The organism is Pseudomonas sp. SDO5532_S415, from assembly GCF_054071155.1.
This window is the reverse complement of sequence record NZ_JBSVWS010000001.1, coordinates 170,065-258,481: the sequence shown is the minus strand read 5'-3', so window position 1 is coordinate 258,481 and position 88,417 is coordinate 170,065. Positions and strand designations below refer to the sequence as shown.

General features: G+C 55.6%; 82 protein-coding genes and 1 pseudogene (1 of these 83 cut by a window edge). 55 read left to right on the top strand and 28 right to left on the bottom strand.

Annotated features, from left to right (window positions below):
* Window positions 1-171: 171 nt before the first annotated feature.
* The 3 genes from ACW9HW_RS01220 to ACW9HW_RS01210 all read right to left on the bottom strand — a co-directional run bounded on the left by ACW9HW_RS01220 (window position 172) and on the right by ACW9HW_RS01210 (window position 2,305).
* Window positions 172-813 (bottom strand): LysE family translocator, encoded by a 642-nt coding sequence (locus tag ACW9HW_RS01220; protein ID WP_457397629.1) that lies wholly within the window; start codon window positions 811-813, stop codon window positions 172-174.
* A gap of 1 nt (window position 814) precedes the next feature.
* Window positions 815-1,585: a 2OG-Fe(II) oxygenase gene (locus ACW9HW_RS01215; RefSeq protein WP_095195544.1), complete on the bottom strand. Its 771-nt coding sequence runs from the start codon at window positions 1,583-1,585 to the stop codon at window positions 815-817.
* 93 nt (window positions 1,586-1,678) lie between these two features.
* Window positions 1,679-2,305, bottom strand: a complete 627-nt coding sequence (locus ACW9HW_RS01210; RefSeq protein ID WP_095195545.1) for an alanyl-tRNA editing protein — start codon at window positions 2,303-2,305, stop codon at window positions 1,679-1,681.
* A 91-nt stretch (window positions 2,306-2,396) separates the two neighbouring features.
* Between ACW9HW_RS01210 and ACW9HW_RS01205 the strand changes: the two genes are divergently transcribed.
* Entirely contained in the window at window positions 2,397-3,383 is a 987-nt protein-coding gene (locus ACW9HW_RS01205) for a LysR family transcriptional regulator (protein ID WP_457397625.1), read from the top strand.
* Between the two features lie 169 nt (window positions 3,384-3,552).
* Here the strand turns inward: ACW9HW_RS01205 and ACW9HW_RS01200 are convergent, their stop codons facing one another.
* Both ACW9HW_RS01200 and ACW9HW_RS01195 read right to left on the bottom strand, forming a co-directional pair.
* Window positions 3,553-3,960, bottom strand: a complete 408-nt coding sequence (locus tag ACW9HW_RS01200; RefSeq protein WP_007972361.1) for a PA2817 family protein — start codon at window positions 3,958-3,960, stop codon at window positions 3,553-3,555.
* Window positions 3,961-4,043: 83 nt separating this feature from the next.
* Window positions 4,044-6,491: an acyl-CoA dehydrogenase gene (locus ACW9HW_RS01195; RefSeq protein WP_457397622.1), complete on the bottom strand. Its 2,448-nt coding sequence runs from the start codon at window positions 6,489-6,491 to the stop codon at window positions 4,044-4,046.
* A 248-nt stretch (window positions 6,492-6,739) separates the two neighbouring features.
* Here ACW9HW_RS01195 and ACW9HW_RS01190 point away from each other — a divergent pair, with 248 nt between their 5' ends.
* The 4 genes from ACW9HW_RS01190 to ACW9HW_RS01175 all read left to right on the top strand — a co-directional run bounded on the left by ACW9HW_RS01190 (window position 6,740) and on the right by ACW9HW_RS01175 (window position 9,908).
* Window positions 6,740-7,399 (top strand): transglutaminase-like domain-containing protein, encoded by a 660-nt coding sequence (locus ACW9HW_RS01190; protein WP_457397620.1) that lies wholly within the window; start codon window positions 6,740-6,742, stop codon window positions 7,397-7,399.
* Between the two features lie 43 nt (window positions 7,400-7,442).
* On the top strand, window positions 7,443-8,066 hold the full coding sequence (locus ACW9HW_RS01185) for a glutathione S-transferase family protein (RefSeq protein WP_457397617.1): 624 nt from the start codon (window positions 7,443-7,445) through the stop codon (window positions 8,064-8,066).
* Window positions 8,067-8,199: 133 nt separating this feature from the next.
* The gene (locus ACW9HW_RS01180; protein ID WP_095195550.1) at window positions 8,200-9,132 is read left to right on the top strand and encodes an ABC transporter ATP-binding protein; all 933 of its coding nucleotides are present in this window, start codon (window positions 8,200-8,202) and stop codon (window positions 9,130-9,132) included.
* Window positions 9,129-9,908 (top strand): ABC transporter permease, encoded by a 780-nt coding sequence (locus ACW9HW_RS01175; protein WP_095195551.1) that lies wholly within the window; start codon window positions 9,129-9,131, stop codon window positions 9,906-9,908. The genes ACW9HW_RS01180 and ACW9HW_RS01175 overlap by 4 nt, the downstream gene beginning before the upstream one ends.
* A gap of 142 nt (window positions 9,909-10,050) precedes the next feature.
* Here ACW9HW_RS01175 and ACW9HW_RS01170 read toward each other — a convergent pair whose 3' ends face one another.
* A complete protein-coding gene (locus ACW9HW_RS01170; RefSeq protein WP_457397614.1) occupies window positions 10,051-10,566 on the bottom strand; it encodes a DUF2062 domain-containing protein in 516 nt (171 codons plus the stop codon).
* A gap of 136 nt (window positions 10,567-10,702) precedes the next feature.
* Between ACW9HW_RS01170 and ACW9HW_RS01165 the strand changes: the two genes are divergently transcribed.
* The 12 genes from ACW9HW_RS01165 to ACW9HW_RS01110 all read left to right on the top strand — a co-directional run bounded on the left by ACW9HW_RS01165 (window position 10,703) and on the right by ACW9HW_RS01110 (window position 22,149).
* On the top strand, window positions 10,703-12,925 hold the full coding sequence (locus ACW9HW_RS01165) for a DNA internalization-related competence protein ComEC/Rec2 (protein ID WP_457397611.1): 2,223 nt from the start codon (window positions 10,703-10,705) through the stop codon (window positions 12,923-12,925).
* Window positions 12,926-13,023: 98 nt separating this feature from the next.
* Window positions 13,024-13,659, top strand: a complete 636-nt coding sequence (locus tag ACW9HW_RS01160) for a MotA/TolQ/ExbB proton channel family protein (RefSeq protein WP_170948694.1) — start codon at window positions 13,024-13,026, stop codon at window positions 13,657-13,659.
* A complete protein-coding gene (locus ACW9HW_RS01155; protein ID WP_095195554.1) occupies window positions 13,656-14,084 on the top strand; it encodes an ExbD/TolR family protein in 429 nt (142 codons plus the stop codon). The genes ACW9HW_RS01160 and ACW9HW_RS01155 overlap by 4 nt, the downstream gene beginning before the upstream one ends.
* Window positions 14,084-15,094 carry a tetraacyldisaccharide 4'-kinase gene (lpxK, locus tag ACW9HW_RS01150; RefSeq protein WP_457397608.1) on the top strand — a complete coding sequence of 337 codons (1,011 nt, stop codon included), beginning with the start codon at window positions 14,084-14,086 and terminating at the stop codon, window positions 15,092-15,094. The genes ACW9HW_RS01155 and lpxK overlap by 1 nt, the downstream gene beginning before the upstream one ends.
* A 25-nt stretch (window positions 15,095-15,119) precedes the next feature.
* Window positions 15,120-15,305, top strand: a complete 186-nt coding sequence (locus tag ACW9HW_RS01145) for a Trm112 family protein (RefSeq protein ID WP_003179363.1) — start codon at window positions 15,120-15,122, stop codon at window positions 15,303-15,305.
* Window positions 15,302-16,066: a 3-deoxy-manno-octulosonate cytidylyltransferase gene (gene kdsB, locus ACW9HW_RS01140; RefSeq protein ID WP_457397605.1), complete on the top strand. Its 765-nt coding sequence runs from the start codon at window positions 15,302-15,304 to the stop codon at window positions 16,064-16,066. The genes ACW9HW_RS01145 and kdsB overlap by 4 nt, the downstream gene beginning before the upstream one ends.
* Entirely contained in the window at window positions 16,066-16,530 is a 465-nt protein-coding gene (locus ACW9HW_RS01135; RefSeq protein WP_095195557.1) for a low molecular weight protein-tyrosine-phosphatase, read from the top strand. Before kdsB ends, ACW9HW_RS01135 begins: the two co-directional genes overlap by 1 nt.
* Complete coding sequence (gene murB, locus ACW9HW_RS01130; RefSeq protein ID WP_457397603.1) at window positions 16,527-17,546, top strand: UDP-N-acetylmuramate dehydrogenase; 1,020 nt, start codon at window positions 16,527-16,529, stop codon at window positions 17,544-17,546. The genes ACW9HW_RS01135 and murB overlap by 4 nt, the downstream gene beginning before the upstream one ends.
* A gap of 244 nt (window positions 17,547-17,790) precedes the next feature.
* A complete protein-coding gene (locus ACW9HW_RS01125) occupies window positions 17,791-18,261 on the top strand; it encodes a (2Fe-2S)-binding protein (protein ID WP_095195559.1) in 471 nt (156 codons plus the stop codon).
* Window positions 18,258-20,579 carry a molybdopterin cofactor-binding domain-containing protein gene (locus tag ACW9HW_RS01120; protein ID WP_457397601.1) on the top strand — a complete coding sequence of 774 codons (2,322 nt, stop codon included), beginning with the start codon at window positions 18,258-18,260 and terminating at the stop codon, window positions 20,577-20,579. The genes ACW9HW_RS01125 and ACW9HW_RS01120 overlap by 4 nt, the downstream gene beginning before the upstream one ends.
* Entirely contained in the window at window positions 20,579-21,562 is a 984-nt protein-coding gene (locus ACW9HW_RS01115) for an XdhC family protein (protein WP_095195561.1), read from the top strand. Before ACW9HW_RS01120 ends, ACW9HW_RS01115 begins: the two co-directional genes overlap by 1 nt.
* A complete protein-coding gene (locus ACW9HW_RS01110; protein ID WP_095195562.1) occupies window positions 21,559-22,149 on the top strand; it encodes a nucleotidyltransferase family protein in 591 nt (196 codons plus the stop codon). Before ACW9HW_RS01115 ends, ACW9HW_RS01110 begins: the two co-directional genes overlap by 4 nt.
* Window positions 22,150-22,338: 189 nt before the next feature.
* Here ACW9HW_RS01110 and rne read toward each other — a convergent pair whose 3' ends face one another.
* Window positions 22,339-25,557: a ribonuclease E gene (gene rne / locus ACW9HW_RS01105; RefSeq protein WP_457397598.1), complete on the bottom strand. Its 3,219-nt coding sequence runs from the start codon at window positions 25,555-25,557 to the stop codon at window positions 22,339-22,341.
* A 702-nt stretch (window positions 25,558-26,259) separates the two neighbouring features.
* On the opposite strand from rne, the gene rluC reads away from it, so the two are divergent.
* Genes rluC through ACW9HW_RS01090 form a run of 3 tightly spaced genes read left to right on the top strand, consistent with a single transcriptional unit; the run spans window position 26,260 to window position 28,885 of the window.
* Window positions 26,260-27,222 carry a 23S rRNA pseudouridine(955/2504/2580) synthase RluC gene (rluC, locus tag ACW9HW_RS01100; RefSeq protein WP_095195564.1) on the top strand — a complete coding sequence of 321 codons (963 nt, stop codon included), beginning with the start codon at window positions 26,260-26,262 and terminating at the stop codon, window positions 27,220-27,222.
* Window positions 27,209-27,871 (top strand): HAD-IA family hydrolase, encoded by a 663-nt coding sequence (locus ACW9HW_RS01095; protein WP_457397594.1) that lies wholly within the window; start codon window positions 27,209-27,211, stop codon window positions 27,869-27,871. Before rluC ends, ACW9HW_RS01095 begins: the two co-directional genes overlap by 14 nt.
* Window positions 27,872-27,895: 24 nt before the next feature.
* The gene (locus ACW9HW_RS01090; RefSeq protein WP_457397591.1) at window positions 27,896-28,885 is read left to right on the top strand and encodes a S49 family peptidase; all 990 of its coding nucleotides are present in this window, start codon (window positions 27,896-27,898) and stop codon (window positions 28,883-28,885) included.
* Window positions 28,886-28,979: 94 nt separating this feature from the next.
* Here ACW9HW_RS01090 and ACW9HW_RS01085 read toward each other — a convergent pair whose 3' ends face one another.
* Window positions 28,980-29,558, bottom strand: coding sequence for a Maf family protein (locus ACW9HW_RS01085; protein ID WP_095195567.1), 579 nt, complete (start codon window positions 29,556-29,558; stop codon window positions 28,980-28,982).
* A gap of 106 nt (window positions 29,559-29,664) precedes the next feature.
* On the opposite strand from ACW9HW_RS01085, the gene ACW9HW_RS01080 reads away from it, so the two are divergent.
* The 11 genes and pseudogenes from ACW9HW_RS01080 to ACW9HW_RS01030 all read left to right on the top strand — a co-directional run bounded on the left by ACW9HW_RS01080 (window position 29,665) and on the right by ACW9HW_RS01030 (window position 38,373).
* Window positions 29,665-30,192, top strand: a complete 528-nt coding sequence (locus ACW9HW_RS01080) for a YceD family protein (RefSeq protein ID WP_007942001.1) — start codon at window positions 29,665-29,667, stop codon at window positions 30,190-30,192.
* Window positions 30,193-30,205: 13 nt separating this feature from the next.
* A complete protein-coding gene (gene rpmF, locus ACW9HW_RS01075; protein WP_003179396.1) occupies window positions 30,206-30,388 on the top strand; it encodes a 50S ribosomal protein L32 in 183 nt (60 codons plus the stop codon).
* Between the two features lie 4 nt (window positions 30,389-30,392).
* Window positions 30,393-31,403, top strand: a complete 1,011-nt coding sequence (gene plsX, locus ACW9HW_RS01070) for a phosphate acyltransferase PlsX (RefSeq protein WP_095195568.1) — start codon at window positions 30,393-30,395, stop codon at window positions 31,401-31,403.
* A gap of 126 nt (window positions 31,404-31,529) precedes the next feature.
* The gene (gene fabD / locus ACW9HW_RS01065) at window positions 31,530-32,468 is read left to right on the top strand and encodes an ACP S-malonyltransferase (RefSeq protein WP_457397586.1); all 939 of its coding nucleotides are present in this window, start codon (window positions 31,530-31,532) and stop codon (window positions 32,466-32,468) included.
* Between the two features lie 16 nt (window positions 32,469-32,484).
* On the top strand, window positions 32,485-33,225 hold the full coding sequence (gene fabG, locus ACW9HW_RS01060) for a 3-oxoacyl-ACP reductase FabG (RefSeq protein ID WP_095195570.1): 741 nt from the start codon (window positions 32,485-32,487) through the stop codon (window positions 33,223-33,225).
* Between the two features lie 196 nt (window positions 33,226-33,421).
* The gene (gene acpP / locus ACW9HW_RS01055; protein WP_007987170.1) at window positions 33,422-33,658 is read left to right on the top strand and encodes an acyl carrier protein; all 237 of its coding nucleotides are present in this window, start codon (window positions 33,422-33,424) and stop codon (window positions 33,656-33,658) included.
* A 109-nt stretch (window positions 33,659-33,767) separates the two neighbouring features.
* Window positions 33,768-35,012, top strand: coding sequence for a beta-ketoacyl-ACP synthase II (gene fabF / locus ACW9HW_RS01050; RefSeq protein ID WP_095195571.1), 1,245 nt, complete (start codon window positions 33,768-33,770; stop codon window positions 35,010-35,012).
* Window positions 35,012-35,827, top strand: a complete 816-nt coding sequence (gene pabC / locus ACW9HW_RS01045) for an aminodeoxychorismate lyase (protein ID WP_457397581.1) — start codon at window positions 35,012-35,014, stop codon at window positions 35,825-35,827. The genes fabF and pabC overlap by 1 nt, the downstream gene beginning before the upstream one ends.
* 3 nt (window positions 35,828-35,830) lie before the next feature.
* Window positions 35,831-37,117 carry an endolytic transglycosylase MltG gene (gene mltG / locus ACW9HW_RS01040; protein ID WP_095195573.1) on the top strand — a complete coding sequence of 429 codons (1,287 nt, stop codon included), beginning with the start codon at window positions 35,831-35,833 and terminating at the stop codon, window positions 37,115-37,117.
* Between the two features lie 19 nt (window positions 37,118-37,136).
* A pseudogene (tmk, locus tag ACW9HW_RS01035) lies at window positions 37,137-37,469 on the top strand (dTMP kinase); the annotation flags it as partial.
* Between the two features lie 643 nt (window positions 37,470-38,112).
* Complete coding sequence (locus ACW9HW_RS01030; RefSeq protein WP_457397577.1) at window positions 38,113-38,373, top strand: hypothetical protein; 261 nt, start codon at window positions 38,113-38,115, stop codon at window positions 38,371-38,373.
* Window positions 38,374-38,571: 198 nt separating this feature from the next.
* Here ACW9HW_RS01030 and ACW9HW_RS01025 read toward each other — a convergent pair whose 3' ends face one another.
* The 4 genes from ACW9HW_RS01025 to ACW9HW_RS01010 all read right to left on the bottom strand — a co-directional run bounded on the left by ACW9HW_RS01025 (window position 38,572) and on the right by ACW9HW_RS01010 (window position 44,758).
* Window positions 38,572-39,600 (bottom strand): hypothetical protein, encoded by a 1,029-nt coding sequence (locus tag ACW9HW_RS01025; protein WP_457397575.1) that lies wholly within the window; start codon window positions 39,598-39,600, stop codon window positions 38,572-38,574.
* 232 nt (window positions 39,601-39,832) lie between these two features.
* The gene (locus tag ACW9HW_RS01020) at window positions 39,833-40,051 is read right to left on the bottom strand and encodes a hypothetical protein (RefSeq protein WP_457397572.1); all 219 of its coding nucleotides are present in this window, start codon (window positions 40,049-40,051) and stop codon (window positions 39,833-39,835) included.
* A 67-nt stretch (window positions 40,052-40,118) separates the two neighbouring features.
* A complete protein-coding gene (locus tag ACW9HW_RS01015; protein WP_457397570.1) occupies window positions 40,119-44,195 on the bottom strand; it encodes a KAP family P-loop NTPase fold protein in 4,077 nt (1,358 codons plus the stop codon).
* A 125-nt stretch (window positions 44,196-44,320) separates the two neighbouring features.
* Window positions 44,321-44,758: a helix-turn-helix domain-containing protein gene (locus ACW9HW_RS01010; RefSeq protein WP_457397567.1), complete on the bottom strand. Its 438-nt coding sequence runs from the start codon at window positions 44,756-44,758 to the stop codon at window positions 44,321-44,323.
* 188 nt (window positions 44,759-44,946) lie between these two features.
* Here ACW9HW_RS01010 and ACW9HW_RS01005 point away from each other — a divergent pair, with 188 nt between their 5' ends.
* The 3 genes from ACW9HW_RS01005 (at window position 44,947) to ACW9HW_RS00995 (ending at window position 46,766) form a co-directional block, all read left to right on the top strand.
* A complete protein-coding gene (locus tag ACW9HW_RS01005; RefSeq protein ID WP_457397565.1) occupies window positions 44,947-45,684 on the top strand; it encodes a metallophosphoesterase in 738 nt (245 codons plus the stop codon).
* Window positions 45,685-45,867: 183 nt separating this feature from the next.
* Entirely contained in the window at window positions 45,868-46,176 is a 309-nt protein-coding gene (locus tag ACW9HW_RS01000) for a hypothetical protein (RefSeq protein WP_457397562.1), read from the top strand.
* Window positions 46,177-46,202: 26 nt separating this feature from the next.
* The gene (locus ACW9HW_RS00995) at window positions 46,203-46,766 is read left to right on the top strand and encodes a DUF6957 family protein (RefSeq protein ID WP_457397559.1); all 564 of its coding nucleotides are present in this window, start codon (window positions 46,203-46,205) and stop codon (window positions 46,764-46,766) included.
* Here the strand turns inward: ACW9HW_RS00995 and ACW9HW_RS00990 are convergent.
* Window positions 46,759-47,127, bottom strand: a complete 369-nt coding sequence (locus ACW9HW_RS00990; RefSeq protein ID WP_457397556.1) for a hypothetical protein — start codon at window positions 47,125-47,127, stop codon at window positions 46,759-46,761. The genes ACW9HW_RS00995 and ACW9HW_RS00990 overlap by 8 nt on opposite strands.
* Before the next feature lie 399 nt (window positions 47,128-47,526).
* On the opposite strand from ACW9HW_RS00990, the gene ACW9HW_RS00985 reads away from it, so the two are divergent.
* The 3 genes from ACW9HW_RS00985 to ACW9HW_RS00975 all read left to right on the top strand — a co-directional run bounded on the left by ACW9HW_RS00985 (window position 47,527) and on the right by ACW9HW_RS00975 (window position 52,125).
* On the top strand, window positions 47,527-48,849 hold the full coding sequence (locus tag ACW9HW_RS00985) for a HipA domain-containing protein (protein ID WP_457397553.1): 1,323 nt from the start codon (window positions 47,527-47,529) through the stop codon (window positions 48,847-48,849).
* Between the two features lie 149 nt (window positions 48,850-48,998).
* Entirely contained in the window at window positions 48,999-50,744 is a 1,746-nt protein-coding gene (locus tag ACW9HW_RS00980; RefSeq protein WP_457397551.1) for an ATP-dependent nuclease, read from the top strand.
* Window positions 50,734-52,125 (top strand): UvrD-helicase domain-containing protein, encoded by a 1,392-nt coding sequence (locus ACW9HW_RS00975; RefSeq protein ID WP_457397548.1) that lies wholly within the window; start codon window positions 50,734-50,736, stop codon window positions 52,123-52,125. The genes ACW9HW_RS00980 and ACW9HW_RS00975 overlap by 11 nt, the downstream gene beginning before the upstream one ends.
* A 130-nt stretch (window positions 52,126-52,255) precedes the next feature.
* On the opposite strand, the gene ACW9HW_RS00970 is transcribed toward ACW9HW_RS00975, so the two are convergent.
* A complete protein-coding gene (locus ACW9HW_RS00970; protein WP_457397545.1) occupies window positions 52,256-54,187 on the bottom strand; it encodes a DUF7380 domain-containing protein in 1,932 nt (643 codons plus the stop codon).
* 268 nt (window positions 54,188-54,455) lie between these two features.
* Between ACW9HW_RS00970 and ACW9HW_RS00965 the strand changes: the two genes are divergently transcribed.
* Together ACW9HW_RS00965 and ACW9HW_RS00960 are read left to right on the top strand one after the other, a co-directional pair.
* Window positions 54,456-54,875: a DUF6088 family protein gene (locus tag ACW9HW_RS00965; protein WP_457397542.1), complete on the top strand. Its 420-nt coding sequence runs from the start codon at window positions 54,456-54,458 to the stop codon at window positions 54,873-54,875.
* Entirely contained in the window at window positions 54,844-55,908 is a 1,065-nt protein-coding gene (locus ACW9HW_RS00960; protein ID WP_457397540.1) for a nucleotidyl transferase AbiEii/AbiGii toxin family protein, read from the top strand. The genes ACW9HW_RS00965 and ACW9HW_RS00960 overlap by 32 nt, the downstream gene beginning before the upstream one ends.
* A 141-nt stretch (window positions 55,909-56,049) precedes the next feature.
* Here ACW9HW_RS00960 and ACW9HW_RS00955 read toward each other — a convergent pair whose 3' ends face one another.
* From ACW9HW_RS00955 to ACW9HW_RS00945, 3 genes are all read right to left on the bottom strand, one after another.
* Window positions 56,050-56,673 (bottom strand): exonuclease domain-containing protein, encoded by a 624-nt coding sequence (locus ACW9HW_RS00955; protein ID WP_457397538.1) that lies wholly within the window; start codon window positions 56,671-56,673, stop codon window positions 56,050-56,052.
* Between the two features lie 186 nt (window positions 56,674-56,859).
* A complete protein-coding gene (locus ACW9HW_RS00950; protein ID WP_457397535.1) occupies window positions 56,860-58,026 on the bottom strand; it encodes a reverse transcriptase family protein in 1,167 nt (388 codons plus the stop codon).
* 160 nt (window positions 58,027-58,186) lie between these two features.
* Window positions 58,187-59,446: a phosphoribosyltransferase-like protein gene (locus ACW9HW_RS00945; protein WP_457397533.1), complete on the bottom strand. Its 1,260-nt coding sequence runs from the start codon at window positions 59,444-59,446 to the stop codon at window positions 58,187-58,189.
* A gap of 781 nt (window positions 59,447-60,227) precedes the next feature.
* Here ACW9HW_RS00945 and ACW9HW_RS00940 point away from each other — a divergent pair.
* Window positions 60,228-61,502 carry a hypothetical protein gene (locus ACW9HW_RS00940; RefSeq protein ID WP_457397531.1) on the top strand — a complete coding sequence of 425 codons (1,275 nt, stop codon included), beginning with the start codon at window positions 60,228-60,230 and terminating at the stop codon, window positions 61,500-61,502.
* Between the two features lie 524 nt (window positions 61,503-62,026).
* Here the strand turns inward: ACW9HW_RS00940 and ACW9HW_RS00935 are convergent.
* Window positions 62,027-62,443 (bottom strand): hypothetical protein, encoded by a 417-nt coding sequence (locus ACW9HW_RS00935; protein ID WP_457397529.1) that lies wholly within the window; start codon window positions 62,441-62,443, stop codon window positions 62,027-62,029.
* 212 nt (window positions 62,444-62,655) lie between these two features.
* Between ACW9HW_RS00935 and ACW9HW_RS00930 the strand changes: the two genes are divergently transcribed.
* The 6 genes from ACW9HW_RS00930 to ACW9HW_RS00905 all read left to right on the top strand — a co-directional run bounded on the left by ACW9HW_RS00930 (window position 62,656) and on the right by ACW9HW_RS00905 (window position 70,016).
* On the top strand, window positions 62,656-62,997 hold the full coding sequence (locus ACW9HW_RS00930; RefSeq protein ID WP_457397527.1) for a hypothetical protein: 342 nt from the start codon (window positions 62,656-62,658) through the stop codon (window positions 62,995-62,997).
* Between the two features lie 99 nt (window positions 62,998-63,096).
* Window positions 63,097-64,353, top strand: a complete 1,257-nt coding sequence (locus ACW9HW_RS00925; protein WP_457397526.1) for a TolC family protein — start codon at window positions 63,097-63,099, stop codon at window positions 64,351-64,353.
* Window positions 64,350-65,834, top strand: coding sequence for an efflux RND transporter periplasmic adaptor subunit (locus ACW9HW_RS00920; protein WP_457397524.1), 1,485 nt, complete (start codon window positions 64,350-64,352; stop codon window positions 65,832-65,834). The genes ACW9HW_RS00925 and ACW9HW_RS00920 overlap by 4 nt, the downstream gene beginning before the upstream one ends.
* Window positions 65,831-68,989, top strand: coding sequence for an efflux RND transporter permease subunit (locus tag ACW9HW_RS00915; protein ID WP_457397523.1), 3,159 nt, complete (start codon window positions 65,831-65,833; stop codon window positions 68,987-68,989). The genes ACW9HW_RS00920 and ACW9HW_RS00915 overlap by 4 nt, the downstream gene beginning before the upstream one ends.
* A complete protein-coding gene (locus ACW9HW_RS00910; RefSeq protein ID WP_457397522.1) occupies window positions 68,986-69,333 on the top strand; it encodes a copper-binding protein in 348 nt (115 codons plus the stop codon). Before ACW9HW_RS00915 ends, ACW9HW_RS00910 begins: the two co-directional genes overlap by 4 nt.
* A 416-nt stretch (window positions 69,334-69,749) precedes the next feature.
* Window positions 69,750-70,016 (top strand): hypothetical protein, encoded by a 267-nt coding sequence (locus tag ACW9HW_RS00905; RefSeq protein ID WP_457397520.1) that lies wholly within the window; start codon window positions 69,750-69,752, stop codon window positions 70,014-70,016.
* Between the two features lie 463 nt (window positions 70,017-70,479).
* Here ACW9HW_RS00905 and ACW9HW_RS00900 read toward each other — a convergent pair whose 3' ends face one another.
* Window positions 70,480-71,652, bottom strand: a complete 1,173-nt coding sequence (locus ACW9HW_RS00900; protein ID WP_457397519.1) for a hypothetical protein — start codon at window positions 71,650-71,652, stop codon at window positions 70,480-70,482.
* A 475-nt stretch (window positions 71,653-72,127) separates the two neighbouring features.
* On the opposite strand from ACW9HW_RS00900, the gene ACW9HW_RS00895 reads away from it, so the two are divergent.
* Window positions 72,128-72,475, top strand: coding sequence for a hypothetical protein (locus tag ACW9HW_RS00895; RefSeq protein ID WP_457397517.1), 348 nt, complete (start codon window positions 72,128-72,130; stop codon window positions 72,473-72,475).
* 62 nt (window positions 72,476-72,537) lie between these two features.
* Here the strand turns inward: ACW9HW_RS00895 and ACW9HW_RS00890 are convergent, their stop codons facing one another.
* From ACW9HW_RS00890 to ACW9HW_RS00880, 3 genes are all read right to left on the bottom strand, one after another.
* The gene (locus ACW9HW_RS00890) at window positions 72,538-72,897 is read right to left on the bottom strand and encodes a hypothetical protein (protein ID WP_457397515.1); all 360 of its coding nucleotides are present in this window, start codon (window positions 72,895-72,897) and stop codon (window positions 72,538-72,540) included.
* A 262-nt stretch (window positions 72,898-73,159) separates the two neighbouring features.
* Complete coding sequence (locus ACW9HW_RS00885) at window positions 73,160-73,351, bottom strand: antitoxin Xre/MbcA/ParS toxin-binding domain-containing protein (RefSeq protein ID WP_457397513.1); 192 nt, start codon at window positions 73,349-73,351, stop codon at window positions 73,160-73,162.
* 36 nt (window positions 73,352-73,387) lie between these two features.
* Window positions 73,388-73,906: a hypothetical protein gene (locus tag ACW9HW_RS00880; RefSeq protein ID WP_457397511.1), complete on the bottom strand. Its 519-nt coding sequence runs from the start codon at window positions 73,904-73,906 to the stop codon at window positions 73,388-73,390.
* Between the two features lie 129 nt (window positions 73,907-74,035).
* Here ACW9HW_RS00880 and ACW9HW_RS00875 point away from each other — a divergent pair, with 129 nt between their 5' ends.
* Complete coding sequence (locus ACW9HW_RS00875) at window positions 74,036-74,344, top strand: helix-turn-helix domain-containing protein (protein WP_457397509.1); 309 nt, start codon at window positions 74,036-74,038, stop codon at window positions 74,342-74,344.
* Between the two features lie 123 nt (window positions 74,345-74,467).
* On the opposite strand, the gene pdxR is transcribed toward ACW9HW_RS00875, so the two are convergent.
* Complete coding sequence (gene pdxR / locus ACW9HW_RS00870) at window positions 74,468-75,871, bottom strand: MocR-like pyridoxine biosynthesis transcription factor PdxR (RefSeq protein WP_457397508.1); 1,404 nt, start codon at window positions 75,869-75,871, stop codon at window positions 74,468-74,470.
* 94 nt (window positions 75,872-75,965) lie between these two features.
* Between pdxR and ACW9HW_RS00865 the strand changes: the two genes are divergently transcribed.
* The 3 genes from ACW9HW_RS00865 to gcvH all read left to right on the top strand — a co-directional run bounded on the left by ACW9HW_RS00865 (window position 75,966) and on the right by gcvH (window position 78,743).
* A complete protein-coding gene (locus ACW9HW_RS00865; protein WP_457397506.1) occupies window positions 75,966-76,424 on the top strand; it encodes a GNAT family N-acetyltransferase in 459 nt (152 codons plus the stop codon).
* Window positions 76,425-76,540: 116 nt separating this feature from the next.
* The gene (locus ACW9HW_RS00860; RefSeq protein ID WP_457397505.1) at window positions 76,541-77,629 is read left to right on the top strand and encodes a hypothetical protein; all 1,089 of its coding nucleotides are present in this window, start codon (window positions 76,541-76,543) and stop codon (window positions 77,627-77,629) included.
* 727 nt (window positions 77,630-78,356) lie between these two features.
* Window positions 78,357-78,743 (top strand): glycine cleavage system protein GcvH, encoded by a 387-nt coding sequence (gene gcvH / locus ACW9HW_RS00855; RefSeq protein WP_457397504.1) that lies wholly within the window; start codon window positions 78,357-78,359, stop codon window positions 78,741-78,743.
* A gap of 497 nt (window positions 78,744-79,240) precedes the next feature.
* Here the strand turns inward: gcvH and ACW9HW_RS00850 are convergent, their stop codons facing one another.
* Window positions 79,241-80,203 (bottom strand): LysR family transcriptional regulator, encoded by a 963-nt coding sequence (locus tag ACW9HW_RS00850; RefSeq protein WP_457397502.1) that lies wholly within the window; start codon window positions 80,201-80,203, stop codon window positions 79,241-79,243.
* Window positions 80,204-80,414: 211 nt separating this feature from the next.
* On the opposite strand from ACW9HW_RS00850, the gene ACW9HW_RS00845 reads away from it, so the two are divergent.
* The 4 genes from ACW9HW_RS00845 to ACW9HW_RS00830 all read left to right on the top strand — a co-directional run bounded on the left by ACW9HW_RS00845 (window position 80,415) and on the right by ACW9HW_RS00830 (window position 84,004).
* The gene (locus ACW9HW_RS00845) at window positions 80,415-81,092 is read left to right on the top strand and encodes a carboxymuconolactone decarboxylase family protein (protein WP_457397501.1); all 678 of its coding nucleotides are present in this window, start codon (window positions 80,415-80,417) and stop codon (window positions 81,090-81,092) included.
* Between the two features lie 79 nt (window positions 81,093-81,171).
* Window positions 81,172-81,747: a carboxymuconolactone decarboxylase family protein gene (locus tag ACW9HW_RS00840; RefSeq protein ID WP_457397499.1), complete on the top strand. Its 576-nt coding sequence runs from the start codon at window positions 81,172-81,174 to the stop codon at window positions 81,745-81,747.
* A 364-nt stretch (window positions 81,748-82,111) separates the two neighbouring features.
* Complete coding sequence (locus ACW9HW_RS00835) at window positions 82,112-82,648, top strand: carboxymuconolactone decarboxylase family protein (protein ID WP_457397497.1); 537 nt, start codon at window positions 82,112-82,114, stop codon at window positions 82,646-82,648.
* An 837-nt stretch (window positions 82,649-83,485) separates the two neighbouring features.
* Window positions 83,486-84,004 carry an acyloxyacyl hydrolase gene (locus ACW9HW_RS00830; protein ID WP_457397496.1) on the top strand — a complete coding sequence of 173 codons (519 nt, stop codon included), beginning with the start codon at window positions 83,486-83,488 and terminating at the stop codon, window positions 84,002-84,004.
* A 231-nt stretch (window positions 84,005-84,235) separates the two neighbouring features.
* Here ACW9HW_RS00830 and ACW9HW_RS00825 read toward each other — a convergent pair whose 3' ends face one another.
* The 4 genes from ACW9HW_RS00825 to ACW9HW_RS00810 form a co-directional block, all read right to left on the bottom strand.
* On the bottom strand, window positions 84,236-85,669 hold the full coding sequence (locus tag ACW9HW_RS00825) for an alginate export family protein (protein WP_457397494.1): 1,434 nt from the start codon (window positions 85,667-85,669) through the stop codon (window positions 84,236-84,238).
* 223 nt (window positions 85,670-85,892) lie between these two features.
* Window positions 85,893-87,230 (bottom strand): MFS transporter, encoded by a 1,338-nt coding sequence (locus ACW9HW_RS00820; protein ID WP_457397493.1) that lies wholly within the window; start codon window positions 87,228-87,230, stop codon window positions 85,893-85,895.
* A gap of 67 nt (window positions 87,231-87,297) precedes the next feature.
* Window positions 87,298-88,308, bottom strand: a complete 1,011-nt coding sequence (locus ACW9HW_RS00815; RefSeq protein WP_457397491.1) for a 2Fe-2S iron-sulfur cluster-binding protein — start codon at window positions 88,306-88,308, stop codon at window positions 87,298-87,300.
* A protein-coding gene (locus ACW9HW_RS00810; protein ID WP_457397490.1) for a PdxA family dehydrogenase crosses the window boundary here: on the bottom strand, window positions 88,305-88,417 show its 3' portion. 886 nt of this gene lie beyond the right edge of the window; the window shows 113 of its 999 coding nt (coding positions 887-999); its start codon lies off the right edge, out of view; it ends in the stop codon at window positions 88,305-88,307. The genes ACW9HW_RS00815 and ACW9HW_RS00810 overlap by 4 nt, the downstream gene beginning before the upstream one ends.

Genomic DNA, 88,417 nt, shown 5'->3' with positions numbered 1-88,417 from the left:
GAGCACGACCTTGCCAAGGTCGGGGTCGCGAGTTCGAGTCTCGTTTCCCGCTCCATATTTAACGAAAACGCCGCTCATTGAGCGGCGTTTTTGTTTGTGCGCGATTTATACATTGCACAGAAAAAAGGCCCGCCAGTATGACTGAGCGGGCCTTTTGCATGTCAGGCGTTCTTACATCGACAAAATCAACCGTCCGGCAAAAAGAATCAGGATCACGCCCATGGTGCGTTCGAACCAGTGCCCCATGCGCAGGAACAGCAATCGTACTTTGTTGCTTGAAAAGAACAGTGCAACGATCACAAACCACGATGCGTTTACACCGCACATCCACACGCCGTACAGCGCCTGAATCTCCAATGGTGTGGTGGCGCTGATGAGGGTGGTGAAGATTGCCAGGAAAAACAGCGTCGCCTTCGGGTTGGTGGCGTTGGTCAGAAAACCGGTGGTGAACGCCTTCAGCAGTGTTTGTTCCACGACCGGTTCGTCTGAATCTTTTTCGCCTTCAAGCACGGCTTTGGGTTTGCTGCGCAACAGGCTGACGCCGAGGTAGAGAATGTAGGCCCCCCCGATAACTTTGGCCACGGTCAATAACCAGGGCGTTGTGTGCATCAGCGCCCCAACGCCGAGCAGGGTGTACAGCACATGCACGGAAATGCCGGCGCCGATGCCCAGTGCGGTGCAGATGCCCACCCAGCGGCCAAAGCGTACGCTCTGTCGGATCGTGACGGCGAAATCCGGGCCGGGGGCGACTACCGCCAGAAAATGGATCGTCGCCAGTGCCAGAAACTCGCCCAGATAATTCGAAAACTGCATTTCAACTCCAGAAAGTAAGGGGTGACGCGTTACCGCGATAGCCGACAAAAAAAGAAAGGCTCAAGCGCGGATCGGCCACACCTGGCGTCACCGAGTGCATGCGGCGCGAATTGAACATGATGAAGTCGCCCGGTTCGGGGCGAACCTCCAGAGTCGGAGTGCCAAGCAGGGACGGATCGATGCCGTAACTGTCGCCACGCATTTCGTCGAACTGGTCCGGAGAAATATCGTGGTCCCACATCTGCAGTGCGCCACCCTCGGTGGGCATGTTCAGGTAAACGTTGCAGGCAAACTGCGCATCGAGGCTTTTGGCCTGGAAACTGTCCGGGGCGTCCTTGGCAAAAATGTCGTGGTGGGCCAGGAAACACACGCCGGGTTTCACGACTCGCGATAGCCCGACATACATCTTGCGGCCATAGAGGTTTTCCAGATGGGCACCCGCTGGCCAGGATTCATCGAGCATGCAGCGCAGGGTGTCGACCGGAGATGAGTAGGGCGCGCAACGGTTGCGCAGTTCCGCGATATTGCGAGTGGCGCGCTCGAAATAGTCCTCGATCAGCAGCGGCTGGTTTTCCGCTTCATAAAACGCCATGCCGATGCGGCCGATGCTGGGCGCGTTGATATAGCCTTCGAAGCCGGGGGCGAGGATCTTGTCGCCGATCTGGATCGCCAGCGGTCGAGGCAAGAAGCCTTTGACACGGATGGCGAGGACTTCTTCATTGGCCAGCTTTTTTATGCACGTCTCATCGAGACGCTCGACGTCAAGCATCATGTCTTAGGTCCATCTATCAGAGAGTCAACGAAGCCTGCGAATGCAGGCTTCCCCGGCGTCGGGCGATGACGGCAGCGGCATCGCCTGAAGTTTTCAGTCCACGTGGTAGTAGACGGATAACGTCCCTTTCTTGTGCGAAAGGGATTCGATCGTGACCGTGCCCAAATCCTTCAGGCTACGAACATGGGTACCGCCGCAGCCGTAGGCGGGTAATTCACCGAAACCGATTTCCCGGGCACCTTCGCGCAACGAGGTCAAACGCGGTAAATCGTGGGCAACCCACTGTTGAATTCCATGTTGCAGGGTCTGGATCTCAACCTCCTGCGCCGTGTCTGCTGGTTTGAATTGCACACGCCCTTCGCCTGGCCAGTGGTGGGCTTTGATCGGCATCCAGCCCATGGCCTGAATGAAGTGCCCGATCAGGTGTCCGGCGGAGTGCATACGCGTATTGAAACGGCGACGCTGTTCATCGACCTGGATCCGGGTCATGCCGGTTTCTACCGCGCTGGCGACGAAATGGATGATTCGATCCGGTTCCTGCACGACGCGCAGCACTTGGCTTTCGCCGATCCAGCCGGTATCACAGGGTTGTCCGCCGCCCTGGGGGTGGAACAATGTTGCGCGCAACACCACGGCGAATTCGTTCTCGTGGGGCGTGCATTCCAGGACTTCCACATTGGCCTTGAGGTCATCACTATGGAAAAAGAGGCGAAGCGTCATATTCCATGCTCGTATTAATGTTTCCATTTTTCATTATATGGAGCGTGGAATTACGTGATAATCCGTTCAAACATCAAAGGACTATTGCGTCGTGAGCATAAATCTTCCTCTGCCGCTGCTGGGTGAAATGGCGATTTTCGTCAAGGTCGTCGAGACCGGCAGTTTCTCCGAGGCGGCTCGCCAGCTGGGCTCTTCGCCCTCGGCGGTCAGCCGCAGCATTTCACGGCTGGAGAAGGCGCTCGCCACCCGTCTGCTGCAAAGAACCACGCGCAAGTTGCGCCTGAGCGATGGTGGCGAGGAAGTGTTCAAGCGTTGTCAGGACATGGTCAGCGCTGCCCGCTCGGTGATGGAGATCAGCGGTCAGTTCACCCACGAGGCGGAAGGACTGGTGCGTGTCAGCGTGCCAAAGGCCGTTGGGCGGTTCGTGATTCACCCGCACATGCCGGAATTTCTGCGCCGCTATCCCAAGGTGGATGTGGAATTATTGCTTGAGGACCGTCAGGTGGATCTGATCGATGACAACGTCGACCTGGCGATCCGTATTACCGATCGACCTCCCGCCGGGCTGGTGGGGCGGCAATTGCTGACCATCGACCATATGCTCTGTGCCACCCCGCAATACCTGGCCGAACATGGCACACCGACCCATCCCCATGACCTGCTCAACCACAGCTGCATTTACCTGGGTGAAACCCCGAGCGATGCGCGCTGGAAATTCAAGAAAGGCAGCAAAGCCGTGACGGTTGGCGTGCGCGGGCGCTATGCCGCCAATCACACCGGTGTCCGTTTGGGCGCAGTGTTGCAGCACATCGGTATTGGCAGCCTGCCATATTTCACGGCGCGGCATGCGCTGGAGCAGGGGCGGATCGTGCAGGTGCTGCCGGACTGGACTTTCCTTGCGTCCTATCACGGCGGCGCCTGGTTACTGCATTCACCGACCCGTTACCTGCCGCCAAAATTGCGGGTGTTTATCGATTATCTGGTGGCGTGCCTGGAGAAAGAGCCGACGCTGAGCAAGCCGGGCAAGCTCAGTGATTGGGCGGAATATGAGTTGCCCGAAAGGGATGGGTTGTTCTGACCGGCCCCTTCGCGAGCAGGCTCGCTCCCACATTTGATCTGTGTCGTTCACAAATCCCCTGTGGGAGCGAGCCTGCTCGCGAAGCTGTCCGTCCAATCACCACATCACCTGGGCAATAAAAAGGCCCGCATGTTCAACCATGCGGGCCTTTTGCATTTCGGATTCAGGATCAGTGCTTGCTGTCCTGGTTCGACAACGCCAGCAGCTGTTTTTCCTGGTTCCAGTCGAAGGGTTCGTCATTCTGCTCAGCTTCGAAGCGACGTTCCTCCAGTGCCTGGTACAGGTCGATTTCATCATCGGGCATGTAATGCAGGCAGTCGCCGGCGAAGTACCACAGCAGGTCGCGGGGGACCAGGTGGGCGATTTGCGGGTAGCGGGTGATGACCTGGCACAGGATGTCCTGGCCCAGGTATTGGCTTTCGATCGGGTCGACCGGCAGCAGGGCAAGCAGTTCGTCAAAACGCTCCAGGAACAAGGCATGGCTTTCGTCGGGAACCTGCTCGGCCTCACCCACGGCGACCAGGATGCTGCGCAGGTGGTCGAGCAAAACGAGATGATCGGCAACGATGTTGGACACGAGATAAGTCCTCAAGAGCAAAACGGGCGCGGGAGTATAAAGCTCCCGCGCCCTTTTTTACATGCTGTACGGCGTTCGCTGGATCAGCGGACCTTATCGTCGGTCAGCGCTATTTCCTCTTTACTGAAATCATCGACATCGATCACCTTGCGCCGAGCCGCTTCGGCCTCACGCAGGGTGTGCGCTTCCACCGGTTGCAGCACGCCGGCTTCCAGTGCGGCATCGATGACGTGCTCGCCGGCAACCGGTTTGACCTGACCGCTCTTGAGCGCCACATGCAGTTTCTTTTGCAGAGGCTGCGCAGCGTTCAACAGGTTGCAGGCGTGTTGCAGGGCGCCGACCGGATCTTCGTTCGATTGTGGACGATAGCAACCCAGTAGCACTTCTTCGAGGGCTGGATCGCCCTTGGTGCGGCCGATCACCGCTGCGACCGCGGCACCGAGCTTGTCCGATGGCCCTTTGTGGCGGCGACTGAACGGGAACACGATCACCCGCAACAGGCACGCCAGCACCTTGTTCGGGAAATTGTTCAGCAGTTCATCCATGGCCCGTTCGGCCTGTCCGAGGCTTTCCTCCATGGCCCAGGTAAACAGCGGCTCCATGTACGCCGGCGCGTCGAGGTCGTTGTAGCGTTTGAGTGCGGCGCTGGCCAGGTACAGGTTGCTCAGTACATCGCCGAGTCGTGCCGATAGCCGTTCGCGACGTTTCAGTTCGCCACCCAGCAACATCATGCTGAGGTCGGCGAGCAATGCGAACGCCGCTGCCTGGCGGTTGAGGGCGCGGAAATAACCTTGGCTGAGCTTGTCACCCGGCACATGCTCCAGATGACCGAAACCGAGGTTCAGTACCAGGGTGCTGGCCGCGTTGCCCACGGCAAAACCGATGTGCTTGAGCAACAGGCCGTCGAACTCGATCAGTGCCTGATCCTTGTCCTCACGGGTGGCCAGCGCCATTTCCTTGAGTACGAAGGGATGGCAGCGAATCGCGCCCTGACCGAAGATCATCAGGTTGCGCGAGAGAATGTTCGCACCTTCCACGGTGATGAAGATCGGCGCGCCGTTCCATTTGCGAGCGAGGTAATTGTTCGGTCCTTCGATGATCGCCTTGCCGCCGTGCACATCCATCGCCTGACTGATGCACTCGCGGCCGCGTTCGGTGAGGTGATACTTGAGGATCGCCGACAGCACCGACGGTTTCTCGCCGAGATCCACCGCGTTGGCCGTCAGCATACGCGCGGCGTCCATCATCCAGGCGTTGCCGCCGATGCGGGCCATGGCTTCCTGAATGCCTTCGAACGCCGCAATCGGCACATTGAACTGCTCGCGAATCTGCGCGTACTGGCCGGTCACCAGGCTGGTGAACTTGGCCATGCCGGTGCCCACCGCCGGCAGCGAGATCGACCGTCCCACCGAGAGGCAATTCATCAGCATCATCCAGCCTTTGCCAAGCATTTCCTGTCCGCCGATCAGAAACTCAAGCGGTACGAAAACGTCCTTGCCGGCGTTCGGGCCGTTCATGAATGCCGCCCCCAGTGGCAAGTGTCGGCGTCCGATTTCCACACCGGCAATATCGGTTGGAACCAGTGCCAGGCTGATGCCCAGGTCTTCTTTCTCGCCCAGCAGGTGGTCCGGGTCGTAGGCCTTGAACGCCAGGCCGAGGAGGGTGGCTACCGGGCCGAGAGTGATGTAGCGTTTTTCCCAGTTCAGGCGCAGTCCGAGGGTTTCCTTGCCTTCCCATTCACCTTTGCAGATCACCCCGGTGTCGGGCATGCCGCCGGCGTCGGATCCGGCCAGCGGACCGGTCAGTGCGAAGCAGGGAATATCGTCGCCGCGCGCCAGGCGTGGCAGGTAGTGATTGCGTTGTTCATCGGTGCCGTAATGCAGTAACAGTTCGGCGGGACCGAGGGAGTTGGGGACCATCACGGTGGAGGCGAGATCGCCACTGTGACTCGCCAGTTTCATGGCCACTTGCGAGTGGGCATAGGCCGAGAAACCCTTACCGCCAAACTCCTTGGGAATGATCAGGGCGAAGAAGCCGTTGTCCTTGATGAAGGTCCAGGCATCGGCCGGCAGGTCCATGGTTTGACCGAGCTGCCAGTCGCTGACCATGGCGCAGAGCGCTTCGGTCGGGCCATCAATGAAGGCCTGTTCCTCTTCGTTCAATTGCGCTTTCGGGTAGGACAGCAGTTTGTTCCAGTCCGGGCGCCCGCTGAACAGTTCGCCGTCCCACCACACAGTGCCGGCTTCAATGGCGTCGCGTTCGGTTTGTGACATGGGCGGCAGGGTTTTCTGGAACCAGTTGAACATCGGCGCGCTGAAGAATTTGCGGCGCAGATCAGGCAGTAGCAGCGGTGCGGCCACGGCGGCGATCAATACCCAGAAAATCAGCAGCAGCCAACCCGGTGCGTGACTGAAGGCCCCCATTGCCAGCAGGTAGACAGCCACGATGCCCAGGGCAGGCAGTGGTGCGATACGACGGTGGGCTAAATAAGCTATCCCGACAACCAGAACCAGTATCCACAACAGCAGCATATTTAATCCTCCGTGAAACCAGGGCGAACCAACCCACAGAGCTTAGACGGCATCCGCGAAACAGGGTGGTCAGAGCAAGGTGATTGAAAACGTGGGAAACCATGGATGATTTTGTAGGCCTGATGCGCGGCAGACCGTGAAAAATCGTTCATCGAGCGGGCGACAAAGCGTCCATATTTGGCCGAAACGTCGTTATCTCTGTGCTGAACCTCTCGCTAGACTCGGGGCTTCTCCAGGAGATTGCCCGCATGCACGAGTATCTAAGCCCCGGCCGCTTCATCGATAGTGACCACCCCTCGGTGGTGGAGTTCGCCGAAAAACATCGTGGCCCCCGTCGCGACCCGATCGAGCAGGCGATACATCTCTACTACGCAGTGCGTGAGGCGGTGCGCTATAACCCGTACACTTTCAGCCTCGATCCGCAGACCCTGCGAGGCAGTTACGCGCTGGCGACCGGGGAGAGTTATTGCGTGCCCAAAGCCACACTGCTGGCGGGCTGTGCGCGACATTGCGCGATACCTGCGCGGATCGGCCTGGCGGACGTGCGCAATCATTTGTCGACGCCGCGTCTGCTCGAATTGCTCAAGAGCGACGTGTTCGCCATGCACGGCTACACCGAGTTGTTTCTGAACGGTCGCTGGGTCAAGGCCACGCCAGCGTTCAATCAAGGCTTGTGCGATTTATTCAATGTCGCGCCGCTGGAGTTCGACGCAATCAACGATAGCGTTTTCCATCCTTTCAATCGCGATGGCGAGAAACTGATGGAGTACCTGATCGATCACGGCCAGTTCACGGACGTGCCCGAAGCGTTCTTCTTCGAGCATCTGCGCAAGTGCTATCCACACTTGTTCGGCGAACAACTGCAACCTCTGCTGGGGGACATCCAGAGCGATTTGAGTCGCGCCTGATCCGGCGTATGCTGCCTGCGCATTCATCAATCGAGAGGCGGTCATGCTGAAGATCTGGGGTCGGAAAAATTCATCGAATGTCAGAAAGCCTTTGTGGGCCGCCGAGGAACTAGGCCTGGCCTATGAAGCCATCGATGCGGGCGGCGCTTTTGGTGTCGTCGATACGCCTGAGTACCGTGCCATGAACCCCAATGGCCGTGTTCCGGTGATCGAAGACGATGGTTTCGTGTTGTGGGAGTCCAACGCCATCGTTCGATACCTGTTGGCCAGGCATGCCGCGAATACCCCGTGGTACCCGTCGGATCTGCAAGCACGAGCCACCGCTGACAAGTGGATGGACTGGACCACCTCCAGTTTTGCAGGTCCCTTCCGCACCGTATTCTGGGGTGTCCTGCGCACCCCGGCAGATCAACAGGACTGGACCGCCATCAAGGCTGCGATCAAGGAGTGCGACGCGCTGCTGACAATGGCCGATCAGGCATTGGCGGCCAGTCCCTACCTGTCCGGTGAACAGATCGGCATGGGCGACATTCCCCTGGGCAGTTTTATTTATGCCTGGTTCGAGATGCCGATCGAGCGCGCGCCGCAACCCCATCTGGAGGCCTGGTACGCTCGGTTGAAACAGCGTCCGGCGTATCGCAAGGCGGTCATGACCGCGTTGACTTAATACTCACTATCGACACACTTGACTGTACTTGTGTGGCGGCGACAAGCACCATTGTGCCAATGCGCTGTGGTTGTGTTGATCGCCGCTCGCCCCTATTTATTCCTTTCTTTCCTTCTTGGTGCGTAAATCCGATATGAGTTCCGCTCTGTCCATCCGGCAGCTAACCAAAACCTACGGCAACGGTTTCCAGGCCTTGAGTGGTATCGATCTGGATGTCGCCGAAGGTGACTTCTTCGCCTTGCTCGGCCCGAACGGCGCCGGCAAATCCACGACCATCGGCATTCTCTCGACCCTGGTGAACAAGACCAGCGGCACGGTGAATATCTTCGGTCACGACCTGGACAAGAACCCGGCGGCGCTCAAGCGATCCATCGGCGTGGTGCCCCAGGAATTCAACTTCAATCAGTTTGAAAAAACCTTCGACATCGTCGTGACCCAGGCCGGTTACTACGGCATTCCATCGAAAGTCGCCAAGGAACGCGCCGAGCAATACCTGACGCAACTCGGCCTTTGGGACAAGCGCGATGTTCCGTCGCGTTCGCTGTCCGGCGGCATGAAGCGTCGATTGATGATCGCCCGCGCGCTGGTTCACGAACCGCGCCTGCTGATCCTCGACGAACCGACCGCCGGGGTGGACATCGAACTGCGTCGCTCGATGTGGAGCTTCCTCACCGAGCTGAACAAAAAAGGCATCACCATCATCCTCACCACGCACTACCTGGAAGAGGCTGAACAGCTGTGCCGCAACATCGGCATCATCGATCACGGCACCATCGTCGAAAACACCAGCATGAAGCAGTTGCTCGGCCAGCTGCATGTCGAAACCTTCCTGCTGGATTTGAAGAGCAGTCTGAGCGCGCCGCCGCAACTGATCGGCTATCCATCACGGTTGCTCGATGGTCACACCCTGGAAGTGCAGGTCGACAAAAGCATGGGCATCACCGCGCTGTTCACCCAGCTTGCCCAGCAGAACATCGAGGTGCTGAGCCTGCGTAACAAAACCAATCGCCTGGAGGAGTTGTTCGTGTCCCTGGTGGAGAAAAATCTGTCGAAGGTGGCGGTATGAGTTCCGAGCTGCGCCCCAACCTCGTTGCCCTCAACACCATCGTTTACCGTGAAGTCCGGCGCTTTACCCGGATCTGGCCGCAGACTCTGCTGCCGCCGGCCATCACCATGGTTCTGTACTTCGTGATCTTCGGTAACCTGATCGGTCGGCAGATTGGCGACATGGGTGGCTTCACCTACATGGAGTACATCGTGCCGGGGCTGATCATGATGTCGGTGATCACCAACTCCTACGGCAACGTGGTGTCGAGTTTCTTCGGCAGCAAGTTCCAGCGGTCCATTGAAGAATTGATGGTGTCGCCGGTTTCTCCGCACACCATTCTGGTCGGCTACACCCTCGGTGGCGTGCTGCGTGGATTGATGGTCGGGATCATCGTGACGTTGCTGTCGCTGTTCTTCACCGACTTGCAGGTTCATCACCTGGGCGTGACCATTCTGGTGGTGGTGCTGACGGCGACGATCTTCTCGCTGCTGGGTTTCATCAACGCGGTGTTTGCGCGCAACTTCGATGACATCTCGATCATTCCGACATTCGTGCTCACGCCTTTGACGTATTTGGGCGGGGTGTTTTATTCGATCTCGCTGCTGCCGCCGTTCTGGCAGACCGTGTCCCTGGCCAACCCTGTGTTGCACATGGTCAATGCGTTTCGTTACGGGATCCTCGGTGTTTCCGATATCCGGATCAGCGTGGCGATTGCGTTCATGTTGGTGGCGACGGTGATTCTGTATTTTGGTTGTGCACGGTTGTTGGTGAGTGGGCGGGGGATGCGTACCTAAGCAATACGGCGTTGCCTTCTTCGCGGGCAAGCCTCGCTCCTGCAGGTATCCATGTGCTCTTGCGGGAGCGAGCCTGCTCGCGAAGGCGTCATTCCAGATGCCACAAAAAAACGGCCTCCCAATCGGAGGCCGTTTTGCATTCTCACATCCGACTCTGCCGGCGCCGTCTCCACTGACGCGCGACCCACCAGCGCCAATACATCATCACCAGACAATAGGCCAACGCACCGAGCACCAGTCCTGTCACCACCGAGCCCAGCAGGAACGGCTGCCACAAGGTCGAGAGTTCGCCGCTGATCCATTCCCAGGTCAATTCGTCTGGCAGATGGCGGGTGGGAACGTCCATCAGCCAGGCGCCGGTCTGATAGGTGCAAAAGAAAACGGCGGGCATGGTGATCGGATTGGTCAGCCAGACCAGGCTGACGGCAATCGGCATGTTGCCGCGCACGACGATGGCGAGGATGGCGGCGAGCAGCATCTGCAGCGGAATCGGCAGGAACGCCGCGAACAGACCGACGGCCATCGCTCGGGCGACGGAATGGCGGTTGAGGTGCCAGAGGTTCGGGTCATGCAGCAGCGTGCCGAGAAAGCGTAAGGATTTGTGTTCCCTGATGCTGGTCGGATCTGGCATGTAACGTTTGAATAAGCGCCGGGGCATAGGGCTTCTCGGTCGATTAAGGCGGCAAGTATGTCTGGATTCTATGAACCGCCCATTCAGACTTTGTGACAATTGATAACGACGGCCGTGCAGTCGAACCGCTATGACTAGAGACGGAACTCTCTAGGACGGGCGTATGCGCACAGGGATGGTGGCGTTGGCGCTGGGTTTGCTGGCCCTGCGTTTTTTACCGGCGTTGCCGCCGGTCGGGTTGTGGTTGTTGATGCCGGTGGTGGGTTTGATGTTTTTGCCGTTCAGGACGTACCCCGTGGCGTTTTTCCTGTTCGGTTTGAGTTGGGCCTGTGCGCAGGCGCAATGGGCGCTGGATGATCGGCTGGCACCGAAGCTTGATGGCGAAACACGTTGGATCGAAGGGCGGGTAGCGGGACTGCCCCAGCACGGCGAGGGCGTCGTGCGTTTCGAACTGGCCGACGCCCGGTCACGGCGCGCAAAAGTGCCGCAGCTCATGCGCCTGGCCTGGTATGACGGACCGCCGGTCAACAGCGGCGAACGCTGGCGGTTGGCGGTCAAGTTGAAGCGTCCCGCCGGGCTGCTCAATCCCCATGCTTTCGATTACGAGGCCTGGTTGCTGGCGCGTGGTATCGGCGCGACCGGGACGGTCAAGGACGGTGAGCGACTCACCGAGGCGCGAGGGGCCTGGCGTGATGGCATTCGTCAGAAATTACAGGCAGTAGATGCTCAAGGGCGAACGGGCGCGCTGGCGGCGCTGGTACTGGGGGATGGTACCGGGCTCAGTCGCGAAGACTGGCAGGTGTTGCAGGACACCGGCACCGTGCATCTGTTGGTGATTTCCGGGCAACACATCGGGTTGCTGGCGGGCCTGGTCTATATGCTGATCGCCGGGCTTGCCCGCTATGGGCTGTGGCCAAACCGTCTGCCGTGGCTGCCCTGGGCTTGCGGCCTGGCATTCGCGGCCGCCCTCGGTTACGGGTTGTTGGCCGGTTTCGAGGTGCCGGTGCGCCGTGCCTGCCTGATGGTCGGCCTGGTGCTGTTATGGCGCCTGCGATTTCGTCATCTCGGCGCCTGGTGGCCGCTATTGCTGGCGCTCAATGGTGTTCTATCACTGGACCCGCTGGCCAGTCTGCAACCGGGGTTCTGGTTGTCGTTCGGGGCGGTGGCGGTACTGATTTTCACCTTCGGCGGTCGCCTTGGTCCCTGGCGATGGTGGCAAACCTGGACCCGTGCCCAATGGCTGATCGCCATTGGCCTGGCGCCGTTATTGCTGGTGTTGGGGTTGCCGATCAGCCTCAGCGGGCCGCTCGTCAATCTGCTGGCCGTCCCCTGGATCAGCGTGCTGGTGCTACCGCCTGCCTTGCTCGGAACCCTGCTGCTACCCGTGCCTCATGTGGGGGAGGGCATGCTGTGGCTGGCTGGAGGACTGATCGACTGGCTATTCAAGGGCCTGGCGTTGATGGCCGGGCAGGTTCCCGCGTGGATACCCGTGGCGGTTCCCTGGTGGGCATGGACCATGGGGGCACTCGGTGCGTTCCTGCTCTTGCTGCCGCGAGGCGTTCCGCTGCGGCCGTTGGGCTGGCCTTTGCTGCTATTGCTGGTTTTTCCGCCCCGATCCAATCTGCCTGAAGGCATGGCCGAAATCTGGCAGCTGGATGTGGGGCAGGGGTTGTCCATCCTGGTGCGTACCCGCCATCACGCGCTGCTCTATGACGCCGGGCCGCGTTTGGGTGATAACGACCTGGGCGAGCGCGTCGTTCTGCCGACGCTGCGCAAATTGGGCGTGGACGGTCTCGACCTGATGCTGATCAGCCACGCCCACGCCGACCATGCCGGTGGCGCGCGTGCGGTCGCCAAGGGACTGCCGGTGAAGCAGGTGATCAGTGGCGAACCCGAGGCGTTGCCGGCGGAACTGCAAGCCGGGGAATGCGAGAGCGGTCGGCAATGGACCTGGGACGGTGTGAATTTTGAACTCTGGCGATGGGCGGATGCCCGGGAAAGCAATCCAAAATCCTGCGTGCTGCAGATCGAAGCCAATGGCGAGCGATTGCTGCTGACCGGTGATATCGACGCTGCGGCCGAACGCGTCCTGCTCGACAGTCCGCTGGCCGTGACCACCGATTGGTTGCAGTCACCGCACCACGGCAGTCGCAGTTCGTCATCGATGGCCCTGCTCGCCGTGTTGCAACCCAAGGCGGCACTGATCTCCCGCGGCCAGGGAAACTCCTTCGGTCATCCCCACCCCACCGTCATTGCGCGCTATCGAGCCCGCGACATGACGATCCATGACAGCGCCGAGCAGGGTGCCATCCGTCTGGCACTGGGGCACTTCAAACCGCCGTGGTCGATGCGCCAGGAACCGCGTTTCTGGCGCTCTGCGCAGTGACCGCGGATCGTGAAAGCCCGACCGGATGCGACATCACGGTCTTCGGTGCGTCCAGCCCCTATGTTAGAGTGGCGCACTTTTTCGAGGGGACTGACACTGTGTGGGAATTGGTCAAATCCGGCGGCTGGATGATGCTGCCGATCATCCTGAGTTCCATCGCGGCCATGGCGATCGTTGCCGAGCGTCTCTGGACCCTGCGTGCCAGCCGCGTGACCCCCGAGCACTTGCTTGGGCAGGTCTGGGTCTGGATCAAGGACAAGCAACTCAATAAAGAGAAGCTCAAGGAATTGCGCGCCAACTCACCGCTGGGCGAGATCCTGGCGGCGGGCCTGGCCAACTCCAGGCATGGTCGCGAGATCATGAAGGAGTGCATCGAAGAGGCTGCCGCACGGGTCATCCACGAACTGGAACGCTACATCAATGCCCTGGGCACCATTGCCGCCATGGCGCCGCTGCTGGGCTTGCTGGGTACGGTGCTGGGCATGATCGACATTTTCAGCGCGTTCATGGGCACGGGCATGACCACCAATGCCTCCGTACTGGCCGGGGGTATCTCCAAGGCGCTGATCACCACGGCCGCGGGCCTGATGGTCGGTATCCCTTCGGTGTTCTTCCACCGTTTCCTGCAACGCCGGATCGATGAACTGGTCGTGGGCATGGAGCAGGAAGCGATCAAGTTGGTCGAAGTCGTTCAGGGCGACCGAGATGTGGATCTCGCTGGGGGCAAAGCGTGAAATTCCGCCGCAAGCAACGGGAGAACGTGGACATCAACCTCGCGTCGCTGATCGACGTGGTGTTTATCCTGCTGCTGTTTTTCGTGGTGACCACGACATTTACCCGTGAAACCCAGTTGCGCGTTGATTTGCCGGAAGCGGTCAGCGGATCGCCGGCTGAAGACCAGACCAAACAACTGGACATCGCCATCAGTGCCGACGGTGTGTTCTCGGTGAACAACCAGATCTTGCCGAAAAGCGATCTGGCCAGCTTGATGGAAGCCCTGCAGAAAGAATCCAACGGCGATACCAATCGGCCGCTGTCCATCAGCGCCGATGGCAAATCCCAGCATCAGTCTGTGATCATTGCCATGGATGCCGCCGGCAAGCTTGGCTTCAACCACTTGCGCATGACCACAGTCGAGGCGGCGCCGTCCGCGCCCTGATGGCCATGTCCGATCGTCTGCTCACCGCCTGGTATCGAGGTCATCCGGCCTTGAAGTTGTTACAGCCACTGGAGTGGCTCTACCGGCGCGTGGTCAACAACAAGCGCAAGCGTTTCCTGGCGGGTGAGGGCGAAATCTATCAGCCGCCTGTGCCGTTGATCGTTGTCGGCAACATCACTGTCGGCGGCACCGGCAAGACGCCGCTGATTTTGTGGATGATCCAGCATTGCCAGCGCAGCGGCTTGCGGGTCGGCGTGGTCAGTCGCGGTTACGGCGCCAAACCCCCGCACTTGCCGTGGCGGGTCGAGGCAGATCAAAGCGCAGGAATGTCCGGCGACGAACCGCTGTTGATCGTTCAGCGCACGGGCGTGCCCTTGATGATCGACCCGGACCGCAGCCGCGCCGTCAAAGCCTTGCTGGCCAGCGAGCCGCTGGACCTCATCCTCTCTGATGACGGCATGCAGCATTACCGCCTGGCTCGGGATCTGGAGCTGGTGTTGATCGACGCCGCCCGTGGTCTGGGCAACCAGCGTTGCTTGCCGGCCGGGCCATTGCGCGAACCGGCCGAACGTCTGCAAAGCGTCGACGCGGTGCTCTACAACGGTGCTGCACATGACCGCGAGAGTGGCTTTGCCTTCCAGTTACAACCGACCTCACTGATCAATCTGCGCAGCGGCGAACGGCGTGCTCTCGACCACTTTGCCCCAGGCCAGGCGCTGCACGCCGTGGCGGGGATTGGCAACCCGCAGCGTTTCTTCAAGACCCTCGAAACGCTACACTGGCAGCCAGTCCCGCATGCATTCGCCGACCACGCCGAATACAGCGTGCAGGCCTTGAATTTCACCCCGTCATTGCCGTTGGTGATGACCGAAAAGGACGCGGTGAAGTGCCGTGCCTTCGCCGCCGCCGACTGGTGGTACCTGGCGGTCGATGCTGTGCCGTCGCCGGCTTTCGTGGCCTGGTTCGATACACAGTTGATGCGCCTGTTGCCGGCTCGTCTGTTGCCTTAAAACCGTATTTATCCAGGGAATGTTCATGGACACCAAATTGCTCGACATCCTCGCTTGCCCGGTCTGCAAAGGCCCGCTCAAGCTCAGCGCCGACAAGACCGAACTGATCAGCAAGGGCGCAGGTCTCGCGTACCCGATTCGCGACGGTATCCCGGTGATGCTCGAATCCGAAGCCCGCACCTTGACCACCGACGAGCGTCTGGATAAATGACCACAGCCTTTACCGTTGTCATTCCGTCGCGTTACGCCTCCACCCGCTTGCCGGGCAAGCCGCTGCTGTTGATCGCCGGCAAACCGATGATCCAGCACGTCTGGGAACAGGCGAGCAAAAGCAGCGCCCAGCGCGTGGTGGTTGCGACTGACGATGCACGCATCCGCGCGGCCTGCATCGAGTTTGGAGCCGAAGTGGTGATGACCCGCGAGGATCACAATTCCGGCACCGATCGCCTGGCGGAAGTCGCGACGAAACTGGGCCTGGCGCCAGACGCCATCGTGGTTAATGTCCAGGGTGACGAACCGTTGATCCCGCCGAGCGTGATCGATCAGGTCGCCGCCAACCTGGCGGCCCACACTGAAGCGCGCATGGCCACCCTGGGCGAGCCGATCGAAGACGTTGAAACCCTGTTCAATCCCAATGTGGTCAAGGTCGTCAGCGACATCAATGGCCTGGCACTGACCTTCAGCCGCGCCACGTTGCCATGGGCGCGGGATGCCTTTGCCCAGAGCCGTGAACAGTTGCCGCAGGGCGTGCCTTACCGTCGCCACATCGGCATCTATGCCTATCGCGCCGGTTTCCTGCATGACTTCGTCAGCTGGGGACCGTGCTGGCTGGAAAACACCGAATGCCTGGAACAATTGCGGGCACTCTGGCATGGCGTACGGATTCACGTCGCCGACGCACTCATCGCGCCGCCGGCCGGTGTCGACACCGTTGAAGACCTTGAGCGCGTTCGTCGCCTGCTGGAGGCCTGATGCGGGTTCTGTTTGTCTGCCTGGGCAACATCTGCCGCTCACCCACCGCCGAAGGTGTGTTGCGCCACAAACTGCATGAGGCGGGGCTGGCCGATCAAGTCGAAGTCGCCTCCGCCGGCACCGGTGACTGGCACGTCGGCAAGGCGCCGGACAGGCGCAGCCAGGCCGCGGCCAAGCTGCGTGGCTATGACTTGTCGGCCCAGCGCGCCCAGCAAGTCACTCGCGCCGATTTCGCTGCGTACGACCTGATCCTGGCGATGGACAACAGCAACCTGCGCAACCTGAAAGCCTTGCAGCCGGCCAAGGGCAAGGCCGAGCTGGACCTGTTCCTGCGCCGCTATGAATCTGAAGTCGATGAAGTCCCTGACCCGTATTACGACGGTGACCAGGGTTTCGAGCAGGTGCTGGACTTGATCGAGCGTGCCAGCGATCGGCTGGTGATCGAACTGAAGGGACGGTTATGAGTTTGCAGGTGCAATCGCAGGTTTCGCTCAAACCGTACAACAGTTTTGGCGTGGACGTTCAGGCCCGCCTGTTTGCCGAGGCCCATAGCGACGCCGACGTGCGGGAAGCCCTGGCCTACGCACAGGCGCATGAGGTGCCGCTGCTGGTGATTGGCGGTGGCAGCAATTTGCTGCTGACGGCCGATATCCCGTCGCTTGTGCTGCGCATGGCCACACGCGGGATTCGCGTACTGAGCGACGACGGCAGCAAAGTGGTGATTGAAGCCGAGGCGGGCGAACCCTGGCACCCGTTTGTGCAACACACGCTGGTGCATGGACTGTCGGGACTGGAAAACCTCAGCCTGATTCCCGGCACCGTAGGTGCAGCCCCGATGCAGAACATTGGCGCCTATGGGGTAGAGATCAAGGACGTTTTCGCCGGCCTGACCGCCCTCGATCGCCAGAGCGGTGAGTTGCGTGACTTCACCCTGGAAGAATGCAACTTCGCCTACCGTGACAGCCTGTTCAAACAGGAGCCGGGGCGCTGGTTGATCCTGCGCGTGCGTTTCGCCCTTGATCGCACCGCACACCTGCATCTGGAATACGGCCCGGTGCGTCAACGCCTGACCGACCAAGGTATCGAACACCCGACCCCCACCGATGTCAGCCAGGCCATTTGCAGCATTCGCAACGAAAAGCTCCCGGACCCTGCGGTGCTCGGCAACGCCGGCAGTTTCTTCAAGAACCCCTTGGTGTCGGCGGCGCTGGTAGCCCGGCTCAAAGGCGAATACCCGGATCTGGTGGCTTACGCGCAACCGGACGGGCAGATGAAGCTGGCCGCCGGCTGGCTGATCGAGCGGGCAGGCTGGAAAGGTTTCCGCGAAGCCGATGCGGGTGTGCACAAATTGCAGGCGCTGGTGCTGGTCAATTACGGCAGCGCGACGGGGTTGCAATTACTCGACCTGGCGCAGCGTATCCAGAAAGACATTTCTGAACGTTTCCATGTCGAGCTGGAAATGGAGCCGAACCGGTATTGAAGCTAAGCTTTCAAGGCTGAATCCAAAGCCCTGCACTGATGAAAAGTGCAGGGCTTTTTTGTTAATGCTGCGTTAACTTAGCGAGCTAACGATGCAATGCATTTGTTCCACCAAAGGCCCGGTGCAGACGTCCCCGTCGGCATAAGAGAGCCCCTTTAGCCTGAGTCGATCTGCGTGATGCCAACCGCCGATTTCCGGCGGCAGATTGCTCGACCCCATAACCCAATACTATGCGGGCGTGCCCATGATTACCCTGAAGCTCAATGGTCAAGACCATCAACTCGACGTCACCGAGGACATGCCGCTGCTCTGGGCAATCCGTGACGTGGCCGGTTACAACGGCACCAAGTTCGGCTGCGGCATGGGCCTGTGCGGTGCCTGTACCATTCATATCGAAGGCGCTCCGGCGCGTAGCTGCATCACGCCGATCGGTTCGGTTGTCGGGCAGAACATCACCACCATCGATAATCTGCACGCCGACCCGGTGGGCAAAGTCGTGCAGCAAGCCTGGCTTGATACCGCCGTGGCCCAGTGCGGTTACTGCCAGGGTGGGCAAATCATGTCCGCCACCGCGCTGCTCAAGACGAATCCGAACCCGAGTGATGAACAGATCGAAGAGGCGATGGTCGGCAACATCTGCCGGTGCGGCACTTACAACCGTATCAAGACCGCCATCCGCCAGGCATCTACTCACCTGAAGGAGGCCAAGGCATGAGCCGGTTACCGAATGATTTTGCCCTGAGCAACCTCAGCCGCCGTGGTTTCCTCAAGGGTGTGGGTGCTACTGGTGCCTTGGTGGTCGCTGCGAGCTGGGGCTGGCAAGACGTTTTTGCCGAAGAAAAAGAGAAGAAATTCGGCGCCGACGGCATGCCCAATGGCTGGATCGATGATCCCAAGGTTTACGTCAGCATCGCCACTGATGGCACGGTGACTGTGGTTTGCAACCGCTCGGAAATGGGCCAGGGCGTTCGTACCAGTCTGACCATGGTCGTGGCCGATGAACTGGAAGCCGACTGGGCGCGGGTCAAAGTGAAGCAGGCGCCGGGCGACGAGATACGCTTCGGCAACCAGGACACCGACGGTTCGCGCAGTATGCGCCACTGGTTCGAGCCGATGCGCCGTTGTGGTGCCGCCGCGCGGACCATGCTGGAACAGGCCGCTGCCGACCACTGGAAAGTGCCAGTGGGCGAATGCCATGCGCAACTGCATAAAGTCATCCACAAACCTTCCGGACGCGAGCTGGAGTATGGCGCCCTGGCCGCTGCTGCCAGTGCCTTGGCCGTACCGGCGCGTGACAGCCTGAGGCTCAAGGAGCCATCGGAATTCCGCTACATTGGCAAGGAAGGTACCAAGGCCATCGACGGTGACGACATCGTCAACGGTCGCGCCGTGTATGGCGCCGACGTGCATTTCGACGGCATGCTGTTCGCCACGATTGCCCGGCCGGCGGTGTATGGCGGCAAGGTCAAGAGTTTCGATGCCGCGGCGGCAATGAAGGTCCCTGGCGTGGTCAAGGTCGTGCAGATCGAGAGCCGACCGCTGCCATCGGAGTTTCAACCGCTGGGCGGCGTCGCTGTGGTGGCGAACAATACCTGGGCGGCGATCAAGGGCCGCGAGGCATTGAAAATCGAATGGGATGACGGTCCCAACGCCAGCTACGACTCCATTGCTTACCGCAAGGCGCTGGAAGCCGCGTCCCTGAAACCCGGCAAAGTGGTGCGCAACACCGGCAACATCGACGAAGCCATGAAAAGCGCCGACAGTACGCTGGAAGCATCCTACTACCTGCCGCATTTGTCACAGTCGCCGATGGAGCCAATGGTCGCCATCGCCCGTTACAAAGATGGCGTGTGCGAAGCCTGGGGGCCGAGCCAGGCGCCGCAAGTCACCCGCGAACGGATTGGAGAACGCCTGGGCGTGCCATTCGACAAGGTCACCTTCAATGTCACCTTGCTTGGCGGTGGTTTTGGTCGCAAGTCCAAGCCTGACTTCATCATCGAAGCGGCCATCCTGGCCAAGGAATTCCCTGGCAAGGCGGTGCGGGTGCAATGGACCCGTGAAGACGACATCCATTGCTCCTACTTCCACACGGTGTCGGTCGAACACCTCAAGGCCAGCCTTAACAAGGATGGCCTGCCGTCCGGCTGGTTGCACCGTACGGTGGCGCCGAGCATCACTGCGTTGTTCGCACCGGGCATGAATCACGAGGCGGCTTTCGAGTTGGGCATGGGTTTCACCAACATGGCTTATGCGATTCCCAACATCCGCCTGGAAAACCCCGAGGCGACCGTCCACACCCGCGTGGGCTGGTACCGCTCGGTGTCGAACATTCCTCATGGCTTTGCCATTCAGAGCTTTATCGACGAATTGGCGCACAAGGCCAAGGAAGATCCGCTCAAGTACCAGATCAAGCTGCTCGGCCCTGATCGGCAGATCGATCCACGTACCTTGAGTGAAGAGTGGAACTACGGCGAATCGCCCGAGCGTTATCCGATCGACACTGCGCGGTTGCGTACGGTGCTGGAAACCGCCGCCAAAGCCGCCGGTTGGGGGCGCGAGGTGCCGAAGGGCCGGGGCCTGGGTCTGGCGGTGCATTACAGCTTCGTGACCTACGTGGCGGCGGTAATCGAGGTCGAAGTCAAAGACGATGGCACGTTGATCGTGCACAAGGCTGATATCGCCGTGGACTGCGGGCCGCAGATCAACCCCGAGCGGATTCGCGCGCAATTCGAAGGTGCCTGTGTCATGGGCCTGGGCAACGCGGTGTTGGGTGAGATCAGTTTCAAGGACGGCAAGGTCCAGCAGGACAACTTCCACATGTACGAAGTGGCGCGCATGTCGCTGGCGCCGAAGGAAGTCGCCGTGCATCTGGTCACACCGCCGGGCACCGTGCCGTTGGGCGGTGTCGGCGAGCCGGGTGTGCCGCCGATTGCCCCCGCACTGTGCAACGCGATCTTCGCCGCCACGGGTAAACGTATCCGCGACCTGCCGGTTCGTTACCAGCTACAGGGCTGGAACAAGGCGGGAGCCTGATGGACAGCGTCGATCTGAACGTCCTGCGCAGCGTGCTGGAGTGGCGTCGCGCCGGTCAGCGGGTGGTGTTGTACAGCGTGGTCCAGACCTGGGGTACTGCCCCCCGGGCGCCTGGCGCCATGCTGGCGTTGCGTGAGGATGGCGTGGTGATTGGTTCGGTGTCCGGTGGCTGCGTAGAGGATGACCTGATTGCGCGGTTGCACGACGGCCGAATTCCGGCCGATGGGCCTCCGGTGCAACTGATCACCTACGGCGTGACCCGCGAGGAGGCAGCGCGTTTTGGTTTGCCATGCGGTGGCACATTGCGTCTGACCGAAGAGCGCGTAGGCGACCCGGCATGGGTCGCCGAGTTACTGATGCGCTGCGAGGCCCATGAAATCGTGGCGCGTTCGCTTGATATCGCAAGCGGGGAAGTTGTTCTGCAGCCAGCCAGCAAAACGGACGCGTTGGTGTTTGACGGGCAGACCCTGCGTGCGATCTATGGCCCGCGCTGGCGCTTGTTGCTGATCGGTGCGGGGCAGCTGTCCCGTTATGTCGCCGAGATGGCGCGGCTTCTGGATTTCGAAGTGCTGATCTGCGATCCGCGCAGCGAATTTGTCTACGGCTGGGAAGAACAGCACGGCCGGTTTGTCTCGGGCATGCCCGACGAGGCTGTGCTGAATATTCAGACCGACGAACGCACGGCCATCGTCGCTTTGACCCACGACCCGCGTCTGGATGACATGGCGCTGCTCACGGCCCTCGACTCCAGGGCTTTTTATGTCGGCGCGCTGGGCTCGCGGGTCAACAGCCAGAAACGTCGGGATAATCTGGCTCAACTAGGCTTGTCGCAGCAGTCCATCGAACGGCTGCACGGTCCGATTGGCCTGCACATTGGCAGCCATAGCCCGGCGGAAATCGCTTTGTCGCTGATGGCCGAGATTGTGGCGATCAAGAATGGCGTGGAGCTGAAACAGAAAAAGCCGTTGCGGGAGGGCGCATGAGCGAACCTATCGGTGTCATCGTTCTGGCAGCGGGGCAGGGCAGCCGGTTTCGGCAGGTTGCAGGCGATGAAAAGGACAAGTTGCTGGCGGACTGTACGGGGCTTGATGACGCTGTCCGTTCGGTGATCGAGCAGGTGCTGGTGAATTTGCCGGCTGAACTGGACAGGCGTGTATTGGTGACCACCGCGGATCGCCCGCAAGTCATCCGTATGGCCAAGGCCTATGGCTGCGAGATCGTGCTGGTCGAGTCGACCGGAATGGGTGACAGCATTGCGGCAGGGGTGGCGGCGTGTGCGCAGCTCAATGGCTGGTTGATGGTGCTGGGGGATATGCCGTTTATCCTGCCGTCCAGCATTGGGCAGGTCGTGGCGCAAGTTGTCGATGATTGCATCAGTGTGCCGGTGCAGGAGGGCGAATTCGGACATCCCGTGGGGTTTGGTCGCAACTTTGGTCCGGGGTTGATGGCGTTATCCGGTGACCGCGGGGCCAAGGCATTGTTTGCGCAGGGTCGGGTGGTTGAAGTAACGGTGGATGATCCCGGTGTGTTGTGGGATGTGGATGTGCCTGAAAAGCTGGTCTTTGTCTGATAGATCGCTTCGCGGGCAAGCCACGCTCCCACAGGTCTTGTGTCGCTTGCATAATCATTGAACGACGCAAGACCTGTGGGAGCGGTGTTTGCCCGCGATGAACGATAACGCGGTTTACCTGTTTTACAGCAGACATGAAAAAAGCCCCGCCTGGGTTCACCAGGCGGGGCTTTTTAGTGGCCGACGGAATCAGACGAGCGGTTTAGGCTCGTGCTCTTTTTCCTGGGCCTGTTCGTGTTGCTCTACTGCTTCCTGCACGGAGCGCGGGGCTTCGTGGATCACGGATTCAGCTGGCTCGGCAGCGACCTCGGCAACCGGGGCAGGCGCTGCCTCGACGACTTCAGCAGCTACTGGCGCCGGTTCTTCAGCGACAACCGCTTCAACCGAAGCAGCAGCGGCAGCCAGTTCGGCTTCCTTCTGCAGGCGCTCGGCTTCACGCTTGCGACGACGCACTTCACGCGGGTCGTTCGGCGCACGACCGCTTGGCGTCAGGGCGCTGACAGGCGCGGCTTCGACCACTGCAGCAGGCGCTTCGGCAACAACCGGTGCTTCAACTGCAGGAGCAGGTTCGGCAGCGGCAACCACTGGCTCGGAGATCATGGCCTCAGCCACTTCGGCTTCAGCGGCTGGTGCCGGTGCTGGTGCCTCGGCTACAGTTGGCTCGGCAACCCAGTTGAACGCGGTTTGCTCTTCGCGAACTTCACGAACGGTTTCGGTCACGGTTTCGGTTACAGCTTCGACCACAGGTTCTGCAATCACGGCAGGCGCTTCGGCGACGATGGCAGGCTCGGCGGCAGCTTCAACTACTGGCTGTGCCTCAGGCGCGGGTGCCAATTCGACTTCCGGCGATGCGGTGGTTTCGACCGGTGTTGTCGCTTCAACGACTGGCGCTTCGACCGGAGCTGTCTCCAGGGTGGCGGCAGTGGCGCGTTCGGCTTGCTCGTTGGCCTGTGCTTCGGCCGGAGCGCTGATCACGGTGCTGGCAACGGCTGCGGTAACAGCCAGGCCGGCGGCCAGATCGGCAGTGCTTGGCGCTTCGCTGCTTTCGCCGGACTCGGAGTCATCCGAACCTTCGATCACATTGCCGTTGGCATCACGCTGACGCTCGCGACGGTTGCTGCGACGACGCTGGCCACGGGAGCGGCGGCGTGGGCGATCGCCTTCGGCGCCGTCCTGACCTTCTTCCTGCAGTTGCTCTTCGTTGGTTGGCAGCTCTTCTTCGGCAACGGCAGCAGCGGCTTGCTCGGCGCGCGGTTGACGTTCTTCACGCGGTGGGCGTGGAGCGCGCTCTTCCCGTGGCTGACGGGCCGGACGTTCTTCAGCGGTAGCAGCGGCGGCCGGAGCGGCATCCAGAGGCTCGCGCAGTTCACGTACACGCTCTTCACGCTCGCCACGTGGCTTGCGGTCTTCACGCGGAGCACGCGGTGCACGTTCTTCACGGGGCGCGCGAGGTGCGCGTTCTTCGCGAGCTACGGCCGGGGTTTCTTCGCGGGCTTCGCGTGGCTGACGCTCTTCGCGTGGTTCACGTGGTGCGCGTTCTTCACGCGGTGCACGTTCCTCGCGAGGCTTGCGTTCTTCATCGCGGCGACCGTTACGGTTGCGGCTCTGCTGACGACCGTTGCGGCGCTCTTCGTTGCGGGCAGGGCGCTCGGCAGCCGGTTTTTCAACCACGACCGGAGCGGCAGGCTCTTCCTTGGTGGCGAACAGGCTGACCAGCGACTTCACCAGGCCTTTGAACAGGCTTGGCTCTGGTGCGGCGACCGGTGCAGCAACCGGAGCGACGACTTCGGTTGGAACCGGAGCGTTGGCGCGGGCCGGAGCCGTCTTGACCGCGGCTTCCTGGCGAACCAGGGTGCGGGTCGCAGCGGCTGGCTGGACTTCTTCCACTTCGGCAGCGGCAGCGGCGATTTCGTAGCTGGACTGGTTGGTGGCAGCTTCCGGGCTGTCATCGCGCAGGCGCTGAACTTCGAAGTGCGGCGTTTCGAGGTGATCGTTCGGCAGAATGACGATGCGGGCACGGGTGCGCAGTTCGATCTTGGTGATCGAGTTGCGTTTTTCGTTGAGCAGGAATGCTGCGACCGGGATCGGCACCTGGGCGCGCACTTCGGCAGTGCGGTCTTTCAGGGCTTCTTCTTCGATCAGGCGCAGGATCGCCAGCGACAGCGATTCAACGTCACGGATGATGCCGGTGCCGCTGCAGCGAGGGCAAACGATGCCACTGCTTTCACCCAGGGATGGACGCAGGCGCTGACGGGACATTTCCAGCAGGCCGAAGCGCGAGATACGGCCGACTTGCACGCGAGCGCGGTCGGCTTCCAGGCATTCGCGGACTTTCTCTTCCACGGCGCGCTGGTTCTTGGCTGGGGTCATGTCGATGAAGTCGATGACGATCAGGCCGCCGATGTCGCGCAGGCGCAACTGACGGGCGATTTCTTCGGCGGCTTCAAGGTTGGTCTGCAGGGCGGTTTCTTCGATGTCGCTGCCTTTGGTGGCGCGCGCCGAGTTGATGTCGATGGACACCAAGGCTTCGGTCGGATCGATCACGATGGAGCCGCCGGAAGGCAGTTCGACGACGCGCTGGAAGGCGGTCTCGATCTGGCTTTCGATCTGGAAGCGGTTGAACAGTGGAACGCTGTCTTCGTACAGCTTGATCTTGCTGGCGTACTGCGGCATGACCTGGCGAATGAAGGTCAGGGCTTCGTCCTGGGCTTCGACGCTGTCGATCAGCACTTCGCCGATGTCCTGGCGCAGGTAATCGCGGATGGCGCGGATGATCACGTTGCTTTCCTGGTAGATCAGGAATGGCGCGGAACGATCCAGCGACGCTTCTTTGATGGCGGTCCAGAGTTGCAGCAGGTAATCGAGGTCCCACTGCATTTCTTCGCTGCTGCGGCCCAGGCCGGCAGTGCGCACGATCAGACCCATGTCGGCCGGGGCAACCAGACCGTTCAGGGCTTCACGCAGTTCATTACGCTCTTCACCTTCGATGCGACGGGAAATACCGCCGGCACGCGGGTTGTTCGGCATCAGTACCAGGTAACGACCGGCCAGGCTGATGAAGGTGGTCAGGGCAGCGCCCTTGTTGCCACGCTCTTCTTTTTCGACCTGCACGATGACTTCCTGGCCTTCGCTCAGGACGTCCTTGATATTGACGCGGCCTTCGGGGGCCTTCTTGAAGTATTCGCGGGAGATTTCTTTGAGGGGCAGGAAGCCGTGGCGCTCAGAGCCAAAATCGACAAAGGCAGCTTCAAGGCTTGGTTCGATGCGAGTAATCCGGCCTTTATAGATGTTGGCCTTCTTCTGCTCGCGTGCACCGGATTCGATGTCCAGGTCGTAGAGGCGCTGGCCATCTACCAGTGCAACACGCAACTCTTCAGGTTGAGTTGCGTTAATCAGCATTCTTTTCATGTAGTACCGTCGGTTTCCGGGCTGCCGGAAACGGCGTTCGGCACACACGACTTCTCACGGTCGGTGTCAGGTGCGTCGGGAGTGGTTGGCCATTCCCGTGTCCAGCGATGTCCGGCCAATGTGGGCCTGCATCGCGACGTACGCGTCCTGCTTGCTGTGGCTACTTAAGCACTCAGTCAGGAGGAGGAATCAACCGGCGGCTGTGGACGAGATGAAGCGTCTTGATAAAGCCTATTGCTACACAGTCCAGCGGTTGTGCATCTCCACCCTACACGTATCCCTGATAATTCGGGTGCTGCCGCGCGCAGAATCCGCAGCGGGTTGGCATTTACCGTGAGCTCCGAAAGGGGAGGTCACGCATCATGGCTAATTTAGGCGTTTGTTTCCGAAGCGTTCGCTCGGGGTCATTCGCAGCTGACTGCACTTTGTGAACTGGCCGTGAATATGGCTCGCGTGGCGAGTGAAAAACTCTGCTTTGCGGCGTGATTCAGGCCTCATGTCACCTGCGCTCGTTACACCTGCAAACTCCACCGTTACGTAGCTAAAGCCCCGTAGGACGGCCTCGCGTCCTGGTGAATTGCGTTGGTCAGGGCCGGTTTTTGACCGTTGGTCCGCTGTCCAGGCCGCTTTTGGCGGCGTTCGCGACTATAGCAGTAATGATTAAGTGCTTCAATTCCATAAAAAATTGATATCATCCGCGCCATGACGACTACTGCCCCCTCGACTCCAGGCGTACAACTGCTTGAGGTCTCACCGGAATATGCCGGCCAACGTATTGATAACTTCCTTCTCGCTCGGCTCAAAGGCGTGCCCAAGACCTTGATTTACCGCATTTTGCGCAAAGGCGAAGTGCGTGTGAACAAGGGCCGGATCAAGCCCGAATACAAGCTGCAAGCGGGCGATATCGTGCGCGTGCCGCCGGTTCGCGTGCCTGAGCGTGACGAGCCGGTGCCCCTGGCCCAAGGGCTGTTGCAGCGGCTCGAAGCCTCGATTGTCTATGAAGACAAGGCGCTGATCGTGATCAACAAGCCCGCCGGGATCGCGGTCCATGGCGGCAGCGGCCTGAGCTTCGGCGTGATCGAAGCCTTCCGCCAGTTGCGCCCTGACGCCAAGGAGCTTGAACTGGTCCATCGCCTGGATCGGGACACCTCCGGCCTGCTGATGATTGCCAAAAAACGCAGCATGCTGCGTCACTTGCACACAGCGCTGCGCGGCGATGGCGTCGATAAGCGCTACATGGCGCTGGTTCGTGGTAATTGGGCTTCTTCGATCAAACAGGTCCGCGCGCCGCTGGGCAAGAGCAATCTGCGCTCCGGTGAGCGTATGGTCGAGGTCGACGAGGAGGAGGGCAAGGAGTCTGTGACCGTGTTCAAGGTCCTGCGTCGCTTTGGCGACTTTGCCACCATGATCGAGGCCAAGCCGATCACCGGTCGAACCCACCAGATTCGCGTCCATACCCTGCACGCCGGGCACTGCATCGCCGGCGACACCAAGTACGGCGATGACGATTTCAGCAAGGAAATCCGTGATCTGGGTGGTAAGCGGCTGTTTCTGCACGCCTACATGCTGACCGTGCCGCTGCCCGATGGTGGCGAGCTGAAGCTTCAGGCGCCTGTCGATGAAATGTGGGCAAAAACCGTGGAGCGCCTGAGTGCACCCATCTGATTACAAACTGCTGGTCTTCGATTGGGATGGCACGTTGGCCGATTCCATTGGTCGGATTGTCGAAGCGATGCACGTGGCATCCGAACGATCCGGTTTCCCGTTGCGTGATGATTTCGCCGTCAAGGGCATCATCGGCCTGGGGCTGCCGGAGGCGATCCGAACGTTGTATCCCGAAATCGGTGATGCAGAGCTGGTGGCGTTTCGTCAGCACTATGCGGATCATTACATCGCGTCAGAGGCAGTGCCTTCGCCGTTGTTCGAGGGTGTAGTCGAGTCGCTCGAAGCGTTTCGAACCGAGGGTTATCATCTGGCTGTCGCGACTGGCAAGGCGCGTCGTGGGCTGGATCGGGTGCTGAAATCCCACGGCTGGGAAGGTTACTTCGACATCACTCGCGCGGCCGACGAGACTGCCAGCAAGCCACATCCGCTGATGCTTGAACAGATCCTTGCCCATTGCGACGTTCGCCCGGACCAGGCGTTGATGGTCGGCGACTCGTCCTTCGATTTGCAGATGGCGCGCAATGCCGGCATGGACTCGGTGGCTGTCAGCTATGGCGCCCAGTCGATCGAAGCGCTGAAGTTGTTCGAGCCGCGGCTGGCCATTGATCGCTTTTCAGAATTGCATGCCTGGCTCAGTCAGCGGGCTTAATAGGTTTTTGCTGGGGTAGATGGTATGGCCGACGAATGGAAAGCGCCCGCCAAGGCGAGCGCAGAGAACGGTGACGAAAAGAGCTGGAAGCTGCTGGAAAAGACACTGCTGGCCGGTGTACAGGAGCAGCGCCGGTCTCGCCGCTGGGGGATTTTCTTCAAGCTGCTGACCTTTGTGTACCTGTTTATTGCGCTGGCGCTGTTCTCGCCGTTGATGGACATGGAAAAAGTGGCTGCACGCAGCGGCAACTACACCGCGCTGATTGACGTGAACGGCATGATCGCCGACAAGGAGCCGGCCAGTGCGGACAACATCGTCGGCAGTCTGCGGGCTGCTTTTGATGACGAGAAGGTCAAGGGCGTCATTCTGCGTATCAACAGTCCGGGCGGCAGTCCGGTGCAGTCGGGTTATGTCTATGACGAAATCCGCCGTCTGCGTGGATTGCATCCCGATACCAAGTTGTACGCGGTAATTTCCGATCTCGGCGCTTCGGGTGCCTATTACATTGCCAGTGCAGCTGATCAGATCTATGCCGACAAGGCGAGCCTGGTGGGCTCTATCGGTGTGACGGCGGCCGGTTACGGCTTTGTCGGTACCATGGAGAAGCTGGGGGTCGAGCGCCGTACCTATAATTCCGGCGAGCACAAATCGTTTCTCGATCCGTTCCAGCCACAGAAGCCTGAAGAAACCGCCTTCTGGCAAGGGGTGCTGGATACGACCCATAAGCAGTTCATCAACAGCGTCAAGCAGGGTCGTGGCGAACGCCTGAAGGACAAGGAGCATCCGGAGCTGTTCTCCGGGCTGGTCTGGTCCGGCGAACAGGCGTTGCCGCTGGGGCTGATCGATGGTCTGGGCAATGCCAGTTATGTTGCGCGGGATGTCATCGGCGAAAAAGAGCTGGTGGACTTCACTGTTCAGGAGTCGCCGTTCGATCGCTTCTCGAAAAAGCTCGGAGCCAGCGTGGCTGAGCATTTGGCGATGTGGATGGGGTTTAACGGTCCATCGTTGCGTTAACGGTCCGGTTGCAGAAAAGATCGCAGCCTGCGGCAGCTCCTACAGGGATTCGCGTCCATCGTAGGAGCTGCCGAAGGCTGCGATCTTTTGCTTTTCAGGGGATTTGCACGCCTTCGATCAATAGCATGTCTACGAGGCGGATCAGCGGCAGGCCGACGAGGCTGGTGGCATCAGGGCCTTCAGTGCTCTGGAACAGGCTCACCCCCAGGCCTTCCGCCTTGAAGCTGCCAGCGCAATCGTAGGGTTGTTCTGCGTGCAGATAGCGCTCGACGCGTGCGGTGTCGAGTGTGCGCATGTGCACGGTGAAGGGAATGCAGTCGACCTGGCAGTGGCCGGTCCGGCTGTTGAGCAAGGCCAGGCCGGTCAGGAAGGTGACACTGGCGCCGCTGGAGGCCAGCAGCTGCTCACGGGCCTTTTCGAAGGTGTGGGGTTTGCCGATGATCCTGTCGCCGAGCACGGCGACCTGGTCGGAGCCGATGATCAGATGGGCGTCATGGTTGCCGGCCAGTGCTCGTGCTTTTTCCTCGGCGAGGCGTTTGACCAGATCAACGGCGGACTCGCCCGGGCGATGACTTTCGTCGATATCCGGCGAGCTGCAGGTGAACGGCAGTTGCAGGCGGGCTAGCAATTCCCGGCGATAGAGCGAGCCGGAAGCGAGTAATAAAGGCAGCATGGGTATCTCCAGAGGGCAGGCGAGGATTCTAGCGGAGGCTTGCAAGTGACGGACAGGGCTGAATTTCCTTTGACATGGGCGGGTGCATCCCTATAATGCTGCGCCTATGTTGAATGACCCGATTCCACCTCACGTTGACCCGCGCAAATTGGCTGACCGTGGCACCACCCTTCAAGGTGAAATGCTGCTGGCCGATTTGGAGAGACTCTGCGACCCGCTTTCCGACAATGTCGGTACGGTGCAGGCTAAATTCGTTTTTGAACGAGATGAACGTAAATCTGTGGTCATCCACAGCTTTATCGACACTGAAGTCAAAATGGTTTGCCAGCGTTGTCTTGAGCTGGTCACCCTGCCGATCCATAGCGAATGCAGTTATGCTGTGGTGAAGGAGGGTGCGAATACCCAGTCGTTGCCGAAAGGTTATGACGTGCTGGAACTGGGCGAAGATCCATTGGATCTGCAGTCACTGATCGAGGAGGAGCTTCTGCTCGCCTTGCCCATTGTGCCTGCTCATCATCCGGAAGAATGCCAGCAGCCGGCGGGAGCAGATGAGCCCGAACCGAGCGAGGACGAGGTAACGCGGTCCAACCCGTTCAGTGTATTGGCGCAGTTAAAGCGTGACCCAAACGTTTAGGAGTTAATCAATTATGGCTGTTCAGCAGAACAAAAAATCCCGCTCTGCCCGTGACATGCGCCGTTCGCACGACGCTCTCGAGGCTAGCACCCTGTCTGTAGAAAAAACCACTGGTGAAGTTCACCTGCGTCACCACGTATCGCCAGAAGGCGTATACCGTGGCCGTAAAGTGATCGACAAGGGCGCTGACGAGTAATCACTTGTCCGCTCAAGTCATCGCGATTGACGCAATGGGCGGGGACTTCGGTCCCCGCAGCATTGTTCAGGCCAGCCTTGCTTGCCTGTCTGCTACCCCCTCGCTGCACCTGACCCTTGTCGGTCAACCCTCCCTCCTTGAAGAATTGATCGCTGGCCAATCGGCTGTGGATCGCTCGCGCCTGTCGATTGCACCGGCATCCGAAGTCATCACCATGGATGAAAAACCTGCCCAGGCCCTGCGCGGCAAGCCAGACTCTTCGATGCGCGTGGCGCTTGAGTTGTTGCGCGAGGGCAAGGTCCAGGCTTGTGTCAGTGCCGGCAATACCGGGGCGCTGATGGCGTTGTCTCGATTCGTACTCAAGACCTTGCCGGGGATCGACCGGCCGGCCATGGTCGCGGCGATCCCGACGCAGAAGGGTTATTGCCAGTTGCTCGATCTGGGCGCCAATGTCGATTGCAGCGCCGAGCACCTGTTGCAGTTTGCGGTGATGGGCTCGGTTGCCGCAGAAACCCTGGGTATCGTGCGTCCGCGCGTGGCGTTGTTGAACATCGGTACCGAAGACATCAAGGGCAATCAGCAAGTGAAGCTCGCCGCAACCTTGCTGCAACGTGCTCGTGGTATCAACTACATCGGTTTCGTCGAAGGTGACGGTTTATACCGTGGTGAGGCGGATGTCGTGGTGTGTGACGGGTTTGTCGGCAACATCCTGCTCAAATCCAGTGAGGGGTTGGCGACCATGATTGCCGGGCGTATCGAAGCGCTATTCAAGAAAAGCCTGCCGTCGCGCATGGTCGGCGCGCTAGCCCTGCCGTTGATGAAGCGCCTGCAAGCCGATCTGGCGCCCGCGCGGCATAACGGCGCGAGTTTCCTCGGTTTGCAGGGCATTGTGGTAAAAAGCCACGGTTCTGCCGGGGTGCAGGGGTTTCAGAGTGCAATTTCCCGTGCCTTGATCGAGATACAGGAAAACCTGCCGGAACGCATTCACGGTCGTCTGGAGGATTTGTTGCTTTAGGCGTTTTCGTCGGACAATGCTTAAATGTGACCGCTCAGTTCAATTGGCCATCCAACTGTCAGTTTCTTGCGTCCCCCAAAGCGGGACGTCAACTCTCCGACGACAAGATCATTAGGGGCTTGTTACATGTCTGCTTCCCTCGCATTCGTCTTTCCGGGACAAGGTTCGCAGTCCCTCGGCATGCTGGCCGAGTTGGGCGCGCAACATCCGGTTGTCCTCGAAACATTCAAAGAAGCTTCCGATGCTTTGGGTTACGACCTGTGGGCACTGACCCAGCAAGGGCCGGAAGAGCAACTCAATCAAACCGATAAAACCCAGCCGGCCATTCTGACCGCCTCGATCGCCTTGTGGCGCCTGTGGCTGGCGGAAGGTGGCGCGCGCCCGGCTTATGTAGCCGGTCACAGCCTGGGCGAATACAGCGCGCTGGTCGCGGCAGGCAGTCTGAGCCTGGGCGATGCGGTGAAACTGGTCGAGCGTCGTGGTCAGCTGATGCAGGAAGCCGTGCCGGCCGGGCAGGGTGGCATGGCCGCCATCCTCGGTCTGGACGATGCTGATGTTCTGGCAGCCTGTGCCGAAGCGGCGCAAGGCGAAGTGGTCAGTGCCGTCAACTTCAACTCTCCGGGTCAGGTGGTTATTGCCGGTGCCAAGGCTGCGGTCGAGCGTGCCATCGAAGGCTGCAAGGCTCGTGGTGCCAAGCGCGCCATGCCGCTTCCGGTCAGCGTGCCGTCTCATTGCGAGCTGATGCGTCCGGCCGCCGAGCGTTTCGCTGAATCGATCGCTGCGATCGACTGGCAGGCACCGCAGATTCCTGTGGTACAGAACGTCAGTGCTGATGTGCCAGCCGATCTGGAAACCCTCAAGCGCGATCTGCTTGAACAGCTTTACAAGCCTGTACGCTGGGTCGAGTCGGTCCAGGCGCTGGCAGCCAAGGGCGCGACCAATCTGGTCGAGTGCGGCCCGGGTAAAGTGCTGGCCGGTCTGAACAAACGTTGCGCCGATGGCGTATCGACTTCCAACCTCAATACCCCAGACGCTTTCGCTGCCGCCCGCGCAGCGCTGGCCTGAATCAGGAGAAACTTGCATGAGTCTGCAAGGTAAAGTTGCACTGGTCACCGGCGCAAGCCGCGGTATCGGCCAGGCTATCGCCCTGGAACTGGGTCGTCAGGGCGCCATCGTTGTTGGCACTGCGACCTCCGCCTCGGGGGCCGAGCGCATTGCCGCCACCCTCAAGGAACACGGCATTCAAGGCACTGGCCTGGAGCTCAATGTCACCAGCGACGAGTCCGTATCGGCTGTGTTGGCAAGCATTCAGGAGCAGTTCGGTGCTCCGGCGATTCTGGTGAATAATGCCGGCATCACCCGCGATAACCTGATGATGCGCATGAAAGACGACGAATGGTATGACGTCGTCGATACCAACCTGAACAGTCTGTATCGCCTGTCCAAGGGCGTTTTGCGCGGGATGACCAAAGCCCGTTGGGGACGAATTATCAGTATTGGTTCGGTTGTGGGTGCCATGGGCAACGCAGGCCAAGTAAACTATGCCGCCGCCAAGGCCGGTCTGGAAGGTTTCAGCCGTGCGCTGGCGCGTGAAGTCGGTTCGCGTTCTATTACGGTCAACTCGGTAACCCCAGGGTTCATCGACACCGATATGACTCGCGAATTGCCGGAAGCGCAGCGTGAAGCCTTGCAGACGCAGATTCCGCTGGGTCGTCTGGGGCAAGCTCAAGAGATCGCGTCCGTGGTCGCTTTTCTTGCATCCGACGGTGCAGCCTACGTGACCGGGGCTACAATCCCGGTGAACGGCGGGATGTACATGTAAGTTAAATGTGACGGATTGCTTCAAAAAAATGTCATACGAGCTGTCTAAAATCCGTTATAAAGCTGCAATCTATTTATAGGCAGAGGGTCACCGGGTTTGAGGAGTGAAGCTTTCAGTTGAAAAGCTGAAAAGTCTTTCTATACACTTACCCACTGGCCAGCTGCCTGAATTTGTCCATTAGGAGTGAAAACAAGGTATGAGCACCATCGAAGAGCGCGTCAAGAAAATCGTTGCCGAGCAACTGGGCGTTAAAGAAGAAGAAGTGGTCAACACTGCTTCCTTCGTTGAAGACCTGGGTGCTGACTCCCTTGACACCGTTGAGCTGGTGATGGCTCTGGAAGAGGAATTCGAGACCGAAATCCCTGACGAAGAAGCTGAGAAGATCACTACTGTACAAGCTGCTATCGATTACGTTACTGCCCACCAGGCGTAATAGTTTGTAATCGTTGCTCGCTGTCATGGAAAAAACCGCACTGCCACATGGCGTGCGGTTTTTTCTTTAGGCCTGATGCAAAGTCGTCATTTGAAAAAAGGAGAGTGCTGTGTCGCGTAGACGCGTCGTAGTCACCGGTATGGGTATGTTGTCGCCACTGGGCACGGATGTGCCGAGCAGCTGGCAGGGCATTCTGGCTGGCCGCAGTGGCATTGGTCTGATCGAACACACCGACCTTTCTGCCTATTCCACCCGTTTTGGCGGCTCGGTAAAGGGCTTCAATGTCGAGGAATACCTGTCGGTCAAGGAAGCTCGCAAGCTCGACCTGTTCATTCAGTACGGTCTGGCCGCAGGTTTTCAGGCGGTACGTAACGCCGGTCTGGAAGTTACCGACGCCAACCGCGAGCGCATAGGCGTCGCCATGGGCTCGGGTATTGGCGGTCTGACCAATATCGAAGAAACCAGCCGCACGTTGCATGAGACTGGCCCGCGACGGATATCTCCGTTTTTCGTGCCAGGCTCGATCATCAATATGATTTCCGGTTTCCTGTCCATCCACTTGGGTGCACAGGGGCCTAACTACGCCATCGCCACGGCATGTACCACCGGTACACACTGCATCGGCATGGCGGCCCGCAACATCATGTACGACGAAGCCGACGTCATGATTGCCGGCGGTGCCGAGATGGCGGCCTGCGGCCTGGGCATGGGCGGCTTCGGTGCCTCCCGCGCACTGTCCACGCGCAACGACGAGCCGACCCGCGCCAGCCGTCCATGGGACAAGGGCCGTGATGGCTTCGTACTGTCCGATGGCGCAGGTGCCCTGGTTCTGGAGGAACTTGAACACGCCAAGGCCCGTGGCGCGACCATTTATGCCGAGCTGATCGGTTTCGGTACCAGTGGCGACGCTTACCACATGACTTCTCCGCCTGCCGATGGCGCGGGTGCTGCACGTTGCATCACCAATGCCTTGCGCGATGCCAAGGTCAATGGCGATCAAGTGCAGTACATCAACGCCCACGGTACTTCGACTCCTGCGGGCGACCTCGCCGAAGCCAATGCCATCAAATCGGTGTTTGGCGATCACGCCTATAAGCTGGCGGTCAGTTCGACCAAGTCGATGACCGGTCACCTGCTGGGTGCGGCGGGTGCGGTCGAGGCGATCTTCAGCGTGCTGGCGATCAACAGTCAGGTCGCGCCACCGACCATCAACCTTGATGAGCCGGACGAAGGCTGTGATCTCGATTTCGTGCCGCACACCGCGCGCAACATGGATATCGATGTAGTCCTGTCCAACTCCTTCGGTTTTGGCGGTACCAACGGTTCGCTGGTGTTCCGTCGGTTCGCAGGCTGATGGACAGCTGGGTCGACGGTCAGCCGGCTGACGCTTTGTCGCTGAAGGATCGCGGCCTGGCTTACGGCGATGGTCTGTTCGAGACCATTGCCGTGCGCGGCGGGAAACCGCTGTTGCTGGACCGGCATCTGTCGCGTCTGGCAGAGGGTTGTTCGCGCCTGGCCATCGCTACCGATCCCGGGCTGATCCGCAACGAGCTGGTGGCCTACGCTGCCGCACTGGGTGAGGGGGTACTCAAGCTTATCCTTACTCGCGGCGACGGTCTGCGCGGTTATGCCCCTGATCCATCGGCTCAGGCCCGGCGTATCCTGCAAGGCAATCCACCCGCTGCTTATCCCGCGATTCATGCCGAGCAAGGCATTCGCCTGTTTCCATGCACGACCCGGTTGTCCAAACAGCCGCTGCTTGCAGGTCTCAAGCATTTGAACCGACTGGAGCAGGTCATCGCCCGCTCCGAGTGGCAAGACACTGAACATGCCGAAGGCTTGATGCTCGATCAGGCCGGTCGGGTGATCGAGGGTGTGTTCAGCAACCTGTTCCTGGTGCGCGATGGCGTGCTCGTCACGGCAGACCTCAAGCGCTGTGGCGTGGCGGGGGTGATGCGTGCCGAATTATTGTTTCAAGCCGAGTCACTGGGTATTGCCACGCAAATCACCGATATCACGCTCGAACAGCTGCAATGGGCTGACGAAGTCTTTGTCTGCAACAGCGTGTATGGCGTTTGGCCGGTGCATGCCTATGCCGCACTGAGCTGGCCGGTTGGGCCGCTCACCCGTAAACTCCAAACCATTGCCTGTGCGCTACTGGATGCTTGATACGTGAGACGTAAATTCTTGCTGCTGCTGGAAACCGGACTGGTTCTGGCGGGGCTGATGTTGGGCACTTGCGCCTGGAAAATTCATTCGGCGCTGGTGCAGCCGCTGAACATTGCTCAGGAAGAACTGCTGGAGGTGCCCAAAGGCACCACGCCCAACCGTACCTTCCTGCGACTCGAAGCCGATGGCCTCATCAAGGACGCTTTCTGGCTGCGGGTTTACTGGCGCTTCAACCTGCCTAAGCAGCCCCTGCACAGCGGCGAATACCGCATGCTTCCCGGCATGACCGTCGAAGGTCTGATCGACCTGTGGAAGCGTGGGGAAATGGTGCAGTACAGCGTGACCCTGGTCGAAGGCTGGACCTTTCATCAAGTCCGTGCGGCCCTGGCCAAAGAGGAGAAGCTCGAACATACCCTGAACGGTTTGAGCGACACCCAGGTCATGGACAAGCTCGGCCATGCCGGGATTTTCCCTGAGGGGCGATTCTTCCCCGACACCTACCGTTTCGTGCGTGGCATGACCGATGCCGAGTTGCTGAAAACGGCCTACGATCGCCTCGACGAAGTGCTGGCCAAGGAATGGAACCAGCGCTCGGCCGACGTGCCGTACACCGAGCCCTACCAGGCGCTGATCATGGCCTCGCTGGTGGAGAAGGAAACCGGCGTGCCACAGGAGCGTGGGCAAATTGCCGGCGTGTTCGTGCGGCGCATGGCGATCGGCATGCTGTTGCAAACCGATCCGACAGTGATCTATGGCCTCGGTGATCGATACAGCGGCAAATTGACCCGCGCCCATCTCAAGGAACCGACGCCTTACAACACCTATGTGATTGCCGGCCTGCCGCCGACCCCGATTGCGATGGTCGGCCGCGAAGCGATTCACGCGGCGCTGAATCCGGTGGCGGGCAACAGCCTCTATTTCGTGGCGCGTGGTGATGGCAGCCATGTGTTCTCCGATGACCTGGACGCTCATAACAACGCCGTGCGAGAGTTCCAACTCAAGCGCCGCGCCGATTATCGCTCCAGTCCGGCGCCGGTCGATGCATCCGAGACAACGCAAACCCCGGTTGAGGAATCCCAGTCTGTGGAAGCGCTGGCGCCGCCATCTCAACCTCCGCAGACACCAGCTCCCGAATCTCAGGCTGAACAGGACCAGGCACCGATCCCGGCCGCTTCGCCCAATACCGCGCCCGAGGTTCTGCCGCCGGTACAACCGCAAGAACCTGCGCCTGAACCTGAGCCTGCTTCCGTCCCCGAGCCGGAAGCAAACGCACCGCAAGGCCCGCAATGACTCTGACTAAGGACTGCCTGTGACTGGCTTGTTTATTACGCTGGAAGGCCCGGAAGGCGCGGGCAAGAGCACCAATCGCGAATACCTCGCCGAGCGCCTGCGCGTCGCTGGTATCGAGGTGGTGCTGACCCGTGAACCCGGTGGCACGCCTCTGGCCGAGCGCATTCGCGAAGTGTTGCTGGCGCCGGTCGACGAAGTGATGAATCCGGACACCGAGTTGCTGTTGGTGTTCGCTGCGCGCGCCCAGCACCTGGCCGAGGTGATTCGCCCGGCATTGGCCCGTGGTGCCGTGGTGTTGTGCGATCGTTTTACCTACGTCTTAATTCGGAATCAAATTCAAGGTAAACAACTAATCTGCTCACCCGCCGATTCCTATCTTTTGGCCTAGAACCCTTGTTCTACAAGTGTTCTGGAAGAAGAGAATTTGTTTCGTGCCTTCAGTTTAACACCCGTCGCTCCTAAAATGTAAACCCCCTCCTAAATTTTATTTTCAGATAGGCAAATGTAAACCTAGAGGCTTGGATCTGCTCGGCGGCGTATCTCCCGCTTGCCCTGAGCCCCAATAAAACCGGGCCTTTCCACGTTTACATTTTGGTTTCAATGCCCTTACGCCGGCACGTCCTTCGCATACCTGTCGTTCCCGTTTCGTGATCTGCTCATCTATTCCTAAACTTAAGAATACCTTAGGCTTCGCACGCGACCTGATGTCAATAGGGTAGTGATGAGGTGAGCAAGTGAAGGCTAGGAAAAGGTACGTAAGGATTTATGGTCGCTCGCCTGCATTTTTTCCGTACAAAGACGCAAGGGTCTATGGCTTCGATTTTTTGATGCGAGCGGAGCCTGACCGGATCTACGCGTGTTTGGCGTGCGCTTCAGGTTTCGGGTATGAAAAAGTCTGTGTTATTTGGGATGCTGAAAGGGGCTTCTTTAGTGAGTCAGCGATTGAGGCACACCTACGCGCTATGTTGTTCTCAGGCCAATTTTCTTTGAGGCAGATGCGTGACGATCTTGTCCTTACCGATGGTGGTGACGGTATTCGGGAAGAATGCCCCGAAAAAGATCACTCTGTGATGAAAGTACTTTCTCGATTAGTCCGAGAGCGGGTCAGAGAGTGCCTGGTGGATTTGGACTACCCCTGGAGCGATCAGTCAGGTTTAGGCTGGGCCGATTTGACTGATCAGATGAGGGAGCTCTTGGCTATAGAGGGCAGTGAGGTCATCTGGGAGCTGACGCTGGCTGAGGACCTAGGACTGTAATACAGGCGGCTTTGCCGAGATGGGCTGGTATGGGTTTGGATCGAGTGAGTAATGAGCTGCCAGATGGTTCCAGCGGCTTTTTGAGCCCGAAACGTTAAGCACCCTCTCAAACCCAGCGGCTTAACTCTCAATTTACTTGTGGGATGCAGTCATTGATCGTTTTTTCCTCAGTAAGCTAATGCAAAAAGCGACTGGGGTTTAAGCACTGATGCATTGCACTGGCCCGACCTTTTTTGTGCTTGGGTACCAAATCCAACCCTTACTGCCTTTTTCGGTAAAGTGAGCGAACACCATCACATAGTTGGTCACGGTTTGTTTGAAAATGGTTTGATATTTGATTCGAAGTCTCAGGCTAACTTGTTGTGTTGAGGGTTGAATGCCTTGGAGTTCTGGCGGCATGTGCTCAAGAGACTCAAGTAATCCGGAATTTTTTTTCATCACGTCAATTGGCTCAGGCGACGCATCATACAAACAGTAGTTATCATTTTTCGCACCCAATAATTCAGCCAGTTGCGCTACGGAGATAAAAGGGAAGTCTGAGATTGAATTGGCTGGTATGGTGATTCCGCCGGGCCCAGAGGCCAGGTAATACTTGCTTTTTTTGACAGGATATATTTGAGATTTCGTTAAAGGTGTTCCCTTTTTTTCGCGGATTAAGTCAATCAGGACATTTTGAGCTGGGATGTCGGATTTATTCTCTAATGACGCGCTCAAAAAATTAGCAGCGTCGTCATAAATAAAGCTAAGAATAGTTACGTTCTTCACAGAAACCTTGGTGGGATGAGTCGCTATTAGATATGCATCCTGCGGTGATGAACCGTACGAATTTGAGTTTTCAATGACGGTTTTGTTGGGTTTGTTGTCAATAGGTAGTAGCCGGTCGATCAGCAATTCAAGCACTTCTTTACGGCAGTTGTTTGCTTCTTTGATGCTATCGAACACCTGACTGCGAAGTACGCCAACGAAGGAGTCCTGCGAATAGTCAGCCGCCAGCGAAGCGTTACCATCGCCCAATTTTTTGACGAGTGCGCCTAATTTTAACTCGATTGAACCCTTGATTTTGGCTTCATGACTAGAACCAGTTGTTTGTGCCTCATTACAAAATTCTTTGGCGGTTTCACGGATTAACCTGAGAGCCTCAGACTGTTGAGCAAGAGTGGAATCTGCATTAGCGGAGGTGACGGTCAATGCTGCAAGCAATAAAACCATGGATTGGATGAGTTTCATAGATCTGCACCTGCATCGAATGAAGGCGCGTTGCTCCTTAAGGTGAAATGAGGGCGGATCCCTGTTATCAATGAGTATCCAATAAGTGTGGTGAGTACACGTGATAAAAGGTCTTCATAAAGAATAACGGCTCGAAATTTTTAAACTTTAGGGTTTCTAAGCAATCAGGGGCCATTAGATTGCCCACGATGCTAATCCAAGCTTTACTTTCAATCTTCGCGGTGTTTCTCGATCAAGCGGGGATGACATTCACGCTGCGAGCCATCCCTTCCACCTTGAGCACATAAGCCCCTCCCTCCTGGACTACCTTCGCTCGTGGCATGTAGGCGTAGAAATACTCGTATTGATAAACCGCTTGCCGCCATTTTCGACCACCATAGAATTCGAAGACGGTGTCGGTGTTCTTGAATCCCTTGAACGCCCCGCGCAACTGACCTTCAGAAATGATCATGTTCACATCCTTTTTATGATTGGCTGCCTAAAACGTATAGCCCTTGAACTGACGAGACAGCCAAGCGTTACCTTTGATTCGTCCAGCGCTTGGTTAATCCCGCCAGGGTGCGGCTCGGGCCGAACGCGGTACTGATGATATTCATATCGCCCTCGGATAAATTCTCGGGCCTCACTTCTTTCAACACCGCCTCGGTACCCAGCGTTTTGGCCCACCCAGCCATGTATCCCTTCGCAGTGTCAGACGCCGCATTCGCAAGCTCGCTCAGCAAGAGCTTGGCGTAGGCCAGCCTTTGCTCTGGAGTCGTCAAACGTTTGTTGAACTCCGAGCGCAATGCGTTGACGGCTCCCCACGTGAGTGGGCTTTCAGGGAACTTGAGAAGCTGCACTGCTAATTGCAGCAACTCCCTCGATTCTTTCTCATCCTGATGGACATGGACGATGTGGCCGAGCACGCGCTTGCGCTGTTCATCATTGATCTCGTTGCCCAGTAACAGCGCCTTGAGTTCACCGAATGCTTCTCCCTGAAGGGCGCGGCACCATACGCTGAAGGCGAGGTCAGGATCGTTGACATTGCCGAGCGAGCCTTTAAGCAATACAGCTTTGGTGGCTTCGGTGCGATCCGAAATGGCTAAATCAGGGATCAACGCTTTCCAGGTGTGCTCCAGCATGTCGACTTGCAATGGGGTATTGAAATCGATGGCTTCACACAGAGCGGCGATCTGGGCGACCGACATTTCTTTGTTGCCTGAACTCAGAAACTCTACCGCTTCTGAGGGCTGCTGCCGCCAAACCACGCACGCTGTTTCGATCAACTGTGGGTGTAGATCGGCCGGCACGATTCTCATCGTCAGCATGCTTTCCATGGAGGCAAGCGTGTGCTGGCCGACGAAGCCTGGCGATGCGACGGCTACCTGTGAGGCTTCCATGAAGAGACTGTTCGGCGCGTATCCATTTGGAAGTTGCTCTACGGTCGGCCAGCGTCCCTTGAAGTAGCGGTGCAGCGATTCAAGCGTGTTTTTTTCCGTTCTGGAGGTGCTGAACAGCTTTTGTAACGATGGACCAAGGACGGCTTGTGATGCATGGATGAACACCCGTGAGAACCCTGGGATCACGTGAGCCAGGTAGCTATCCCAGCTGTCGATTCTGGTCAGCAGAATGGGCAGCAAACTATCCAAATGGGCTTTAAGGGCACTTTCGCTCCAATACTGCTCAGGGATGTGGGTCGCAGCTTGCGTGTAAAGTGATTCATCCTCGTCATCGAGTGCTGGACGAGTAGTCAACGCTGTCAAATGGCCGGCGAGTGTTTGTCGGTCTTCTTCAGGTAAATGCTCGTATGCCTCGAACAGCGCGATGCGACATACACTTGGGACTTGTTCGAGTGGGTGGCTGATCCATCTTTTGGCCACGCTGCTAACTGCTGGTATTTTAGGGGCGACAACGGTGCGGAAGACTTCGGCCGCATCTTGTTCGCAGTCGGCTATTTCACTCAGTGCGACAGCAAAATCGGCATAAGCTTCATAGTGTTCTCGTTTGAAGTGTGCTCGACGCTCAGCGCCAAGGTTAACGACCAAGCTAAATGCGCGTTTGTAGTCGAGTGGTGCCTCTTTGAATTCAGCGACTCGACGGCTGAATCGGGTCAGGCATTCCAGTAAGTGCTCGTCATCAGTATGGGAGATGTACCGCTCCAAGGCCTGTATCACACATTCCGCCATCTCAGGGGCACGCGTGGTAGACAGCTGGGTGATCTGCTCCCACAGCCGCTCGCGACTTTCTCCTCCCTCACCTGCCAGGCGCTCCCAGACGGTGTTTATTCGCGTCGCGGTCAGTGGCATATCCAGAGTGTCGAGCGGCTCAATGTCATCGCCCGCTTTTTCCTCAAAATGGTGGAGCGCTGTCGTCAGCTGATCGACATAGACATCCCCGATTTCTGGCAGTAATGAGGCTTCGTAGCGATCAACCCACTGTTGTAGTTCGATGAAGGGGAGCGTAATTGAACCAGCAGCAGCGGAGACAGTGCGCTCTGCCAGCCATTTCAAAAGCGACTCTTTTGCTTGAGCCGGTAACCCATGCGCAGCCAGCACGGACAGGGCGATTTCGACGGCTCCCTTGGCCATGCCAATCGCCTCGTCCATATTGGGCGTTTGGCCAGTCGGCAGGCGCATTGTGCTCACTTTTCCACTCGTGAGCAGTTCATCAATAAGGACAGACGCTATGTGTTGCTGGTCGACGGAGTTGGCGACGGCAGTGACTCGCCCAATTTTCTCAATGCCGAGCAGTGACCTGAGTTCTGGGGATGTCACAATGTCATTGCTCAGGATGCCGAGCACCAAATTCCGGGTACGTGGCGGCAGGCGGTCAATAATATCCGCGACCACGCGCATGGCGTTGAACTTGAGGGCTTCTTCGGTGCGATGTAGCTCGCTGAGCATGCCATGCAGCAGTTGTACTTCCTGATCGCTGAGGTACTCATTGGCGCGCGGGGAGAGGGCTTCCAGGAAGCCTTGAGTATCCCCGGATACCAGGTAGCTGTAGATTCTTGTTGCTTGGCCGCCATATTGGCGGGTCACTGAATCCTCTGTAAGCAATAAAAGGCTTTGCAGTGACTCTGGCCAAGGCGTTCCCACCAGGCTTGCCAGGAACTGCCGCAGATCTCGGCATCCCTCCACCAGTATCGTTTTTCCACTACTGTCTTCTGCGACGTATCGCTTGAGTACGTGGTGGGAATCCAGAGGCTCATCTTTCAGGAGTGTCTGTCTGACCATGAGATTCGTCAGGCGAAACAGCAGCTGAGGGTCTTCCTGCAGATCTCGATAGAATGCTGGAAAGCTGACGCGGGCTGCGCTGAGTGCACCGAGCGCGATGGGGTGGTGGGTGACAGCGCCTTCATGCAGGCCACCCGGGCGCTCACTGCCAATTGCGTCAAGTTCTCGGGTTTTGGCAAGCCACCAGGTTTGTGTGAAAGCGTTGACTATTTGAAGGGCGTTGCGCGGGTCGGTAACGTTGGCGTGAATCATGCGGTCGACGACCTGTTCAACCGATGCACCTTTGTCCGCGATCTCCTTCACAAGATCCGGGAACGCTTTGAGCTTTGAAAGCGCAAACTGGCGCATATCGTTTCGTGGCGGTGGAGGGATTTCCAACCTGAATTGGAAGATTCGGTCGAGGTAGCGCCTGGCATCAGTGGGGTTGAAAATGGAGCCAGGTTGCTCGGGGTTGCCGCGCCGGCGCGAAAGGGCATCAGCGACTTTGCCTTCATCACAGGAAATGACGAACACGAGCCCCAGGTTTTCAGGAAGCTTGTCTGTTGGGATCTCCATGAACGTTCTGACGGCGTCCAGGCCCAAGACCATCTCCTCTGCCGATAAACGATCAAGGTCGTCTACAAATATGACGAGGCGTTCGTAAGGCACTGCGTTGCCTTTGGTGGGTTTGAACTCACGCAGCTGTTGGAGCAGTAACTCTTCGTATTGCTCAGCGTTGACGCTGGGCAGGTGCACTCGGGTGATGGTGTTGAACGGGTTGACTGCCGATGGCTTCATGACCTTGATCAGATAGGCATAGATGCCACTGACGGCTGCAATGAAAAATGACTGAGTGAGGCCATTATCAAGTGGCAGCCATTTCAGGCCGGCCGCGATGAAGAGCAGGTAGGTGATGAAGGCGATCGCGAAGGCGGGCACTGGAGCCGCCCAACTGATCAGATGCTGTTTGGTCAAAGTGCCTATCGATTTTGTGACCGATTCGGTATGCGTCACATTTCGGTAGAGCTCGTCATGAAGCTTGCCTTCGTTACCGCCCAACTCAAGGAAAACATGACGAAGCAATGCGCGTTTGATGTCCTGTTCTTTCCCGCCGAAACGCCAGGCGTTGAAGGTGATGCTTTTGAAGCGTTGGCTGCGTGGTCGACGTCCGCCTACGGTTGAAGTGTCGTCATTCAGAGCTCGTGTGTAGAGTTCTTTCACCGAGCTTTTGCCGGTGCCCCAACCTCCCAAAAGACCAATGCTGAACGGGGGCTTGTGATTTTCATCCTCGATCAAGCAGCGCAATGCTTGGGCGTAGTGCCGATGCCCAAAGGCGTCCTGGTCCTCTGTCTCGATGTGACGATCCAGCACAGCAGGCATTGAGCGACGAGAATCTAGCATTCGATCATCCCTAATCTCACGTGGCGTTTAGCTATTATGGGAAGGAGCTTACTGCGCCGAGCGATTAGAGACCAGTGATCGCTAGTCGATATCTCCTCGGCTAAGTCATGGGTGCAGCGCGAGGCCTACCAATGTCTCGCTACCGTTTGTTTCGATATGGCCAGCACTCGAGCAGTCTCGGCCTTGGATAACCCTTCAGCCTTTAAACGTTGCACATCTTCACGGCGTTTTGCGGCAGCTGCGACCCTGGAATGACTGTCTTCCGGTTTGACAACGAGGGGGGCTATCAATCCGCCAAGGGCAGACACCTCTTTAGATACACACTTCAGTAGCTCGGTAGGGCGCACGACTTCCTCGGCGCCGTATGCAAGAGCAAGAATGGACAGAGGATGAACGCCCAACTGCCGCGCGATTTGATCTAATTTTTCGACTGTAACGCCACGCTCTGAGCGCTCAATGCGACTCAGGTGGGAAGCGGTTACGCCTTCTTCCAGATCGGTCAGCAGCACCTGATGTTGCTGGCGAACGTGTCTCAACGCAGCGGCGATGGATTGCCTGAGCATTTGGGGCATTCTCTAAAATAAGACTGTATGCCCGGTTTGCTCAGTTCCATACAATGTCGTATAGTCAAACAAGGAACTGCTTGGTTATCCCTGTGCTCGGACGCGCACTGAGTATCTTGAGCTAATCGCTACCAATATATCGCTTAATCGTCGAACGGGGCTGCCTGCAAGCTCTTTGGGGCAGAGTCATGAAAATGTTGATCTACTCAGATTTGCACAACGAGTTCGCCCTGTTTTCGCCGCCGGAAACAGATGCAGACATTATCGTGTTGGCTGGAGACATCGACGTTCAGTCGCGAGGTGTGGAGTGGGCAAACAAGGCGTTCAACCGTCCTGTCATTTATTGCAGCGGCAACCACGAGTTTTACAAAGGCCACATCGACCACACGCTTCGCAAAATGCGAGAGGCCGCTGCACCGCATGTACACGTATTGGAAAATCAGGTTTGGATTTACAACCAAACGCGTTTTTTGGTCACGACGGGCTGGACGGATTTCTCTTCGACCGGCGACGTTGTAGCTGCGACGACGATGTGCGGGCGTTGGATGAATGATTTCGTGGTAATCCGAGCAGAAGAAAGGTTTCGCCGGCTACGCCCGGCAGACGTGATCAAGCGAAACCACATTGCCTATGATTTTTTGTTTAGCGAACTAGTTAAACCGTTTGATGGGAAAACTGTCGTTATCACACACCACTGTCCAATCCCGGAAGTAGCGGGTGAAAAGCATGATGGTCATCTATGTGCTGCCTACACAAATCGTTGGCATGCACTGGTTGAGAAAGCTGATCTTTGGATTTTTGGGCATACCCATCGCTCAGTTGACGTCACAGTGGGCCGATGTCGTGTGGTTTCTAACCCTCGCGGTTACCCGTATGAAAATACGGGATTCGATTCCAATCTCGTCATCAGCCTTCCTTCAGTTTGAAGAGAATTCGGCCGACTTAGGACCTCAGTAATTCTGGCGCGTACATCGCTAAACGCTCATTCCCAATTCTATTTTGCGGACGCCAGCATCACACCTGAAGAGCTTGGTGATTTTGAATGATAAAAATAGACACAAACATATGCGGCATGGTGACTCAGCGTCAGCTCTTTTGGATGATCAGGGATGAGTGATCTGGAGATTTTGCCGAGCATTCCCACCGCAGTGACAGCGGCAATGGCAATCGATTTTGGATTGCCTATCACGGCTTATCTAGTAGCAGCCGTTGATACCCCACCGATACTCATGGGAACGGTGTTTGGTGATAAGAAGGGGCGATTTAGAGAAGGCGCCAGTATCAGGACATCAAGGATACAAAAGGCTTTCTTCATCGAGGGCTACTCGTTGTTCAAGACTGTCGGTGGTAGCCTCTACGTCGTAGTGAGCTGGGTTCCTCCTGGGGGCAATCTTTACATGAATCGCGTTTACCACTGATCGATCAGCGGGAGACAAATTTCTGGTTGAAAGTTGAAGCTAATGCGTGCGAACGAAAACGACGCAGAAAAATTAATATCTGCTTGGGCTATCGAAAGAACGAGCAGATCAGGGTGGTATTGAGAAATATGGCTGTTTCAGATGTTGAGCTACTAGGTGAGTTGCTATTCGGATCAGCACGAGTCCTGGGTGGCTCAAGGCTTGAGGATGATGAGTTGATCGAGCTGGCTACCGTTAACTTCACAGAAAAGCCATTCTGCATCGTTAGGCAGTGGTTGCTGTTGGATGTCATGCTACCGGAATCTCAAGATCGGAAGATCAAAGCACAAGGCCTTGAGGCAACCGTTTTGTATGCGCAAGCAGTAGTGTTCGACAGTGGTAAAAAACTCCAACCAGGCGATAGTGTTCTCAGCAATTTTCAAAGCGACTTTGAAGAATGCGTCTTTGAAAGCAAAGATACCCTCTACATCTTAGCCGGTCGTGGTGCCCGCAAGCATGCCAGCTTGCCTGCGGTCAAAGCGTTGGGGCTGATTGAACACCCGTATCATGCATCTGGAAAACGAGTGTCAACTGATGCGCCAGTTATTTAGGATTTGAGCCTTCAGTAGCTTGAATTTTGAGTTTATTCAGAAGCTCTTGGGTCTGCTCATCAAAGACGAACTCCCCAGTATCTGCTAATAAGTAAATTCGAGTCTTTCGTCCAATATCCATCCCTAGTCGACAATAGTTGAAGCAGAATGCTTCGGAGCAAATGAGCGACTCCACTGGTGTAGCGATCGGGATATAACCAATGAATACAGCTGTGTCTTGTTCTGCAGGGTGTGTGTTTAAATGAAATACCGCAAAAGAATCCTTATGTTCTTCGTCGGTCGATAGCTTGATTTCCCAATCGCAATGTTCGTTCAGGGTTTTATTGTACTGCTTGATGTATTTCGCAGAGTTGTAGTTCATGGCGCTCTCCTTGTTTTTGTTATGAGTTAATTATAAAAATGGAGCCATGACGGTCGCAACTCTCTTTTTCGAAATTTTTAAGAGACCGGTTCCAGCGCGAAAAGTTACGTGAGTGTGCTTGCTGTTGAAACGTGACGTGCTTTTAAAATTACTGATGCGAAAAAACGAGTGGCGAGAGCGGCTCTGTATGAGAGTTTGTCAATGCTCGTTTTGTAATCTATCGGGGAGCTGGGGAAAGCTCCCTATTTGGGCGCAATGCCTGGCTCACTCTTAGATTGAGTCAGAAACGTTGAGCGAGACACTATTTCTAGCTGTCCAGCGTACCTAACCCTTCTCCAGAAACGCTGGGGACTCATATTGATCAATGCACAGGGAGGCTTCGGTAATCCGGCGAGACGTATGGAATCCATCACGCTTCAAATTCATTCGGATGGCCACTGGCACGACGCACTGGTGGTCAGCTTCGATTCGCCTAAAGATAGCTTGCGAAGCCGGTGCATCACTCACTACCTGCCCGACTATCTTGCAGATCAGTACATTCAGCTGGGTACGGTTAAAGCGCCGACTGTCAGTGTGAATCGCCCTCTGGAATGGGATATTCGGCGAGAGCTCGCCCCAGCTTTTCTGCACGACATCATCCCGGCTGGTGCTGCGCGCCGGCACATATTGTCTAGAGCGGTAGTACCGCCAGGGATGTCGACTGACCTCTTTCTGTTGCAGCAATTCGCTGCTGCTCCCATTGGACACATGCGGGTAAAAAGCTCGGGCAAAACGCTGTATCCCACAAGCGAGGTGACTGGTGGGGCTACGCGAGCAGAGGTTGTTCAGGCAGGTATGGGCTTTCTCGACCAAGCCAGGGAATCGGGATGGCCAATAATCGGCGCGCTCGGGGCCGGGGGTGTAGCTCAAAAGATGCTGCTGGTCGAGGATGCCTCGGGGCGGCTTTATCCCGAGGGAGCGGTACGCGACGCAGATGTATGTCGACACTGGTTCGTTAAGTTCCCGCGTAACAAAGCAACCCAATTAGATCGAGACATCCTGCATTCCGAATACTGCTTTTACCGCGCGTTGGGCCAGTTGGGGGTCGACACGATCGCCGCCGAGGGGCTGTCATACGAAGCGGCGAAGGTGCCCAGTGTTTGGATGCAAAGATTCGATCGCAAAGTCTCTCCGGGCGGGATTGAGCGTATCGCAGTAGAGTCAATGTACTCGCTCTGTGGCATCACCCAATCGGTTGTCCGTATGGATCATGTCGACGTCGTAGAACGGCTAGCGAAAGCATGGATTGCCGCTGGACAAACATCTGAAATACCGACCATGGTTAGCGAATACCTGCGGCGAGATTTGATAAATCTGATTGTCGGGAACACCGACAATCATTGTGGAAACCTCTCGATCCTTCGGAGTAAAGAGCGAGTGAGCTTTGCACCCATTTACGATCTTGCGCCGATGCTGTTGGATATTGAAGGCATTGTGCGAAGCACCCGGTGGCCAACAGCAATGGAACCATTAGGTTCGGTCGATTGGGCGGTTGTTTGTGCTCATTTTGCTCATTGGGCAAATCCGGAATGGCTTTTCGATCGCTTACGGGCGGATGCTCGTTTGCTGCTAGCGTTGCCGGATTTGCTGCTGGATCTAGGGCTGCCCCAGGAGGCTTGGCGCTCACCGCTGATTCCGTTGAGTCGTCTTGAGGATACGTTTCGTAGTTGGAAGTTGATGTGATTGATCTACTTCCAGACTGGGGGGCTGAGGTTGGACAGTGTGCCAAGCCGTTCAGGAAGTGCTACGAAAGATGATGAGCCAGAGCTACACCATCCTTACTTAATGGCTTGACGTCCTGACTTTAGGCATCAGAAGCTACGGTTTCTCCAATGGATCGCTCCATCGCCAAGGAACTATTGATGCGCATAGCGAAATTGGTCGCACACAACTTCCGGGGTATCCGTTCTCTTTCTTGGCAGCCTGGCTCACAGGCAATGAGCTGCATCATTGGGCCTGGAGATAGCGCAAAGACCACCGTGCTTGATGCCATCGAGGCGACGTTGTCACCAAGGTGGATCACTTTCAGTGAATCTGATTTCCATCTAGGGAATAGCCTCAATCCCATCAAAATTGAAGTGACGATCGCTGAGCTTTCAAAAGCGCTACTTTCCGATCAACGCTTTGGTTTGTACATCCGGGGATTGGCTGTTGACGGCTCGGTGCATGACGAGCCTGAGACGGATCACGAACCGGCTTTAACCATTCGACTCACGGTCGATGCCACCATGGAGCCGGTTTGGGAACTGATCTGTGATCGTTACCCCACGCCCCGTGTGCTCTCAAACCGCGATCGGTCATTGTTCGGCGTTGTCAGGTTGGCCGGAGAAGAAGCTCGTCACCTGACGTGGGGGCAAGGGTCTGTTCTCGCGAGGATGACAGGCGACACCGAAGGCGCGGCGAATCAGCTGGCAGATGCTTATCGTGTTGCCAAGCAGACCGCCAACCTTTCTTCAATTCCGTCATTGGTAGAAACAGCGGCACGTGCCGAGGAGCTCGCCAAGCAGTTGGGTGCGTATGTGAATTATGCGTTCGGGCCTGATCTCGAACTAGGACGAGGTGGTTTCAGCTCGGGCTCAATCGCATTGCACGACGGTACCACGCCTCTGCGCATGTCCGGGCTGGGTACGCGGCGCCTGGCTACCCTGGCTATCCAACGCGCTTCGATCAAAGAAGGTGCGATCGTACTGGTAGATGAGATCGAGCAAGGGCTTGAACCACACCGTGTTCTCGGCGCGGTCTCAGCGCTGCGTAGTGCCCAGGAGCATGCCAAGTCCAGCAGTGCTCCGACCGGCCAGCTTTTGATCACGACGCACTCGGAGGTGGTGCTCTCAGAACTGAAAAGTGACTCTCTCTTCATAATGCGACGTAGTCGGGAGGGCGATGCATTCATCAGTTCGGTACCCGCCGAAGCGTTCTCCCGAATCCTCAAGCATGCCCCAAGGGCCCTCTTTGCACGGCGGATACTTGTCTGTGAAGGCGCAACAGAGCTTGGGCTCATGTTAGGGCTTCGGGAGCTATTTCGAGCTCGGCATGCTGATGTTCCCATCGAGCATCTCGGCGTTGCGATCGTAGACGGAAATGGGGCAGCTGCGCCGGCGCTGGTCACTGCTTTGGCGGGCCTGGGTTATGCGACTGCGCTTTTTAGAGACTCGGATCAGCCGCTGAAGACCGGTGTTTTGAATCTGCTTCAATCCCAGAATGTACAGGTGTTTGAGTATGGCTCATCGCTGTGTACCGAGCTTGCGTTGTTCGGTGCGTGCTGGCCCGATGTGGCAGACAAGCTGATCGCCTGCGCCATTGCCTCACTCGGTGAAGCCACAATCCTTGCTCAATTACGGCCTGCGTTTCCAGGCTGCGACGTGACGAGGCCTACTGCGACCTGGTTGCCAGCCATTCCAGGAACGGAGTTGAACTGGCTGCGCCTGGCAAGGCTTGCCATCCAGTTCAGATGGTTCAAGTCCGAAGAGCGTGGACGCGCCATATCTGCCGTCGTTGATGAGATTGTGCAACAAGGTCAGCCTTCCCCCCTTTCCGTCTGTATGAGAGGGATAGAGCGGTGGGTTTATGGCCAGTGACTTTGGTTGGCTATTGGGGCTAAGCGCCCAGTCGGTAGTAGCTCCAGCTGGCCACGGCAAAACCGAACTGCTCGCCAAGGCAGCAGCTCAGGGGCAGCGTACCTTGATCCTCACGCATACCCATGCCGGCGTACATGCTATATCCGCAAGAATCAGGCGGTTGGGGATTGCGAAGGACTCGGTCACGATTGACACCATCGCCAGTTGGACGAGCCGCTACGCTTATGCCTTCCCAAAACTCGCGGGCAATCCGCCTCGCAATCCCAAGGGAGCAGAGTGGAATCAGGTCTATCAGGGTGCTCTGAATGTGTTATCGAGCCCCGTCACTCAGCGAATCGTTCAGGCGTCGTACGATCGAGTATTCATCGATGAATATCAGGATTGTGAAGGAGGCCAACACGCCATCGCTGTGAAGTTGTCTCGAATCATACCTACCGTCATTTTTGGCGATCCGATGCAGGGGATTTTTGAGTTCGTAGAAACCAAGATCAACTGGGGGGAGCGAGTCATTCCGGATTTCCCGGTAGCTGCCGAGCTAACTGAGCCGCACAGATGGAATACCTCGAATCCTTCACTCGGAAAGTGGATCGCGGATACGCGTATTCGGCTTCTTTCAGGCCAGCCGATTGATTTGAGGGAGGGGCCCATCACCTATCTACCAGCGGGCAATGCGTTTGATATGGGGCTGTTCTTCAACGGCTTCGACGATCGAGGAGGCTCAACGGCTGCAATCCATTGCCGTCGGAAGATTTGTGACAGCCTGGCGAGTGCAACACGGGGGGCGTTCCAAGCGATTGAGGAAATCGCCGCTGCGCGCTTGATCGACTTTGCCCTTCAATGGGACACCGCTGAGGATCACCGGAAAAAAGCCGAAGCGTTATGGTCACTGCTGGGCGATACCATGCTCAGGAATCTGGCTCAGGTTACGCCACCTGACAATCTGTACGAGATCAACGCACGGCGGCAGGCGGCATGGGATGCGCTTGTTAACACGGGAAGCGCGCAGAGCGGCAGCGATGTGATTGTCCACGAGCGAGGACACCCGTTATCTCGCACGTTCAGAGGCGAGCTTCTCGGCGATGCCAAGCGCGCGCTCATCGAACTGGCTTATGGGAGAAGTGAGTCACTGACCCAAGCCTGTCAGCATGCTCGACAACGCCTCAGCCACACTGGGCGACCTCCCATCAATCGCGTGGTATCAACGCCTCTGCTGCTCAAAGGGCTGGAGTTCGATCATGTACTCATACCGGATGCTGCCCATTTTCTGAGTGAGCGCTTCGCCTGCGCCAAGCTCTTCTATGTTGCAATTTCGCGGGCCAGGCATTCGCTGTCGATCGCATCATCCAGTCCCATCCTTCAGTTTCCGAAGCCGATACTCTAGGCACGAAAACAGAGAGCGGGTGCCCAGAGTAAAGATTTAACTCATAGTGGGGCAGGCTCAGTGTTTCTTTTGCGAAGTGCATGAGCATTGCCCGGGGCTTTTCCCAGGATGGTTTTCGCGAGGGAGGTTTCTACAGTGCAGCGGACTCCAAGTTCGGAACCACATGGGATTTCCAGTGCGGCAGCAGTGGTAGGCAAACCAAGTAGTAGATCAACCAACATGCATAGATACTGGAGTGCAGGTAGCAGGCACCAGAAGCCAGCTTTCCGTGCGCCAACTCATGGCGCAAGCAAGGCCCGCCCTTGAGGTTGAAAAGCAGATCGATCATATAGATCAGGTCTACCCCAAAAATCGCCTCCAGCTGATCGCGCCGGTTTTTCAACAACCCGCTGATCGACCTGTCTTCCTGCAGCATCTCCTCGTCCAGTTTCGACGTATCGATACCTGCGTCGCTGAGCACGTGGCGTAGCGAGTTTTCCAGCTGAGGGAAGAGCAGGTGAGAGGCGGACATCATGTCACCCTGGAGAAAGCGAGCCAGACCTAGGGCATAGATGTGTTCGAACCCTGAGGGCACAAACGGGCTCACGGACACGATCGCCATCAGATGGCGTTCATCAACAGCAAACTTGCTCAGCAGCGTCTGCGCAGCCGGTTTTATGTGGCTTTCAACCCACATTTGATAATGGATTTCCAGATATCGCAGGCTCTCATGGTCATACCATTCGGGGGGCGGTGTCTCGTTGAGATTGATGACCGGTGCCTGGGTGATGACGCGGCCCAGTGCGTCGGTGTAGATCCGGCCATTGAGAAGGTCGGACAGGAGTGAATCGCTTTGATCATTAATGATCTCAGTGTGCAGTGCCATTTTCTCTGGCACATCGCAGATCTGCGCAAACCTGTAAAAAAAGTCAGGAAGCGTCAAGTCGTTGTACACATTGATCGTTCCCTGGCGCTCCTCGTCCAAGTCCATAGGGACCTGGAACACTGATAACTCGTGGGCGGCCTGTGCTTGTTGATCCAGCAGTTCGACCTTCAGCGCCTCCAGTTCTTTCTGCATTCCAGGGATCGAACGAAGCTCCCGGATAGCATCTCGCGTCCAGCTCGCTTTGGCTAAAAAGCTGTCTACACCATCGCGCATCTTGAGGATCTGCTGTATCGATTTCAGCTTGCAGCGCTTGAACCCCTCATGATCTTTCGATTGTTGATAGGCAAAGGCGGCAAGCTCCCACACCATTCGGACAGCCATGGCGTAATGGTCGGCCTCGGCCTTATTGGCCGATTGCTCAGCGTCGTGCGCAACGTGAGTCCAGTCGATGAGTTTGAAAGCTTGGCCCAGGCGTGCCAGTCGATCGAACGACGGATAGCATCGCAGCTTCTCGGCTTGGGCATATAACCGCTTCCATATGGCAATCACAATGTCGGGAGGCGTTTTACGCTTGCCGGTGTTGGACACGATTTGGAAGACCCTGTCGATCAGATCAACGATTTTCGAGGACAGGCCAGAGGGTGGCTCATACCGGTAGGAGAGCTTGTCGTCGAGATAGAACTCGATCGCCTGGCAGTATGAGTCGATCGCCAAACCGGCGCACTGGTGTAAGTTCCTGTGGTTATACCAGGCCACATCTGCAACCCGGGCACGTAGCAGGGGGTGGTCGATCTTGCCCGCGATGGCTGCGAGCACCTGGCTCTGCTCTCCAGCGATATCTGCAGGGATAGGGGTGCGCATTCCGTCCCTGATCAACCTAGGGCCGAAGGCATCCTGGCGATCAATGGAGAAATGGTAGGAACAGACGACCATCAAGACTCGGTACGCACGATGAGCGCCATGATGTCCGTCGGCAAGAGCCTGTCTGGACAGGGCACTGAGCTGAGAGTCGAGCACGTAGAATTCCAGTGTGTCGATCGTCTCCAGCAAGCCGCCGATCTTGGCCTGTGCGAAATCATTTTCTGTTGCCAGTTCCAGCACGCTCCGCTGCTGATCATCCATCTCATTTGGGCTCAGATGTTCGACCGGTTTTTTTTCTGAAATGACCTCAGGGCCTTGTAGCGCGTTTGAATTCATTTGCTCATCCTTAACGTGAATGCTTCAGCGGGCACGTTCAGATTAGGGTACATGAGCCTTCAACTACCGATCGGGGCCAAGGGGGCCCCCCCTGTTTAGTGAAGAAGGGTCATCAACAAAAAAACGTCTACATCGATTTTTCCTGCAGTAGAATCTCGCGCATGGATGCGCAGGTTTTGTCAGGTTAGAGGCCTGTAGTCACTGGTCAAACCTGCGGTTAGGGCCTATAGTGACCTTAAGGTAAATAGCTTGTCTTAGGAGCTGATATATGAAACTCGAAGACCGCATGAGCCGTTCGATCAAACAGCGTGCGAGTTTAGTCGTATTACGCTCGGAGTTTTCGAGCATGGGTAGCGACTCGCAAGTCGGCCGTGTTTTGGCTCGGTTTGTGGCGAACGGTGTGCTCGTGCGCGTCAGTAAGGGCGCGTTCGCGAAAGCTCGCATTAACCAATACACGGGCAAGCCCACGCCCGCAGGCACGTTGGAAATGGTTGCTGCTGAGTTATTCCGCAAGCTGAACATTTCGATTGCACCCAGTACCCTTGTTGCCGAGTACAACAGCGGTAAGTCGACGCAGATTCCTATGGGAACGGTCGTCAACACTGGGAGCCGACGTATTTCCCGTAAAGTGATTGTAGGAAGCAACACTGTAGTTTATGAGAATTCTTTCAGAGCAGCTGCGGGTTAGCATTGAAGATGCGTCGAGCGCCGGCTTTCTAAAAAGCATGCCAGCCGCCGTCGCAGAGAAAGATCAGCACATCACTGATGCCCTTTATGCACTTTCGCAAATCCAGATCACGCATGTCGCCAATCAGTTGAACCGGGAAAAGGGTGATCTCAGACCTGCAACGGTTAATGTCGCAACGCGAATGATTTTTGCCGGCGGTACCTGTCTTTCGAAAGCTTATGGCCTTATCGAAAGGATGTCCGAAGACATTGATATCAAGGTCGAATTACACGCGCCACCTGTAGGCTACGTCCTTTCGAAAGGGATAGGAGAGCGTGGTCGGCTAAAGGCGTTGCACGCAGAGGTCGAGAATGTGTTGGCTGGGCTTGGTTTCCATTGGGTCGTAGACGAGGGTAATCCAGCTCGTAGAGACAGCAGTCGCTACTATTGTCTGTTGGTATCGTACGACGCACTTTTTCAGGATGCCGCAGGTACTCTGCGTCCGCAGCTGAAAATTGAGCTCGTTTGTCGGCCACCGATGATCCCCTCGGAAACGCAAAATTTGGGTTACATGCTGGAGAAGCTGAGTGGGAGTAACGACCCCTTTCAATTCTCCATGGAGTGCATCACCGTAGCAGAGACCCTTGCGGAGAAAGTGCTTTCGCTTCTGCGTCGCTGTGCATGGAGCTGGGACGGGTGTCAGGCCGGCGAATTCGACACGGCGCTGGTTCGCCATGTATACGATGTATGGCGTATCGCGACGAGCCACCCCGATGCGTTAGAACCGGCTACACAAGTTTTTGCCTTGTCGGTGGGTAAGGATGTACATGAGTACGGCAAACAGCACCCTGAGTTCGCAGCAGATCCATTCGGGGTCTTGCGACGCACTCTTGAGATTGCCGAGACCCATGATGGCTTGAAGGCTAATTTTGAGCAGCGGCTCATGCCTTTGCTTTACGCCCTTGAGAAGCCTGATTATGAGACCTGCTTCGCAACGTTTGCCCAGGTTGCGCGGCATTTGCTGGATCACGGTGCAGCCAGCGATGGTGCTTAATGCTGCAGGTGTGACCCGCTGAGTGTCGTGGGTGTGAGCCATGGTCACGTGGTTGTAAGGTGGCTACTGGCTCAGGTCCATCACAAGCAGATCGGCGCTGGGTCCCTTTCGATTAGGAGGGGCCTCTCCGCATTTTTTCCCTTACCGACCCAGCATGTGGATTGCCACGTTTGCCAGATTGCGGGCGTCGTCTATGCCACGGTGGTAGGTGCCTTCCCATTCAAGCCCTAGCATCTCCACGGCTGGCTGCAGACCCAGTGCGCGGCAGTCGAAGACCTTCCAGTGCCATTTCTTCAGGTTGGTGTGCAGCATCCCTTTGAGCATCGGCTCGCGATTTAAACGCCAGGCGTCCTGCTGAAGTTGCTTGTAGTCGTAGTCGCCCCACGAACACCAAGTTGAGTTGGGATAGGCTTCTAGAAATGTATCCAGCATCAGAGCGACCCCAGCATACCCAGGGGCAGTGTCAACGTCGCTTTGCGTGATCGTCGTTAACTCTCGGCAAAAGTCGGTAAGCACAGGGTGCAGGATAGGCCGTACAAAGCTCTGAAATTCGTCGACCACCCGAAGCGATGACAGGTCGATCACAGCCAAGCCGATCTCAATCGTTTCCATGTCCTCGCGTTGCACGATCAACTGACGTGGCAGTTCTCCGGGCTTGGCGTCTTCATCGCACGTAGCCTCAAGATCAATGCATAGTAGGTAATTGTAAGGGTGTAAAACCTCCCTTAGCGCTCCTAAATGCTGGGGCTTACGAACAGGAACCATGCTCAGCTCTAATCATTTGATTGATGAAAAATATCCAACTTCTTGTTGGCTATCACGAAAATTATCCGATGCCGGTGCTGGTTGTCCACCAGCCTGCTCACTTTGACAGTGCTCTGGGGCGGGGGTTTCAACACAGGTTGTCGATGATGATGGAGGACGTGGCCTTAGGAATGAAGCAATGGGAGTCTAGGGAAAAATGACATGGTCGAGCTGAAGTGTTTTGCAGATGGCTTTAAGCCGAGAGCCTTGTTCCTTGCCCCAATCGCGCTCGATACTGAACCCGTAGGCGATTTTTCCGCTGACATGGTTGATCAGCCCCTGAAGCGATTGAAATCCTCGACGCTTGGCATGGATCATGGCGTCGATCTCGGGGTGGGCCAAATAGTAGAGGTGATCACTGACGTACTTCTTGTAGGTTTTGGGAAGTCTAGGCTTGTCGTCGTCGACCAGCAAACCCAGCACGATCTTGCGGGCACCTGGCGTGACGATCTTCGTCTTGGCGGTGTTCAGCCAGAACCCTTGCTCAATCAGGCATTCGTTGATCGCGTTGATGTGTTGGGTCGCCTGTGATCGTTCAAATTTCCTTTTTGATGAGAACACGAGGTCGTCCGCATACCGGGAGTAGACCAGCTCATTCTCAGAGGCATAGTCCTGCAGATTTTCATCCAGCGATTGCATGATCAGATTGGCGATTCTCGGAGAGGTGGCCGCCCCTTGAGGTAGATGGCCTATGCGAGGATCTGCAGGGTAAGGGAGGCCTGATGGGAGACTGTTGTTGCCAAATCTGCGGTCTGGGTTGCCTTTGAATCGGATTCGGGTGCAGAGCCTGGAAAGCTCAAACGCCACCAACGGTTGATACCCGAATGATCTGAAGAGCTCGTAAACTTGAGGCTCCAGGATCGACTCGAAGAAGTTGGTGAGATCAAGCTTGATCAGCCAGTTCGCCCCACAATGAAGTTCGGCTGCCTCCAGTACCCCGTGACGTTTGTCATAGGCGTAGCTGGCTTCGTGCGGTTCCACTCTCGACAAGATGTGGGTGTTGATCCATCGCTGAACCTGGAGTAAGTCCTCACTGGGTGCACATATCCATCTGAACCGATCCAGGCTGTGCCCCGCATTCTGCTTTCGAAGCTTGAAGACGTTATACGCCTCTGTCTTATAGGTTCGGCTGATCGTTCGATGTAAAAAAGGATAGGGAACGCTTGCCAGATGCGCGAGGTGATTCAGGGTGAGGATGGGTGGGCAGCCATGTTTCATCTGCTTTGCCGTCTTCACGGCATTTTGCAGGATGGCCTCAGGAACGCCAGCCTGGCGTCCTGCTTTCAAATAGGGCTGAGAGCTCCAGCGATTCATCTACCTTTAGATTCCGCCCTGGCGGATGGAAGCCTTCTGGCGCCAGACTTCGATAGCGAACACCATAAGGCTACCACCCTCCAGTAGGCGTGAGATCGTTCGACGGCAAGCATAGTTTGCTCCCAAAACGCCCGCGCAACGCGCGGGATACTAGATTCCGCTACTGCGGAGCCCTCAGCTGGCCTGGATAATACGAAGCGAAGGGGTCGGGGGCCACAAAAACTTTTCGTCCTTCTCGACGTAGACGCCGGATGGCCTTATGTCCTGCCAGGGTCAACGCTCCCGTTGTAGTGAGCCAGCCCCTTGAGATGGCGCGGTCTTTTGCGCTGATGAGTGTGTCCAAGGACAGTGGCAGTACTCGGCGTAGCTGCGCAAAGCGTCGTTTTCCCTGCGAATGGGCAAGGAGAATGATAATGGCGGATTTGTTCTGATCGCTTGATTTCAGGAAGCGAGGCGACTTTGAGATTTCCGCAAGATTTAGCTCATCCAGTGCATTGAGGGCCACCTTGGTCACGTCGACCTGGGTCGACTGCCAAAGGATTTCAGTGACACGCTTGGGAAAGAGCGGGGCCCACTTCTTTGATCCTTTGGATTTCTCCGAAACGAAAATGGCCGGCATATTGTTCGGCGCTCCGTGCTCGAAGGCCAACAGGGCTGCTGTGTTTTTCCAGCCCAATGGGTTTTTGCTGTGGGCGCCATATTTTTTGCACAGATCGACCATGTCATCCAGGTCTCCATGAAAGCTGTTGTGCAGAGTAGGGCACTCTGTCACGACCCGAACTTTGGGGGAGAACCTGTGGCGCTCAACTTTCTCGATGCCTTGCTTGGAACCGCTGTAAGCCAACACCCAAAATTTTATAAATTTTCCGGAGTGCCAGCTTCTAATGGAGGCCACATTCCACATGGCATCAAGCATATTTGAAGCTCGATCTCCGCTGCCAATGAAGTCAGTGAGAATGACGAAATGCCTGACCTTTGATTCTCTGACGTTATCCGCAGCGGGCTGTAGCAAAAAGCGCGTAGGGTTGGAGCGACACAGCGTATTGGCTATCGAGGCTACTAAGGCTTCACTTCCGATGTCTTGCGTTTTATAGGTGAGCGACTGGACTGCATGCATCGCTGCGCCGCGAGCACGCATGTGTTTCTTTTTGGATCTGGGGTTGTAGGTCTTGACTGCTTTGTAGAGGGGCGGTGGGAGATCGGCTGTTGTGGATTGCAGTTCTCGTTCAATGAATAAAGCTGAAGTCGATTTTGGGGGGAGTTTGCTTTTGATTAAGTTGAACAGGCTCTGCTTGAACTCGTTCAAGGGGCAGTAGGTAACCGAGTCGAGCAGCTTCATCGCTAGCTGGCGATCAGCAGATCGGTTATCGAACTGGCTAAGCCAAAGTTTTGTTTTTTCTTGCTCCTTCAATGGCTGCACGGTGCTAGTCCCTTCGTCTTGCTCGTGGCAAATAGGTATTCAGGGGCACTTATCAATGCAGTGGCTTCCCTTCCCTTGAGAGCATTCAGGTCGCAGACAGAGGCTCTGCATTTCGAATGGGTCCCGGTCAGCATAGTGGGGGTGGATCGCTTGTGCAGTCCAGCGATTTTCAGGCGGTACGCAGGGGCGTGAGAGTCGCTGATGGAGCCAATGAATTCAGACGCTCAATTGCTGCTAGCGTTGCCGGATTCGCTACTGGATCTAAGGCTACTGCAGGAAGCTTGGCGCTCGCCGCCGATTCCGTTGAGTCGTCTTGAGGATACGTTTCGTAGTTGGAATTGATGTGATCGATCCACGTCGAGGTAGGCTGCGCGACTGCACGGACATGCCCACATATTTGCACTTGACCTAACTCGTCATTTGCATCCGATTTGACCAGCAAAATTCGTCGCAATAATCGGCAAGGAGCGACCCGAAGCGGACGTTCGTGAGTGGTGCATACTGGCCAGAAGAAGACGTTAAAAGCGTCTGCGCATGCCTCTTCGCTCACTGCCCCTCTACTCGTACCGTCATGATTGATATACATAGCGAAGCTGAAACCTAGAAGACTTGTCATATTCAATAGGTTTGCATACCGTTACCTCGGAGACAGTTCTGGCAACGCCGCTCTGTAGCGGGGCCTCAAGCTAACATTCGCCCCCACAGAATAGCGCCCCTGCATCGCCCTCTATATCGGCTTATCACTAACGGATTGCCACCTCGCTCAAAGAAGGAGCTTGCTTTGAACCTCATTCTGCTCGGAGTTTGCGCAAGTGCTCTACTGTGCGCCTTGACCTTTGCTGCTTATCGCATGGGGCAGAGGCGTCACGCTGCCGGCATCGCTCAGACCCCACAGCCGAGTTCAGCCATATTCCCAAAGCAAGAGCAAAATGGTTGCGAAGTTGCACTTGTCGATGAGGACGGCGCGATAGTCATACAGAGCAGCGAGATCCGCAGCATCCCCAGCCGCGCTCATAGGCTTGATGCGTCCGACAGTGCGCAACATCGTTTACGACACCTAGCATCCGACCTATTCAAGGGCGCCACTGGCATTCCCAACAAGACCGTTGAACTGGTGTTCAAACAGGATATCCACCAGGGCTTGGCGGACGGCACTTACACCCTGATGAAGACAAAGTCCGGCGAAGTGCTGGCAGACGCAGTCGACTCGTCCGGCACCATCGTTGGTAAGGGGCGTGTCATCCAAGGTGGCAAAGTCCGCCAGCTTGCATCCGGCGCGTTTCAGTTAGTTAGCATCGCCGTTGCGCAATCCCACCTAGCGGATATCGAGCGCAGTTTAGGGAGCATTAAGAGCTCCGTTGCCGAACTCCTAAGCAGACAGGAAAATGAGGACAAGGCGAGGATCTCCGGGGCGATTGACTACATTCAGGAAATCGCCGGGCACATGAAGCAGCTTCGTACCCCTGACGAACTTTCGCAGCAGAAGTGCAACGCCATCGAAGGTGTAATCCGGGACTTTTATACTTGGCGAAACAAACTGCATGAAGACCTGACTACCCTGATTGACCAGATCGCTAGTCTCAAGGACCAGGATAGTTTCGGCACCGGTGGAACCTATAACGCTCTGAAAGAGCAAGTGGAAAAGGTCAAACCGCTGCTTAGACGTCGTGAACTACTACTGCAGATCGCAAGCGTGACAAACTTCATTACGGCTTACCTCGACCCAACTCAGAGTCAGTTTTCCAGAGCCCAGCTAGATGATGGCGCGTGGGTTCGGCTGGTGGAAGAGTTCAAAGCCACGGTGGTGGAGAAGTCTGCAGAGCACCTGTCCAGCGCCCTGTTCAACAGCAATGAAATTCTCTCGTTGCGCAAGGCACAGATTCAAGGATTGGCATCCGAACATTCGGCCTTGGCCATCGAGCAACAAAACGGCTACGAACAAATGATGCGCAACCTGAACCAGAACATCCACAAGCTGATGGGTATAGATGGCAACATTCGCATCGCGATCACATTTGACGAGCGAGGAGAGATTAAGGACTCGGCCATCATCTGATGACAGCCTTTATCCAGACACCCCACCACGCTTTTGCTTCTTCGCAAAGTATTATAGCGCCACGCAAGTGTGCTCCTTGACCAAGCAGTTCCTGTTTGGGTCAGGGCAGCGCATGAAGCTGTGTATCGCGAGCGATTGTCGGGGCTTCGTTCATACTCGATTGTCAGCAGCATGAGGTCGGCATTAGCGTACCTTGGCCTGATCGAAAGATGAGGGCGTGCAAACTTTTGTGCAACGGGAGTTAGAGGGCTGCGGCACCGGTTTCACAAAGAATGACTGCACCACATGTTGCGCAGACCAAGCTACCAAAGTGGCCGTTTTGGGTCGTTCTATGCCGGCCATTGCCACGAAGCCTTTTGATCAAAATCCGATGTAATTGATGGTCAGGTCGAACGCAAGTGGGTGGTCAAAAGGAGTTCAATTTCGTATATGCGCCACATTTCCCCTTGATCATCTCCTGCCTGCACGAAACTCTCGTGCAATGCTGGATCAGGGGCTCCCAATCGTGTGTGTTCAAACCAAACTCAATCAATCTTGCTGCTCCCTCTATGCGCCGCAAGGTGTTGCATATCTCGTGTCCAACATCGAAGAAACCGACGCCAGTCGCTTGCATAACTTCCTTGCGGCAGCCGTGAAGAGAGCGCGCTCGCTGCTTCAAACCTCGCGTGCCATGGTTGCGGGATGTGCTGGTCGATCACGATAACGAAAAGGTGGCCATCGCTTCCTTGGAGCTCTGTTTCTGGAACACGCTCGCGCAATTCTTCGACCGTCATCGAATAGGCGTTACCGATCGAGTTTTCGAGATCCTGGTGCTCTATGTCTTTAAGCTCTGCGAGCAACGGTTTTGCCTCCTCAGAACCAGGGCGTAATCGTTCGAGCGCCCAGAGAAGCCTGCGTCGTTGATTCTCGCGCAGCCACAAAGTCTTCAGGTCGGTTTGCATCGGTGTTTCCTTAACACGGTATGCGTGGCTAGTTCGCGGATCGAGTAGCCTTCGCTATAGTCCATGGATTGACGCATGAATAGTTTGGCATTTGTTACGTAATGCTGGCTTAATTCCTGTTCGTTCTTATCGCTTACAACGGCGCCTAACGACGGGTTGCTGATGACACGTTTCCCATTGAAAGAACTTTTTCAGCGACTACGCTTCGGCCCATGAAACGCTATCTGCGGTTTTGCCTCATCTTCGTGATAAGCCTGGCGCTTCCCCTCAGCGGGATGGCGGGCGTCCAGGCACCGACAGAACCGTGCCCAATGAAGACGATGGGCATGGTGATGATGGATGACATGGGGATGGACTGCTGCAACGACATGAAAAGCCCTGTCGAGCATGGCAAACCTTGCAAGCCGGGCCAGGAGTGCAAGTCGGGCGGCATGTTGCAAGTCTCGGTCTTCAAGCCGCCTGTCACTGTGTTCAGCCCCATAGTGCGTTCCTTCATCAGCGATTCCCTGCCTGTTCAGACCCCGTCCGGGGTATGGCGACCACCCCGCGTTTGATGCCTGTCCCACATTGAGCCTCATTCCGCGTTAGCGGGATGGACTAGCTGTGCGCATGTCTTTTGACGCGTGCAGTGGATGATCACAGGAATCGTAAACATGAACTCCAAGTGCTATTGCACAGGCTGGACCCTTGTGGCCGGTCTGGCGGCAAGCGTACTGGCATTGCCGAGCCTCGCTGGCGCATTGACGCTCGATGAAGCCCTGCGTCTGGCCGAAAACAATGCGCCGTCGCTGACCGCACAAGACGCCAAAATCCAAGCTGCCAGCAATGCAGCTATTCCATCCGGTGAACTACCAGACCCCAAGTTACTGCTGGGTGTGCAGAACTACCCCGTGGGTGGTCCGGATCGCTGGAGCATCGACCAGGACTTCATGACCATGCAAATGGTCGGAGTCAGGCAAGAGATGCCGAACGGCGACAAACGCAAAGCACGCATTGAGGTGGCCGATGCGGCCATTGATCGTGCTGCTGCGGAACGTCGAGTCGAACGGCTGAAGGTGCGCCAGTCCACGGCATTGGCCTGGATCAGCAGCTACTCGGTTGAGCGTAAAGATGCGCTATTCCAGGACTTTTACAAAGAAAACCGCCTTCTGAGCGATGCCGTCCGGGCCCAGATTGCAGGTGGCCGTGCTCAGCCCGCCGACGCGGTCACACCCAAGCAAGAAGCAATTCAACTGGCGGAGCAGCAAGACGACCTGGTTCTCCAGAGAGCTCAGGCCCGAGCAGCTCTCAAGCGCTGGATTGGTCCCGCCGCCAACGACAAGCCTGTGGGCAGCCTGCCTGAATGGCCCGTCGATACCTCCAGTTACGCCCATAAACTACAACACCATCCAGAACTGGCAGCGTTTGCGCCAATGGCCCGCGAAGCGCAAGCCAAAGTTAATGAAGCCGTGTCGGAGAAGCAGTCGGACTGGAGCTGGGAAGTGGATTACCAGCATCGCGGCCGCGAGTTTGGCGACATGGTCAGCGTGCAATTTTCCTGGGATTTACCGCTGTTTCCCGACTCTCGCCAAAATCCCAAAATCGCAGCCAAACAGGCTGAACTCAGCCAGCTTGAGGCCGAGCGGGAAGCCCTGTCACGCGAGCACACTCAGCAACTGGAGAACGAACTGGCTGACTATGAGCGCCTGAATCGTGCCGTACGCCGAAACCAGGAAAGTCTGTTACCGCTGGCCAAGGAAAAGGTCGACCTCAGCATGGCCAGTTACCGTGCCGGCAAAGGCGATTTAAACGCCGTTGTTGCGGCCCGACGTGAACTCATCGAGGCCCGCCTAAAACAGATCGACGTGGAAGAGCAGCGAGCACTGACCAGCGCGCGGCTGTATTTTGCTTATGGGGAGTCCAGCCAATGATCCTTAAAAAATGGAACGGGGCATTACTGGTAGGCATCTCGCTGGGATTGGGTGTTGCCGGTGGTTACTGGTTGGCACATCAGCGTATGAGCGGAGTACCCAGTACCCCACAGGAGCAGAGCCTCAATTCATCGGACGGACGCAAAGCTCTGTATTGGTACGACCCCATGTACCCGCAGCAAAAATTCGATAAGCCGGGTAAATCCCCCTTCATGGACATGCAGCTGGTTCCTCAATACTCCAGCGGCGCAGGGGACCGTACGAGCGTCAACATCGACCCGAGTCTGACCCAGAATCTCGGGCTGCGTTTTGCGACCGTCACCCGTGGAATCTTTGATTCCAGCCTCGATGTGTCAGGTGTCTTGGGGTTCAATGAGCGGGATGTCGCGGTGATTCAGGCCCGTACCTCGGGCTTTGTGGAGCGGGTCTATGCTCATGCACCCGGCGATGTGCTCAAAGCCAATGCGGCATTAGTGGATATTCTGGTGCCGGAATGGGCTGCTGCCCAGACAGAGTTTCTTGCGCTGAGGCTCAATGAAGATGCTGAATTGATGGCTGCGGCTCGACAACGACTGCTGCTCACGGGGATGCCGGCAACACTGATTACTCAGGTAGAGCGAAGTGGCAAAGTCCAGCCCTACCTGACGCTCACCAGCCCTATTGGTGGTGTGCTGCAAGAGTTGAACGTACGCGCGGGTATGACGGTGGCGACGGGTGACACTTTGGCACGCGTTAATGGCTTGAGCAGTGTCTGGCTAGCCGTGGCCGTTCCAGAGTCGGATGCCGGATCGATCACGGTGGGGCAGAGTGTGGAAGCGCGTCTGCCAGCCTTCCCAGGGACAACGCTCAGTGGCAAGGTGAGCGCGATTTTGCCCGAGACCAATCCGGACAGCCGCACCCTTCGCGTACGTGTCGAGTTACCCAATCCGGACGGACGCCTCAGGCCGGGTTTGACGGCGCAGGTACACCTGAGCCGCTCGACCGAGCAAAGTGTGTTGTGGGTGCCCAGCGAAGCCGTCATTCGCACAGGTCGACGTGCCCTGGTGATGCTCGCCGAAAACGCCGGTCGCTATCGTCCCGTGGAGGTGCAACTCGGGCAGGAAAGCGATGGAAAAACGGCGATATTGAAAGGTCTGGAGGAAGGCCAGAAAGTCGTTACGTCTGGCCAGTTCCTGCTCGACTCAGAGGCCAGCCTCAAGGGCATCGTCGCAAGCTCAGAGGAGGAGTCACCCTCCAGCACGGCAGTCTCCAGCTTTCATGAAGCGGATGGACAGATCGTTGAGATCACCGACAAAGAAGTCACGCTGGCCCATGGTCCCTTCAAGACACTCGGCATGCCTGGCATGACGATGACATTCCCACTCGCCAATCCGGTGCTGATGCAGGGTCTCAAAGCGGGTGACAAGGTCCGGGTCGCGGTGAGCCAGACTGACGATGGCTTGCGTGTTGAACGCCTGGATAAATCGGGGAGCCAGCCATGATTGCTGCCCTGATTCGTTGGTCAGTAGCCAACCGATTCCTGGTGCTACTGGCTACGCTGTTCGTCACGGCTTGGGGCGTCTGGTCGGTGCAGAGCACGCCCATCGATGCGCTACCAGATCTCTCTGATGTTCAGGTGATCATCCGTACCCCTTATCCAGGACAAGCGCCGCAGATTGTCGAGAACCAGGTGACCTATCCGTTGGCCACCACCATGCTCTCAGTACCAGGCGCCAAGACGGTGCGTGGCTATTCCTTCTTCGGTGACAGCTTCGTTTACGTGCTGTTCGAAGACGGCACTGACTTGTACTGGGCTCGCTCGCGGGTTTTGGAGTACCTGAGCCAAATACAAAGTCGGTTGCCGGCCAGCGCCAAGCCGGCGCTGGGGCCAGATGCGACGGGCGTGGGCTGGATCTATCAGTACGCACTGGTAGATCGCAGTGGCGGACATGATCTGGCGCAGCTACGCGCTCTTCAGGACTGGTTCCTCAAGTTCGAACTCAAAACCCTGCCCAACGTGGCGGAGGTGGCCACAGTGGGGGGCATGGTCAAGCAATATCAGGTGCAGCTTGATCCGCTCAAACTGGCCAGCCTCGGTATCACTCAGGCTGAGGTGACCGAGGCTATCGGCAAGGCCAATCAGGAAACCGGTGGTGCCGTGCTGGAGATGGCAGAGACCGAGTTCATCGTGCGGGCTTCCGGCTACCTGAAGACGCTCAATGACTTTCGGGCGATCCCGCTCAAGCTCGGTTCAGGAGGAGTGCCTGTAACCCTTGGCGATGTCGCCACCATTCAGTTGGGGCCGGAAATGCGGCGTGGCATCACCGAACTCGACGGCGAAGGCGAGACCGTCGGCGGCGTGGTGATTTTGCGCAGCGGCAAGAATGCTCGCGAGACCATTGCAGCGGTCAAGACCAAGCTCGACGAACTGAAAAGCAGTCTGCCGGCTGGTGTGGAAATCGTCACCACCTACGACCGCAGCAAGCTGATCGACCGCGCTGTGGAAAATCTCAGCCACAAGCTAATCGAAGAGTTCATCGTCGTCGCGTTGGTGTGTGGGATCTTCCTATGGCACCTGCGCTCATCCCTGGTGGCGATTATCTCCTTGCCGGTTGGCGTGTTGATTGCCTTCATCGTCATGCGTTACCAGGGCATCAACGCCAACATCATGTCCTTGGGCGGAATAGCCATCGCCATCGGCGCCATGGTCGATGCTGCCGTGGTGATGATCGAGAACGCCCACAAGAAGATAGAGGCTTGGCACGCGGCTAATCCGGGGGAAGAACTGAAGGGTGAGCGTCATTGGCATGTAATGACCGAAGCGGCGGCAGAGGTAGGTCCGGCACTGTTCTTCTGTTTGTTGATCATCACCCTGTCGTTCATTCCGGTATTCACGCTGGAAGCTCAGGAAGGACGGCTGTTCGGCCCGTTGGCTTTCACCAAGACCTACGCCATGGCCGCAGCGGCGGGATTGTCAGTGACCTTGGTGCCAGTGTTGATGGGTTACTGGATTCGGGGGCGAATTCCTAGTGAACAACAGAACCCGTTGAACCGTTGGTTGATCCGGATCTATCAGCCTGCCCTGGAGGCAGTCTTGCGTCGACCCAAAATCACACTGCTTGTAGCGTTGCTGGTCTTTGTCAGTGCGTTGTGGCCAATGTCTCGCTTGGGTGGTGAGTTTCTTCCGCCGCTGGACGAGGGTGATCTGCTCTACATGCCTTCGGCTTTGCCAGGCTTGTCGGCACAGAAAGCAGCGCAATTACTGCAACAAACCGACCGCTTGATCAAGACGGTTCCGGAGGTCGAACACGTCTTCGGTAAAGCCGGTCGTGCTGAATCAGCCACCGACCCGGCGCCACTGGAAATGTTCGAAACCACGATCCAGTTCAAGCCACATGAGCAATGGCGTGCAGGTATGACCCAAGAAAAACTGGTGGAAGAATTGGATCGAGTGGTACGAGTCCCGGGGCTAACCAATATCTGGATACCGCCGATTCGCAACCGTATCGACATGCTGGCCACAGGTATCAAAAGTCCCATCGGTGTGAAAGTTGCCGGGACTAACCTGACGGAGATCGATGCCGCAACCCAGGCTATCGAGCGTGTGGCCAAGGGCGTACCCGGTGTCAGTTCGGCTTTGGCCGAGCGCCTGACCGGTGGTCGCTATATCGATGTAGACATCGACCGCAAAGTCGCCGCCCGTTACGGAATGAATATCGCAGATGTGCAATCCATCGTGGCCGGTGCTATCGGGGGTGAAAACGTTGGGGAAACCATTGAAGGGCTCGCACGCTTCCCGATCAACGTGCGCTACCCACGGGAGTGGCGTGACTCGGTCGGCGCTCTGGAGCAATTGCCGATCTATACCCCGTTGGGTAGTCAGATCACCCTCGGCACGGTAGCGAAGGTCAAGCTCACGGACGGTCCACCGATGCTCAAGAGCGAGAACGCACGACCTTCGGGCTGGGTGTACATCGATGTGCGGGGGAGGGACATCGCCTCGGTGGTCGCCGATCTGCGTCAGGTAGTCAGTGAACAGGTCAAGTTGCAGCCTGGTATGAGCCTGAGTTACTCAGGGCAGTTCGAATTTCTGGAACGAGCCAACGCACGCCTCAAGCTGGTGGTACCTGCCACGCTGCTGATCATCTTCGTATTGCTCTACCTGACGTTCGCCCGCTTTGATGAGGCCCTGCTGATCATGACCACTCTGCCATTCGCACTGACTGGCGGAGCATGGTTCCTCTATATGTTGGGATTCAACCTGTCGGTCGCCACCGGGGTCGGCTTTATCGCCTTGGCGGGTGTCTCTGCCGAGTTCGGCGTGATCATGCTGCTCTATCTGAAGAACGCCTGGGCGGAACGTGAAGACCTCGGCGACAGCACTGAACGCGGTCTGGTCGCGGCGATTCGTGAAGGCGCTGTGCAGCGCGTTCGACCCAAGGCCATGACCGTGGCCGTCATCATTGCCGGTCTGTTACCCATTCTTTTGGGTAGTGGTACCGGCAGTGAGGTGATGAGCCGCATTGCCGCGCCTATGGTCGGTGGCATGGTCACGGCTCCCTTGCTTTCCCTGTTTGTCATTCCGGCTGCCTATTGCCTGATGCGTCGCCGGCACCTCATTGTTAACCCCATCAAGCCACAAGGAACATTTGTATGAAACTGACTCTGATTGCCGTTGCAAGCACTGCATTTGCACTATCGCTTTCTGCTCAAGCGGAGGACATGCCGGGCATGAAAATGGACAGTATGGAGGGCATGCAGATGGAGCAGAAAGCCCAGGATTCCGTCGCCAACGCCGAGGGAACGATTAAGTCTACGGACACTGTGAAGCACACGGTGACCATTGCCCACGGGGCTGTCCCGTCCGTGCAATGGCCGCCGATGACCATGGCTTTTGCTGCATCGGAAGACCAGCTTAAAGGCCTGACCGCTGGCGACCGCGTTTCGTTTTCGTTTCGGGTAGAGGGTGGTAGAGCCACCATTGTGTCCATCAGTAAATAGAGCAATGGAAGTGACCGGGATGCTTTCTGATGCCGGTCACTATTGGTTAATTCACTCAATGGAAAAAGAGGAAAGTCTAGAGGATGTCCGAAGAACCGCTCTTGGCTGTGCTGTTTGTCGATTGCTACCGCCTACCATCTAGTATCGACAGTTTTCGCAAATTGACTTCCCTCAAATCGCTGACGCCTGCCTTCTCGACGGCATCACTTTCGAGGCTGAGAACCTTGAACCGGTGAAAACCCCACAGCGCACGGGCTTCGACGCGAGGCGAGTTATGTCCGCCTGGAGCTAGAACCCGCCAATCCAGCAAGGGATTGAACGAATTCTTTGAATTGCTCATTGTTTAATAGAGACCATTGAGCGACAGCTTCTGGCTGCTGCTATCGAAGCATTGTTTAGTAAAACGAGAGGTCGCAATGGACGAGTCGAACGAATCGAACGAATCGAACAAGCATCTGGAACAGATCCGACAATCGACCATCTTTCGCTGGGCTCAAGCGATGCAATGGTTCGGCCTGATAACATTTTTGTTAGCTGTGGGCCTTGCGTTGTTTACCGACCTCCCGCAGTCCATCAACGGTATAACGCTCATTGCCATATTGGGTATGCTAGGGCTGCTTTCTCTGGTACCAGCAAGGTTCATTCTTACGGTCTACTTGATGACTCCTTCGAAAAAAAAATAAGCCCGCCTTGACCGAAGTGCACATAGGTGAGGTCCAGATTAGCTCATCAGTCGCCCAAGAGAAGTCACAGAAACAGTAAGCCCTGAAGCCGGAGGGGGGCGGAAGGTCTGTTTCCTTCCACCGCTTACATTCAGTGCGGCTAATATTCAGTTATGACACAGATCTGGCTATTCTTGAGCGCCCGCTTACAGCCGATAGCTGGCCCTTACGAAAGGCTGCGATCGACTTAAAGATGAACCTCGTTTCGGCTCGCCAGACGACCGGAAAGACGTTCTGTAAATGGAACGCTATTTATGCCCGCCGGCTTGTACGACGAATTCGGTTCCTTGGGGGAAGCAGTGCTGTGATGGTAGTGCGCCAGAGCAAGCTTCCCGCTCCACGAGAGTTTTTGCTCGATGAGCGAATATTCTAAAAGGTGTTTTTACGCGTGTATCTCATGTCGCCCTCTGTCGAGGAGGAAAGTTTAGGCGTTATTTGGTTGCGGCTCGACCTCGCTCGACTTTTTGGCTTGTCCCGTGGCTTCAGACTTTCTCGGCAGGCGAATCGCCGTGCTTTTTTTGGTGACAACACAGTATGGCGACTTTTCAGGCCAGTCCTTAAGCTCAGTTTTGATGAGTTTGATCGGACAAAGCAACAACACATCTCCGAAAGAAAAAAGCGGAAATGCTGAGATCACTGGTTGCTCGCGCACGGACTCTACCGGGCCCCACATCTCAGAGTCGAAGACTTCCGTGGCGTAGTTTTCAGTCAACATAAACTTTGCTTCGGATTGGTCGCGGACTTTCATAATGGATGCGGCTGCATTGACAATGGTTAAGGAACCGCCGGGTGAAGCGCCGATGACGATCACCAGTATCACCAATGTCACCGCGGCGCATTGCAAAATCCGTTTCAATGTATCGGCCTTGCTTGCGTACAGAACAACCACAGGGATCAGCGTCACACCGGCGGAAAATATCGATATGAGCATGAGCTTGATGACGGCTTCTGGTGTGTCTTCGCCCGTGTAGGCTTTTAGAATGAGGCTGACGGGGAATACGGCAGATACAACGCTGGATACCAGGACGAACACCAGCATTAGCAAAAGAAGTGCTCGTGCTGCCTTGCTATTTGCATTTCCTGGTGCTGCCGATGTTGCGCATAAATCCACGGCCAATCTGAATTTTGAGTTCTTGCGCAGCGCCCAAATAGTGACCGTGATGTAGAGCACCACACATCCCAGCTTTTCATAATCATTCAGCTCTGGCCCTTTAAAAATCACGGCGACCAGCGCGGCTATTCCGAGCAAAACCGGCCAGAACAACAGTTTGGCCATGTAAGGTTGGGTCGTTGGACTGTCTTTGAATAGCGATACGGATAGACCAAACAATATGCTGGTTGTCATGAGGATCAATAGGTAGGCGGCAGCCACGACCGCCAGGAAAACCAACCACATGACCAGATCAGATGGTGATTCAAGTACCCCCGACATCAGATCAGGCCGGCCTATGGCATTTGTGTAAGTCCGGATTGTGTAGACCTCCAAAAGGATGCCAAGCACACCAAAGAGTGCAGTCACCTGAACCCAGTAGTCGCGAATCCAGTTAAGATTTTTTTCCAGTGATTGTCGAAAGGTTGGGTGATTCACTTCGGTCACGTTCTACGTCCTGGCAAGATAAGAGGGCGATGAGGGGCACCTGGTGTTGACGTTCCTGAGGCTAAGAGCTGCCCAGTCGTAAGCCTGATAAGGGCTTATATCGCCTTCAATTTTTTTTGCTTTAAGAAAAATTATTTTGTTTCGCCCCCTTGAAAAAAATTTTGCGCGACGGATCTCTATATTTGAGGACAACAAAAAAGCAACGATCTCAGCGCTCCATCCTCCACCGATCCTGCTGGGGAAACGGTGCTGGTTTTTGCTTTTGCAGTGCTCCTGCTTCTGATCTTTTTCTTGCGGTATATCCTGCTGACGCTGACGTATGGACTGCCCTCTGGGCATAGCAAAATCGGCACTGTGCGGCGCAAGCCGCTGCTTTCAGGTTTGATTTCAAAAAACTGGCGTTTTTTTTGAAAAAATACCCGTGCCGGACAACCACGACTGACAAGAGACAGCGCGATAGGGGCTGGAAAGCGTTATGAACAGGGGTTTGGAATCCAATGTCTGGCGAATGGCGCAGCAGCAATGTGCTGGACCTGCATTCCTTCAGCTGATTGAAGATGCCGTCAGCCGTTACAAGAGAGTTCCAGGATTTGATTTATCCGAGCGACTGCACGCGTCTGACATCGGTTTGACTGGCATTGAGGTCTTGCGCGATGTACTCGAACGCCACGGACTCTTTTCGGGCCCTCCAGGTACCTACGTCGAAATCAGGTCTCGTCTGAGAGCACATTTGAGTTATCAGCTTCAATGGCACCTCGTGAGCGCTGGTCAGGCTACCGATGAAATGAAGGAGGATCAGTTAGGTCGAGATATTGGGTTGTAGGCCGGGACTATCAATCGATGCGCAAGAGAGGTCGGTTGAGCATTCGCTTTTACATCATGAAATTACATCCCTAAATCGAGTTGCATGCGCCATTCGAGTAATTCTAGAGGTAGTGCGTCCAAGGGCAGAGCTTGGACGATACCTCGCAGCAGATTGCTGGAATGGCAATGAAGTACTGCCACTTTAGTTGGATCATCTCTCGAGAATTCCAATTCTGCTCCTGCCAATCGCTGCCCCCTGCGTAGCGCTTTTAGCGCTTCCTCGCCAAGCCATTCAAGGTGTAGAAAACCATACATGTTAACGGCGCGAGTTTTTACATAGCCTTTTAGCCGTTCAACCACCAACTGCTCTAGAGCGTGGCTCCCCAGAGTAGCCACTGCCCGTTTCCAAAGCTGTCCTTCGAGGCTGGTCGTGATCTTCATGCATATCCCTGAATGACGATATGAGGGCTCGTATCCTGGCCAAAACCTACTGGCCAGAATCTGTAGCAGGCAGCGTACCGGAGTCCTCCAAGTGTGATTGCAGCCCTGTGCGCAACTCCAACAGCGCGTCTCGCACTCGAGCGTCCTCGCGCGAATCACCCGAGCTCGGTTTGAATTCTTCGGCGTGCCGGAGCAATGCTTCAGCATCATTTCTGTTGAGATCAAAAACAATCATGTTAGGTCCGGGGGGGAGCACGTGATGTCAGCAGGTGAATCCGTGACTGAGTTTTTCAAGCTCAGCCTTTACGAGTTCGTATCCCTCTTCAGTCTGAGCTAGCTCTAGTGGCGTGCTGCCTCCGAGAGCGATTTTCGGTTGATTCAACCAGATGTCGGCCTTCACCTTGTTGCCAAAGACCGCCTCGGCTTGATGTTTGATCAACTCTACGTACTTCATTGTGGGCTCTTACCAGGTTCGCTGGTGATTGCGGTCTCAGCCTGCGACGGTGGTGGGGGCTGCTGCCTTGGCGCAATATTCGCGAAACGCCTTGACGCCTCGCTTGATGATCAATATTGGCTTAATCATGTAGCGGTAAGCGACAAACAGGTTGAGTGCGAGCCAACCCATTTGGTACGTCGAGCCATGGAAGCCTCCATGGTGTGAACTGCTCTGCCAAAATCCGTAGGCGATGAATATTGTAAAAATTGCGACCGCCAGGGGAAGGATGCTGAGCCTTCCCATGGACACGATCATAAAGGGGGTAGTGACAACCGATCGAACCGGCTCACCTTCAATTTGAATAGCCCAGATTCTGTTGACGTGATCTTTGCCAGGTTGATAGGTCGCCCTGACAGGCTTTCCCACATCTATGTGGGCATCCAGAACATCCGGGATTTCGAGCGTTTCAAGCTTTCTGCCGTCTACTTTCCAGTAGTGGTAACTAACCATATCACCACCCATTCCTCTCGACTTTTCGTTAAGCCGGCCATCTACGATTTTCATTTCCTGCATTGAGAAAAACCTCTCCCTAGCGATTCGATGGGTGTGATGTCAAAACGACGTTATCGGTCGAATCCTAAGTAAGTCTTAGTAAGTGGTCAATCAAAATCTAAGATTCTCTTAGCCTTTCGGCGAAGCGAAATGACCACGTTTAGCAAGCGACTGAAAGAGGCTCGAAAGGCGGCAGGTCTGTCTCAGGAGCGTCTAGGAATAGAGGCAGGAATCGAACCTGCGTCAGCTTCAGCCCGCCTCAATCAGTATGAGAGGGGGGTTCATTCGCCGGGTGAGGGCACGGCGAAGCAGATCGCCGATACGTTGGGGTTACCTCTTGCGTGGTTTTACTGCGAGGACGATGAGACCGCGCACTTGCTGGAATGTTTTCATCTGCTGAAGGGAGATGATCGTAAAAAGGTGATCAACCTTGTAGAAAAACTGGCGGTTTCCGGCTGAGATGTATTCGGATGACACACATCTACCAACGCTTCGGGTGAGCGAAGTTTGCGAGCTGTTGCCGAAAAAATAGATGCCAGATTAACTGTGCAAGTCAGATTGAGAGGATGTCTCGTTCCTTACTCAAATCGGAAACACCCCAGCCAGGCGCTTTGTGAACTCCATTGCTTGTTCCTTGCTACTCACATTGGTAAACCCCAAAAGCAAGCCTTGTTCAACCTCTGAGGTGAGGTACCAATCGGAAAGCGCATGCAAACGCAATCCAACGCTCTTTGCCTTTGCAACGATTTCGCGATCGTTCATACCCTGGGTGAGGCGAACCAGCAGATGCATACCTCCAACCTGATGATCGATCGATACCTTGGGTCCAAGATTTGTTTGCAACGCCTCAACCAGCAGCTGCCGTCGGCTGGAATACAAGTGGCGCATCTTTTTCAGATGGCGGCCGAAATGGCCGTCCTCGATAAACTTGGCAGTCGTTGCTTGCCACAGGTGAGGACAATGACTCTGCATCTTGTCGGCCATTTCGGTGAAACGAGGAATTAGCGTCTCGGGCACCACCAAATACGAAAGCCTTAACCCGGGCATTAATACCTTGCTGAACGTGCCGCAATACAAAACCCTGCCTTGAGTGTCCAAGCTTTTTAAGGCCGGTAGAGGACGACCGTGATAGCGATATTCACTGTCGTAGTCATCCTCAATAATCCAACTGCCTCGACTGCTTGCCCACTCCAGCAATGCCTGACGGCGAGGCATCGATAGTGGAACACACAGCGGGCTTTGATGGGTGGGGGTGACAACCGCAAAGCGTGCGTTGGTAGCTCGTTGAAGGCCTGCTTCAACAATCATACCGTTAACATCCACAGGGACAGGCACCAGGGTTGCTCCTGCCTCTCGAAGAAAATCGCGGGCCGCAAAATATCCAGGATCTTCGATCCAGCACTGGTCCCCCTGTTGCAGCAAACTACGGCAGATCAAATCAAGACAGGCACGATATCCGGCCACGATGAAAATCTGCTCCGGCAAGCATGCAATTCCGCGAGAAACACCCAAGTAGCTCGCGACCGCCGTGCGCAATGATGAGAGCCCTCTTGCATCCGGGTAGATCAAGCCTTCCAATCGCGCGTTACGCAGCGTGTGAGAGGCCAGTCGATTCCAGAGTCTGCAAGGAAAGGCATCCAGTGCAGGCAAGCCTATTTGCAAGGGCAATGGCATTTCACCGGAATGAATTAATGAGCTTTGAAGCTTTACCTCGGGTACCGATTGCTCAGGGGCTGGCACGGGTTTAAGCAGAGGTGACACCACCGTTCCCGCAGGGCCGCGTGCAACCAGATAACCCTCGCTGATCAGCAACTGATAGGCGATTTCAATGGTCCCCCGCGCAAGATTCAGCTCAGAGGCCAGCGCTCGTATTGAGGGAACACGATCGCCAGGCTTCAGGCGACCGTCGGAGATCGACTGGCGAAACCGCCAATAGATCTGTCGATAAAGAGGGGCATCTGATGCTTCTGGTACGAGATTCTCCATCGTCATGTCCTAGTTACTTTGAGATTTTTTGTCTCTATAGGGTAAGTCATGAACGCTTTACGATGTGTTCATTTTCAATGAAGGCGATTCCCTGATGGATACTGAAGTAATCAAGCAACTAACAGACGATTCAGAATTCGAGGCAGGCTTTGAGCTCATGCGACAGCTACGCCCGCATTTGAAAAGCGTGAAGTCGTTTTCTCAGCAAATGAACCGTCAGATGCATCAGGGGTATCGGTTACTAGGGTTATGGAAGGACAAAAAACTGACAGGCCTGATCGGTTATCGCTTATCCGAGAACCTGCTTTATGGGCACCACATCTATGTGGATGATCTAGTCGTGGACTCAGCGGTACGTCATTCAGGGCACGGAAGCGTTCTTCTAAATAAGGCTCGCGAAGAAGCTAGACACCATGGCTGTTCATACCTAGTACTCGATACCGGGTTGGACAAACCGCTTGCTCAGCGATTCTATTTTCGCGAGGGCATGTTAGCCAAAGGGGTGCACTTCGTGCAGTCGATGGAAACGCTTCAAATGTCAGTAAGCCAGTAGGTTGGTTGGCATCAACTCGAACTGGGCGCATAGCAGCTATCGATGTTCGAAAGTTTTTTCCACGGTCTGATCAATTCGCTGGAACAGACAGCTGTTCCGAAGCAGGAGAGCTAACGATGCTCGACACCAAAAGAGTAGACACTTCAGTTCCCAAATTGCTTAACGTGCAAGCTATACCTGTTGAGGGCACTGTATGGGTTCCAGCAGTAACTGCGGCAATCTATCCTTGGATCCTTGACGCGTTTCACTGGGTTGTCACACCAGTGTCTAACGGAGGCTCGGATACGCAAATCTCGACAGCCTCGACCCTGCTGGCGGCACTGTTGCTGCTGGCCGCATTTGCAGTACCTCTGATAAATCTAATGATTGCCAGTCGTCCACAGCTGTCCACTTCCCTTACGGCAGCTCACATCCGGGCACGTCGCTTCGCGTTATTGGCAGTTACTGCACCCACGGTTTACGTGTTATTTGGTGTGCTCACCTATATGGCGGGCAGTACGATTCCTGACACGTGGATCTGGACGCCGGCCTGGTTGCTGTTTGGGTACTGGGTTTCTAGGGCATCTGCATCTGCATCTGCACCTGTTACATCGCATCGATATTTGCCATCAGGACATCTGCGTGTGACACATGGTGTCACCGGTGCAATCGTAGCTGTTTATGTGTTGTTTCATATATTCAACCACCTGTTCGGCCTCATCAGTCCAGAGGCTCACGGGGCTGTCATGGACGTTGGACGAAAGGTTTATCGAGCGGCAGCAATCGAACCGTTGTTGGTAGCAGCCATGCTGTTTCAAATAGCCACCGGACTGCGACTGGCATGGACGTGGAGCGAGACATCCATAGATCGCTATCGGGTATTCCAGATCGCATCCGGGGTGTTTATGTCGGTGTTCATCCTGGGCCATATGAACTCCGTGTTTGTGTTCGCTCGAAGCTTTCTCAAAATACCAACCGACTGGGCTTTCGCTACAGGGCTACCTACCGGACTAATCCATGACCCCTGGAATATCCGCCTGGTGCCGCACTACTCGCTTGGGGTGTTCCTGGTGCTCGCACATCTGTGCTCGGGACTGCGCGTTGTGATGTTGGCACACAATGTTAACCGGTCGACTGCCAATCGGACCTGGTGGGTAGGTACCGTGTTAAGTGCATTGGTTTCGGCGGCCATAATGTGTGGCATGACCGGACTTCGGCTGGCGTAGACCTGTACACAGTTTTGTCCAGCCATTGTTAGGGATGTCGTGAAGAAGGCTTCCCGATTTGAGGAAAAGCTGCAATTTCAGCGATCGAGTTTCCTGGTCAAGCAAATGACCTCCGTCGACGCCGAGTATGCTGACAAGCGCGGGCTAACCTGCAAGGAGCAGTTTTTGATAGATGCATCGGTTAGCCACAGCCTGATATTGCACATAGACCTGAAGTAGATCCCATCTGACGATCTGGCGTCGCTCCGCAGTCCACGAGAACTTACCTTTGGCGAGCTGCATCACGTGATTCAAGCCATGACGGGACGGTCGACAATCATCTGCTTGAGTTTGAAATAGCAGCTAAAAATACGGGCTTCCGACCCTGAGGACCGCACAGGGCTTCGAGAAGCTCACAGGACGTCGGTCAAAACGCTGTTCGTTTAAAAGTCATTTGATTATTTCTACGACTCTAGTGACAGCGGAAGTCGCTGAAGCAAAGCCGAAAAAAGGCTACGCGCGATCACAGGCCCTCAATTGCCGTATGGCATTGAAGGTGTCGATCCTTGCCCACCTGAAGGCAATGGGGGGCAACGGAGAATCTGGATTTTCTGGAGGTCATGGCAAACTCTAAGCTTTCAGAAAACGACAGGTTTTCGAAAGAAAACGGTTGCTCAATCCGCTAGCGTGAATTGAAGGAGAGGCCTGGCCTAAAACGGCACCCAATGTTCGAAACTAAGGGGTTTATATGAGCAATATCCCATCCAAGCTGCGCTTTGCTTTGAGTCATGAGTGGGCTCGTCTCGAAAGGGATGGAACCGTTACCGTTGGAATTTCTAAATATGCTCAGGACCTGTTGGGAGATATTGTCGCGATCGAACTGCCGATTGTAGGTAAGACCTATGACGCAGGTGATCAGGCGGCGGTTGTGGAATCGACAAAAACGGCTTCAGATATACATTGCCCAATTTCAGGAGCAATTGCGGCCATCAACACTGAGTTGGCAGATAACCCAGCTGAGCTAAACGGATTACCTTATGAACAATGGCTTTTTAAGGTCTACCCTGATGACGTTGTGGAGATGAGCTTATTACTATCAGCAGACGACTATGCTCGTGTAGTAGTAGGTGAGTAGAAGACTGGCTTAATAATTTATGAGGGTCAAGCAGAGGCTGGTGTTTGAGTTGTCGTTGTTTTACTGTGAATGTTATATCGATCTAAAGATTATAATTGTTGGTTTGTATTGTTTGGTGATCGATGATATGCCAACGCAAGTGTCATCCTCTGCTGCTTGAAAATGAGTACATCTGAGGGTTTTGATTTGATTGTTTTTGCTGTTTGTGTTGGTTGAGCAAGAAGTGGGAAGTGGGGTGATGTGTGAGTTTCTTGACTTGCGATTCGGCTGAGATAGCAGGAGAAATTCGATGGGGTTGGTCTGAGACTTTTGAATGAGTGATTATTTTTAAGATTTTAAGAATTGTTAGCGCGATTTTAATGCGGCGAGCTCCAATGTATTTATCGAGGCGATTACGCCTGATGATCGATTTTCTTTGCTCCTTTTTAGTGAGAACATGAGTGGATAGTGCGTAGCTGTATTTCATCCTGAAATGATGATCCAGTTACACTTATAGGCTATACGCCTGGGTATTCAGGTATAGAAGTTTTCATTCCTGCCCTTAATCTATCTTTATCACCGAGCAAAACAGCTCTTAAGCGCGGCACAACAAAGTCAAAAAAGCTACGAGTTTTAACCGGTAAAGGTATCTGGCCGGCGTGGACTAAGTTGACAGGTATAGGCGTGGGTTCAAACTCACGAAGAACTAGCCGCAATTTTTGCTGTTCGACAGCATGTGCAATTTGATAAGACAAAACATGAGTTAAGCCGACATTCGCGATAGCCGCATCAATAGCTGCTTCGGCAGTGTTTACTGAGAGGCGAGGTTTTACCATTACGGTGAGTAGATCAGTTGGTGTGGAGGCCCGAGAAAAACTCCACATCGGACCGGCAGGCAATCCTTCGAAATTGACACATGAATGATCTGTGAGCTCACTAGGATGTATGGGTTTTCCGTGACTTGCTAAATATTCAGGGCTCGCGCAAACCACCCGGCAGACAGTTCCAACTTGGGTGGCCACCATACTGCTATCTGGTAATCTGCCCACTCGTACGGCGGCATCGATATGATCATCAACAAGATGCATTGTTTTGTCAGTTAAAATCAGTCGGGTATTAATTTGAGGAAATGAGGCTAAAAATTCATTGATGATTGGTAAAAGATGAAGGCGTCCAAAGACAACAGGCGCTGTAACAACCAACTCACCGCGAGGAGTTGAGTATTCGCCAGTTGCCAAACGCTCTGCCTCAGTCACCTGATCAAGAATCTGCTTACAAGACTCAAGGTAAGTCAATCCAGCGTCAGTAAGAGTCAGGTTACGAGTAGAGCGTATTAATAGCCGAACCCCTAAATGTTCTTCTAAAGCCGCAAGCTTTCTACTGACTGTTGGTAATGGAACAGAAAGCTTGCGGCTAGCAGCAGAGAAGCTCCCGGCTTCCACAGTTGCTATCAAGATGGACATCGCTTCAAAACGATCCATTTTGTTAATCCTCTTTGGAATACATACATTCGGCTTTGCTTGTCAAGCTATCAGTCACTTTAATGTAGGTAGTGGTGTGGTTTGATTTATGCGGATTTCGGGATAATCGCGTGTTTTGGTAAAAAACTAAGCTGAAAGAATTGAACAGGTTTCGCTATCCAGGAGTTTTACCAAAAAGCCTTTTAGTAGTTCTTGTTTGTATGGATACATGGTGCTTCTATCCATCACTTGCGTCAATTGCCTTGAGCTCTCATTTTTTGAAAAGGTTGTTCTTGAAATACACCAGTTATCACTGAATATTTTGATCTTTAAGATAGGCGGACAAAACCATGGCTCTCCAGAGGCAGCAAATATGTCACGCATTGAAATTCCAAGTCGGGAAAACACACCACCTGAGACTCACGAGACGTTGGACGCGATTGGAAAGCGTCTGGGCTTTTTTCCTAATTTATACCGGTTGACAGCGATTAGCCCAAAAACTCTCGCAGCGTTAGTGGCACTGCAGACTCCGCTGATGAAAGCTTTGGACTTGAAAACACGCGAGCGGATTGCACTTATTGTTTCTGAAGTCAACGGATGCTCCTACTGTGTGGCTGCGCATACATTTGTTGGATTAAATCTGGCGAAAGACAGCCCTGATGAAATCGCATTAGCGAGAAAAGGTCAGTCTAGTAATCCAAAAACCCAAGCCATTCTTCAATTCGCAGAGCGAGTCGCGGAAATGCGTGGGCATGTAAGTGAAGACGAGATTACTTGTGTGCGAGAAGCGGGCTTTTCTGATGCTGAAATCATCGAGGTCATTGGCTTGGTAATACAGTTTAGCTTCACGAATTATATAAATAATGTATTTGATACGGATATCGATTTTCCGACGGACACTCTAGTGTAGGTAAAAAAACTGTCTAGGGCGGTAGCGAAAAATATTAATATTGATTCGCTACCGTCAAGTCTTCTGCTGAGGCGCAATTATGACCCGTACAATAATCCCTACACGTGACAGCGCAAGTGAGAAAGCGCAACCTATATTTAATTCTGTTTATAAAAAATTAGGGTTTGTTCCCAATGTACTGCGTTTGACTTCACTGTCACCCAGCGCTCTCACAGCTTTAGACAGCATGCAGAAGTCACTGAGTGAAAGCTTCGACGCGAGATTTCGTGCGAGCGTAGCGCTCGCAGTGTCTGAGGTAAATTCATGCCTGTACTGTTTGGCAGCGCATACCTATATAGGTATGAACTTTGGAAAGGTTGCACCAAGTGAGTTATCGCTTGCCCGGCGTGGCATGTCTGGTGACCGGAAATTGGCAGCAGCGGGTCGATTTGTAAAGGAGGTTGTTAATTCTCGCGGACATGTAACTGAGGCGGAGTTAATACACATTCGTGAAGCAGGTTTCACCGATGAGGAAGTACTGTCCATCATCGGCTTGAGTGTTCAATTTATGTTTACTAATTACATTAATAATGTGTTTAACACAAAGATTGATTTTCCGAAAGTGCATATGCTGGATGAAGTTAACAAGGATTTAATGGGATTTTCTTATCCGTGATGTAATTAACGACACATTGTAGCATTGCCTAATGTTTTCTATGTGCTTGCAATTTTGCCATGCTAGGCGCAGTCAGTAACAACTGATCACTGGGATAGTTTGAAGCTCATCAGTTGTGAAGAATTTCTTTGTTTTCAAGGATTTGTGTTGATTGATTCGCATTGCAACCTCCGTCCTGGACGATTCGTGGATGAATCTTACTGTGCGCAAACTTAAAGGCTCTAGGCGATTAAGCTTCCGTGTTAAATACCAAATTTTTGAAATCTGAGATGATGGTTCCCGATATCGAAGGGTTATCAATCTAGAGCCGAAAACATATGCTTCCTCTCACACCCGCAACGGCTAAGTGATAGAGGATTTATTGATGGCACGTATCGCTATTCCAACCCGCGACCAAGCTCCCACCAGCACTCACTCCACCCTTGATGCGATTGGCAGCCAAGCTGGATATATTCCCAATATGTTTCGCATGCTGGCATCCAGTCCCGACACATTCGCAGGAGTCATCAGTTTCCAGGGTGCGATGTCCCGGGCTTTGAATGTTAAAACTCGCGATGCCATTGCACTAGCTGTAACTCAGGCTAATGACAGTCATTATTGCTTAAATGCGCATACCTACATTGGCAAAAGCTCAGTGAAAAGTTCCTCGGAAGAAATTGCGTTGAACCGGCAGGGAAGCTCAAAGGATCCAAAGCGCGCCGCCGCGGCTATGTTCGCCAAAGCTTTGGTAGAGCGCCGCGGTAAAGTAACCGATCAGGAGCTTGCCGCTGTACGCGCCGCGGGCTATACAGACCCGGAAATTATAGATATCACCGCTTTAGCAGTGCAGTTTGTTCTGACCAATTTCATCAACAATATGGCTGATACTGATGCTGACGTACCCAGTGCATCCCCAGTTTGATTCGGGCTAAGTCCATAGTTTCTAAGATCAGTCATTGCTGCAGATTATTTTATTTTTACTTCTGTGGGCTTCAATGCACAGGCTCCGAGGTACATTGATGCCGCGGACAAAGATCGTTATCTTTGAGTCTATAATTTTTGAGGTTGATCTCATCATGCCTACTTGCTTGTCAATGAGTGTCTGAGTGTCTGAGTGTCTGAGTGTCTGAGTGTTGGTGTTTATGTAGTCATTATAGTGCATGATGGTGATTTTAAATTTGGAAAATATTTGCTTCGCTCGTATCAGTGTTAACATTTAAAGTGGTTGTATGCGGTAGGGGAAATGGAAGTTGACGACATTGTGAAGCCCACAAGTCGAATCAATAAAATGGCTCGGAAAGTCCTGGTGAAAATGTTGTAGTGGCGAGGTATCTGGCTCAATCTGGACCTAAAAAATGCATGGATTGCCTTGTTGTGGTGGCAAAAGGCAAACTGGTCTATGTGTAAATAATAAAAAATTAAACACACATCCTATAACTGGCAGATGAGTTGTCATATGTTCAAGATGGTCATGCACAGTGTGGTCAATAGCATGCCATATATTGTTGGTTGATGAGGCTGTCTTTCAGCTATGTATACCTGTTACATCCTCCTAAAAAAGCACACGTACTGAAAAATCCTCCCTTATGGCAGACGTCGTGAGCAATCCCGATCTGGCACGTTTCTGAAATACCTCAATGAGAGTGTCAAATACGATCGCATTCGTGTCGCTTGTGGTTGGGCAGCTCCTAGCACCAAGAAAACTCAGCGATAAAATAGTCGATAAGATCGGATAAAATCCTAAGAATAGAGGTTTCGGATGACTCGTTCGTTTTGCCTGGCTGCGGTTGCGGCCACATTGATGGGACACAGTATTGCCACACAAGCCGCTGGGGTCGAGTTCGCGGTCGGGCAAACTGGTGAATCCACCATGACCTATCGTTTGGGATTGCAAGTCGATTGGGACAAGAGTTGGTGGCAGAGCGACGTTGGTCGTTTAACTGGCTATTGGAGTGGAGCGTACACTTATTGGGAAGGTGATGAGACCGCTGGAAACAATAGCTTGTCAGCCTCACCTGTGCTGGTGTATGAATTTTCGGGGCAAAGTATAAAACCCTATGTAGAGTTAGGCGTAGGCGTGGCGTTTTTTTCCAGCACCGAAATTGAAAACAACAGCCTCGGTAGTGCCTTTCAATTTGAGGACCGGTTGGGTGTGGGAGTGCGTTTTGTTGGCGGGCACGAGATTGGAGTTCGAGCGACCCACTATTCAAATGCTGGAATGACAAGTAACAATGATGGGGTGGAAAGCTATGCACTTCATTACACCATGCCGTTATAGAGGCATGATTCAATAAACATCGAAATTGTTTGCGACTCGCCTTGTCGAATAGATACATTCGACAGAGAACTGCCGTCGCAGTAACTGCTTAACCCATTGTGTCGAATCCTTTTTTCTGTGCTGTAGTACCTAGTGCTTTTCCTCGGTGATCAGTGCTAACGATGAAAGGCAAAAGCCGCTCTTTGCGGCTTTTGCTCTTTCTTCTTGCGTTCTACTCCTTGTTCTGTTTTTTCAATAACGGAACGAGGTACGTAGAACCACGATTTGGGAGTTACTGCCTCCGGCATTCTTTATGGCTGAGCCGATGTCATAAAACAGATAGTCGAGATCGACCGTGATGTTGGAGGTTGGTGTCCAATTGGCGTTGGCCTGATACAAGGTGCCCAAGCGTTTACCGCTGCTTGAGGTGGTTCCAGGAACGGTCACCATGCCGGGTAGGTACACTCCGTCATCGCTGTTCTGGCGCCATGCAGCAAATACTGCGGGTTCGAAACGAATCTTGTCGAAGGGTGCAAACCGTAATGTAGGACCTACCAGAATGATGTTCGATAGCGTGGTCAGACTGGCCTGGCCGTAGAAAGCATTCTTGGGAAACAACGGGTCAAATGTCCCGGCCTTGTGATCGCCATCCTTGTCGCCGCTGGCGGCGTCTACGCGAAAGCCCAGTCGAGTCTTCCATGGTCCTGCAAAGGTGTAGCCACTATCACTGGACACTGCCCAAGCGTCGATGTCGGCATCGGCGATGTGCCCTGTCTGTTTCATCAGATCCCAGGTCCAATCAAACTTGTCCCATCCACCAAACAACCGTGTGCCGAAAGTGTAGCGATTGTCTTCCCCGGTAAAACCATCGAGCGTGCGTTGCTCTGTTTCCAGGCCAAATGCATAAAGATCGACCTTTAACTCAGTGGACAGGGGGAGGGTGCCGTAAAGTCCGTAGAATTTCTTTTTGTGATCACTGGAGTCGTTGAACGAACCAGCATCCCTAATAAGTACAGGTTTCATGGAGAATGCATCTAGCTTGTAACCGTTGCTTCCCACCCAGCTCATTCGCACGCCATCGAATGCTTGCCGGATGTTAGGGATTTCCCGATAGGTGACCAGTGCCTGATTGCCGTAAGCCATTTCCTGACGGCCGACACGTGTTGTCAACTTACCGCTTTGATATTGCAGATTGCCATCGATAAAAGCTTGTTGTACTTCATTGCGGCTTTGGTCAGAGGGGCTGGGTAAGTCTTTGCCAAAAACGCGGGTATTTCCCAGTTCGATAAAAGAACGCAGGCTGTCATCGAATAAATGCAAGTCGGCATGTACTTCTGCGCGTTGCATTAAGTAGGAGTCATCCTTCACTCCTTTCAAGCCAAAAACCGGTTCGTCCGCAGCATCGGCGCGATAACGCACTTCCGCGCCTGTCTGCAACCAGGCGGAATCTGACAAACGCTGATAACGCAAACCATCGAATCGATCCGTGCGTTTCGCGGGATCATCCAGAAAGCGATAATCCTCAAGTGATCGATTCGGTCCGGGGCGAGGCGGGCGCTGTTTTTCCAGCGGAGAGGGAGGGGCAACTTGCGCCTCTGCAGCCTGTACGGTCGATATAGTCGTATGGCCCAAGACTATGAAGATCGCCAGCTGTAGTGAATAACACTTTATTGTGGGATGTGACATCGGGTTGGCTCCTATTTTTATTGTTCATAAAGCAGGCGGATGCGCACACTGAGTCCTCAACATAATGTCGAAGTTACACGGTGTTATTCCAGATAAGGCTTATTGACGCCCTGGAAGAAGTATCGGCCTTGGCTTTGTATTAACTAGTGCTGTTTTAGTGAGGCAAGCGCGTACTCATCCCTGAGTGGGTTCCAGTTGAAACGGATAATCTTTATCGGGGTGTTTAAACCTTATTGTTGCCATAACGGCGACCGAGAAACAGCACGAGGAATCCCGCAATCAACATCGGTATCGCCATGCCATAAAAGACTGCCGAGGGTGACCAGCCGATGCCTAATGCGGCGCCGACCACGATCGGGCCTGCGATCCCTCCGATTCGCCCGATACCTAGCGCCCAACCGACACCTGTCGAACGCATCGGTGCTGGATAGAAAACTGCAGCTAGGGCGATGAGACTTTTTTGTCCGCCGCTGATACAGCATCCTGCGAGAAAGTTTGCGCTTAACAATATCCAGAGCGGGCTGTGGAAGGCTAGCCCGGTCAATGCCACGAACACGAAGCCGACCAGATAAAGGATCCCCACGGTTTTGTAGGCCCCTAATCGATCCATCGAAGGTCCGGTGATGAAAGCCGCTGCAATGCCGCCGACAGTTGTCAGGGTTGTAGCCATCACCACGGTACTCATCGGGTAGTTGAGGCCGGTCATGATCGAGGGAAGCCAGCTTTGTAACGCATAAAACTCGCCGAGGTTAATTGCGAACACAAGCCATAACAGCACGGTACCCATGATTCGATCCCGGGTGAACAGGCTTGCGAGCGCACCGTGCTGTCCTTGTTCGAGTGCCTCGACAACGAAAACCGGTTTGCTTTGTTGATCCACGCTGGCATCTATTTTGCGGAACACACTCAGGATGTGCTGCGGTGGCATCTTGTTCTTGATCATGAACACCATGGATTCAGGCAAGAATCGGAACAAGACGGGGACCAGCATTAAGGGGGCCAAGGCACCTACCCAAAACAACGAGCGCCATCCGTAGTGGGGAATGAACCAACCTGCAGCTAGCCCTGCGGCGATGAACCCCAGTGAGAAGCCACAGTAAATTGCCAACACGAAGGTGGCGCGCAGACGTTTAGGGCTGAATTCGCCGGTCATGGCAATGGCGCTTGGCGCGGCTGTGCCCAGGCCGACCCCAGTGATGAAACGCAGAATCATTAGTTCTGTCACGTTGGTTGCCCAGACCGAAGCTAAGGTGCACAGGCTGAAAACAATGGTGCTGACAATGATGGCTTTTTTGTGTCCGAAACGTTCGGACAGTGGAGTCAACACTAGATAGCCGACCATCAAACCGGCGAGTGATGATGAAAATATCGGTCCCAGCATCGGCTTGGATAGACTCCATTCCTGAGCGATATACGGGGCCATGTAGCTAATGGCTTGGGTATCGAATCCGTCGAGAAACATGACGAGTCCACATAGGATGATGACCCCGTATTGAAACGGACTGACTCGGCGTTCATCCACGAATTGCGGCAACTGCAAGGGTTTTGACTCAGGCAACATTTTTTATCCTCATGGCCATTTTGGCCTTGTTGTTTTTATGTCACGCAGGCATTGGGGGAGAGCTCGTCTAGGTTTTCAGTTGGACTTCTCCCGAAGGTACAAATGCATCACAGTAAAATGCGTCGGGCGAAAGCTGGCCCTCGGTGGTCAGGTCTTTGAGCGCAGCGGTAGTCATGATCGGGTTACCACAGGCATACACCTGATGGGCGCTCAGGTCCGGGTAATCTTCGAGTACGGCCCGATGTACCCATCCAATTCGGCCGGACCAACCTGGTTCGGGATCGGAAAGCACTGGCGTGAAGGTGAAACCTGGAAGGCGTTTGCCCCACAATTCGGGCTGATCGGCTAGGTACAAATCCTGGCTGGTGCGTGCCCCCCAATACAGATGAATAGGTCTTGAACCACCACGCTTGATTTGGTCTTCGATGATGGATTTGAGAGGAGCCATTCCCGTGCCGGTGCCCAACAGAATGACTGGATGATCAACTTCTTCGTCCAGCGAAAAGTCGCCGTAAGGCAATTCCACTTTGAGCGTGTCGCCTTTTTCTAGCCCCGCCAGGATGTCTTCGGAAAAACGTCCTCCTGGTACATGGCGAATATGCAACTGCACGCCATCGCTTTCATGGGGCGGATTAGCCATGGAGTAGTTGCGGCTGTCGCCACCCTCCATCAGTACTTTGAGGTATTGGCCGGCTTGGAACTTTGCTCGCACACCCGATGGGAAACGCAGATGCAGCACTACGACATCGGCGTTGGGTCGGGTGATGCGATGGACCTTGGTGGCGATAACCTTGCGCACGGGAGCCGCGCGCCGAACGATGCGTTTTGGTGTGATCTCCACTGACGTACATGGGCGTGCCTGGCACAGCAAGATGCCGGTGGCTGGCCCGCGTGCGAGTCCTTGGCCGCGTACTTGTAACTCACCGGCAGCAAGGCCACCTTCACAGGTTGAACACACCCCTTTTCGGCAAGAGTATGGAATTGAAAAACCGGCGCGCTCGGCTGCGTCCAGCACCGTTTCATCGGATTCACACGGGAAGGTAATGTCTGTCCCGGAGACGGTTACATCGAATGTCATGGCAAGTCCTTCTGGCTGGAAAATGCTGTTCCGCCGACCAGGTGCAGCGCACGGATCACAGCGTCCGGGTCAGCCATGTTTTTACCTGCGATGTCAAAGGCTGAGCCGT

Bases quoted from the DNA above. Each gene is read 5' to 3' on its own strand.
- acpP (WP_007987170.1), top strand. From the start codon at position 33,422: ATGAGCACCATCGAAGAGCGCGTCAAGAAAATCGTTGCCGAGCAACTG.
- ACW9HW_RS01180 (WP_095195550.1), top strand. From the start codon at position 8,200: ATGAGTTCCGCTCTGTCCATCCGGCAGCTAACCAAAACCTACGGCAAC.
- fabD (WP_457397586.1), top strand. From the start codon at position 31,530: ATGTCTGCTTCCCTCGCATTCGTCTTTCCGGGACAAGGTTCGCAGTCC.
- rpmF (WP_003179396.1), top strand. From the start codon at position 30,206: ATGGCTGTTCAGCAGAACAAAAAATCCCGCTCTGCCCGTGACATGCGC.
- pdxR (WP_457397508.1), bottom strand. From the start codon at position 75,871: ATGGAGAATCTCGTACCAGAAGCATCAGATGCCCCTCTTTATCGACAG.
- ACW9HW_RS01020 (WP_457397572.1), bottom strand. From the start codon at position 40,051: ATGATCATTTCTGAAGGTCAGTTGCGCGGGGCGTTCAAGGGATTCAAG.
- ACW9HW_RS00930 (WP_457397527.1), top strand. From the start codon at position 62,656: ATGAAACGCTATCTGCGGTTTTGCCTCATCTTCGTGATAAGCCTGGCG.
- ACW9HW_RS01195 (WP_457397622.1), bottom strand. From the start codon at position 6,491: ATGCTGCTGTTGTGGATACTGGTTCTGGTTGTCGGGATAGCTTATTTA.
- rluC (WP_095195564.1), top strand. From the start codon at position 26,260: ATGACGACTACTGCCCCCTCGACTCCAGGCGTACAACTGCTTGAGGTC.
- ACW9HW_RS01165 (WP_457397611.1), top strand. From the start codon at position 10,703: ATGCGCACAGGGATGGTGGCGTTGGCGCTGGGTTTGCTGGCCCTGCGT.
- ACW9HW_RS00890 (WP_457397515.1), bottom strand. From the start codon at position 72,897: ATGAAGATCACGACCAGCCTCGAAGGACAGCTTTGGAAACGGGCAGTG.
- ACW9HW_RS00865 (WP_457397506.1), top strand. From the start codon at position 75,966: ATGGATACTGAAGTAATCAAGCAACTAACAGACGATTCAGAATTCGAG.
- ACW9HW_RS00935 (WP_457397529.1), bottom strand. From the start codon at position 62,443: ATGCAAACCGACCTGAAGACTTTGTGGCTGCGCGAGAATCAACGACGC.
- ACW9HW_RS00830 (WP_457397496.1), top strand. From the start codon at position 83,486: ATGACTCGTTCGTTTTGCCTGGCTGCGGTTGCGGCCACATTGATGGGA.
- ACW9HW_RS01220 (WP_457397629.1), bottom strand. From the start codon at position 813: ATGCAGTTTTCGAATTATCTGGGCGAGTTTCTGGCACTGGCGACGATC.
- ACW9HW_RS00915 (WP_457397523.1), top strand. From the start codon at position 65,831: ATGATTGCTGCCCTGATTCGTTGGTCAGTAGCCAACCGATTCCTGGTG.
- ACW9HW_RS00910 (WP_457397522.1), top strand. From the start codon at position 68,986: ATGAAACTGACTCTGATTGCCGTTGCAAGCACTGCATTTGCACTATCG.
- gcvH (WP_457397504.1), top strand. From the start codon at position 78,357: ATGAGCAATATCCCATCCAAGCTGCGCTTTGCTTTGAGTCATGAGTGG.
- pabC (WP_457397581.1), top strand. From the start codon at position 35,012: ATGGACAGCTGGGTCGACGGTCAGCCGGCTGACGCTTTGTCGCTGAAG.
- fabG (WP_095195570.1), top strand. From the start codon at position 32,485: ATGAGTCTGCAAGGTAAAGTTGCACTGGTCACCGGCGCAAGCCGCGGT.
- ACW9HW_RS00975 (WP_457397548.1), top strand. From the start codon at position 50,734: ATGGCCAGTGACTTTGGTTGGCTATTGGGGCTAAGCGCCCAGTCGGTA.
- ACW9HW_RS01210 (WP_095195545.1), bottom strand. From the start codon at position 2,305: ATGACGCTTCGCCTCTTTTTCCATAGTGATGACCTCAAGGCCAATGTG.
- ACW9HW_RS00875 (WP_457397509.1), top strand. From the start codon at position 74,036: ATGACCACGTTTAGCAAGCGACTGAAAGAGGCTCGAAAGGCGGCAGGT.
- ACW9HW_RS00825 (WP_457397494.1), bottom strand. From the start codon at position 85,669: ATGTCACATCCCACAATAAAGTGTTATTCACTACAGCTGGCGATCTTC.
- ACW9HW_RS01120 (WP_457397601.1), top strand. From the start codon at position 18,258: ATGAGCCGGTTACCGAATGATTTTGCCCTGAGCAACCTCAGCCGCCGT.
- ACW9HW_RS01090 (WP_457397591.1), top strand. From the start codon at position 27,896: ATGGCCGACGAATGGAAAGCGCCCGCCAAGGCGAGCGCAGAGAACGGT.
- ACW9HW_RS01170 (WP_457397614.1), bottom strand. From the start codon at position 10,566: ATGCCCCGGCGCTTATTCAAACGTTACATGCCAGATCCGACCAGCATC.
- ACW9HW_RS01145 (WP_003179363.1), top strand. From the start codon at position 15,120: ATGGACACCAAATTGCTCGACATCCTCGCTTGCCCGGTCTGCAAAGGC.
- ACW9HW_RS01110 (WP_095195562.1), top strand. From the start codon at position 21,559: ATGAGCGAACCTATCGGTGTCATCGTTCTGGCAGCGGGGCAGGGCAGC.
- ACW9HW_RS00815 (WP_457397491.1), bottom strand. From the start codon at position 88,308: ATGACATTCGATGTAACCGTCTCCGGGACAGACATTACCTTCCCGTGT.
- ACW9HW_RS00970 (WP_457397545.1), bottom strand. From the start codon at position 54,187: ATGAATTCAAACGCGCTACAAGGCCCTGAGGTCATTTCAGAAAAAAAA.
- ACW9HW_RS00895 (WP_457397517.1), top strand. From the start codon at position 72,128: ATGAACAGGGGTTTGGAATCCAATGTCTGGCGAATGGCGCAGCAGCAA.
- ACW9HW_RS01005 (WP_457397565.1), top strand. From the start codon at position 44,947: ATGAAAATGTTGATCTACTCAGATTTGCACAACGAGTTCGCCCTGTTT.
- ACW9HW_RS00905 (WP_457397520.1), top strand. From the start codon at position 69,750: ATGGACGAGTCGAACGAATCGAACGAATCGAACAAGCATCTGGAACAG.
- rne (WP_457397598.1), bottom strand. From the start codon at position 25,557: ATGAAAAGAATGCTGATTAACGCAACTCAACCTGAAGAGTTGCGTGTT.
- ACW9HW_RS00955 (WP_457397538.1), bottom strand. From the start codon at position 56,673: ATGGTTCCTGTTCGTAAGCCCCAGCATTTAGGAGCGCTAAGGGAGGTT.
- ACW9HW_RS01085 (WP_095195567.1), bottom strand. From the start codon at position 29,558: ATGCTGCCTTTATTACTCGCTTCCGGCTCGCTCTATCGCCGGGAATTG.
- ACW9HW_RS01185 (WP_457397617.1), top strand. From the start codon at position 7,443: ATGCTGAAGATCTGGGGTCGGAAAAATTCATCGAATGTCAGAAAGCCT.
- ACW9HW_RS00980 (WP_457397551.1), top strand. From the start codon at position 48,999: ATGGATCGCTCCATCGCCAAGGAACTATTGATGCGCATAGCGAAATTG.
- ACW9HW_RS01030 (WP_457397577.1), top strand. From the start codon at position 38,113: ATGCGTGACGATCTTGTCCTTACCGATGGTGGTGACGGTATTCGGGAA.
- ACW9HW_RS00960 (WP_457397540.1), top strand. From the start codon at position 54,844: ATGAGAATTCTTTCAGAGCAGCTGCGGGTTAGCATTGAAGATGCGTCG.
- ACW9HW_RS00990 (WP_457397556.1), bottom strand. From the start codon at position 47,127: ATGAACTACAACTCTGCGAAATACATCAAGCAGTACAATAAAACCCTG.
- ACW9HW_RS00920 (WP_457397524.1), top strand. From the start codon at position 64,350: ATGATCCTTAAAAAATGGAACGGGGCATTACTGGTAGGCATCTCGCTG.
- ACW9HW_RS01135 (WP_095195557.1), top strand. From the start codon at position 16,066: ATGCGGGTTCTGTTTGTCTGCCTGGGCAACATCTGCCGCTCACCCACC.
- ACW9HW_RS00925 (WP_457397526.1), top strand. From the start codon at position 63,097: ATGAACTCCAAGTGCTATTGCACAGGCTGGACCCTTGTGGCCGGTCTG.
- ACW9HW_RS00860 (WP_457397505.1), top strand. From the start codon at position 76,541: ATGCTCGACACCAAAAGAGTAGACACTTCAGTTCCCAAATTGCTTAAC.
- kdsB (WP_457397605.1), top strand. From the start codon at position 15,302: ATGACCACAGCCTTTACCGTTGTCATTCCGTCGCGTTACGCCTCCACC.
- ACW9HW_RS01000 (WP_457397562.1), top strand. From the start codon at position 45,868: ATGAGTGATCTGGAGATTTTGCCGAGCATTCCCACCGCAGTGACAGCG.
- ACW9HW_RS00965 (WP_457397542.1), top strand. From the start codon at position 54,456: ATGAAACTCGAAGACCGCATGAGCCGTTCGATCAAACAGCGTGCGAGT.
- ACW9HW_RS01125 (WP_095195559.1), top strand. From the start codon at position 17,791: ATGATTACCCTGAAGCTCAATGGTCAAGACCATCAACTCGACGTCACC.
- ACW9HW_RS00885 (WP_457397513.1), bottom strand. From the start codon at position 73,351: ATGAAGTACGTAGAGTTGATCAAACATCAAGCCGAGGCGGTCTTTGGC.
- ACW9HW_RS01175 (WP_095195551.1), top strand. From the start codon at position 9,129: ATGAGTTCCGAGCTGCGCCCCAACCTCGTTGCCCTCAACACCATCGTT.
- ACW9HW_RS00820 (WP_457397493.1), bottom strand. From the start codon at position 87,230: ATGTTGCCTGAGTCAAAACCCTTGCAGTTGCCGCAATTCGTGGATGAA.
- ACW9HW_RS01215 (WP_095195544.1), bottom strand. From the start codon at position 1,585: ATGATGCTTGACGTCGAGCGTCTCGATGAGACGTGCATAAAAAAGCTG.
- murB (WP_457397603.1), top strand. From the start codon at position 16,527: ATGAGTTTGCAGGTGCAATCGCAGGTTTCGCTCAAACCGTACAACAGT.
- ACW9HW_RS01010 (WP_457397567.1), bottom strand. From the start codon at position 44,758: ATGCTCAGGCAATCCATCGCCGCTGCGTTGAGACACGTTCGCCAGCAA.
- ACW9HW_RS01080 (WP_007942001.1), top strand. From the start codon at position 29,665: ATGTTGAATGACCCGATTCCACCTCACGTTGACCCGCGCAAATTGGCT.
- ACW9HW_RS01190 (WP_457397620.1), top strand. From the start codon at position 6,740: ATGCACGAGTATCTAAGCCCCGGCCGCTTCATCGATAGTGACCACCCC.
- ACW9HW_RS01015 (WP_457397570.1), bottom strand. From the start codon at position 44,195: ATGCTAGATTCTCGTCGCTCAATGCCTGCTGTGCTGGATCGTCACATC.
- ACW9HW_RS01115 (WP_095195561.1), top strand. From the start codon at position 20,579: ATGGACAGCGTCGATCTGAACGTCCTGCGCAGCGTGCTGGAGTGGCGT.
- ACW9HW_RS00880 (WP_457397511.1), bottom strand. From the start codon at position 73,906: ATGCAGGAAATGAAAATCGTAGATGGCCGGCTTAACGAAAAGTCGAGA.
- lpxK (WP_457397608.1), top strand. From the start codon at position 14,084: ATGGCCATGTCCGATCGTCTGCTCACCGCCTGGTATCGAGGTCATCCG.
- ACW9HW_RS00840 (WP_457397499.1), top strand. From the start codon at position 81,172: ATGACCCGTACAATAATCCCTACACGTGACAGCGCAAGTGAGAAAGCG.
- ACW9HW_RS01025 (WP_457397575.1), bottom strand. From the start codon at position 39,600: ATGAAACTCATCCAATCCATGGTTTTATTGCTTGCAGCATTGACCGTC.
- ACW9HW_RS00985 (WP_457397553.1), top strand. From the start codon at position 47,527: ATGGAATCCATCACGCTTCAAATTCATTCGGATGGCCACTGGCACGAC.
- ACW9HW_RS00835 (WP_457397497.1), top strand. From the start codon at position 82,112: ATGGCACGTATCGCTATTCCAACCCGCGACCAAGCTCCCACCAGCACT.
- ACW9HW_RS00950 (WP_457397535.1), bottom strand. From the start codon at position 58,026: ATGAATCGCTGGAGCTCTCAGCCCTATTTGAAAGCAGGACGCCAGGCT.
- ACW9HW_RS00850 (WP_457397502.1), bottom strand. From the start codon at position 80,203: ATGGATCGTTTTGAAGCGATGTCCATCTTGATAGCAACTGTGGAAGCC.